The organism is Rhizobium croatiense, assembly GCF_019793465.1.
GTDB classification, from domain to species: Bacteria; Pseudomonadota; Alphaproteobacteria; order Rhizobiales; family Rhizobiaceae; genus Rhizobium; species Rhizobium croatiense.
Genome location: NZ_JAILYJ010000022.1, coordinates 1 through 102,051 on the forward strand (window position 1 = coordinate 1; position 102,051 = coordinate 102,051).

Below are 102,051 nucleotides of genomic sequence, written 5' to 3' on the forward strand. Positions count from 1 at the left end.
TCCCGGCGCAACGGCGTCAGTCGGGCATTCTTATGAATGTTCATTCGCGGCGATCCTTCCGACTCGAGGTGTGATAGCTCCAGTCTCCTAAATCCGCTTTGAATGGACAACCTCCCGAAAGCTCACAATTAGAGCCTCGGCCGGGGTCTGGTATCCGAGCGATGAGTGCGGCCGGAAATGGTTGTACAACACGACGACAGAACACCCACGGGACCGAGGTTCGCGAGCTTTTGTATCCGTGGCATCCCTGGTCCGGGCAACCCGTTCACGTGCATGAGGCGGTGTCCAAAGGGAAGCATATTTCCGCTGCAGCCTTTCTGGTTCTTCTTCTGGTCGACTTCTTGAGGTCCCATCGTGGATGTTCGACCGATCAATGAGTGGTTGTTGGCGCAGCCTGGCGGTTCCGCACGTCGATCTCGCAAGCCTGCATTCTTTGGCAAGATTGCTGAAGGACGCTGATGCCTCATCGCAATCTTCGGTAATGGGCGCAGCACTTTGGTCGACTCAGCCTATTCAACGCCATGGTGAGGCAGCTAAATGCTGACTTCCAAGAGAACCTTGAGCCTGCCCATCGATGCAAAATAGCTAATAGCGCGGCAATCAGGATGAGACGCTTGCGACAATCTGGATGAGATTCTTAGGTCGCGGTCGGGATCAAATTATCATGCTGATTGCCGCTGACAAGTTCTTCGTCGTTTTCTGATTGCCGCTCCGCGACAGACAGCGTTGATGTCCTGATTGTCGCAAACGAGGCCGGTCGGCCGCGCTGGCGTTTTTCCTCAAGCGCAGTTCTGCGGCGATAGCTTTCGACGTTCATCTCGAAGATCGTGGCATGGTGCACGAGCCGGTCGACTGCTGCGAGTGTCATGGCAGGGTCGGGAAAGACCCGGTTCCACTCTCCGAACGGCTGGTTGGCGGTGATCAGGATCGACCGGTGCTCGTATCGTGCCGAGATCAGCTCGAATAGCACGCTTGTTTCCGCCTGGTCCTTGGTGACGTAGGCGAGGTCATCGAGGATGAGCAAGTCGTACCTGTTGAGTTTGTCGATGGCAGACTCAAGCTGCAGTTCCCTTCGGGCGACCTGAAGCTTCTGCACAAGATCGGTGGTCCGGGTGAACAGGACCCGCCATCCGTTCTCGATCAGCGCAAGGCCGATGGCAGCAGCAAGATGGCTCTTTCCTCCGCCGGGCGGACCGAACATGAGGATGTTAGCTCCCTTGGCAAGCCAGCTGTCGCCGGCGGTGATTGCCATGACCTGCGCCTTCGAGATCATGGGTACAGCGTCAAAGGCGAAGCTGTCTAAGGTCTTTCCGGGCGGCAGGTGCGCTTCGGCGAGATGCCGTTCAATCCTGCGATTGGCACGCTCTGCCAGCTCGTGCTCGGCAATAGCCGACAGGAAGCGAGCTGCCGGCCATCCTTCCCGGTCCGCCTCTTCGGCAAATCGTGGCCACAGCATTTTGATCGTCGGCAGCCGGAGCTCGTTGAGCATGATGCCGAGGCGTGCTTCATCGATAACGTGGGCGTTCTTCATGCCGCTTCTCCCGTCCCGATCAGGGCCTCATAACCGTTGAGCGATGCGAGTTGCACATGAACGGTCGGCAGCTTGGCTGGATCCGGACCGAAGAGCGCTCGCATGGTAGCCAGATTGGGTAAGTCACCAGCATCGAGTATCCTGGCCAATTCTTCGGCAAGTTCGCGTTCGCAACCACGGTCATGCGCGAGCGCCAGGAGTTCGACGGTGATCTTGCAAGCCTGCTTGTCGGGAAGATGCTCGATGAGGGCTTCGAAGGCCTTGCGATATTCCTGACGCGGGAAGAGCTTGTCGCGATAAACGAGGCCGCGGAGCGCCATCGGCTTTTTGCGCAGGGAATGGATGACGTGGTGGTAGTTGACGACCTGGTCGTGTCGGCCGTCGGGATGGCCGCGTCCTCGGCGCAACGTCATCAGATGCGTACCGCCGACAAAGACATCCAGCCGATCGTCGAACAGGCGAACTCTTAACCTGTGGCCGATCAGGCGGGATGGCACGGTGTAGAAGACCTTGCGCAAGGTGAAGCCGCCCGTCCGGGACACCGTAACGACAATCTCTTCGAAGTCCGTGGTCCGGCGCTCGGGCAGCGCCTGCAGATGGGATCGCTCAGCATCAATGCGCTTGCCATGGGCAGCGTTGCGACGGCTGACGATGTCATCGACAAAGGCGCGGTAAGAACTGAGGTCGTCGAATTCCTTGGCCCCCCGCATCAGCAGGGCGTCATGAACAGAGTTCTTGAGATGGCCATGGGAGCTTTCGATAGAGCCGTTCTCATGCGCGACGCCTTTGTTGTTGCGCGTCGGCGTCATTCGATAATGGGAGCAAAGCTGATCGTATCGGTGGGTGAGATCGACCTTGGCATCGGCGTCGAGGTTGCGGAATGCCGCCGACAGGCTGTCGCTTCGATGATAAAGCGGCGTACCTCCCACGGACCACAGGGCATTTTGAAGCCCTTCAGCCAGCGCGACAAAGCTTTCGCCGCCGAGAATGACATGGGCATGTTCGAAGCCCGACCAGACAAGCCGGAAGTGATAGAACAGGTGATCAAGCGGCTGGCCGGCGATGGTCACACCAAGACCGCTGGCGTCGGTAAAATCCGAAAGGCCCAACCGGCCTGGCTCGTGCGTTTGGCGGAAGATGACCCCCTGCGCTTCGCCATGGACAGCACGCCACGACCGAATGCGTCGTTCAAGCGTGCGGCGGATACCTTCAGAGAGTTCTGGATGTCGGCGCAGCATCTCGTTGTAGACAGCGACGGCACGGATACCGGGTGCGGCCTTCAGGAGCGGGACGACTTCGGTCTCGAATATCAGCTCTAAGGGATCAGGGCGGCGGCGTCCGCGCGGCGCTTTGCTCTGAGAAGGCAGTTGTACCTCCTTGTCGAGGCGGTATGCCGTGGCTCGGCTGATCGACGCTTTTGACGCGGCGACCTCTACGGAATGCGTTTGTCGGTACTTCATGAAGAGTCTCATCTGATGATCGGTTAAATGGCGACCCGGCACAAACTGGTTCTCCAATCCAGAAAACCGCAAATGTACCGGACCGACCGCGATCATGAGACGCCGAAAATCTGCGCCACGCCGGGGTATGACTACGATCGGGCTACGCCCTCACTCCGTCACACCCCGGCGCGAGTCTCATCCTGATTGACGCTGAATCTCATCGAGATCGCCGCTACGCATAAAAGAGCCAGCCTGCCCGTCTAACCAATGCGAGCAGAACTCTCGGGACATTGTCACCCAACTTGTAGAGGGCCATCTTCGGCGTCAAGGCGCAGACCTCAACCGCTTCCGAGCAGAGAACTACGTCGGGTGCTGGACATATTTGTGAAGAACCCAACACGGCACAATACTTTTATCATCACGGAATGGGCGCGGCAGTCGGCCAGCAGCCAGGCGCCTGTAAAATCCAAGTGTCGAGCCGACAGGGCCTTGAAGGCAGGCCTGAAACCAGGATGAGGGAACATATCGCCGGATTGGGCCGAGTTGAAGAACGTTGTGGGCAAGAATCTGTGCCCTCACCTCATCAGTCCAATTCCGCCGCCGCCGCCGACAGGTGATCTTTGAGCTCATTTGGGGATCGTTAGCGTTCAGCTTCGGTAGGCGGACGTGCATTTTTGCGATGGTGGAAGTTGTCGGCAGGTGGGCAACACGTGAAATATGGTTCTTCACTGAAATCGAGGGCATCAGACACGTCCCGCGCTCGCCGCGACAGAGCGTCCGACGAGACCTCGAACCATCTTCCGCGAACACTTCATAGCACTGCCTGCAACGTGCTTCGTGTAGACTGCAATCTTCAGTACATCGTTAAGCGAGGTCGTGTCTGAACAACACCGTAGGCATGCCGGATCCTCCGTATTCGAGATGGAATAGAGCGCCTCAGGAATGGTCCCATTTCATCCCGAGGAGGAGAAGTGAAATTGCCATAGTGGCGTGGCGGCGTTTGTTCGCGAGGCTCATGCTACGTGAGTGTCGAGAAGATTGCGACGGATTTAAGTTTCGATCGCCGTGGTTTACCGGAATGCACCTTCCGCTATTTCGCCGCCGAGACGTTGGTCGAGTTCCTCGTGCTGGCCGTTGCGGCAACTTGGCGATTCACGCCGCCACCGCGCGCCTATCGCTGCGGCAGCACAGCCGGCTTCGACGCATCTTCATTCAGACAAGGCGATGGCAAAAATCATCGTCACGCCCGCGCGCGCTGGCCCTGTCGAGATTGCGGCCTTCCTGATGAAAGGCGACGTCGATCCGCTGGACGCCAAGAAGTGACCTTCGTCTTGTCGACCCCCCCTGCGGGAATAGAGCCAATCAAGCGTGCGGCGCGCCAGTGGGAGGACGGCACTTGGCGCGAGAACGTGCCGTTGCGGCAAGTGGAACATCCGTGTCGATTCTCGCGTCAGCGATTTTGAGCTTGCTCGGGCTTCCGGCGAGATTGAAATTGGGAATTTGAATGCCTTCACTGCAAACACACCGGATCTTCATTTTACGTGGCGCAACTTTCCTCAAACGAACCCGCACCCGTGCGGTATTTGGCCACATCCTCGCCGAGGCCGGAGCCGGAATAACCGGGTCCGAGCTTCACTCTCATCACATCAAGGGTGCCTGCCACGAGCAAACGCCTTATAATTGGCGCGAAGCCAAACCGCGTCGGTGACAGGGCACTCACAGTAATGGGCAGGGTGCGGCTGTGGGCCGGCAATTGCTTATTTTGACGCGTCGCTTTTGTTGGCATGCGCCTGAATTTGCGTGCATCGCTCGATCAGGTGCTCGAACGGCTCGGAATCGCCGAGCAGCAGGCCGTCGTCGACCATGCGCGCGTAATCCTCGCCGAGCGCACGCAGACCTTCTCCGGATGGCGTCAGAACCAGATTGCCGTTGACGGCTGCGGCGTAGTCGATGGGCGAGCGGTCGGCCGCCTTTTCCGCAAAAAACATGGATTTGTGTTTCGCCACGGCATTGGCGAGTTGCCGATCCGCGGATGCTTTGTCGGCGAAACCAGCATCGTCCAGCCGGACGACATCATGCCAGTGGCGGGCAAAACGATCGCCGCGAAGGCGCTCCTGCAGGCAGAAGACATGGATGGCGGTCGCTTTCTCCCACAACGTCCGCTCCGCGTGCATGACGCGGGGACTCGCTTTCGGAAATTCGACACCATCAACCTGGCCCGACGCGTCACAGTCGACGGATACTGGCCGGCTCGCCGGTCGACCGCGCTCCGAATTCGAGCATGACGCTCGGGGCGACATAGCCGGATCCGCTGCTCACCGCTTCATAGTCGAGGTAGAGCGTATCGTCCTCGAGGCGGATTGCCGCCGGAAGAGATTGAACGCGCAACGCGCCATAACCGGCTCCACCGAGCCCGCCACCCAGACCGGAAGCCGCTTTCGCACCTCGCTGGTCCAGTGTTTCTCCTCGCTGCGGGTTTTCGGCAGTGCTTCGTCATTGTCGCCAACCAAGTCCGGCGCCAGGGCGCGGATATCGTAGGTCAGGTCGACATCCTCGGAGAACCTTTTGATGACACCGTAGGCTTTCGAAAGCGAGGTGCCGCCCTTGAAGACGAGATGCTCACCGAGCTTGGACGAAAAGAGCGTCTGCAGCGTCCAGACGACCCAGACATCCTTTTCGAGGAGATGAATGGGCCGTCCGGTGCGGTCGGCCGCCACCGCCAAGGCTTCGCGTCGGTTATCCTTTGACAAGGTCAGAAACAGATCAGCGATGCGCAGCCTTTCCTACGCTTCTTGCAAGCCAGGTCGGAAACTGCGGAGCCGCCGCCACCAGCTCGCCGAACGCGTTTGGCGGCAGCTTTCGCTTGATCCGCGACAGTGCTTCATCGGCCCTTTCCGGCCCAAGCCATGCAAGTGCGCGGACCGCCACGCCAGCAGGTCGATCGGCCAAGGCCAATTGCCAGCGCGGCACGTGCTTGAGCTCGACCGTCTGCTGTCCAAGGGTCATCGTCCGGCTACGGCCGGATGTCAGGTAGACGGAGCGGACCGGGACCTGGGAGGTCAGGCCCAGGGCATTTGCCGCGGCGGCGCCATCGAGACGATGACCTCACCGCGCTGCTGCGCCACCGCCTCTACGGCCTGTTCGACCGTCGGCGGCCGACTGCCAAAGCGACTTTTGACGGGCCGCATATAGATACCACGGCCCGCCCGGACGAGCTCGCCACGCTCGGCCAGGCGCGACAGAGCCTGATCCAGGGCGGCTCGATTTCCGAGATGCAAAAAACTCTTTGCCGAAAGCGCGGTCCTTCCGGCAGTCGTTCAGCATGTCCCATGATTTGCTATGTCAGCTTTTGCATGGCATTTCTCTTGTCAGAATTATATGCAAGTTTCTGACAGTTTGCAATGAGAGGGGAAGACGGCGAGCCCGGACGGTGCTGACCAATTTTTATCGGTCAGTGACCCGCTGTCTCTTCACAATCACGATTCATCTATCAGGCCGTCAAACACTTCCACCATCGCATCGCTGATGGCCTTGCCTAGCGCGGCTGCAGCGTTTGCAAGCGCCTCGTCGTCCATATCGCGAGCGGCCATCGCAAAAGCAGTTCCCTCGGACGTTACGATTTCCCGCGCCCGCTCAATTGCCCAAAGGCCGAAGTCGCTGCGGCTGCTGATTTCCACGGTTTCCATGTTGTCCCCTGATTTGTTCGAGAGGACGGCTTATACCGATTTGCCGGACAATGCAGTCTGAAAACCGAGCCCGAGGACCGACTTTGATCTGTCTCGTGAGCGCATTCCCTACGGTAGCGTGCTCTATTGCGCCGCACCTTGGCGACTGCGGTGTCACCAGCATTTGTACTGCGGTATAATTTGGAAGCGCTATGTGGGGGTCAATGGTTCAATTTTGCCGCTCCGATAGCACCCATTTGTCATATCACTGAAAAACTTCTGACCTAACGAGGCTTTCCGGGCCTCCGTTCAGGGTGCGGCCGTCGATCAGGAGTGACGAAATCATGTTGGAACGTGTTGGCAGCGGATCGAAAGAGGTCGAAACCCTGGTCGTGGACCTCGACCAGAAAGACGTGACTGGCCGTTCTGCATCGACAAAAACCATCGACGCCGGCGAAATACGCAAGATCGCGCCGAGCGGCAACGGGCAGGCACTCGACATCTCCGCTGCGCGGGGCTTCGTCGGGTTTACCCAGAGCAAAAGCGGCGCCACCGCGATCCTGGTCGATGCAAAGGTGAGCACGCCCGAAACCGACCCGGGCAACGATCTCAAGATCGACCTGGACGGTTTGAAAAAGGTTGCCGCTTCCGAATTCGGCAGCACCGTTCCCAACAACATCACCCACCTGTTCAACCCGACCATCCAGGCGATGGCCAAGCAGTTTTACGGGGGAGACAGCCCCGCGGTGCGCGATCAGTTCAAGGCCGACGTCAAGGCGCTTCTCGGTCCGCTGCTCGACAAGGTAGGCGCCGGAGAGGTCAGTCAGGCTGATCTTGGCGGCCTTCTGGAGCGCCTGACCTCGCGTCTGAGCGCTCCCGGCGGCAAGGAAGTCTGGGGTTACCGCCACGCGGTACAGACCGCGCTCGAAGGGCTCGTCATGGGCGCCAGCCTGGTCTCGAAGCTCCCGGCCAATGCCGAGTGGGACAAGAGCGTCTCGCCGCTACCCTCCAGCAATCTCGCCAGCTATTCGTTCAACGACGTCATGGCGGCAATCATGATCGGCGCCGGGCTGGCCGGCAAGGGCATTGCGGCCAACGGCTCAGATCGCGGGCGCTTCTTCGCCGGCAGCGGCGGTGACGCCTGGATCGCCGAGCGTATGTTCGCCACCACGGACAATGGCTGGAGCAAGACCGTCCAAAATCTCGATCTGCCCTATATCGACAGCGACTATCTGACATCGAGCCTCAAGAAGATGGACCTTGTCATGTCGGGCTCGGATGCCATCGAGCCGGTCGTGGAGCGCCCGATCGACGAGAACGACATCCTGGAAAGCAAGGTGCTGCGCGGCTACGCTCCGTCGACCGCCTATGAGCCGACGCTGAAGAAGCTCGACGAACTCAAATACGGCATTCTCGGCGACGCCGTGAAGGACGTGAACCGGAATTTCGTCGCGCCCGACAACATGGACCACCTCGACCAGCTGACGCCGGAACAGAAGGCGACGGTGCTCTACGATCTCATCGAGATCAAACAGCAGTTCAATGGCTATATGAACCAGTATGGCGACAGCGTGCCCGATGGCGAGCGCGTCGGCAAGGACCTCGATGCGCGGATCGAAAAGCTGACGGCCGATCCGGCGACGCAGCAGCATCTCTCGGATATCTTCGCGAGCGGCATGAAGGAATATCTGCAAAGCCCGGAGAATTCCGATCTGCTCACCAACATCGAAGACGCCTATCTGATCGATATCGGCGGCGGCAAGGCGATCGACCGGGCGCTGAGCGCCGGCAAGAGCTTCGAAGATGCCCTGAAGGATTATTATTCCGAACTCAACACGCTCGTCGATCTCCTGCCCCAGGATTATATCGACGCGCATCTCGACGCCGCGAACGTCACCTTCTCGAACATCGTCAAGGAACATTATATCGGCGACGGCCAGGGTGTCGATCTCGAGCCGCTGCTGTCGGGTCCGGATGACACATTTGTGCCCGGCGCAACGAATGACGCCATCAGCCAGTTGGCAAACACCTTCGCCGAGGATTTCATCAGCAAAAACGGCCCGGCAGATGGCGGCGAGACGCTGAAGCAGAACCTGGCGCAGGATATAGCGCGCGACGTCGACGGCGTTCTGCGCATGGTGCGCGGCGGTATGAAGCTCGACGACGCGCTTGCCTCCTTCAAGGATTCGCTCGACCTGCCGCGCCAGACCCGTACACCTGCCGGCATCGATGCCGAAGTGTACAAGGCCGGTCTGATGCACGCCGTGCAGATGCTGACGATGTCGAGCGTGCTGGTGGCGCACGGCCTCGGTGTCGGCGGCAAGTGGACGCCGGCCGATATCGCCGCTGCGGTCGGCTCGGCGACACAGATCGTCGGCATGACGATGGAGGGGCTCGGCAAGAACCTCGACGTTGCCGGCAAACCGTTCAGCGCCTTCGGCAATCAGCCTGGCAGCTGGGGCAAGGGGATCTCGATGAACTTCTCGCCGAAGACGATGGAAGCGGCAGGCAAGATCCTCGGCGCGGCCGGCGGCCTCGCCATGGCCGGCCTCGGCTTCTATTCGGCGTCGCGGTCGATGAAGGCCGGCGACCGCGCCAAGGGCGCGCTCGAAATAATCGGCGGCATTGCCGGTACCGGCAACGCGCTGATCGGTTTCTCCGAGGCGATGCTTTATCTGACCAATGCCATGTCCCGTGCCTTTTCCGGACTCGGAACGGTGGCGCCGGAAGTCGTGACCATCTTCAGCAGCGCCGCCAAAACCGGCCTTGCCGCGGCCGGACTGGTCACCGGCCTCGTTGCCTCGGCCGTCGGGCTGGCGCTTGGTCTGTGGGATATGGCCAATGGCGTGAAGAAGCTCGACAAAATGGAAAAGCAGCTGAACGAGAAGCTTGAACGCTACACCGGCGAGTCCGTGCATCTCGAATTTGGGCCAGACCCGTCATTCATCTGGTAGAGGCAGAGGGGCGGCAACGATGACCGCCACAGCCTGGGAAATACCCTGCGACCCCTCGGTAAAAATGTGATTTTTGATCTCCAGGCGCGAGGCCGCTGCATTTTATGCAACCGCGATGTCCGATCGGGCTTGAATTATCACGCAAAGGTCGATCTTATGCCTAACGTAAGGTAAACGACGTCATCCGCGAAAAGCGGAAAAAGAAAATCAAAGGGAACGCATGTCATCGATCGCACCAGCATCTTCGGATATCGATACGGTTTCATTTCTCCGGCTAAACGCCAATTCCGATCCAAAGTCCGAAAATTCCACGAGCCAGGGCAAAACCACGAGCACCACGGTCAAGAAGGCATCGCCTTTTGCCTCTGACGGGACCACGACGGCAGCCCTGACGATTTTCTCCTCTATATCGGCGCAGACGAGCAGTCCGAAGTTCGTTTCGCTGGCCGCCACGTCGAATGGCACGTCCCGCCCTACCGCGCCGATCCAGCCGGTCATCGATCTCCTGTTCAATTCCGATTTCATGAGCGAGATCAATCAGGGCTTCATGGAAGGGCTGAAGGACAAGGACAAATCCTTCGAGAGCATCGACGTCGTCAAAAACCCTCACAATTACACTGCCGAGCAGAAACTGATCATGTATCTCGATCTGCTTCAGACCAAGGCGACCTTCGGCCAATACAAGGACAGCCTCGGCGACAACCAGCGCGGCATCTACAACGACCAGGAGATCCTGAAGGATCTCGACAAGTCGATCGCCATCCTGGGCTCGGACCCCGACGTCAACTCGCTGATGACGGAGAAGGCGCTGAAGGCCTTCAAGCTGATCTTCTCCGGTTATCGCGTGGCGCCGGCCGATACGAACAAGGACGCTTCCGAGATCATCAACGACACGATAACGCGTGACGAGAAGATGAAGGACCTGCGTACGAAGGTCGAGGATGCCTTTGAGCGCGACATCGTCAATGGCGGCCTGCTGAATGACGGTCTCAAATCCGGCAAGGACGTCACCACCATTCTCAAGGAATATAATGCCGCCCTCGGCTTCTATTCCATGGTGCTTCCCGACGATTTCGTAAAGCAGCGCTCGGCGATTGCCGACAAGACCTATGCCGAATTCTTCGACAAGAACGTGCTGCCGACGATCTCCGATCCGACGACGGCGCTCGATGGCCTGATCCGCATGGGACTGGCCGGCAACAAGACCGAGCGGGAACTGAAGGGGCTCGGCTCCATCCTGCCGGTTGTGGATTTCGACCAGTCGCTCGGGCTCGGCGGGAGCCTGTTCCCCGATCTCAAGATCGACCTCGACGGTTTGAAAAAGGTTGCCGCTTCCGAATTCGGCAGCACCGTTCCCAACAATATCACCCACCTGTTCAACCCGACCATCCAGGCGATGGCCAACCAGTTTTACGGGTCAGACAGCCCCGAGGTGCGCGATCAGTTCAAGGCCGACGTCAAGGCGCTTCTCGGTCCGCTGCTCGACAAGGTAGGCGCCGGAGAAATCGGCATCGGCGATCTCGCCGGCAATCTGGAGCGCCTGACGTCGCGCCTGAGCGCACCCGGCGGCAAGGAGGTCTTGGGCTACCGCCATGCGGTGCAGACCGCGCTGGAAGGGCTCGTCATGGGCGCCAGCCTGGTCTCGAAGTTGCCGGCCAATGCCGAGTGGGACAAGAGCGTCTCGCCGCTGCCCTCCAGCAATCTCGCCAGCTATTCGTTCAACGACGTCATGGCGGCAATCATGATCGGCACCGGGCTGGCCGGCAAGGGCATTGCCGCCAACGGCTCAGACGGCGGGCGCTTCTTCGCCGGCAGCGGGGGCGACGCCTGGATCGCCGAGCGCATGTTCGCCACCAAGGACAATGGCTGGAGCAAGACCATCCAAAGTCTCGATCTGCCCTATATCGACAGCGAATATCTGACATCGAGCCTCAAGGACATGGGACTTTCCATGTCAGGCCTGATGAAGACGCTGATGCCCGGCACGGATGTGATCGATCCAATCATCGTCGACGGCAAGACCGCCGAAGAGGCGATCAAGAGGATCATCGCCCCGAGCCTCGACGCGCTGGCGGAAACCCTGTTCAAGGGCAATGCCGATGCCATGGCGCAATACAAGACCAATTTCACGACGATCTTCACCGCGCTTTGGGCGACGATGCGACCGGGCGGCAGCGTCGAAACGATCAAGGCCGACCTTGCCAAGCTGATCGACAAGACCGCGACGGCGGCGCCGGCAGGGGTCGATCCTGTCAAATACAAGGCGGCGCTCTCTTCCGGCGTGATGTCGGTGCTTACCGCATCCCGCTCCATCTATGCCGGCCTCAACATGACGAGCCCGACCTGGGACAGCATCGGCATCGTGGTTCTGCACGCCCTTGGCGCTCTCGCGCACATGGGCAGTGCGCTCGGCTCGGCGATCAAAGCCTCGAATTTTTCGCTGCTGGATGGGATCAGTTCACTCGTCGGCGTTTCCGACGAGCTGGCGCGGGCGCAGCGCAGCGTGCTCTCCGCCTTTTTCAAGAATACCGGGACGACGGTTGGCGCCGTTGCCGGCGTCGCTTGGCTGCCGGTGGAATATTACCAGTTCCTGCAGGGGCTCACCAGTGGCAAGGGCGATCCGGTCGATCTCATCTTCATGGGTATCGGAACCGCGGCGGACACGGTCGGCGCGATCGAGGGCATCGCAGGCGTTGCCAATATGCTGGTGAATTCCACCTTCCTCGGGCGCACGGGCGCAACGGTAGCGCTCGTCTCCGGCGGCTTCTCGCTCGCCTTCGCGATCGCCGGCGCGGTGTCCTGGGCGGCCTGGGCGGGCTTTGCCATCTACCAGAGCATCAAGCAGGAAAAAGCCTTCCACAAGCAGACCGACATGATGAACGACATGCTTAAGCGCACTGTCAACGACACGGTCGGCATCTACGCCAAAACAGGTCAGCGCGTCGGCGCCAAGGGCGGCGTCGCCCCCGCGCCCCGCGACCCGGAACAGCGCGAGCTGACCCCTGAGAACTGGGACGCGATCATCGCCGATATCGAGAAGCGCCGCGGTACGGCGGTGGGCTGATCCGGGACGCTTTCGCAACACCAAATATCTGGGTACTCACAGGCCCGGTTGGCGTAGAGGCGGTCGGGCCTGTGAATATTTGATAGCAATAAATTTAAGTATGAATTTCATGCGCAATCTGGATATCTGCTGCGCTTTATGGATAAAAACGTTCAATTTTAATATAAAGGTCGAGAAAGTTGTCAAAGCGATTGTAATTTCCGAAAATTAACCATCGGTTAAGTTTAAACAATTGACCGGCCGTTTTTTTATCCATATCAAATCATGCATTCATTTTGATAACTCCTTGATGGAAGTGCTCATATGGCCGTAGATGCAGTGAATTCCGACCTGAACCTGGCGCCTGCAAACCCTGTCTCGGTGGAGCTGACGACTGATAAGACAGATTCCAAGGACACCACCGGCAGCACGACGAAAAAGGTCGATCCGAACAGCGAGAGCGAGATACTCTCCGCTGCCGTGGACGCGTTTCTGCCAGGCATGATTTCCAACACCCTGATGCTGAACAATTCGCTTTTCAATTTCGCCAAGGAGGCGATCGACGAAGGCAGCGACGAGTAGCGTTCCCGTTCATCGTTTGCAGTTGACGTGTACCGAGTTGAGGAATTGCAATGAGCGGAGAAGAACTTACCGGCCGCGCCTTTACGCCGCCCGTTGATGGCGTATCGACAGGCAATGTGCTGAAGACCTCGGAGATCGTGGCGGAGCGGATCGGGCTGCAGCCGGCGGATTTCGCCGGCCTTCGGCCAACCGAACTCACCTCCATTCCCAACATCCAGGGCCGCAAGATCGCGCCTGAGTCCGACGCCGTCCCGCCCTCCTATTCACCGGAAGGCAATACCAGGCCCTCCAGCATTCTCGACCGGCTGTCGGCATTCTTCATGCCGGTGGCCGGGAACGGCCAGCCGGAGACGCCGCTGGTGCGATTTGCCGCGGACAAGGATCACAGCGGCCCGAAGATCGAAGACATCACGACATCGATCGACCGGCTGGAGAAATCACAGCAATTCGCGACCGGCACGACGCTGCTGTCGTCACTCACCCAGTCGGTGATGTCGTCGTCCAAACGGCTGACGCAGGGCCAGTGAATATCATGATCACATCGGCCCTTGCGAGATCACCGATCACTTCGCCCGCGCGCAAAGTCCTTCCGAAGGCCGCCATGCTCGCTTTCTGCCTGTTCCTCGCCGCCTGCAGCCAGGACGTGCTGACGGGACTCGATCAGCGCGATGCGCTGGATGCTCAGGTCCTGCTCGAACGCGCCGGCATCTCCGTCACCATGAGGAGCGAAAAGGGCGGGACCTATGCGATCGCCGCTGAATCAGCCGATCATGCCCGGGCGATCGAGTTGCTGGCGGGCGCCGGTCTGCCGCGTCAGTCGTTCGGAAATGTCGCCGAACTCTTTCCCGGCAACGGCTTCCTTGTGACGCCTTACGAACAAAAAGCCCGGATGAGCTACGCCATCGAGCAGCAGCTTGCCGAAACGCTTTCGGGGCTTGACGGCGTGGCGACGGCGCGCGTCCATGTGGTGCTGCCGGAGGAAAACGGCCGCGGGCTCATCAAGGAAAAGGCGAAGGCGGCGGCCGTGTTGCAATATCGCCCCGGCGCCAATCTCAACGAGATCGACATGAAAAGCCGGTCCGTTCTGGTCAACAGCATCCGTGATCTCTCTTACGAAGATGTCTCGGTGGTGGTCAGCCCCTGGTCGGAGGTCGGCGCGCCGGCGGCCCCGCCGGCAACGGCAGCATCGGCCCCGGCGGCAACCGTGACGCCGGCACCCGCCGCAGCGCCATTCTCGATGGTGCAAAGCGCTCTCTCGGCTTTCAAGGCCCCCAATCTGGCCGTGATCGGCGCAATTATCCTCGCCATCGGGGCATGCCTGCTGCTGCTGTTGCCGCAGCGGAAGGAGCGCTGAGCATGCGCACGCCGCGTTCGGACGGCGAGGCGATCTCGGATGCGGCGAGGATCCGCAGGGCAGCGCTGCTTTCCGCGGATATGCTGACGGCCGCCCGATGGGATGGGACCGCGCCGCTCCTTGCCGATGGGTCTACCCTGTCGCGGCGGCTGCACCGGCGGCTTTTCACGGAGATCGCAGAAGCCCATGGCGACCCCGCCACATTTGCCGACGGCGCCCGCCGCCTGATTTCCATGGACGCGGACGGACTCTCAAAGGCCGCGTTCCGGGCGGGCTTCGCCTATCATCTCGCAGCCTTCTGCCCCGCGGTCGATCGCCCGACCCTTGCGAGGCTCAGGGCCGCCTACGGCGAGGAAGCGGTCGCATTCGCCCTCGGCCACATCAATCTTTCCACGGCAACGCCGCCGCTTGATCTGTTGAGCGAGCAGGCAAGGCATGTCGTCGAGGCCGATGGCTGGTCGATGCTGACGCTTCTGGCAGACGAATATCGGATCTCTGCGGCATGGCGGTGGGCGGGCTGGCGCGACATGGCCGAAAACGGCTCGGCTTCCCTGTTGAAGAGCCCGGCGCTCGTTCTGGCGACGGCCGCCGTCGACGAGGTCGCCTCCACACAGGAAGGCGCCGGACGATGAGCTCGGGATTTGCACGCCACGACCGCATCATTCCGGCGGAAAACTTCGGCCAGATCAGGGAGGCGGCGCAAATTCTGGCGGCTGCCCGCCAGGACGCCGCCCAATCCCAGGCCACACTTGCAGCCGCCAGCGAGCAGGCCGCCCAAAACGGCTATCGCGACGGGTTCGAACAGGGCGTTCGTGATGCCGCCGCACGGCTTGCCGCCTCGCTCGGAAAAGCCGAACAGGAGATTGCCAATCTCGACAGCTGGGTCGAGGCGGTGGTTCTGAAATCGGTCGGATTGATCCTCGGATCGATGGAGGCCGACGAACGCACCAGGCGATTGGTCCGCCACGCCATATCCCAGACCGCAGAGGCCCAGGAGATCGCCCTCCATGTCGCCCCCGAGGATGCCGCCATGATCGCCCAGGCAATTGCGGATATCGATCATCGCATCACTATCGAAACGGATCCGCTGATGTCTGCCGGCGAGATCGTCCTGGAGACATCGGCGGGACGAAGCCAGATCGGCTTGAAAGACCAGCTCGCCACCGTGATCGAGGCCCTCGTCCATGGCTGACGCATTGCTTCGCATGGAGCGGACGCTCGAACAGACGGACGTGCGGCGGCAGAGCGGCCGCGTGACGAGTGTTTCGGGCCTGCTGGTGCGGGCGCTCATCCCCTCGGTTCGGATCGGCGAGCTCTGCGAACTGCATGAGCCGGGCAGGGGCCGCATCGGCCTCGCCGATGTCGTCGGTATCGACGGCGAGACGGCACTTCTCTCGCTTCACGGCGAAACCCGCGGCATCTCCCAGCGCACGGAAATCGTCCCGACCGGCCGGGAGCCGGCGATCTCTGTCGGCAACTTCCTGCTCGGCGCGGTCGTCGATGCGCACGGCAACGTCCTGCGTCCCTCCGCCAATCCGGCCGGCGATGACGCGCGTTTCCTGCAGCCGCTCTACGGCCAGCCGGTCAACCCCTTGTCGCGCCGTCCCATCCGCCAGCCGTTCACCTCGGGGATTGCCGCCCTGGACGGATTGCTGACCTGCGGGCAGGGCCAGCGCATCGGTATTTTCGGCGCGCCCGGCGCCGGCAAGTCGACGTTGGTGTCCCAGATCGTCGCCAACAACAAGGCCGATGTGATCGTCTGCGCGCTGGTGGGGGAACGCGGACGCGAGGTCGGCGAATTCGTTGCCGACAACATGCCGGAAGGCGTTGCCTCGAATGTGGCGCTGGTTCTGGCGACATCGGATCGCCCGGCGCTGGAGCGGTTCAAGGCGGTGATGACGGCAACGGCGATCGCCGAATATTTTCGCGAGCAGGGAAAACATGTGCTGCTCGTCATCGACAGCGTCACCCGCATGGCCCGCGCCTTGCGCGAAGTCGGGCTTGCTGCCGGCGAACCGCCGGTGCGGCGCGGCTTTCCGCCTTCCGTATTCGCCGTCTTGCCGCAGATCTTCGAGCGCGCCGGCAACAGCGCAAACGGCACGATGACGGCTTTCTATACGGTCCTCGTCGAAGGCGAAGAGCAGGACGATCCGATCGCCGAAGAAACCAGGTCGCTGCTGGACGGCCATATCGTGCTCTCTGACAAGATTGCCAGGGCGGGCAATTTTCCGGCGATCGATGTGCTGGCCAGCCGAAGCCGGACGATGAGCGCGGTGGTGAGCGAGAGCCATCGCCAGGCAGCCGACAGGCTGCGCGCCCTGCTGGCCCTCTATGACGAGGTGGAACTGCTGATCCGCGTCGGCGAATATCGCCAGGGGCGCGATGCCGCCGTCGACGAGGCCGTCGCCAAACACGGGCTCATCCAGCGCTTCCTGTTTGACGGCCAGGGCAAGCCGCAGCCGTTCGGCGCGATCGTCGAAGCGCTCGAGGAGCTTGTCCGATGAATATCGCCGCGCCCGCATGGCCCGACTCATCGATGGCCGGGAGCTTCTTTTCCCGTTCCGGCACGACGATGCGCGCCGCCTGGCAAATTCCGGTCCGGGAGCAGACGCTTTCCGTTCGCCCGCTGTCCCCCGATATCGCGGCCACGCGGATCGCCGATCCTGTCGGCATTCTCTGCCGCGTCGGCGAGCAGGATCAGATGCTGATTGCTTCGGCCGGAGCATTGCGGCTGCTGGCCGAAAGGCTGGAACCGCTGCTGCTCTGGGAAAAACTGTCACCGCATGAAAAGGCGGCGGTGGTGGAACATCAGTTCGCCGAGGCCTTCGAGGCAATCGAGAACAAGATCGGCATCGGCCTTTCGCTGCTGGAGATCGGCGCGCAGCCGGAGCCGGATTTTAGCGGCAATTTCGGCTTCGAAATCGGCTGGAGCGGCATGAGCCTGCCCTTGAGCGGCCGTTTCGATGAAACCTTCCTTGCCGGCCTCGTCGGCTGGGCAAGCCGCCTACCGCGCCGCACGCTCAATGCCCTGACGACGGCGGTCAACATCCGGCGCGGTTATGCCGTGCTGTCGGTCGGTCAGATCAAATCCCTGCGATTGGGGGACGGCATCGTCATCGATGGGGGGGCACCGGAGACCGTGGTCGCGATCACGGGTGAACGTTACCTTGCAACCTGCATGCGCTCGGACAAAGGCGCGGTCCTCACCGAGCCGCTCCTGTCGACGCCAACCGGACCAATGAGGCATTTCATGACGAATGACACCGTCGATCAGCAATTGCAGGGCGAGCCGCGTCCGTCGCCTGTCGACAGCATCCCGATCAAGCTGGTCTTCGATGCCGGACGGCTGGAGTTGCCGCTGCGCACACTCGAGACGATCGGCGAGGGCTATGTGTTCAACCTCGACAGGCCATTGTCGGACGCCGTCGATATCATCGCCCAGGGCCGCATTATCGGACGGGGCGAAATCATTTCCGTGGATGGGTTGAGCGCCGTTCGCGTCACGGCGCTGCACGACTGATGGAACAGAGCTTTCCTCTTGCCCAGAGCCTCGCGGCAATGGCGGCGATCTCGATGCTGCCGGTCATTGCCGTGATCGCAACCTCCTTCACCAAGATTTCAGTCGTCCTGCTGATCGTGCGCAATGCGATCGGCATCCAGCAGACGCCGCCGAATCTCCTGGTCTTTGCGATTGCCATCGTGCTCTCGGCCTTCGTGATGAACCCGGTGCTGCAAAACAGCTGGCAATTGCTGCTCGCCCATAGCGGCGATTTCGGCACGGTCAGTGGCATGGCGGACGGCATGATCAAAGTGGCAGCGCCGCTGAAGGATTTCATGCTGAAATTTTCCGACGCCGAGGTGCGCGACTTTTTCGTGCAGGCGTCGCAGAAGATCTGGGCAAACGCGCCGGCAACCCCCATTGCCTCCGACGATATCACCGTGCTGACGCCAAGCTTCCTCGTTTCGGAACTGACGCGGGCCTTTGAAATCGGATTTCTGATTTATCTGCCCTTCCTGATGATCGACTTCGCCGTCTCCGCCATTCTGGTGGCGCTCGGCATGCAGATGATGTCCCCGACCGTGGTGTCGACACCGCTGAAGCTGCTGCTGTTCGTCTCGATCGACGGCTGGCGGCGATTGCTGGAAGGTCTGGTGCTGTCCTATGCGCAGTGAGCATCGCGCCTTGACGAAAGCCCCGGTTCGAGCGCCTGCCGCGCCCACGCGAAAGGCCTGCCACCATGGGTGAAGACCAGGTCGCAGCTGAAATCGGCATGTCCGTCATGGCGACCTTCGCCTTGGCCGGCCCCATTCTGGGCCTGGCCGCGCTTCTCGGGCTGATCATCGCCATTTTCCAGGCTGCAACGCAAATCCAGGAACAGACCATCGCGCAGATCGTCAAGATTTTCGTGATCTCCATCACCCTGCTGCTGTTCGGCCGGGTGCTGGCAACGCCGCTGATCGAACATTCCGTTCATATCCTGAACGACTTCCCGACCATGGTTCAGTGAGGCGGGGCGGATGGGGCCGGATCATCTTCCGCTCGTCGGCATCGAGGTCGCGGCACCGGCCGCAGCCATGCTCGGCGCCGCCCGCGCGCTCGGGATCCTGCTGATCTTCCCGATCTTCTCGCTGTTCAGCATCGTCGGCATTCTGCGTTTCGGCCTGGCAATCGGCCTTTCGGCGCCCTCCGTCGCCTTCGCCTATTCGGTGCTGGCTATCGGAGATACGTCCTGGTTCGATCTGGCCGCCCTTTCGATGAAGGAACTTTGCTTCGGGGCGCTCATCGGCATGGGGCTCGGCATTCCCTTCTGGGCGGCCCAGGCGGCGGGTGATATGACCGATGTCTATCGCGGGGCCAATGCCGCCAATCTCTTCGACCAGATCAACGCGCTGGAAACCGCGCCGCTCGGCTCGCTGATGATGTCGATCGCCCTGGTGATTTTCGTCAGCGCCGGCGGCATCATCGATCTGGTCGCGATTTTCTACAAGTCGTTCGAGTTCTGGCCGCTCTTCAAGCTCATGCCCGCCATGCCCGACGATCCGCTCGACATGATCCTCGGTGTATTCGGCCGGCTGTTCAAAGCGGCCGGATTGCTTGCCGCCCCGTTCATGATCGTCACCTGCGCGCTCGAATTGTCGCTGGCCTTCGTTGGCCGCTCGTCGAAACAATTCCCGCTGAACGATAGCCTGCCGGCCATCAAGAACTTCGCGGTCGTGGTCATTCTCGTCATCTACACGGCCTTTATCTCCAGCTATTTCCACGATCTCTGGATCGACGGATTCAACGAGGTGAAAGCCATGCTGGAGGTGACCCATGGCCAAAAATGACGATACCGAGGAAAAAACCCTGCCGCCGAGCCGGGTGAAGCTCGATCGGCTCCGCCGCGAGGGCCAGGTTCCCCGCTCGAAGGAAATCCCGGTTGCGATCTCCGTCCTTGCCATCGCCGTCTACGTCACCTGGGGCTTGCCTGATATCCTCGAGGATTTCACCCGCAGTTTCGATGCCGGCCTTCAGTCCGCCGCGCGAGCCGACGTCTCCGACGCCGTCACTGTCGGCTTGAGCGAAACCGGCGTGGCGCTGCTCGATCTCATCTGGCTGCCGCTTGCCATGGGTCTTGCCGCGACCATCCTGGTGTCGATCCTCGACGGGCAGGGGTTTCCCGTATCGTTCAAACATATGAGCTTCGATTTCACCCGGCTCAATCCGTTCGAGGGCATCAAGAGGCTTTTTTCGCTCGCGAGCATCGCCGAGTTCGTCAAGGGGCTCGTCAAGTTTGTCCTGCTCGCAACCGCCGGCGGCGGTGCGATCCTCTATTTCCTCAACAGCATCTTCTGGTCGCCTCTTTGCGGAGAAGCATGCACGCTCTCCACGACAGCCCATCTCCTCGGCTCGATCCTCGTCATTGCCGCCGGCATCATGGTGGCGGCGGCGTTTTTCGATATCCGCATTTCGCGCGCGTTGTTCAGGCACGAACACCGCATGACCAAGACCGAGGCGCGGCGCGAATACAAGGATACCCAGGGCGACCCGAAGCTGAAATCGGCGCGCCGGCAAATCGGCGCGGAAATGCGCAGCAGCCCGCCGCGCAGGCAAGGATCAGGCCGGCAATGAAAAGCGGGAGCCTAAGCCGCCCGCTTGATCTTCGCTTTGCGGTTCCGGTGGTCGGGCGTCTCAGACGCCCGATTGGTTGTCACCTACACGCGTCCAGTTCTTCACATCGTCCAGCGTGATATCGGAGAGGAACGTCACGCTGGCAAGTGAGCTGTCGGTGCGGAAGACGTTGCTGCCGTGGGAGAACGCCCCGCCATCGATGGTGACGTCGGCGTCGATCTGCTTGCCGCCGTTGGTGCGCACGAGCGTGGTAAAGCCGTCAGCGACGAAATCCTTCAGATAGAACCTCGTGTCGGCATTGATCTGGAAGATCTTGTCGGTCGCGCCCTTGGCGGAGCCACCGATAATAGTGATGTCGCCGGCGCTTTTTACCGTCAGCGCATCCTCGCCGACATTCTGCCAATTGACGTTTTCGAGCGTCGCGCCGTCATAGACGTGGATTCCGTCGGCGCCATTCTCGCCGAGATCGACATTCTTGAGCGTCGCGCCGTTCTTGAGAATGAACAGCGGCGATTGGGTTTCGGACTGGCCGCCATCGCCGAGCTTGGACGAGGCCGTATAGGTCGCGCCCTTGCCGTCGAACACGCCGCCATCCACGACGATCGGCTCGTTGACGACGATGACGCTGCCCTCTTTCGAGAGGTCGGGTTTTTCCGTCGTGGTCTGCAAAGTCGTGGCCTGTTTCTCGTCGGATGGATCCACCTTCTTGGAGTCGGATTGCCAGTTGATGTGCTTGCGCAGCAGATCCTTGGGGTCGGAATCCATGCCGTTTTCCGACGTTTCCCGCGAATTCGGCACATAGGAGGTCAGTGTCGGCGGGTTGCCGGAGAAATCTTCGAAGGGCGAGACCTTGCGGGTTCGGATGGTGGTGAAATCCGTGTCGGCCCTATTGCTGCCGCCAAGGCAATCGGACTCAAGGTCGAAACGGGAGGTTCTGTCGAAGTCTATGGGCCTTTGTCCATCTACGCCACACATTGCATTCATCCCCAGTTGGTCTCGTCTACTTCACTTGCTCTATCAGCCCGGCCTTTGTTTGGAGCCGGCAGCGTTCCGGATTTGCCCGATCTCTCCGATGGTTTCGATCGTTATATCCCTGTCGATCTCCTCCGCCGCCAGCACCGGAATGCGGCAGTTGTGGTGGATCATCAGCGTCTGGGTGAGCAGGCGCCACTCGCCCGGCACGATGATGATGGGATCGTATCCCCGCTCGTTGGCGTCCTCGAGAGCCTGCCTGGCTTTCTCGGCCAGCAGGCGCAGCCTTTCGGCTATCTCGATCTTCTCGGTCGCTCCAGCGGCGTCATAGGAGCGGATGAAGTGGTCCCATTCGGCGGGAAGCACCAGCGCCGGCAGCAATCCGCGCCGGTCGAGAAGCCCGAAGGCGATCTGCTTGACCAGCGCGGCGCGCGCCATTTCGGCCAGGGCATCCGGCGCGTGATCGGTGCCGGCGTGCAGCATCACTTCCAGCAGTCCGCGCGGCTGGGAAAGCGTCACGCCGGAATCCAGCAGGCGTCTGACGACCGCGACCGTCAGCATCAGCGGCACCTGGGTGGCGACGTCGATCGCCAGTTTGCCGAGACGCGGTTCGAGGCTGCCCAGCCATTGTGCCGCGTCGTCGACGCTGAACAGGGCGCCGATATGGCGGCGGACGATGCGCACGATGCCGTCGGCAATCTGTTCGGCCGTCCGTTCGGGACCGCAGCTGACGAGACCGGCGGGCACGTTTTCGACCTGAAGGTGGATCAGATCCTCGGCCATGCGGGGATCGGCGTTGAACGTCGGCACCGTCACGGAGACGCCGACGGCGCGCGCCGCCATGCGGATCCGCCCGTCCAGCATTTCGCCGAGTCGCATCGCCTCAAGCCGCGCCAGCGTTTCCACCGCGACGGTGGCGATGACGGGATCGCCATATTTCGTCCTGTCGAGCGGATAGGAATTGGCGCTTTCCACGGCATTCGCCGATGCGGCCGCGGCTGGGCCGGCGCGCCGGCGATGCACCATGAAGGCAAGGCCCGCCAGACACAGGCCGATCGCGCCGAGCACGCCTGTGGGAAATCCCGGCACGAAGCCCGCGCAGATCGTCAGCGCCGCCGCAATCGCCAATGCACGGGGCTCCCGGAAGAGTTCGCGGCCGATATCGCTGCCGAGACTGCCGTTGCCGTCATCGGACACGCGGGTCACGACGATACCGGCCGAGACTGCCATCAGAATGGACGGAATCTGCGACACCAGACCGTCGCCGATCGACAGCAGCGTATAGAGATGGGCGGCCTCGGCGAAGCTCAGGCCCTTCTGGAAGATACCGATCGCCAGGCCGCCGATGAGATTGACGGCGACGATCACCAATCCTGCGACCGCATCGCCCTTGACGAAGCGCATGGCGCCGTCCATCGCGCCGAAGAACTGGCTCTCCTGTTCGAGACGCGACCGGCGCTTCTGCGCGGCTTCCGTGCTGATATGGCCGTTGCGCAGGTCGCTGTCGATGGCGAGCTGCTTGCCCGGCATGGCGTCGAGCGTGAAACGGGCGCCGACCTCGGCGATGCGCTCGGCGCCCTTCGTCACCACGATGAACTGCACCAGCGCCACGATCAGGAAAATGATCAGCCCGACGACGACATTTCCCGCAACGACGAAATCGCCGAAGGCCATGATGATCTCGCCGGCATCGGCGTCCGCCAGCACGAGCCGGGTCGAGGAAATCGTCAAGGCCAGGCGGAACAGCGTGCCGATCAGAATGACCGCGGGAAAGGTCGAGATTTCAAGCACGCTCTTCAGATAGGTCGTGGTGATCAGCACCACGAAAGCGAAGGAGAGATTGAAAGCGATCAGCACGTCCAGAACGATTGTCGGAAGCGGCAGCACCAGCATCGTCACGACGGAGGCGAAAAAAACCGCAAGCAGCATATCGGTGCGCTGCGCAAGCATGGCGAAGGCGGATGACCTTACCTTCATGATCCGGCTTCCGACGCCATCGCCTATTCTTGTTCGCTGCTGGAAATTTCGGCGAGCTTCGGCTCGGCATTGCCGGCAGAGGCGAAATTGACCGTATCGTCCTCACTGTCACGGGAAACGATCATCTGGTCTTTGCCGATCTCCTTGATGCGCCAGCCGCTCGAAACGACATCGCCTTCCTCGTAGCGGCGGCCGTCGGAGCCGATGATGAACCTGACGGGCGTATAGCCGGCGGCGGCAACGAAGCCGTCGAGACCGGAAGAGAGGGCGGTGAGATCGACGATGGAAACGGAACCGCGCCGGCTCATCGAGGCGATGATGCTGCGCAGCTTGGTCTTGTCGGGCAGGCCGAGAGGCCGCGATCCTTCGCCGATGCGAATTTCGTCGGCGGTGGCGACGATGCTCAGATCTTGGGGAAGCTGCGCCATACGAATGGCCTGGCGGATTTCGGCCGCGATCGCCGCCGCCGCCGGCGCCGGTTCGGGTGCGGCGGAAACCCTGACGAGCGGGGCTTCGTGAGCCGGCGCATCGCTGTTGTAAAGGCCGGCCAGCAAAAGCAACGCCGCCAGCCCGAGAAGGCCGGCAGCCGCAATCCGGCGCGGCGCGAACCGCACGCGCCCGGCGCCGAGACCTTCGAGCTCACAGATCGTGCCGTCGAAGGAGATGGTCTGTCTCTTCGTAAGGGTCATTGTCCGATCGCGCGGGATGGAACGACCGTCGATCACGACGTCATCCCGCAACGCGGTCAACGACACCGTGTCGGAGCCGCGGGAGCGCTGCAGACTGATGGCAAAGGCGGGTTCCGGTTTGGCGCCTAGGACGATCAGGTCACAATCGGCGCTGCCGCCGACCACCTGCCGCTCTGTCGTCAGCGGCAGATTGGAGCTGCGCCCGGCGCGCGTGATGCGCAAGACCGGTCCGCCGCTGCCTGACGCAGCGTTGCCGGCGTTACCTCTGAATGTCGGCGAAGAGGAATCTAGATCCATAACCATCTTGTTCCCGAACCGTCCGTCGAGCGGCTTTTATTGTCTTCGAAAGCGGGGAAGCGAGACGGGCGAACCCGTCTCGCCATTGTTTCAATCAGCCTGGGCCGATCTTCTTGATGGCGTTTGCGACGCCGTTGATCTTGGTGATTTCGGTTGCAACCTTCAGGCTCTGCTCGGTCGCTTCGTTCTGGGCCGACTTGAAGGCGGAAATCGCCGAGCCGATGCCCGCATCAAGTGTCGAAGTACTAGCCATGTCTTGAACTCCTTGCATGGTTTTGGCGGCCAGAGCCTTGCAGAATTCAAGATCGAATTCAATAGCTTATGTTAAAAAGTTATTAATTCGCGATATGTACAACAAATGCGCGAAATGGATATCCGTCCTGTTCCCAGAGGACCGATGATCTGCAACAGTAGATCGGATAATTATTAATAGACTGGATTCCGTACTCACTGCCTGCCTTCGTTCATTAGTTGTCGGGCGATATCCGGATCGTGAGGTAAACTCAGATGTTTGCGCGTTTTGTTTACATGGCCGCTATCGGACTGCTGGCCTCCTTTCCTCCATCGGCCGGCGCCAGCGAGCGGGAGGTGCGCCTGGATGTCGTCTCCCTGCCGCTTGGCGAAGTTGTCCAGACGCTGTCCTTCATGTCCGGCATCCCGGTCACGACAGTCGGGACGCTGAGCGGCAAGGTCGAGCACTGGTCCGTCCGGGAAAGCGGAGCCAAGGCCTTCGTCAAGCTTGGCGATGCCAGCAATCTCTTCGTCGCCTATGACGGCAGCCGCATCATCATCGCGCCGAAGCAGGAGGTCTCCACCGTCGTCCTCGATCGCGGCGGCCGCAGCTGGAAGACCGAGCAAAACGCCATTCGCGCGCTGTTCCCGCTGCTGCCGGACGATGCGCTGCGTGAAGATCCCGCCAGCGGATTGGTGCTGGTGCGCGGGCCCGCGGTCTTCACCAAGGCCGTCGAAGACGTGCTGAGCCGGCCGCAAGCCGACAGCATCAAGGTCATCAAGGGCGGCCAGTTGGAAGTCCTGACGACGAACAACGGTGCCTGAGCGGCTGATATGAAGGCGCTGAAGTCTCTCAGGCAGTTGCTGGAGATCCGCAGCCTGCGGGCGGATAATCTTTCCCGCAGCCTCTCTGAGGCGCGGGCGGACGCCGAAAACGCGCGGGAGCGGGAAACGGAAGCCTCCGAAGCGCTCGACATCGCGGCAAGCCTGGCCGCCGGCAATCCTGTCGTCGACGCATTGCGCAAGAGCGGCGCTATCTCCGCCGCCGAGCTTCAGGACGCGCTGATGCGACAATCCGTATTGCGCAGCCATGAAGCCGTTGCCGGCCTATCGCTTGCGCAGCGCAAAGCCGACCGGCTGGCTGCGCAAGAGCGGGCAGAACACGTCGCCGCCGATTTTTCGCGGGCACAGAAGGCGGTATTGCGCACCGAATTTTCGCTTGAAGCAGCGGAGAAAATCGACCGGTAGGGAGCTAAGAACCAGCAGATGAACCAACCGGCTTCTGTTCTTCCATCTCTTCCTCGACAATCGAGCTGACGAGGGCAACGACCCGGCTGCGCACACGCGGAGAAAGGAGCAAAACGTCGTCTATCAGACGCCGTCCCTCCGCCGTGGAAATGTAGGCAATCTTCTCATCGATCTCTGTTATGATTTGCTGGCCCTGAGTGGTTTCGGGATCTGGAAGACCTTCGAAAAACCTCGAAACAGGGATCTTGAGGCAATTGGCAAGCTCGTAGAGCATCGAAGCGCTGACGCGGTTCTTACCGCTTTCATATTTTTGTACCTGCTGCAAACTGACCCCGATGCCGGCGCCGAGATCCCCTAGGGATACATTCGACTGCATTCGGCGGATACGGATTTGCTGTCCGACATGCCGATCAACTGGATGCACCAACTCGCGCGCTACATTCGACTGTTCGGCTTGCGCAGGCCTCGAAGTCCGGACCTGTGCTGCTGCATAGCGCTTCATGGTGGACACCCCGATGGAGAGTTTCACGCGGTGCGCCCCCGCTGAAAACTCGCTAAACCCACTGATCGGGGAGTTGGAAACCGTACACGACGGTCCTGTGGCCTTTAGTTCCGAGGAACCTGGACATACGCCACAGGCTCCTCGACCGAAGGTCAAGGAGTGTGATGCCGTTACGGCCGGCATCAACCACGTGTAGGGGTTTCCACACCCCAGGGCAGCGCGTACTGCCCTATCGAAAAAGATAGCGGGAATCCGCCCGCTGCGCAACCGAATTCTTTACAAGATTCAATGGCTTCCCTTTACGCTCGGACACTTGCCTCAAAAGCGAGAGGTCACGCTTCGGGCGGTAAAGTGGTCAGAAAACCAAAGGAGGTGCGATCAGCGGAACGCCCATTGCGAGGATTGTCTGCCCACTCTCCCGGAAGAGATGACGATGACACCTGGGAGAGCGCGGACGTCGTGGCGATCGAGGAGACGGACGATACCGTCACCGTACTTCTCTGGCATCTGAAATACTCGCAGGCAGTAATGGGGCGCCGGGCGGACGATCTTTACCTCGTTTGCGGTCAAGCACAGAAGGGGGTGAAGGGGACATGGAGCTTGAAGAACCTCATCAACCACCTGACCGTGAGAGAAACATCACATCTTAAGGGCCGGGCCCGTTTCATTCGAGGCAGCCTGAATGACTTGGCCACGCTTCGAAAGGCTGCCCAACGCAAGTTCATCGAGTACCGGATCGGGATTGTACAGCCGGGTCTTAACGGTGAAAACATACCCGCAGAACATCTTGCGCTTCTGGGAGCGACTGCCACTTCATACTGTCTGTCACCGGGTGTCCCCTAATGACTGTCGCGAACCGCACCGATCCAGCTTAGCTGCCGGCCACCGTCTCCAGCGGCGCTACTTTCCATGACGGCAGGGCCGCCGCGAACTGTCACGGCCTTCTTGGGGCTTTCGATATCGAAATTGACGTTGTAGCGGTTCCACTCTGTAACAGCGGCAGAGCCGCCGACAAAATCAGGGGTAGGAATGCTCGATGTCCTGCCGATTGTTGCGGCGGGTGCATAGCTGCAGTGCAACATAGACGCTGGCTTCATGGCGCTGGCCCGAGTATTGCTATTTTCATCGAAGCGATGCTTCCTCCCGCAACGCTTCGAAGTTTAGACGGCCCACTCCTCCTCCCAAAGGGACGTCTGTGGGAACAGCGGCACTCCTCCTCCCAGGTCGCCGTTCGGTTCTTTTAGGAAAGCCTGCCGCACCTCCTCCCGCGGCAGGCTTTTCTATTTCGGGGCGATGGGCCGTCAGAGCCCGAGATCAAGTTGGGACTGGGGTCGTGCATTGCCGATCGGAGGTCGTCAGCGTTGAAAGCGTGACGCCGAGCAGCCGCACTGGCCGCTTGAATGGATAGACAGTCGCCAATCGACGGGGCATCGTTCGATGGTGTGCTCGAAGATCTTGGCTGGTTCGGCAAACGGTTCACGCCGGACATGCGCGCCGATGTGCTGCTGTTTCGAGCGGGAGACCGGCGGCTGGTTGCCGTGGATCCCAAATGGATCCCGCTTCGGCTAACGTTGCGTTTTTATAAGATCGACAGGACGCGTTTGGCAAGCAACCAAGTTTTCCTATCTCCAGCGCCGGCTGCGGGCGAGGGCCCGGTCGCGTCTTTGAAGGCCATGATGTTCGGCTGCGTCAAGAGCGCGGCCATGGTCTATGACGATCAACCCATCGTCGACCATTTCCGGCGGATCGACGCCGAGAGGATCATGGGCGCGAAATTTCGCTCTGCGCAAGTAAGGCACGAACCGTCGAGACGGCAGTTCCTAATGAGCTCATCGAAAGGTCATATCATGCTGAAATACAAGCTCTACGTACTCGTGGTAAAAGCCGACGGGAATCTCGCGATCCTCGCCGCGCTTGCCATGGTTCTTACCGCGATATGGCGCGGCGTTTTACCTATAGGAAGTTTCTACTAAAAGACTGGAGGTGCAGGATCATTCCTGCACCCTCCTCACATATCACCACGTTCGCAGTACGCGTGTCACCTATCTCTCACGCGCAACAGCGGAAACGACAAGGTCTGTCATTTGAGAGTTACCCGGAGCGCCCCACCAGTCGCAGAGGGACAGGTAGGAGAAGTCGCTCACACTGTCACCGTAGCCGATCACTGGGCGACCTGGATGCTCCGTCCGAAGCTTTTTGAGCAGAAATTGTGAGGCCACCCGTTTTGAGATCGCAGGCGGAACTAGCGCAAGGTTATTGCCGTTGTGGTGTCGAACCCAACCCCGTTTTTCTCGAATGATCGGCACAATCTCTTCAAGGCGTGAGCCGTCTCCGTCAATCTCTTTGAAGACAACATATGTCGCGAGATCAGCTTCCATCACCGACCAGCACCGGATGTGGACGCCAAGTTCCCTCGCCTTGGTCCTGCCCTCATCGAGGAGCTTATCGAAAAAGCCGGCAAGCGGCCGGAGCTCCCTTGCGACGACCTCATGCCATTCGGCGTCAGGCTTGCCGTCCTTTTTGAGGATGACGGCACCGTTCGATACGATTGAGTAGCTTTCAAACGCGATCGTAACGCGCGAAAGAGCCTCAGAGCCGCGCGCCGTAACCGGGATGGCCTCCGTGGAGACGAGCAGCCACTCGACAAAGGCAGCTTGAATCTTCGTCATATAGGAGTTGCTTCCATTAATGGATTTGGACGCCAATACCAGATCGGCTTCCGCAATCTCCGGTATCTTTTTCTTGGTTTGAAACAAGGTGTCGTCGAGGTCCACCAGAGCAATGGGCTTCATATGCGTACTCCAAAATGCGACTGGTTAAATATTTGATCGATTGCCAGATGTGAGCTTTCGCGGATTCTCCATTGGCAATGAATTTTACGATACGGAATTTGTCACATCTCAGTTTCCTTGACCTGCGCGCCGAGCTCGTAAGTAGACATACGTGGAGATTAGGAGACGTGCCGGATCAGCGTGACGGCGCGGTAGGGGGCGATCTTTCTAGGGGAGACGACATACGGGACGCCTTTGTTGTCGATCAGGTACATGAGGGCCGCGAGTTCTGGATCGGTTGGCGACGAGACGTACACCTTTTCCGGCACACGTCGCAGGATGGCCCTGGTCGCCTCCGCAATGCCCGGCTTTACTCGGTTGATGTTCGTTACGGCGTCCTCCCCCATCACCCAGGCGACGGCAGCGGCGGCGGCATCGCGATGCGCCCGGCGGGTCTCGATACTCCAGACGCTCGGGATTTCGGTTGCAATCACAGTGGAGACATCATTCCACATACCATCCACGAATGATCGGGAAATATCGTGTTCCGCGAGATTATCCCACTGGACGCAGGCGTGGAAGTCACCGGGACCGACGAGGGCAGCGTTGAGGATCGAGCGGCTGATAAGCCCGGATACGGTGCATCCTAGCATTCCGGAGGGAATAAGCCAGTCGTCGCCCGATGCGGCGAGCCATGCGCAGCCGCAGGGGTCGGCCAATACAACTAGCCGCGCAGGCCGGTCTGAGTAGTCCTTGAAGCTCTTTTCGAGTTGGTTCGCAATTGCTCCTTTGCCCGTCCAGCTATCTACGAAGACGATGCTCTCGACAGGACGCCTGGCAAGAATGTGGCGCATAGCCTCGTCGTCAACGCCCTTGTCGCGAATGATCGACAACCCGTAGTGTCCGACGTCCCGGCCGAGTAAGGCGATGGCCCTCTTGAGAAGGATGCCGAAGGGCACGCCGGCGCGGACCAAACTGACAAGGGTAATAGGACCCTCGACCGACTGCACGATCGCGAGGGCGAGGCGTGCCGTCTCGGCGCCCATGCGCGGGCCACCAGTGGCCATGGCCTTAGCAAACAGCTCCATGTATTCGCGGGTCGGGGCCATCTCGGCGGAAATCATTTCCGAGTAATGCCGCCGCCCGGATTGGATGGCCTCTTCCCTCGTGGCCGTGTCAGTAGGCTGAATATCCACTCTCTTGAGAAGGAGCGTCACGTCGTATTCGGCGTAGGAGCCTAGTGTGGCAGGGGAGGCGATGCTGTCATAGGTATCCCCCATGGGAGTGATGTCCTTAGATAACGCGACAGCAGTGTTGTGTCGCCGTGGACTGGCGGAAATGTCCGATCGAGTGAGCCGATTTCGAAGCGGCAGACCGCATGGCCTAAGGCGGCTTCATTCACCTTCTACGTCTGAAAGGACAATGGGATCGCCCAGTGCGGACATCAGGCTGGCACAGACATTTTCCGGGCCTGTCTCCGAGCAGAGTATAATTTTCGAGTACAGCGCTGGATCGACGTTGTAGAGGTAATGTGGAACTGTTCCGCCGTAGTTGTCGGAGAACGAAAGTACTGAACCGATCGCGTGGCCTTTCGACAGGGGAGAACGCGTCACGGATGAATAGAAAACCTCAGCGCCCTCCTTTTCCAAGCGCTCCGCAAGCAGGAAGGGCTGCCACACGTGTTCGCCCGTTCCGAGTACGAGGGTAATCCCGTCATCGGCAGCGTTTGCATTGAGACCCTGCAAGTGATCGACGACGCCGAGACGCGCCCAGTCTCGAGCGACGTCGGGACAGACCTCGGGCCGCTTAGGACGGTCACAGGAAGGGACCTGCGGAGTAGCTGCCGTGAAATCCCCACGCGGAGTCCAACTGTACCGTCCGGAAACGATAGTAGCCTCACTGACTGTTCCCGTGATCTCCGCGCGGGCAGCGCCTTCTGACCAGTCGGTAAGCGTAAGTAGGACTGTGTGCTTCAGCTTCAAACGAATTTTTGCGGGAAGGGCAGCGAAGATGTTGGCAAATGTCTTACCTGTCGAAGCCTCATCGTCAACGAGTACCAAGCCGGTCGCACCATGAACCAAGTCGCGGAGCCTTGCCTCGCATGGTTCGTGCAGGAGGTGCCGCGGGGCATGGCTATGCTCTTCCTCAAATTCGCACAGCAGCGGCAGTTTAAGATCATGGCGAGTGGAGCAGATATATATTGCATCGCCGCGACCAGTGAGTTCGCGGAACCGCCGATGGACACCCGCACCAAGGCCAATGCCCGCTTCGGCTATTCCGATGAACAAAACCGGACCAGGAATATCGGCAGGAATCTGACGTGCAAGGAGGTCGAATGCATTTCCCATGACCGAAGGGCGGATCGGCAGGAATCGACCAAGAACCTTGGAAACAAACAGAAACGAGCGGTTCGGGTTGATTCGCTGCCCGAAGCCGAACATCTCGATGGGGGGTACAAGGCTTCGATCCACGTGAACCGAGATAGTGCCGTCGGCGAGTTGCGCAGAGTATGTTGAAGGATTCACCATTGCCAGCTTTCGAAAGTACGGACGTTTACCGTGGAAAAAATCCGTGCCATATGTTTCCGTGACGCCGCACGCTCATTGGCGTCTCGTTGACGAGCAGGGTAGCACTTACCTCTCGAGGCTCAGAGTGCATCCGCGCCACGATATCGCAGGAGAATTCGCCGGCCCTTGGCGCGAAGGCCAGCACGGCGCGAGCGCCTCCCTGGTTTCAGCTTCGTTGGGGCTAAATCCCGATCTGAGGCCTTCCTGCCCCGTCGATGCGGCTCGTGACCCATCTCCGACAAAGCGACTGGGGCGATAGAAATAGAGTTTACGTCAGTTCATCCTCGCTCTCTGCGGTGAATCAGTAGCATGAAGTGAAGCAAGGGACGTGCCACTCGGACATGCAGCACGAATGCGAGCTGAATAGGCACCAGAACTCGAATATTGCATTCCAGGTCTCACGCGGCAGATGTCCAGATTGCCGGGAAATTTCGTATTGCATCCATAACGGCTTTGGGCGACGGATTGCGGGACCTGCCATGGCAAGCGCGTGCGGTCGCGAAACCTCAGATGGCGGCGAAGCGCTGCAGTTAAGAGAGATGCTGGAGCGTATATTCGCCTAAACGCTGCTGACGTGGCGGTTGGGCCTTTGAACGGTGGACGAGATCAGCCGGGAAAAAAGGCGTAGCTTCATTGAAATCGGCAGGGTGTACCCCGCCCACTACCGGGGATCAGAGCAGGCCAGCCTTGGCCCCAACCTGCGATGATAGCAGGTGCCTGGGGCACCTCCAGCACGTCGAGGGTTCTGCATCTTCGTGTCAGCCAATAGCCGACAGTTCGCACCACGTTTGTATTCGCTTTGTCTGCTTTACGACAGACTTAAGTCTTGATGCCTGCACTCAGCCGTCGTTGTTCAGTCCCGGCATTTTCATGGAGCGGATCGAGGGTGAAACGTTCAGGCTGCGAAGTCTATGTCTTGCAGACGAACTCGTAGTGTGAGGCCCTTGAGGGTCTTGAGCCTGCGTGACCTGCCACTGAACTTTCATCCAGCGGCGATTAGAGCCTCGGCGGTTTTGATACGCCAAGTGGCGCGGTGTGAGCAACCGGCAACGCGGATCGTGTCCCAGCACCTGGTGTAGCTGACGGTAGGGAGTAAAGCCGAGCGCCCGCGCGCTTCTCGTTGCGCTGTAGCGGGTGATCGGCTTTGCGGGCGGCCATCAGTGTTTTCCGCTAGGGTCGGGTTGTTCAAGACCAACCTGACGGAAAGATCACCGATGACCAATGACATGATGAACGTGCGTTCGCTTGTTGAGAAGAGTGCCGATGCAGATTTGTTGCGTGAGATGATCGGTCTTGCTGCCGAGCGGCTGATGGAGTTGGAGGTCGGCTCGGCCACGGGTGCTGACTTCGGTGTGAAGAACCCGATGCGGCTCACTCAACGCAATGGCTACCGTGACCGCGATTGGGAGACGCGGGCTGGCACCGTCGAGCTTCGCATTCCGAAGCTGCGCAAGGGCAGCTACTTTCCGAGCTTCCTTGAACCGCGCCGCATGGCAGAGAAAGCTCTGACGGCCGTTATCCAGGAAGCGTATATCCAGGGAATCTCGACTCGTTCTGTCGACGACCTGTGGTGGACGCGACCTATCTCAAGGTCCGGCGTGGCGGCCGCATCGTCTCAGTCGCCGTCATTATCGCGGTCGGCGTCAATAACGACGGTCGGCGCGAGGTCCTGGGTATGGAAGTTGGCACCTCGGAGGCCGAACCGATCTGGACGGAATTCCTGCGCAGGCTGACACGTCGAGGATTACGTGGTGTGAACCTTGTTGTCTCTGATGCACATGAGGGCATCAAGGCTGCCGTTTCCAAGGTTCTCAATGCCACTTGGCAAAGGTGCCGGGTTCACTTCATGAGGAACGTGCTCGCGCATGCTGGAAAGAGCGGCAGGCGGGTCGTATCCGCCTTCATCGCGACGGCCTTTGCCCAGGAGACCCCGGAGGCAGCAAGCCGCACAATGGCGCAGTGTCGCCGATCAAATCAGGCCGAAAGTGCCGAAGCTTGCCACCATCATGGACGACGCTGAAGAGGACGTGCTCGCCTACATGACCTTCCCGAAAGAGCACCGGGCAAAGCTGCACTCGACGAATCCAATTGAGCGTCTCAACGGCGAAATCAAGCGACGCACCGAGGTCGTCGGCATCTTTCCGAACGACGAAGCCATCGTCCGTCTCGTCGGTGCATTGCTGCTCGAACAGAATGATGAATGGGCCGTTCAACGCGCCAGGTATATGACGCTTGAGACCATGGCCCAAATGAGCGATGATCCCCAAATCGGCCTGCCCCGCTGTGATGTCGGGTCAGGAAACGAGCGGGACAGCAGGCTAATACACTGCCCGAATTGCCCCGTGTGGACGGCAAGCGTCAAGCCTTGATGCCAAATTCAAACGGATATGAGTGGGGCTTCGCAGCTGCGGCGAGGTCTCGATAGGGTCCGACAGTAAGCCCGAATGAGTGGGCACAATGGGACTGAAAGTGGGATCACTTGGTGAGCCCGTTGTTCCCGCGCGGAGATCCCGCCGCTATTCTCGCAAATGTCGGACAGCCGCCGCCCTTTGTCGCATTTGTCGAGATCACGACAATCGGTTTGTCCCGCTCTGCTCTACGCACCCGTCAAGCCACGGAGTGGTGCCTGCTTCGCAGTTTTGAATTTGAGAGCGAGCGGGCTACGGCTCCGTCATTGCTGGGGGTCCGATAGCGAAAGCCTGTTCGAGATGCGTGCTTCTCTATCGTCGCACAGGGCGTTTTCAGCATCTTGGGCCCTCTCACCGGTCTGAACAACTGTTTCAGCTTGATCATTTGAGGTTTTCGCAACCGAACGTGCTTGCCGTGGCTGGTCGGCAAGCCGTCGCTCGAACGATCATGGAATGCGATACTAAGTTTTCCGGAATCTGGATTCCAACTGGAATGCAGGAAGACGATCGGTAGTAGCGTTTTTAGCTCGCATTTTACGCTGCATTTTCGAGTGGCACGTCGCTTGCTTCATTTCTCGTGCCGCCGATTCACCGAAACTCAGAAAGAGCCAACGCAAGCTCTATGGTGGTGCGAATTGCCCACTGCTCCCGCGCCCAGACGGCGCGGAACCGTCCTAAAAGCGGCATTAATCTTGGCGAAGGACAATTCAAATCCAAGGGAGAGTAAGATGAGCATCACACGCAGACATGTCATCGTTCAGGGTGGCGTCATTGCAGCAGGCCTGCTCGCCAGCGGCCTACCGGGGACAAAAGCCTTCGCGCAGATACCGTCAATCCCTTGGCGGCGCTCACTGCAGGGCTTGGCCTGGAACGACCCGATCATCGAGACCTATCGCGACGCAGTGCGCCTTCTCAACGCCCTTCCCGCCAGCGACAAATTCAACTGGGTCAACCTCTCGAAAATTCACGGCAGCGGTGACGTCGTCAAATACTGCCCGCATGGCAACTGGTATTTCCTGCCGTGGCACAGGGCCTATACGGCTATGTACGAGCGCATCGTTCGGCACGTGACCAAGAACAACGATTTCGCTATGCCGTTCTGGGACTGGACCGACAATCCGTACCTGCCCGAAGTGTTCACAATGCAAAAGACGCCCGACGGCAAGGACAATCCACTTTATGTTTCGTCGCGCACCTGGCCAATCACGCAGCCGATGCCGGACAATATAGTTGGGCCACAGGTTCTCAACACCATCCTAACGGCGAAGCCATACGAGGTCTTCGGCACCACCCGCCCCCAGGGACAGAACTCACTCGATCCTTCCTGGGTCACCACCAGCAGCGGCACGCAGGGGACGCTGGAATAGACACCGCACAATCAGGTGCACAACAATATCGGTGGCTGGATGCCGGAAATGTCGTCGCCCCGCGATCCGATCTTCTTCATGCATCATTGCAACATCGACCGCATCTGGGCGACGTGGAATTTGCGCAACGCCAACAGCACGGATCGGCTCTGGGCCGACATGCCGTTCACCGACAATTTTTACGATGTCGACGGCAACTTCTGGTCCCCGAAGGTCTCTGACCTTTATGTTCCAGAGGAACTCGGATACAATTATGGTTTCCGGACCTACTTCAAGGTCGCGGCGGCGAGCGCCAAAACGCTGGCCCTGAACGATAAACTCACGTCCGTGATCGCGGCGACGGCGACCGATGCTGCAGTCGCCGGCGTGACGACCACCTCCACGGACAACAGCAAGGCGGCAACGGAAAACGTGCCGCTTTCGCTGCCGATCAAGATCCCGGCGGGCGCATTGCAGGAGATCGTCCGCCAACCGCCTCTGCCATCCGGCATGGATACAATGGATTTCGGCGCGGCACAGGAGCAGGCGGCCTCCGCTCCTCGTGTGCTGGCATTCCTGCGCGATGTCGAGATCACCAGTGCCAGCACGACCAGCGTTCGGGTGTTTCTCGGCAAGAACGACCTTAAGGCCGATACGCCCGTCACCGATCCCCATTACGTCGGTTCTTTCGCCGTTCTCGGTCATGACGGCGACCATCATCGCAAACCATCCTTCGTCCTCGATCTGACGGACGCGATCCAGCGGGTTTACGGCGGAAGGGGGCAGACGGATGGCGAGGCCATCGACCTGCAGCTCATTCCTGTCGGATCGGGAGCGGGCAAACCCGGCGCCGTAGAGCCCGCAAAGCTAGAAATAGCCATAGTGTCCGCCTAACATCCGGACTGGCTGGGTTGTGGAGACATCGATGCGCTATCATCGTTGGGTGCTTATCGCTATTCGTGCGGCGGCATTATCGATGCTGCGCATCGTCAGCCCGGTTCAAGCTAACGAGAGCGACATGCGGGCAACGACCAGTAAGCCCGCGACGATAACCATATCGAGCAGAGCAGTCCACTCATCGGCTGATACCAGTGCGCGGGTCGTCCTTACTGTCACTGGTTATGAACCGTCGACTTCAGGACCAGTGACGACGGTCGTTTCGCTTGACTGCGGCAGTAACGTTCGCGAAATTGGTAGGTTTGGTATTTTTCCGAACAAGGCGTTTTCGGTATTGGACGGGGCAAAGCCTCAACGATTTGGGTTTCCCTTGCCCGATGACCCGTCTTGCCGTCAGCCACAGACCGTCATTATCCGGCTGGAGCCTCAAACAGGCGGCGGTTCGGGCGCCAGCATCACTATCAGCGACGCAAGCATCGAATAGATTGGCAGTCGGGGCTGATTTGCCGCTAGCTCCAGAACCTTGGCGGCAATGAAAGTCCGCCGGATAAAATAGAGGGTTTTGATAGGTTGTTGTGACAAAGGTCCAACGCGCAGCGCCTATCGTGGTCAACAGTTTACAGTCTTGCCGCTGCATTCGGCGACTGATGGTCGTCTGCAAGCAGGCAAAGGTTTTTGGCCGACCCGAGACTAGGCTCAAGATAAAGTCGCTCTTAAAGGCATTGAACCAACGACGCGTTCCTAGATCAGTAAAGTGACTCTTCAACCACTTCAGATGCTTGCGCGGAGTCTGTCCGAAAGCTGCATTGACTTCGCACGCGGTCCAAAACCGATTCAGACTGCGCGTTCAATTCAAAACTGAAGATTAGACGTGTGCTTTTAATGGCACTGGATTTGCAAGGACACGGGCGGCGTGCGGCCATAGGTATCGTGATAGAGAGGCGCGGAGGTTAGTCTTGAAACGAAGAGATTTTTCGACTGTTGGGCTCACTGCTCTTCTCGCCGGGATCGTATTCCCGGCTTTTCCCAGCACCGGATTCAGTGAGCAGCGAAAGCCGTCCATCCCCGCACTCCCTGATCAGCGGAAACTTTGGAGTTGGATCAAAAGGCTCAACAGTTTCGGCCCCCGATTGACCGGCAGCCCGGCGCAAGCACGGGCAATCGATTATCTTGCTGGTGAGTTGAGAGGGATGGGCCTTGAGGTGAAGCGCGATCAACTCACGATGCGCCGGTGGATGCCACGAACCACCGCGTTCAAACTGTCAAATGGTGAAGTAATTGAGGTAGCGGCGCCGTTCCCGTATTCCGGGCTTACACCTCCCGGCGGTATCTCGGGTAAGATGGTTCTTTTCAACGGTCGGGTTCAGGCGTTTGAGAAAGCCCGCGGCAAAATTGCGGTGGTGACGGTAAAGCGTCGGGATCTGGCGGCATTCCTCGAACTGGTGACCAATCGACGCGGCAGCCTGCCGGAAGGCATAGACTTTCCCAAAGCCGTAACCACGCCGCTTATCACCGGTTTGCTTGGCGTACCGATCGACAAGGCGCGTGAAGCAGGGGTTTTAGCCGTCGTTTGCATTTTCGAAGGCGTCTCGGAAGTGCAGTTGAAGGGGCAGGTGCTGCCATTCACCACACCGTATTGGGGCTTACCTGCAATATGGGTGGCGCAATCTGAAGGAGAGCGGATCAAAGCCGCGATCAAGCACGGTTTGAGCGGTCGCCTGACCTTGGATGGCACGTTGGAAGACGTTGCGACCGATACGATTTATGCGGTTTTGCCGGGCTGCAACCTGCTTGAGACAATCATCATCAACACCCACACCGATGGACCTAATGCGTGCGAAGAGAACGGCGGTGCTGGGGTACTCGCTCTGGCGCATTATTTCTCCTCGCTACCGAAATCTGCCCGCAACCGAAGCCTCGTCTTCGTACTCGTCACGGGTCATTTCCAGCTTGCCCAGTTCGGCCGCCACGGGAATCAGGCGACGGCGACCTGGCTCGAAATGCATCCAGAATTGTGGGACGGCAAACCCGGCCATGCTAAAGCCGTTGCAGGAGCTACGATTGAGCATCTTGGATGTACCGAGTGGCGAGATGACTTTGCAAAAGGGCACCCCGCGCCCACCGGGAAGCCGGAACTCGATTTGATCTATACCAGTAATAAGTCGATGAGTGGCGTGTACATCGCTGCCGCACGCGGGCGCAAAAAGGTACGCGCGCTGATAGTCGCCCCAGCGGCGGCGCAGGTGATGTTGGGCGAAGGACAGCCATTATACGCATCAGGAATTCCGACGATATCAAGCTGTCCGATACCGGACTATCTTTGCCAGGTCTTGCCGGGCGGAGGCTTGGACCGGCTCGACCCTGATTACGCCTTTCAGCAAGTCGAAACCTTTGCCCGCACGGTCGACTTGCTCGACAGGATGCCGCGTGGTGAGATCGGAATCGTTCCGTTTAACCTGTCCACTGTTATCGGTGATCTGCTGTAAACCTGACCAACACTAACGCCAGCGAAAATGGCGGTGTCACGCGATCGGCACTTTAACTGGCGCCGAGGATCATCTGGCAGTTCACGATAGTGCCGGGTCATAGCCGTCCCATCTGGGCACGCTTCGTCATGCATGAGATGACCGGCCTGCGTTTCCACATCGCGGCCTTCGAGGCTCTCGGCGGCGCTCCGCGGGAGTGCTTTGCGACCGGATGAAGACTGCCGTCATCGGTGAGCGTCAGACAGAAGGCATCGTCTATAAACCATGCCACCACCAGCCTTAGCCCCAACCAAAGCCACGCGGACGGCCGCTGAAACATCCTAGTTGGTGGGATCCCACACCGCAGGCGAATCCATCACCTCCTGTCCTCCGATAGTCTCCAACGAGCTGGGAGAAACTGCTGATCCAGGCTGAATGAAGACTTTGTGTGGCATTCCCTGGCGACGAGCTTGCTGCCCCTCTCCCGGCGTAGCTGGCTGACCCAGTGCTTGGCATAGACATTGCAGGGGATGAATGCGGCGGTAACTCGTTGGGGTCGGAAGTCGTCAAACTGCTTTCCTAGGCGTCGGCATTGCCTACCGAGCACCTCGCCAGACGGAAGCACGATCGATCTGGCACGTATGTATGCGTACGGGATCATAACCATAGAGGAGTTGAAACGATGGCGGATATTCTTACATCTCTAAACCCGCTCCGGTGGATTGAAGCGCCATCCACGGAACTGGAGAGCCAAGTGACCCAAAGTCTATTCCCGATGTTCCAACGCTTGGCGGAAGCGGGCGCTGAAACCGCTAAAATTCTGCAGGTTGCCTTATTGCGCCGCGTGCAAGTCATGTGCGACAGCCACTCTACCCGCCAGGGAAAGCTCTTTACTGAGGCCGAACGTCTTGCCGAGAGTCTACGCGAGGTGCACGGCAATGGGAATTTGGGCTACGCTTGGGCGGAATACCTGCGCGACGCTAGTGAGCGCGCCATATTGTGCATGGATCTTCTCCGACAGCGCGGCGACATCTTCCTCGAACATGAAGCGGCAGGCTGTCCGCCGGTTTTCTTCTGCGACTACGAGACAGTTATGGATGGAAACGATCTGCCCTTGAAATCCAATTACGTGTTACTTCGAATGATCCCGCCCCAAGGTGTTAACGTCGATGACACGAAGCGCCCCTTCATAATCATTTGCCCGCGCGCCGGACATAGTCCCGGCGTCGGTGGCCACAAAGAAGACAGCCAGGTCGGCGTAGCGTTCCGGGAAGGTCACCCGGTTTATTTGGTGTCCTTCCGCCGAGAGCCAGAGGGGGGGGCAGTATCTCTCTAATGTCACGTATGCGGAAGCGGCCTTTGTTCGTGAGGTCATGCGCCTGCATCCGCTTGCCCGCCTTCCAGTCGTAGTCGGCAACTGCCAAGCTGGCTGGGCTACCCTTCTGATGGTTGCGACAAATCTCGACTTAGCTGGCCCGATCATCCTCAACGGATCGCCGGTGACACCTACCTCGGGAAATATCGGTGAAAATACCCTCCGCTACATGGCGGGCCTCTTCGGGGGAGCTTGGATAACCATGTTTTTGTCAGATCTGGGCGGAGGCATCTTCGACGGCGCCCATCTCGTACAGAATTTCTAAACGCTCAATCCCGAGCGCCAGTTATTCATGAAGTATGTCGAACTGTTCCGAGATGTGGATGCGGCGAGCGAAGCCTTCCTTAAGGCTGAGAAGTGGTGGGGCGGCTTCTGCCTGATGCGGGGAGACGAGATCCGCTGGATAGTTGAGCACCTCTTTGTTGGTAATCGACTGGCGCACAACAAGGCGTATGGGGAGCCGGACCGGCGGCATTTCGACCTTAAGAAGATCAGGGCGCCTATTATCATATTTGCCAGTCATGGCGACAATGTAACGCCGCCGCAGCAGGCGCTGAATTGGATCCCCGAAATCTATGACAACGAGGAGGAAATCCGCCTTCTCGGCCAGCACATTATTTATATGGTACACAACGACGTCGGTCACCTCGGTACATTCGTTTCCTCGAGAGTAATCAACAAAGAATACAATGAGGTTGCAAGCACGCTCGAGGCAATTGAGGCGTTGTTGCCTGGCCTTTACGAGATGCGCATCACGGACATTCAAGAAGATGCTGGACACAAGAGCTATAGTGTTGAACTGATCGAGCGCACCTTCGAGAATATCCGTGAGTTTAACGATGGCCATGACGATGGAGGTCCCTTCGCTGCCGTCGCCCGCGTCTCTGAACTGCAAGCGCAGATCTATCACACAGTTGCCCGCCCCTTTGTGCAGGCCGCGGTCACAGACATCTCAGCAGACGCCAGCCGAATGTTCCATCCAAAGCGGCTGGAGCGATCGCTGCTGTCTTCTCAGAATCCGATCATGGTTGGCTATAAGTCAATTTCAGAGCAGGTACGGAACTCCCGGGCGAACGCAGCAGCGGAAAATCCTTTCCTGGCTGCGGAAGCGCTCTATTTCAAGGCTGTCGAACAGGCGATCGTGGTCATGCGCGACTGGCGCGACATGGGTTATGAGCTCGCGTTTCACATGATCTGGAACAACCCTTGGCAGCGATATTTTGACAATCCCCACGAAGCATACCGCAAAGGGACGACACTTGACGATATGAGATGGCAGCCGGACATCGCCAATGCGCTCAGGAGGATCGCGATCGGCGGACTCGCCGATGCCATCATCCGTATGGTCGTACTCCTGGTGAGCGATCGTGGCGGGATCCGACGCGACCGCCTGGCGCGCTGGTCACGGGTGCTGACCGAGGACGAGCCCTTCCGCTCACTAAGCGCTGATCATTTGGCCGAAATCACTCGCGTGCAGACGGCTATCGTCACCTTTGAGCCGGAGCAAGCAATGGAGACGCTGCCGCTGTTGCTAACGGAACCGAGGCAACGGCAACTCGCTTATGCAGCCGCTTGCTATATCCCGGGCTCCAGGGCGGAGATGTCATCGAGTACTGTTGCCATGCTACAGCGCTTCGCGGACGTGCTTGGCCAGCCATCGATCGTCGATGTGATTGAGGATCCGCTGGCAGTGACATAGTTTGTTCGTAGAGTAGCGTCTCGATCTCACCGAATCACATAATTATTGGTTTTCGCTCGTTGGTCACGGAGGCGCTTGAAACAATTCCATCGCAAATTCAGCCAGGACCGCAGATCGGAAAATTGCCATTGGACATCCGTCCTTTACAACGCAACGATGCCGTAATCCGGTTCAGTGATCGGGCCGGCAGAGGGCGGATTGAAACTGTGGAGGAAGGCTCTCGTCATAGGGCTGGCGCTCGCTGCAAATCATCGTGATCGAACGCACTGGCCATACGGTTGATCTCGGCTGACCGCGCACCGACCGCCTTGGCGGTCTCGCGCCACCTTGCGGTGTCGCGACTTCCTTAATGATCGCGCGAGCCTCGGCGAGCGTTAGGGCGTAGAGCCCTGCAGCTTCTTCCAGCAGGTCAAGGGAGCAGGTGCCTTCATCAAGATCAATGTTTGTCGTCAGCGCGCGCGCCTTGACATCCGTAGGCACTGGATTGAGGTCATAGGCAGGGGACAACGACCAGCTGGCTTTATTGAGCCACAGAAAGCCGTGATTTTTCTCCCCAGCTCAGAGCTAGAGCGGGCTGCAGCGAGAAGCGGCCGGGGTCCTCGAGCCAGGCACGATCATACTCAAACACGATTGTTTCGGCACCACGGGCGCGATTGCTCCGGGCCAGATGGGACGTGTGCGGCCGTGAAGGTCGAGATGAACTTCGAAATCAGCCATCGCGTGACGATCCCGGTGATCGCCTTGGGTGAGCGTGCTTGGGCAACTCTGCATTGGCCAGAGACTGGCCGACGCTGTCGTTACGGATGTCGGCGACTTGGCTCAGCCCATCTAGCAGGCCGAGTGCCTGGAGGACGCCTGCATAGATGCCGATGCTGACATTGGTGTCGCCGGCCTCGATCTTTTGAAGCGTTGAGCGTGAGGTGAAGGCACGTTCGGCTACTACCGCCATAGGCAGGCGGCGACGTCGACGTGCGTCGTGGATGTCTGCGCCCAGTTTGCGCAGCGCGCGCCGCACAGCGGCCGGAGCGTTGTGAGGTGTCGGAATTTGTCACCTTCGCACTACAGATTGCACTAGATATGTAGCACGAAGGTTACAATTTTTCAAGAGAGATGGTCAGAGAGAAAAGTGGTTAGAATGGGAATCGCGGGAGCGATAGCGCAAGTACGAGCCAGGCTGGCAGGCGAAGAAAGATGGCGGATCTTGAGGTGCTCAAGATCGATGCCGCCTCCGGACTGGAAGCGCGATCGGAACCACTATCGTCTGCTGATGCGGCTTTTGCCGATTGCCAAGCTGCACCCGGCCCTTAGTCGAACGGGTGCTCCTGGAAGATGCGGTGGTGTCGGTGACCGTGGACACCTCGTCGATCAGGGTCGCAACCGTGGCTGGTTTTGAGAAATCGGCGGGCGGACATTGTCGGCCATCAGGACACCAATTGAACTAGGCCATTTGGACTAGAATTTCCACTTATGGCGCGCCAACCGATCGGTTCCTCATGGATCGGGAAGCCGACCTCTACACAGCGGGCTCAATCCTCTAGAATAGTTGCTAATGACCGCTCATCAGACAATCTGATTGAAAGTTCCCCGCGAAGCAGCCATATATTTAGCTCAAATTCATTAGTGCTACGTAGGACATTGATCATGGTAGATGTGGAGCTGCAGGTCGCTCGGCAAAATGCCTCTCTTCGAGTGCAAGTCGAAGAAAGGCTCAGACAGGCTATTGCGACGGGCAAGTTCAAGCCGGGGCAAAGGCTCGTCGAGCGCGAGCTTTGCGAAATGATCGGCGTGGGTCGCACGTCCGTCCGTGAAGCGCTTCGGCAGCTTGAGGCAGAGGGATTGATCACAAGCTTCCCCCACAAGGGTCCAGTTGTCAGTATCATAACCTATGAGGAGGCCGCTCAGCTCTACACCGTCCGCGCGCTGCTCGAGGGGTTTGCTGGTCAGCAGTTCGCCGAAAATGGAACGGCGGAAGATATTGCCACTTTGCAAGATGCCGTTAGAGAATTCGAAGCGTCGGCGGAAAGCGGCGTGGGACACAGGCTCATCGCTGCCAAAAACGCCTTCTATGACTGCTTGATGGATGGCAGCAAAAACGTCTTCGTCAGGCAAATGCTAACATCGCTGCACAACCGGATCAATCTTCTGCGCATGACTTCGATGACACAACCGGGGCGCCTCAAACATAGCATTGCAGAAATCAAAGAGATTGCCGAAGCGATCCAAAATCGCAACGGACCCAGGGCTGCGGCCGCTTGTAAGCACCACATTGATATGGCTGCGAAAGTCGCACTCGAGTACCTGCGCAACAACACCTCAGGCTGATGCCATAAGATTTTCTGAAAATTGACAGATTGTCTGATGCTGGAGGTGGCCGGGTGTAATTAAATCCTTCAGGGCACGGTGCTTTTGACAACGCAACAACCTCTCTGGTGTCCATCGGACGATAAGATGGGTGCTGCTTGCACGGTCATTTTAAGTGAGGTGATTGAAGAAGCGACGGCAAAATTGGCGTCGTAGCGAGGGAGGGCCGGCCCAAGCATGAATTTTCCGATTGACAGATTGTCTGATAGGTCGTTAACTACTCCTCACTAACGGAGGTAGCTGATTGTGCTTGCCTCACATTCGGGAGCGGGACGTTGTCACCACGAAAAAATCTGCGCGTCGCCTTTATTGGTCTCGGCGCAATGGGCGGGCCGATGGCACAACATCTGTTGTCGGCTCAATTCGAAGTCACTGGCTTTGATCTATCGGCCGAGGCTAGGGAAAGGTTCGCGGCCGTCGGCGGCGTTCCGGCAGAGACGGTAGCGGAAGCATTCAATGGGGCCGATGTTGCGGTTACCATGCTTCCCAACGGCAAGGTTGTTCAAGACGCGCTCTTCAAGGATGGGGCCTGGCAATCCCTGAGTGCTGACGCGCTTGTCATCGACATGAGCTCATCGGCGCCCAATGATACTCGTGAGCTCGCAGAACGCTTGCATCAGAAGGGCTTGCGGCTGGTCGATGCTCCCGTGTCAGGCGGAGTGAAGCGAGCCGTCGAAGGCTCTCTTACTATCATGGCAGGCGGTGCTTCTGACGATATCGATCAAGCTGATCCCATCCTGTGCGCCATGGGCGGCCAGATTTTTAGGACAGGCCCGATCGGCTCAGGGCACGCCATGAAAGCCATCAACAATTTCGTATCGGGAGCCGGGGTTCTGGCAGCTATCGAAGGCGTTCTTCTTGGCCGAACGTTTGGTCTCGATCCTAGAACGATCGTCGATATTCTCAACTCGTCGTCTGGCAAGAACAACGCAACAGAAGTGAAGATGAAGCAGTTCATCCTCTCGGAGACTTTTGGCTCTGGTTTTGCTTTGGGGCTTATGGCGAAAGACATTAGGATTGCAGCGGACTTGTCGAAGGCGCTCAATCTCCAGCTGCCGACATTGGCCGGTACCGCTGATGCCTGGGATGCTGCTCGGCATGCTTTAGGCCCCGATGTCGACCATACGAAAATTGCGCAGTTCGTGAAAGATCAGGCCTGACCGCGAAAAACTACGCCAAACTGACAGTTGAAAATTGTCTGATAATCTGTCAAATATGATGAAGGGAGCGAAACCCAATGGCCACTTTGGACAGGAAAGATAAGGGGTCTAAGGCCGGCGAGCGAACAGCTCCATCGGAGCAGTTCAAGCGCGGACTTGCTACTCGTCGGCAGGTGATGGGGGACGCTTACGTTGATGCGGCCCTCGGAAAGGCGACCGACTTCACCTGGCCGATGCAGGAACTCGTCACCGAGTATTGTTGGGACAATATCTGGAACCGACCTGGCCTCGACCGTCGCGCTCGATCGATCCTCAACCTTGGAATGATAGCGGTTTTAAACCGACCGCACGAGCTCAGAGGCCACATCCGCGGCGCCATCAACAACGGTGTTACGAAACAGGAGATCCAGGAGATCTTCCTTCAGGTGGCTATCTACGTTGGTGTGCCAGCAGGCATCGACAGTTTCAGGCATGCCCAGGAAGTATTCACCGAAATGGGCATTTGAGAATGTGCTGTCCCGTGAGGGGGCATGTACAACATGCGCGGAGTTCTCAGCGCTTATCAACAAGGGAGGAGCCTAAAATGGCGATAGATCTCAAGAAATTCATAGAATTCGTGCGGGAGGATTTCGAGTTCAAGCGCGAAACTCGTTATCTTAACGGTATATTAAAATGCGATTTCCCTACCCGCAGTGTAGCGCTTCATTTCGAGGACGGTACGTTGCTAAAGGTGGAAGAGGCCGAATACGACGACGACAAGTGCACTATCGTCATACGCGGGACCGGTTCACAGTGGGAGGCGCTGCTTCAGCACAAACCCTTGCCGTTTTATCAGTGCTTGCAGTCATCAAACATCAAGCATGGCCTCTACCTTAGCAGTAACAACGAAACCTTCGCGTATCTGCCTGCTCTCAACCGCATGACCACCCTGATGCGCAATGCCCGTTCTGAAGGAGCAGCAGCATGACCAAGTTTGACCCCATTATCGGCCGTTATCTCTATCTCACCGTAGAAGGTATCGAGTACCGCGTCTATTACGAAGAAGCGGGCCAGGGGATTCCGCTTCTCGTCGGTCATACGGCAGGGTCCGACGGTCGCCAATACCGTCATATGCTTTGCGATTCCGACGTGACGAAAAATTTTCGCGTCATCGCGTTCGATCTGCCGTATCACGGCAAGTCCCTTCCCCCCTACGGCGTTCGCTGGTGGGAGAAGGAATACAACATGACCAAGAAGTTCATGATGGACTTCCAGCTCGAACTCTCAAAAGCGCTCGACCTAGACCGCCCCGTTTATTTGGGCAGCTCCATGGGCGGCCATCTCGCGATCGACCTGGCATCGAACTATCCGGACAACTTCCGCGCCACGATCTCGGTCGAAGGTGCGTTGCGCTCGGCGGCGGAGTACGTCGACGTCGGTATGGCTGGCATCCGCAGGGAGTTCGACAATCCAAACGTCAATCGCACCTCCATCGGTGCGGCGATGATGCTGAATATCTCACCGTACTCGCCAGAAGCGAATGTCCGTGAAATCCAGTGGGAATACAGCTGCGGTGGACCGGGAATCTTCGCGGGTGATCTTTATTACTACTACTACGACCACGATGTGTCGCCAGAAGAAGCCAGCAAAATCGATACGTCGAAATGTATGCTATACTTCCTCACGGGCGAATACGATCCAAACACGTCCCCGGCCGATACCAAGATTGCTGCAGACCTGGTCAAAGGCTCCAAGTTTTGGACAATGGAAAAGCTCGGACATTTTCCCGTTACTGAGGACTATAGCGAGTTCCGGAAGTATCTGTTGCCGATTCTTGAGGAGATCCAACAGTCATCAGCAGCCCGGTCTAAGGTTGCCTGATCCTTTTCTCGGGAGGAGAACTTCAATGAGGTGCATTCTGAATGTCACACTTGGGGCGCTGATCTCGGTTAGCGCCCTGGCGACAACCGCTTACGCGGATGGTGTCGATCAGCTACCGGCTACAGAAAAGAAGATCTATGAAACTGTAGATCCGCAGATTCCATTGGGGGCGAGCGCCTACAAAGACTTCAAGCCCAAAAAGGGTCCTCCGTGGAAGATCGGCTATGCAAGCAGCTACGCTGGCAACACCTGGCGAGCCGCAGCTCTCGATGCGGTCATGAGCGATCTTTTACCGCGATCAAAGGCTGCGGGCCTGGTGTCTGATGTCGTGGTCACCCAGTCGGATCTTAAAGACGCCGTTCAGATCCAGCAGATGCGTCAAATGGTGGACGAAGGCGTCGATGCAATCATCATCTGCTGCTCGAACGTCACGGCTCTTAATCAGACGATCGAATATGCCTACAAAGCCGGTGTGCCGGTGTTCTCATTTTCGGGCTACGTGACGTCGCCATACGCCATCAATGGCGCGGCCAATCACGCGCAGGGCGGTGCCGAGATGGCGACGTGGCTGGCGGAAAAAATAGGAAAGAAGGGCAATATCCTTCTCGTTTCTGGTATTCCCGGTTTCGCTTCTTCGGACAGCTTTGACAAAGCGGCTAAGGAAGCACTTGCTAAGTACCCCGACATAAAGATCGTCGGTGAAGTTGCAGGGAAGTGGACCGACCAGGTGGCCCAGGTCGAAGTTCAGAAGTTTCTTGCGACGAACCCGACGAAGATTGATGGGATCCTCACGCAGGGGGCCCAAGAGAACGGCGTTCTCAACGCAATGCTGCAGTCAGGTCGAGACATGATCCCGATTACTCTCGGGGGGGAAGCTTCCGCCGCGTGCTACTGGCGCAAGAACCCCGAGTTTGTGGACAGGAGTTTCCATATTTGGCCGCCGCGTCGCGAGATGCAACAGATGTGGGAGATCATGCTCCGCACATTGGAGGGACAAGGCCCTAAGGTTCAGTCCTTCCTTCGACCCGTCTTGCCTTACACCATCGATGAAGTCCGCGCGGCAATACCAGAAGATTGCGACTTGAACTCGACAGACTTCGTGGAGCCCAAGGCGGACGGGTGGTTTCCTGCTGCGATTGCTGCAGACTACTTCGAACGCCCGGCTAATCCCTGGAAGCCTGTGTCGAAGTGAAACTGTTCTGCCCGGTGGGTCTTGCCACCGGACAGAAGTTTCTCTTGTGGGAGGACCGCCTCGCGCGGCCGTTGGGATTAGAGGATCTCCGATGCAAAACCAAACTACGATCAAGTTGATCAATGTTGCCAAGTCTTTCGGCGAGACTAAGGCCTTAAAGAAGTGTGATTTTGAAGCCCGGGCCGGAGAAGTGCACGCCATCGTCGGAGAGAATGGAAGTGGCAAAAGCACGATGGCGAAGATCATGTCTGGAGTGTTGCACCCAGATTCCGGGAGCGTTTCGGTCCTTGGAGAAGAGATTTCGACTCCGACTGACGCCAAGCGCATCGGGCTGACAACGATCTTCCAGGAAGTGCTGGTGGCCGACGAGGCCAGTGTATTGGAAAACCTGTATGTCGGGCGCGACGGCATCTTCCGCTCGCAGGGCGGCAGTGGTCGGCGTACCGAGGCTGAGGAGATCCTGAAACGCCTCGTCGGCAAGCCCGTGGATCTCGATCAGAACGTTGGGGCATTGCCTCTGAGCGTCAAGCAATGGATAGTTATTGCGCGAGCGGTCTTGCGCAGGCCGAAGGTCCTCATCCTCGATGAATCGTCTGCGGCATTAGACCTCGATTCCACGATCCGCCTCCACGAGGAAATTGATCGTCTCCGTAGGGAAGGTGCGACCGTGCTGATCGTAACGCATCGGATCGCTGAACTTGTCCGCATCGCCGATCGAGCCACGATCCTTCGCGACGGCGTCACCATTGGTACGCTCGAGAAGCATGAAATAACTGAAGAGAACCTGCTTTCAATGATGACGCCCGCGGACCGAAACGCAAGCGACGCGAAGGCGTACGAATCAAAGCAAGTAGGCGCCGCCGCGCCGGCCGTGGTAGCGGTAAGAGACCTCGTTACTCACAGCGCGGCAGCGCCCTTCGATTTCGATCTACCGAAAGGAGCGATCATCGGTGTTGCAGGACTCGACGGGCAGGGGCAGGACGCTTTCGTACGCGCCGTTGCGGGTATCATCCAGCCTTTTGGTGGTAATGTCCAAGTCTGGTCATCCAGCACCGAGAGAATGAAAAAGGTCGCATCGCTCGAAGACGCTACCAAAGCAGGAATCTCGTATATTTCCGGCGACCGCAAGCGTGAAGGTATCTTCCCTCAGCAGAGCATCTTCGAAAATCTTGCCATCGGCGTCTATCGAAAGAACCTCGGTCCTCTTGGTATAATCAATAAGGCCGGCCTCAAACCCATGTTCAAACGCGAGGTGGATCGGCTCCGGATTAAGATTGGAAGTCCGGCGAACAAGATCACCTCACTGTCGGGCGGAAATCAGCAAAAAGTTTTGATCGGCCGTGCCTTTGCAAACGAACCGTCCGTCATCGTCCTTAACGATCCCGCTCGCGGTGTCGACCTCGGAACGAAGCGCGATCTCTACCGCGAACTGCGCCTGTTCACGGAGAAGGGTGGCAGCGTGATTTATCTATCAAGCGAAATCGAAGAGTTCATCGGCTTTGCGGACCGCGTCGACGTCTTCTTTGCTGGAAGGCTTTTCCGGTCGCTAGCAGGCGAGGACATAGCGGAAGAGCCAATCTTGGCCGCAATGTTTGGAAAATCGCCAAACGCCTCCATCGAGTTCGATCTGGAAAGGACTGCATGATGTCTGGAATCGCATTCCGTCAAATCACCCAGGACCGTTCCCTCTTCGTGCCGGCCGGCCTATTCATTGTCCTTTTGGTCGCCGTTGCCCTACGCGGACACGGGCTATTCACGAACAACGGCCTCGCAGGTGCAATCCTTGTCGCCACGCCCTTGATTCTAACGGCGCTTGCCCTCACCCCCATTGTCATGGCGGGTCGTGGAGCAGTGGACCTTTCAGTTGGCCCCTTGATGGGGTTCATCAACGTTACCCTTATTACCTGGCTTGTGGGTAACGGAATTACCAACCCTATCGCAGTGATAGTATGGGCAGTCGGCCTGGGAGCGGCATTCCAGCTACTCCAGGCGCTGGTTATCATTTATGTGCGTGTCGCTCCGATAATCGTTACGCTGTCGGGTTTTCTTGTCCTCTCCGGGTTGAACCTGATGGTGATGTCCCGACCGGGTGGAGTCGCGCCCGACTGGATGCTTAGCTGGGGGGCGGGGACCGACATCATGTCACCTGTTTTGCTGTTGCTGGTTGCAGCGTATGCATTATGGCTCCTTCTCAGGGGGACTATGTTTTACCGCAACCTTCGCATGACGGGTGCGGATGAGCGCATGGCGTATACGAGCGGCGTTCGAGTGGACGCAGTCCGCATCATCGCCCACGTTGTTGGTGGAGCATTCGCTGGACTTGCCGCCCTCAGCTACACGGCGCTGATCTCCTCTGGTGATCCGACGCAGGGCAGCACCTACACCCTTCAGGCTGTTACGGCCCTGGTTCTCGGAGGTGCGAGCCTCTCCGGTGGTCGTGGTGGAGCACTTGGATCTACGCTTGGCGCGATCAACATGTTCCTCATCTCCTATCTCCTCTCCACCTTCAACTTCGGCACGGTTTCGGGGTTCGTTACCCAGATGGCATTCGGCTTAATCCTCGTCGGATCACTTCTCGTGAACGTCTTTGTCATCAGTCGCCGCGCGGTTGTGTAAGGAGCAAGATAATGGTCGCGACAGTTATGAATTCCGAAATCAAATCGGCTCAGAAGTCTAACCCGCTCAAGGCTCATCGGAGCATCGTCATTGGCTTTGTTCTTCTGGCCTCTCTCTTAGCACTCGGTGCATTGCTGGTCCCCGGCTTCGTATCATCCCAAAACGCGCGTTCAATCCTTCTTCTCGCAGCGTTTCTGGGGCTTGCCTCCATTGGCCAGACCCTGTGCGCTCTGGTCGGTGCGCTCGATCTTTCGATACCATATATTATTGGAGGCGCGAACATCCTCCTTCCCAGCCTTATGGTCGCAGGTATTCCCGCTCCCCTCGCGATGCTGGTTGTCATGCTCCTCGGTGCGCTTGTCGGGGCCGCCAATGGCGCCCTGAGCTTCCGTCTCCAAGGGCAAGCGCTGATCATGTCGCTCGGAGTTGGCTTCGCGGCCGTCGGTGCGGTCCAGATCTACACCTCACTCGGCTCGGCGTTTGGTGGTACAGTGTTTGCTCCGGTACCCGAATGGCTGAGGAACATTTCGGCGTTCAACGGAAAGTTTTTCGGCCTGTCGCTGCCTCCGGTCATCGTGATCTGGGCTATCGTCGCCATCGCGCTTGGATGGTTCATGTACAACACCTGGTTTGGCCGCAGCATTTACGCCGTCGGCGGAAGCCGGACGGCGGCCGCCCGCCTCGGAATCTCCGAATTCAAGGTCTGGACCGTCATCCATAGCGTCAGCGGTGCCATGTCTGCAATCACGGGCATGCTGCTACTAGGGTTTTCCGGTGGTGGCTTCGTCGGCGTGGGCGACCCTTATCTTTTCACCACCGTAGCAGCGGTGGTGATTGGAGGGACGTCGCTTCTTGGTGGGGCGGGCGGCTATGGCGCGACAGTGCTCGGTGTTCTTGTCCTGACTGTACTGACCTCGCTTCTAGTTGGCCTCGGACTGAACTTTCCGGCGCAGCAGGCTGTCGTCGGTCTGCTCATCGTTCCGATGGTCGCGATATACGCACGGTCACCACACATTCGAAATCAGATATGATCAATGCATAGAAAGGAAGATCCATGGCAATCTCCAGCACCCTGCTAGGCCGTTTGAAGGACCAGACTCTCGTTCGCGAGCAGATGCTGGTTGGAGGAAAGTGGTCGAGCGAAGGGGTAAACGGCACACGCATCAACGTGCTAAACCCCTCCACGATGGACGTCCTTGCCTCTTTGCCTAGCGCTGGCCTTGCTGAAGTGCGAGCCTCTATCGATGCTGCAAAGGCTGCACAGAAGAAGTGGGCTAGGGTTTCGGCGAAGGAACGCTCGCTGATCATGCGGAAGTTCTACGAAGAGGTGGTAGCTAACGCTGAAGACCTGGCCGTAATTCTGACATCGGAAATGGGCAAGCCACTGGCGGAAGCGCGTGGCGAGATTGCTTACGGCGCTTCCTACATCGAATGGTTCGGTGAGGAAGCCAAGCGTGTCTATGGTGACACCATTCCAGGTCACCAGGCCGACAAGCGACTGCTTGTCATCAAGCAGCCGGTTGGCGTTGTGGCCGCCATCGCTCCTTGGAACTTTCCGTCGGCGATGGTGTGCCGCAAGATCGCGCCGGCGCTCGCGTCCGGCTGCGCGATCGTATTCAAGCCTGCTGCCGAGACTCCGTTATCGGCGCTTGCATTGGCGATCCTCGCGGAGCGTGCCGGAATACCCGATGGCTTGTTCAGCGTCCTCCCGACGGATAATGCAAGAATGTTTGGCGAGGAGGTCTGCTCCAACCCGGTCGTCAAGAAACTGACCTTCACCGGTTCGACCGAAGTTGGCCGTATCTTGATGGCGCAAGGCGCCCAGAAGATCATGAAGCTGAGCCTGGAACTCGGCGGCAATGCGCCGTTTATCGTTTTCGACGATGCAGATCTCGACCAGGCGGTCGAGGGGGCTATGCTTTCTAAGTTTCGTAACGCGGGTCAAACCTGCGTGTGCGCGAACCGTATTTACGTACAGAGCGGGATCCATGACAGGTTCGTCGAGAAGCTGGCAATGCGCGTGAGTGCCTTGCAGGTTCTTGACGGGTTTGAGAGCGGGGCGACGATCGGCCCGTTGATCAACGATGAAGCGGTAGCAAAGCTCTATGGTCATATCGATGACGCTGTGACCAAGGGTGCGACTGTCGTGGTTGGTGGTGACCGCGATGCTCGCGGAGGCACGTTCGTCCAACCAACGCTTCTCTCGGGTGCCACAAAGGATATGAAGGTTGCGCGTGAGGAAACCTTCGCGCCTCTGGCTCCGGTGTTCAAGTTCGATACTGTCGAGGAAGTCATCGAACTCGCGAACGATACGGAATTCGGCTTGGCAGCCTACTTTTTCGCCAACGACCTCAGGAACGTTTGGAAGGTCACAGAGGCGCTGGAATACGGCATGGTTGGCGTGAACACGGGTCTGATTTCCACCGAATTAGCGCCATTCGGCGGCGTCAAGCAATCCGGCTTCGGCCGAGAGGGCTCAAAGTACGGAATGGATGACTTCTTATCCATGAAATACGTCTGCATGGGCGGGATCGGCGCATAGCGATCGCCCAAGGGTCGCTCGCCGACTGAACTTAAAGGGGGAGAGGTCTGTTGAATAGAGGCAGGACAGCAACATCCTCTCCGCCGGTTGCGAGGTCTCAAAAGGCTGGACTTTTCTAGAGGTTTCGCGGGAGCTGTCCTACGGATCTTCCCTTCCGACCCCTTCTGGGGCCGGCCTTGCAGACGAGATTTCTGCCTGTCTTTTCGATTGTCGATCCTTCCGCCAATGCCCTACAAGGTAAGTCTTTCCCAGATAGCTTGTAGCCTTCGAAGAGGTAACACGACATGAACGAGCTGTTGCACCGTGGCGTTGTCGTTTCAACGTATCGGAGTCCTGAGCAGGAGCATGATCACCACCCGATCGATGCACGCGTTCGTCCTGAAATCGATCAGGCCGACGATGCTGCACGTGCCAGCGTGGAGGGTCAAGCGAAAGCCATTCGCGTCAACCAGCGACGCGTCAAGGTGTAGTTGTCGGCGGCCGCACCCTCAGTGTCGGTTTGACGTAGCCGCCGATCTTCGCCGGCGCCAGGCCTTTATGGTAGATCCGGATGCGTCCGGGTCATCCAGACGTCAAACGCGTAATGCAGGAAGAGATTCGATAGGATCGGGCTGACCACGCCCCCTTGCGGGGTACCACGCATCCGCTCAATGACTTCTCCGTTCTTTTCCATAGGCGCGGTCAACCATCTTTCGATGTAGAGCAGAGCCCAGTTGCATTTAACGTCTTTTCTGACCGTCTTCAGCAAGAGATCATGCGGAAGATTGTCGAACAGCTTTGATGTCGGATTCCGGATCAATCATCTGCTTGACCACCATCTGCGCGATCCGATCACTGACCGCCGATTCCAGATCTTGTAGAGATTTCTCGCAAGGTCTTTGTCAAACATCTCCAGGGTCTCACCGTCCACCCGGCTGCACCACGGTTGGCTTTGACCGCTTTGTAAGCTTCGTACACTTGCCGCTTCTCAATCCGAAACGGCTTGTCTGTCGTACCTATCGAAGTCCTGTTTCCAGTTGTTCCAAACAATACGACCACCTGATCCGATCCCTTTGCTCCGGCCCCATTACAGGGCCCTCAACGCTCATACGGATCGGTCCGCCCCAGTCTCCTGCATCGGTACTCTCGCCTTACGGTTTCTCCGCTTGGGCTTCTCCCTTGGCATCAGGAGCCTGGTTCCTGCAGTTCCGGGTGAAAGCCTGTGTCCAACTCACGCCCCCTCTACGCCGGTCGCCGCCCGCCCAATCATCAGGCACCCGGCGGACTTGTCCCAGGATGACGAAACAGTCCTGGTTTCGACGACGCTTATATTCATAACGGCGCGTCTTCGGAGGGTTCACTTTCGTTCGTCTTCGGACACGCACCTGCTCGGATCTCGTCCGAACTTTTCATCCGGCGCTCACCACCACGGCTCTTTACCGCAGCAGCTCGGACTGGTTTGAGACCCGCTCCTGAAAGCCGATCCCGGAGGGCCATCCTCCATCATTCACGCAGCTTCACGTTACGGGGTTAGCTCACACTGAACTCCTTCCGTGCCTCTGCAGCACACTTTCGTCGATGAAGATCAGTTTCTCCGGATCGAGGTCCAATTGACCATCGAACCAGGCGCGCCGGCGCTTCAGGACGTCCGGTCGGTCCTGCTCCAGTGCGTGTGCGGTCCTTTTTAAAGGTCCACCCACGGCTTCGAAGCCAAGCGCCAAGTGCGCTGCGGCTGATCTTCACCTGCCGCTCGACGGACAAGCGCTCAACCATCTCATCGAGCGTCACATCCCTACGCTCGTTGATCAACGCGACAACGAATTCCTCGTGTGCATCCACTGCCGAAGGTCGTCTCCAGCCCTGTGGCCGAGCAGTCAGCTCACCCTCTTTCGCTCTTGCAATCCAGCGGATCGCCGTCGAAATCCCAACTCCGAAACGAGCCGCAGCCTGTCGAGCCGACATGCCCGCCGCAGACGCTTTCAAAACCCGTATTCGAAGATCATCGCTCAGGGCCTGTCCCATCATCCACCTCTTCTCTGTGGAGTTGAATCAGCTTCGATGGACGCCGTCACATCACAATCGATTCATCGATCGCAGGACTTGCTCTAGGTCGCTCGTGGCGGGGCGAAACTCGGTTGCTGAAAACGATGATGCTCTTCGAACGGCGCCAAATGAAATTTTGCCGGCTGCATCCTCCTTGTAAGCGCGGACGATCCATTGGACGCCTGACTATCCTTAAAACGTCGTCTTTTTGCATTCGAGACGGGCAGGAAAGGCTTCATTAACCAACGCAACCAATAGGTATTCTCAGCTATGTCACAGACCCACAAGATTGATCTGCCGTTCGAATGAATGAAACGGCAATTGGAAGATTTGAGTAGACAAGTCGATCGTCCACCTCACCTAAAAGGTTTGCCTTTATGCCCAAGTCCATTAGACTCGCTTTATCTTTGATATTTGTTCTGCTCTCTCTTCTCGCGGCGGGCCAGGGCATCGTGAGTATCGTCAAGCTGCTGTCCATTAGGAGCAATATATCCGAAGTTGCCAGCAACTGGCTGCCATCGATCGATGTGATAAATCGGATCAATACGATCACCGGGGACTACCGCATCCTGCAGTTCAGGCTGGTGACAAACTCATCAGATTCGACGAGCCTTGCGCATAATATCACCACCTTCCGCCAGAAGATGGAGGATCTCGCGAATGCCCGTGGTGAATATGAGCCGATGGTGACATCCGGCGAGGAGCGTCAGGCCTATGACGCGTTCTCCGCTTTGTGGACGCAATATCAGGAGGATGGCGAGCGGATTGTTAAACTAATGCAGGCAGGCAAGAAGGATGAAGCATTTGCTCTTCTAACGAGTGACGCCACGACGAAACTGTATAATGATAGCGGAGCGCTCCTTGACCAGGATGTCGCAGTTAACAAGCGTGGTGGAGTCGCGGCCGTCGGAAACACGATGGGCGCCGTTTCATCGACGGTTTTGGTCACCATTCTTGCCATGGCGCTGGCAACTACGACGGGCATTATAGCCCTGCTTTACTGCATCCGGAAGATTACCGATCCGATCTCGCGGTTGACTACCACGATGGGCGTACTGGCAGATGGTAATCTCGACACTGAGGTTCCTTTCGCAATGCGCGCCGACGAAATCGGCAAGATGTCGAGAGCCGTTGAGGTATTCAAGCAAAACAGCATCAAGGCCCGCGATCTGAACGCGCAGGAGGCCGCGTTGCAGGCCAAGAGCGCCGACTTGCAGTCGAGCATTGCCGAGGTGGTGTCAGCCGCCGTAGCCGGTGACTTCACCCATCGCATCACCAAGAAATACGGCGATGCGGCTCTCGACCGTTTTGCAGGAAGCGTCAATGAGCTGGTCACCTCTGTTGACCGGGGCATCGCCGAAACTCGCCGAGTTATCTCAGCGCTTGCCGATGGGGATCTGACGGAAAACATGTGCGGCGAGTTTCAGGGAGCCTTTGGTGAACTGAAGAGTAATGTCAACGCCACCATGGCAGCCCTTCGATCCGTATTAGGCGAGGTTCGCTCCGCCGTCGACACGATCAACGGCGGAGCCGGCGAGATGCGCATCGCCTCAGGCGACCTTTCAAAGCGCACGGAACAGCAAGCCGCGGCCCTGGAGGAGACCTCTTCGGCGCTTGAGGAAATCACGGTGGCGGTAAAAAGCTCGACAGAAAGAGCCACGGAAGCCAGCCATATGGTCGATGAGGCACGCAGAAGCACCGAGCAGTCGAGCGCGGTTGTCAAAGACGCGGTCGCCGCCATGGGCCGCATCGAGCAGGCCTCGGATGAAATCGGCCAGATCATTAACGTCATTGACGAGATCGCCTTCCAGACCAATCTTTTGGCCCTTAACGCCGGCGTCGAGGCGGCGCGTGCGGGTGACGCTGGAAAGGGTTTCGCCGTTGTGGCTCAGGAGGTGCGTGAACTGGCACAGCGCTCCGCCACTGCCGCCAAGGATATCAAGGCGCTGATCAACCGGTCCGGCGACGAGGTCAAAACTGGGGTCAGGCTGGTAACGGCCACAGGCGATGCCCTTGGTCTAATCCGAGGCCACGTGATCAAGGTGAACGAGCACGTTCATACGATCTCGACGGCGGCACGAGAGCAATCGACCGGGCTGGCGGAAGTCAGCACTGCGGTCAACCAGATGGATCAGACGACCCAGCAGAATGCGGCGATGGTGGAAGAATCGACGGCGGCCACCAACCGGTTGGCGGATGAGGCTTCCAATCTGGCGCGGCTTATTGCGCGCTTCAGGCTCGACGGTTCGACTTTTGTACGGCGTGTTGCCCACCAGAACGGTAAGCCGGCCGCCTCGCCAGCGCGTGCCCTCTCCCAGAAGCTTGCCGGCGCCTTCGGCGGACGTACTACAGCCGCTGTCGCGACTAAGGAATGGGAAGAGTTTTAATGAATCATGTCATAATTCACCGCAGGATATTATCGGTTTCCATCTGGCAGCCAGCAGTTCTGCATGAAGACGACGTTGATCCCGGAAATCCGGGGGTTAGCAGAGGCGACGCCGCTGCCCCTAACGCATGTTCTCGGTTCAGGGATCTGCCGGTTCTGTCATTCCGGTGATAGAGCTTGCTGCCGAGATAACCAATCCCATCGGTCTAGCCACAGCGCCATTGTCGTCGTTGAGGTAGCAGATGGTATCATCGGCCCGGTCGTCGATCAGGTCTCTGGCATTCTATCGATCAACGGCGATCGGATCCAACCGGTTCGGACTTAGGCGCGACTTCGACCCAACCTTCAGCTACGGAATCACTCCGCTTGAACAAGGGATGGAATGCTCCCTTAGTTTTGAGCAAAGGTTTGGCACCAATCAGGACGCATCGCAGCTGCCTAGCAGACTTTTGCTTTTTCACCTTCCGCGACTGTCTTCCTTCAAGACGCGGAGTATTAACGAAATTCAACGAGAGTTCGAAGATGTCCAAAGTTATCGCAATCAATTTCGGGCAACAGGCTAAGACAGATACCCACTTAGAAAGCCACGAAGATGCACAGTCGCAGCGCCTGGAGCAAGAGCGGCTGCAAATGATCCAAATCACCAATCACCTTGAAGCACTGTACGCTCGGCTGCTGACCGTCTGTGGCGACAGACCGAAAAATTAAGGGCGCAGCGATGGTATAGCCCGGTGGAGCGCTGCGAACCACAGCGCCATCGCGAAGGGCTATTTCCGGGTCAGCTTTCGGGCGGAGAGGCCATCATATGCACTGTTTTAGATGGCAGTTCGCCGTAACGTCTCTTGTACTCTGCAGCAAAACGGCCGAGGTGTGTGAAGCCCCACTTAAGCGCTATTTCCGAAACGCTGATTTTAGCGCCGTTTTGCAGCAGTTCCTGTCGAGCTGCGCACATACGCAAGTCTCGGAGGTGCATTGTGGGGCTGGTATTACGAAATTGTCGGAAGCCGTGCTGCAAAGTCCGCACGCTGACCTTGGCCGCAGCGGCGATATCGTTAAGGGAAATGGGTTGAGCCATATGCTCTTCCATAAACTCCATTGCCCGTTTCACGTGGCGAGGCGTGGGAGACGGAGACGGACGACGAAGTTCATCGGTATAGCGATGCATACAGCTTTCGATCAAAAGGTACTCTATCGCGTCGAGGAGCGAGCTATAGGCCGACGGGCATTGTCGCAGAGCCCCCCCGGCACTGAGGCCGCGATGGGCAGACAGGGCTAGTTCTCGCATGAGCGTTCCCGCGCTCGATGCAAGATCAAGGGTCGGCTGAATTTGCAGATTTCCGCTGATCGTCCGATCGAGCATGCGAGAAAGCTTGTCACGCAAGGATTGCGTATCGATCGTCAATGACAGTTGAGATCTTATGCCATCTTGTCGGGCATTCAGCGGAGCATTTGCAACATGCGGCGACTCTACCTGTTGCCCAGACCAATGAAAGACTGCATTCCCGGACGCCGGCAGGAAGACCGTTACGACGTCAACTGGGGAATCTATCATGACCGAGAACGCCCCTTCATGATGGGCATCCGCAACGCCAAAACCATCAAGGGAAATTCGACTGCAGCGAGAGTTAAGCGATCTACTGTCGTGTTGAGCAAGGTCAGAGGACGCCAGGGGCGATGATATCAAAGGCAAAAGACGTTCGGGATCGGAGCCCTCGATAAAGTTGTCTTTCACTAAGGTCCCTTCATCGGGCTTGCTGAACAAACTTTCGGTCATCCAATATAAACCTATCTATGAACACCAACTCGCACATGCCGGGACTAGTTTTCCAAACCTTCAAAGCTCGAGACCGGATGGCGTGCGAGCGATTTTGATCGCGTACATGACCGATTCGGACCTTTGTGGAGGCCGGTTGAATCTCTCATTCCCTAGGCTTTCGTCATGGCGGATCATCACCAGCACCGACATCCACGTTCTCCCGCTCGAGATGGCCTCCTAGTTTTTCAGCGCTGCAGTTGGGAAGCCTCTAATGATGCGATGACTGGCTTCCACAAGCCTCGAACAGATTGACAGATTGTCTGATATACGTTAATGCTATTCCTGATCAAAGGCAAGGCAGCATCAGGGAAATCTGCCACGGTTCTAGTGGAGTTCCCGCACGGCAAATCAATCTAAAGATGCCTCCCAAGGCGAGGGGTGACGGGCTGCTTTCGATCGCAGCCCGTCACGGGAAGGGTGGGAGTGCTATGAGTGGGAGAGAACCTACGCCAACCGACCTTGGAGGCCGTTGAGTCGACACGGAGAAAAATGATTGTGCTGTAGGATGGCCCCACGATTTCGCCACACGCTGGTCCTCTTATCCTGCGCATCAGCATACTTCGGTTATGACGTATAAGAGAGGCACGCTCCAGGCTCAACACTCGGAGACGCAAAGACGTCGACGAGTTCTTTTGGCCTACTAAGCGAGGCGGTCGCGGCAAATATCAATGCGTAAGCCGCGCCTCGTCGCATTGAGTTGACTTTGCGCTCTTCTTAGCGGGTACGGACTCCGGGCGTCTGATTGGGCAAAAGAAGAGCTTAAGGACGAAACCTGATGATGGTCAAACAGCTTGTGCTGCCATAGGCGTGCTGTTGTCTGTGCCGCGCGAACGCGAAAAGCGCGATCAAATCGGAACGTGGCGGCGAGAGAAGACTAACAGGAAAGACCACATCAAACTCAACCGGGTGTCGGAATACCGATGCTTACGGCATTGCGTGCATGAGGCCTCAAAATGACGCCGGTCTCGACCTGTGTCCGCCGAAAATCGCAAAAAGGAATTGACAGATTGTCGGACAAAAATTTTACTATATCGCCCGCGCATTGCTTGTTCGCGGGAGACGCAGCGACGGACCGGGAGTTATAAGTGCTAAACTTGGCCAAAAATGCACAAATTGTCGACCTTCTTAATCTGCCGGAAGCGGCGACCGGCGCGTGATACAAGCGTCTCTGACTCACAAGGCGTGTCATACTCCATCGACCGAGGTACTGGTTGAACGTGACAGTGACGCCAACATTTCTCCTGGGGAAAAAGTCTGTGTCTTGATAGGCGCGTCAAATCCTGTTGGTCTTTGTTTGGCGCGCTCATTTATAGAAAAAGGCTATCGGGTCGCCGTAGGCGACGCCAATCCCGCCGACTTCGCCTCCCTGGCTGAAGGCCAGGGAAACAATTTTTTACCGGTCAAAGTCAACCCGAACAGAGACGTTTACGTCAACTCAATGGCTGACCAGGTGTATTTGCGCTGGAGACGGGTCGACGTTCTGGTGAACATAGTTTTCCGCAGAAATGAAACAACCCAAACTGTAACGGGATCGCTATCCAGCGCGAATCTGGGGCTTGATGCCGTATCCAATCTAATCAGAGTTACAGGTGCCTTTAGCTCTCGACTTCAGGGCGCGGAGCTTGCCGTAGTGGACGTCGCATGGTTCGAAGAGACGACCTCGCTGGAAGCAGAAGCCGTCCTTCAAGCGGCGTTGCGCACTACTACCTCCGCAATTGCTAGGCAATATTTCGGTTCCGGGCTGAGGATAAATGCTGTACACGCCAGCGATGTGAACTCTACGTCTTCAAGCGAAAATGACGTGCTTCGAACAGTGATCCACGCCGTGCAATTCCTGGCGAATTCGGAACTGTCCGGAAAGCTGACAGGGAACGTGCTGGAGATCGATCCTCGGTGCAGATAGATCCACTCCCACGTTCTGATCCGGCAAATCTGCAGGTATTAACCTTCCGTTAAGTTTCTCGAAAGACGCAATGGGCAAGAGGTCAAATCCTAACAACACGTAAAAAAGTTTCGATTGTTTTAGTGAAACTCTTATCCATGTTCGTTCAGGCTCAAACATTACTATTCCAAAAGCGAGGCCCCAGCACCGTTTGAGCCCTTTGGAGGTAAGTATGTTCGTCGATCGCCTGTTGTCCACCTTTACCATAAGAGCAAAGGTGTTATTGGTACTTGTACCCTTGATCCTGATATTGGCGGCAGTTGGTGGGGTCGGCTTAAAAGCAACTGGCTTGCTTCAGTCTCGTCTTCGGCTTTCAAATGAGGTTCTTCAGACCTTGAGCGGGTTTCGAAGTGTCGCGGAAAGTATGAACCGCTTTTTGGCGCAAAGCTCAACGGAGTACCGAGATGAGGCGCTGACAAGTTTAAACGGGCAGAGCGCAACCATGCAGTCGCTCCAGGAAGCGGCGGCAGGTAGCGGGAGCGAAACTGGTGCGCTCGAAAACAGTGTATCGGCAATGTCCGTTATCTCGGGCAGCATCGGCCGCATGTGGTCTTTGCATAATGACGAGGAATCCGTTCGCAGCGACATTGTTTCCAACTTGTCGAAGATCAAGGAGGTCGGAGGCGCCCTTAAATTGGCTGCGGTTGATGTGCGCTCACAAGTACGCAATCAGGAGAACTCCGGGAAAACCATGCTCCGGGAGGCTACCCGCTCACTCGATACGGCATCAGTTATGCAACACATGGCGGAAGACTTGGTGAGCTTGCCGGACGGAGCGAAGCAGCCTCCGACTGTCGCCCAGCAAGGGCTTGTGATCAAAAAGTCGCTAAAAACAGTTAAGCGGGTAGTCTCGACTGCTGACGAGCAGGCCGTTACTAAAATTGAGAGGACTATCGCCAAGCTAATCGCCAACCCCGAATTTGTCGACCCTTCCACACGGCTTGCCGGCTCTGACCTACAGAGCTTTGCGACGAACCTGCGAGTGGATGCGATCCAGCACATGATTGAAGGAACAAATGCGATCCGGGCGTTGGATAAAGCGTTGACGGATTCCGAAATGCTTGTTGCGACGGCGACAACGATCGGCCAGGACGCCGATTCGATCGAAATCGAAATCAATAACCTGTTCCGTACAGCCAACGCAGAGAATCAGCAGCGCCTCGTTGAGCAACTTACAAAATTGGCGCGTGACACCGTGGCAGTTGGAGGCGTTGCCAGCTCGATATCTGGCTTCGATAAAATGCAGGAAGATCTATTCGCCCAGGTGGATTCTATCCAAGAGAACACAGAGAAGCTGGTCAAGATAGCGGAAGCCCGCCAAGCGCAATATTCTGAGGCGGACAAAACCGGCCAGGAGATCTGGAAAAACCTCGTAACCTTTGCAGCAACTCAGGAAAACGATGCTCGCAATGAAAGCAATCTTGCCCGCTTGCTGTCAACTATCGCCACAGTGTCCGGCGTCTTGGTAGCCTTGGCGGCTGGCGCCGGCCTGATGGCGACACTTCGCGCCCCGATCGAACGGATCGCGAAGCGCATGCAAGAGCTGGCAAAGGGCGATCTTCGATCGCAGATTGTCGGACGTGACCGGAGAGACGAAATAGGTGAAATGGCTCGCGCACTCGAGGTTTTCCGTGAAAATGCTGTCTCGAAGATGGACATCGAGACACGAACGGAAGCCGATAGGAAAACCGTTGAACAGGAGCGGATGGATCGTGAACGCGAACGCGCTCAGATGGAGGAGGAGGTCGCAACTGCCGTCACCATTCTAGGAGAGGCGTTATCTCGATTGGCGCGTGGCGACATCTCTCAAGAAATTGACCGCCAATTCCATCCCAATCTTGAGCCGCTGAGGCGCGATTTCAATCACTCGCTTTCGATCCTGAGAGAGACAGTGTCTCATATCGACGAGAATACCAATCAAATTCAATGGGGAACCAGCGAGCTTTTCAAAGCCTCAGATGATCTGTCGCGGCGAACTGAATTGCAAGCCGCCTCACTGGAGGAGGCTGCGGCCGCCGTCGAACAGGTGACGGTCACGGTCAGAAAATCATCCGAGAATGCCTATGAAACCCAGGCTTTCGTGTCCGTTGTTAAAGAACACGCCGAGGGTGCGGCAACCATTGTGACCGATGCGATCAACGCAATGGGCAGAATAGAAGACGCGTCCCACAAGATCGGCCAAATCATTGGTTTGATCGATACGATTGCGTTCCAGACAAATCTTTTGGCACTAAATGCTGGTGTCGAGGCGGCTCGTGCTGGAGATGCCGGAAAGGGTTTTGCAGTCGTAGCCCAGGAAGTGCGCGAACTTGCCCAGAAATCATCAGCTGCAGCCCGCGAGATTCGCCACCTGATTTCGGAATCCTCTTCGGAGGTGGCGATCGGCTCAGATTACGTGGGGAAAGCAGGTGAGGCGTTACACAACATAACGGCGTCGATCTTGAAGATTTCCGATCGGATTGATCAAATCGTCAATTCGAGCCGCGAGCAAGCGGCGTCCCTCGCCGAGATCAACAATAACGTCAATGTACTTGACCAGGGAACACAACAAAACGCTGCCATGGCCGAGCAGACAAATGCCGCGGCAAAGACTCTCTCGGATCAGACTAACGAACTCAGCGAGCGGCTCGCTTCATTCAAATTGACCGAAGATAAGTCGACGCGTCGGGTTAGGTTAGTGGCGTAAGCTACGCATCGAACGAGACTGCCACGCGTCGGATGGCCACTGTGATAGCGGCGTTCTACTGAAGGGAAATCCGCTTACGGAAGCGAAATCCGGCCTTAGGCTCTTGGTCTCCCTTTCGCCGCCCGTCTGACTGTAAAAAACCCACCTAGAGCCGATCAACCTTCAAGAGATCAACTGCTTTGCAATGCTCAGAGACACGAGAGGTATCAAATCCGTGCGCATACGTGAAATTACAAGAGCCATTATTCTAATCACCGGCTTGGTGATCCCTTCTGTAGCGGCCGCCGGTGGCCTTACGGAATTGCCGCGGGAGGAACGAAAAACCTACGAGTTGCTCGATCCAAAGTTGCCTACAGGTGAATCTGTCTTCCGCACGTTTAAGGCACAGCGAGCACCGCCGTGGAAAATTGGGTACGCATCGACATATGCTGACAATTCTTGGCGTGCGAGTATTCTTGATGAGTTCACAAACAAGATTGTTCCAGCTTTCAAGAAAGCGGGGCTGGTCTCCGAGTTCATCGTCACCCAGTCAAATCTTGAAGACGCTGTCCAGATCAGGCAGATGCGGCAGATGGTAGACGACGGCGTTGATGCAATTATTATCTGCTGTTCGAACCTCACGGCGCTTAATCCTACGATAGAGTATGCGTATTCAAAAGGAGTGCCTGTGTTCTCGTACTCTGGTTACGTAACATCGCCGTTCGCCGTCAACGCAACTGAGAACAACATGCAAGGCGGGTTTGAGGCGGCGAAGTGGCTCGCTGAAGAAATCGAAGGAAGTGGCAATGTGCTTCTCGTTTCGGGGATCTCCGGCTTTGCCTCCTCGGACAGCTTTGACGTCGGCGCAAAGAAGGCTCTGGAGTATTATCCCGAGATAAAGATCGTAGGTCATGTCGACGGGAAGTGGACAGACAAGGTCGCGCAGGCCGAGGTGCAAAAATTCCTTGCAGCGAATCCCGGTCGAATTGATGGTATTATCGTTCAGTCGGGAGCTGAGAATGGTGTTATCAACGCGGTGCGCCAGTCCGGGCGCGACATGATCCCAATCGTTCTAGGGGGCGAAGCTTCGGCAGCCTGTTACTGGCGACGGAACCCCGACTTCGTAAGCAAGAGTTTTCATTTCTGGCCGCCGCGCTCTGAGGCGGGTTTCGTATGGGACGTAATGATGCGAACTCTTGAGGGACAGGGCCCCAAAATTCAGACAATCCTGCGGCCAGCAATTCCCAGTACCATAGAGGATGTAATGGCGGTTTTGCCAGCTGATTGCGATCCTAACTCTGAGGATTGGATCGAGCCGAAGAATACAGCTTGGTGGTCTGCCAGCGCTGCTGCTAAATATTTCGATAACCCAGCGGATCCGCTCTCCTGGAAGCCGGCCGATTGAAGATCGCATGCGGGGTCTGTGTGGAATGCGGTGCCTTCATGATCGGCTCTCGTGCAAGGTAGGCTGCGCTAAGGAATGACAGTTCAAATTGGGAAATGCCCGGGTCGCCTCAGGAGACATGAGACAAGCGATCCGGTTCCAACGAACATATTTGCTCCGCGGTAGCATTCTTCCTCCGGCCCTCCTCTCGCCAAACGGGACAACATACTCATTGCGCCTTTCGATCTACGTGCTGCCGCGAAGGTTGTTGCTTCGAATGTGAAAGCAAAGTTCATTTCCGACCGCACTATCCGGCTCAGGCCGACGCGCGGTTCGACGCCTTACTGACATATCTGCATCAATTTGTTGCTCGAATGATTTGGGTGGCGTTCCCGGAATTCCTGATCGGATGGATGATGCATCTGTCTTGGCCCTCGGTAAGGAGCTTCACGATGAATTCGACTTTACAACCGCTTTGGCAACGCTCCTTTTTTCAGAAAAGGCGCAATCGCCGGAGAGACGAAGCGCTGCATCATGATACCTCAGCCGACCGAGGAGCGCTGCTTGAAGCATTGATCGGCGTGTTGCCCCTCCCAATTTTCTTCAAAGATCTGCACGGTCGCTATGTCGGTTGCAACAAGGTTTTCGAAGATCTCCTCGGTCGCTCGCGCGACGAGATCATCGGGAATACAGATTTTGATCTCAGTTCAACGCAACTGGCGGAAATTTATTCTATTGAAGAGAAAGGCCTTCTTGAAAGGGGTGGAGCCCAAGTCTCCGAGCGTAAGATCGCTCTCGCAAACGGCGCCATCCTGGATGTTGTCTGCAACAAGGCAGTTTTCAGAGGTCACGACGACGAGCCCGCGGGTCTGATTGGCGTTATCATCGACATAACCGAACACAAGTTGGCGGAGCAGGAACTCAAAAACGCTCTCGAACTAGCCCAAGGGATCGTCACCGCTATTCCAGACGTTCTGTTTGAGGTCGACGAGGATGGGCGATATCTTCAGGTCTGGACCAGAAATCCCGAACTACTAGCCCAGCAGCGGGAAATGCTACTGGGTAGGACGGTCGACCAAGTTCTTGCGCCTGATCAAGCGGCTATTGCAATGGAGGCGCTTCGAACTGCAAGCAGTGAAGGAGTTGCCTACGGTCGATGCATTAGCGTATCCTTGCCAAACGGCGAGACCCGATGGTTCGAGTTGTCGGTGGCTAGACGACCAAGCGCCGATCCTGACGCCGCCACCACGCTCCTGGCATTTTCGCGTGATGTCACGGAACGAAGGCAGGCGGAAGACGCCATCAACTCCGTGCGGACGCAATTGCTAAGTGTGCTGCAAACCATTCCTGACATGGTTTGGGTAAAGAATGTCGATGGCGTACACCTGTTGTGCAATCATGCATTTGAGCGGCTGACCGGGAAATCGGAGGCGGAGGTCGTTGGAAAAACGGACCTTGAATTGTTCGGGGCTGAGAGAGCTCACATTTCCGGAAAATCTGATGAGGCCACGATCGAAGCCGGTGGCATACTTATCGACGAGAATTGGGTGGTTTCCCCGGAGAACGGTCAGTCCATTCTTCTCGAAACACGTAAACTTGCGGTCCTCGGCGCCGGGGGAGAGGTTACAGGAGTCCTCGGGGTCTCTCGCGATGTCACGGAACTGAACGCCTCGCGGGAAAAAATCAGGCAAATGGCCTTTTACGATCCGGTGACTTCTTTGCCGAACCGCTTGCTGTTTAACGAGCGATTGCAAAAGGTCGTCAGTGACGCGTCGTCTCAACGTCGGCGGACAGGGGTAATGCTGATTGACATCGACCATTTCAAAGTCGTGAACGATACGATGGGTCACCCTGTGGGTGATCAACTACTCTGCCAGGTCGCTACCCGGCTTAAGAAATCTGTCCGCGATCTCGACACGGTTGCGCGTCTCGGCGGCGACGAGTTCGCGATTCTGTTGCCGGAAATCCAGACAACCGACGATCTCGATTGGGTTGCGTGCTCGATCCTCGAGAGATTCAAGGAATCTTTCCTATTGGATGGCAAGGAAGTCTACGTGTCATGCAGTGTAGGCATCGCGATCTCGCCCGACGACAGCACAGATGTCAACGATCTGGTGAAATACGCCGACTCTGCGATGTATCTTGCCAAACGCTCGGGGAGAAACAGTTTTCGCTTTTATTCGAAGGATTTGACTGTGGGCGTGGAGGAGCGGATGCAGTTGGAATCTGAATTGCGCCGCGCTATCGAGCGCGAAGAATTGGAGCTGCACTACCAGCCCAAGGTGCTTCTGGACAGCGGCGTAATGATAGGATCGGAAGCGTTGTTGAGATGGCCTCATCCCGAGATGGGCATGATTCCGCCGGTTCGATTCATTCCGGTCGCTGAGGATACCGGGCTGATCGTTGAACTCGGGCGATGGGTGCTGCGTGAAGCGTGCAAGACGGCGAAGGAGCTGAACGCCGATTGCCACCACCTGCACAAGATTGCAGTCAACCTTTCGGGTAAGCAATTCCAATGCTCACGGTTGGTAAACGAGATCGCTGCAATCCTCGGTGAAACCGGTTGCCGCGCGGAATGGATCGAAATCGAAATCACGGAGAGTCTGCTTCTCGATCGGAAGGGCGAGACCCTGCAGACGCTTCTTAAGCTGCGTCAAATGGGATTTTCGATTGCTATCGATGATTTTGGCACCGGTTACTCGGCGCTCAACTATCTAGCCCGCTTCCCGATCGACACGCTGAAGATCGATCGGTCATTCATAAATAGCTCGGACAAAAGGAACGAAGAATTGGTCAAAGCGATTCTGTCCATTGCACAATGTCTTGGGCAGGACGTGGTGGCGGAAGGTGTTGAGACCGCCGAGCAGGCAGCATTTCTCGCAGCGAACGGATGCGGTTCGGCGCAAGGCTTCTTTTACAGCAAGGCCCTGCCGAAGATGGAATTGATCGCTCTTTGGGTGCGCGCGTCCGCCACCGGCTTCGTTTCAGATCGTTACGCCGCTTCGCGATGATGAGCGCGAATAAGGGAAAATGTCACCTGTCTGATGGACGGTGATGCGGTGCGCGCTGTGAGACAACTCAACTTGAGCCTCGTCAATCTCTGAATGTCTGCGGTTTTTCGCGGAACAGGGGGCAACGCTGGGTCAACGACCATGCGTTGTGCGGCCCCGCGAGCCGCATTCTCGAATGCTCTGCTCCTACTGCGCGGCATTCGGTAGGCCGGGGAAAACGCGGTACACCGGCTCCTAAAGCAAGGCAGTCGCTCTCGATATGGCTTTCTTCAAAAATATTTGACAGATTATCATACAATCTGCCAAAAATGTCGCCAAGCACCTGATGGGAGGAAAATCAGTGTCTCTTAGTATGCATCACCTGGCCAAGCTTCCGTATTTTTATCCGTTCGAATTTGGCGATGGAAAAATCACGGTACTGTCCGACGGGCCGTTAGAGCTAGGAGATCCTCGCCTGAACTTCTTGGGGGTAGAGCCACGCACGGTCAGCCTGATGCTAGAGGACAATTTCCTGCCAACGAACAAAGTTGTACTCGAGCAAAACGTGCCGCTTGTTGAGATAAATGGAAGAACAATTCTATTTGATACCGGGATGGGGTCTTCCAAAGCTTTCGGGCCCACCACAGGTCGACTCCTAGCCAGCCTGAGAGAGGCAGGTCGAGATCCGACGGAGATCGATGCGGTGGTTCTGTCGCACGCCCATATCGATCATATCGGCGGTCTGTGCGATGCCAATGGAAGGTTAAATTTCCCGAACGCCGACATCTTCATCAGTGAGCGAGACTTCACGGACTGGACGGACGGGTCGTCGATCGATTCTTCATTTCAATTTCAAATCGATAACGCTCGGCGAAACCTGCTTCCCCACAAGGATCGGACCTTCTTTTTCAAAGACGGCGAGGAGTTCTTGCCGGGCGTTCACGCGATTTCGGCCCCCGGCCACACGCTCGGTCATCATTGTTTTATGCTGCAGTCGGGAAACGATCGCCTCTGTTTTCTCGGCGACCTTACGCACCATCATATCCTGTTGATGGAGAGGCCGATGATGGAATTCCGATACGACACGGACCCGAAGCTGTCAGCTAGATCCCGCACGCGCGTGCTTGATATGCTGGCGACAGATCGCATTGCGGTAATGTCCTATCACTTCGCATGGCCAGGTGCCGGGCATGTGGTGCGAAACGGAGACGGATTCCGCTATATCCCCTCTCCAATGCAGTTGCTTGCACATCGATAAGGAATTTCAAAGATGCAGATGCGTTCGGTAATCCTCAGGGAGTCGGGTCTGCCGAAGCCCTATTCAAATTCGAAACCTCTTAAGATTGAGCTTGTGGAACTGACGCCGCCTGGCCCCATGGAGGTGTTGGTCAAGATCAAGGCTGCCGGTGTCTGCCACTCTGACCTGTCCGCAATCAATGGGGACAGACCGCGTCCGCTTCCAGTCGCTCTAGGCCATGAGGCATCTGGCGTCGTCGCAGCAATCGGACCGAGTGTCGAGAAGGTTGAGGTTGGTGACCATGTAGTCATGTCATTTCTGCCGGTTTGTGGCCATTGCTCATATTGCGCTGAAGGCCGCGCCAGCCTCTGCGAACCGGGCTACCAGGCCAATGCTGCAGGAACGCTTCTATCCGGCGGCAAGCACATCCGTTTGAGAGGATACGAAATTAACCACCATAGCGGCGTTTCTGCGTTTTCCGAATATGCTGTCGTGTCGGCGAGCTCGGTAGTCAAAGTGACCAAAGATATCGATTTGGCGACAGCTGCTCTCTTCGGCTGTGCCGTTATGACCGGCGTTGGAGCTGTGATGAACACGTGTGGGGTCCGCCCAGGCCGTAGTGTGGCGGTAATCGGGCTCGGCGGCGTAGGCCTTTCGGCGATACTTGGCGCTGTTGCGAGCGGTGCAAGCGATATCGTGGCGATCGACCTAATCCAAGCGAAGCTGGATCTTGCCAAGGAGCTGGGAGCGACGAAGACTTTTTTGGCCACCTCGCCGAATATTGTTGCCCAAGTAAAAGGCGCGACAAGCGGCGGGGTAGACTACGCGATAGAGATGGCTGGATCCAAAAAGGCATTCGAGCTTGCATATGAGATTACCCGGCGCGGAGGGATGACCGCTACGGCCGGACTGGCCAGCGCAAATTCCCGTTTCGAGGTTTCGCCCTTGCCGTTGGTCGGAGAGGAGAGAACGATCAAGGGCAGCTATATGGGTTCCTGCGTGCCATCGCGCGACATACCCCGCTATATCGACCTTTACCTCAAAGGTAAGCTGCCAGTGGACAAATTGCTGTCGAGCACTGGCCCCCTTGATGAGATCAATGAGGTTTTCGACCGTCTTGACAGGGCCGAGATCAATCGACACCTAGTCTTGATGGACTGATGGCGGGGAGAATTCTCTTGAACGAGTGGACAGTGCTCGCCATCCATTACGGCACCGCGCAAAGACCAGTAAGTGACCTGATACTAGAGACGAATGACATTCATGATCGTCCATCACAAATCGACTACTTCGTGTGGCTGATCCGTCTCGAGGACCGATTAATTCTTGTTGACACTGGTTTCGAAGCCGGAGAGGGCGCGGCCAGAGGGCGGACCCTCTTGATCCATCCGGTGGCAGCACTGAGCAGCCTTGGCATCAAATCCAGCGAAATTACTGATGTCGTTGTGACACACCTGCACTACGATCACGCCGGAAACCTCCCGGCCTTTCCTAACGCCACTTTTCACATTCAGGATCGGGAGATGGCGTATGGAACGGGGCGGTGTATGTGCCATGAGCGAATGCGTCGGCCTTTTGCTACAGAAGGTGTCGTCGACGCGGTCCGGCTCGTTTTTCAGTCACGGGTACGGTTCCATGATGGGGATGGGGAAATTGTTCCTGGATGCAGGGTGCATCTGGTTGGCGGTCACTCGAAAGGTTTGCAAGTTGTTACGGTGGCAACAGGCGGCGCTTTGCTGGTTATCGCTTCCGACGCGCTTCATTTCCAGCACTATCTTGAAAATGACGGCGCGTTTCCCCTGTTTGCAGATTACCTAGAGGTCATCGAGGGTTACAACAAGCTCCGCGTCCTTGCCGGAGCAAACGGACTCATCATTCCGGGTCATGACCCTGAGGTGCTACAGAAATTTTCTCCCCTTGCGCCAGACCTCCAGTTCGCTAGAGTTCTCCTGTGACCCACAATAAACCGATTGAAATTTTTTGCTGTTTGCAGACAATCGGGTTGTCCTACGAAACGCTCCGGCAGTATATTGATTCTGTGCGTCACTAGAAATTTCATCGAAGGTTTGTTGTGAATGGGAACGATCGACCTCCAGATTAGACGTCAAAACGCCTCTCTTCGAATCCTTGTTGAGGATAAGCTCCGGCAGGCTATTTCAAGTGGCCGTTTCAAGCCCGGGCAGCGGCTGGTGGAGCGCGAGTTGTGCGAACTTATCGGGGTTGGCCGAACTTCAGTTCGCGAGGCGCTACGCCAGTTAGAAGCTGAAGGGCTTATTACTAGCTATCCGCATCGGGGGCCGGTTGTCAGCACTATCAGCTACGAGGAGGCTAGGCAGCTTTATAGTGTACGCGCGCTGCTTGAAAGCTTTGCCGGCCAGGAGTTCGCCGAGAACGGTTCGAATGAAGAGATCGTTGCTCTCCTCGAGACCGTGGAAGCGTTCGAAGCCGCAGCCAAGAGCGGTTCCGGAACGCGGATCATCGAAGCCAAGACCGCTTTTTACGATTGTTTGATGACCGGCAGCAAGAACGTGTTTGTGAAGCAAATGCTCACGTCGTTGCACAACCGGGTCACATTGTTGCGGATGACATCGATGACCCAGCCAGGGCGGCTGCAGAACAGCGTTTTCGAAATAAGAGAGATTGCGGCCGCTATTGCGTTGCGTGATGGCGACAGGGCAGCCGCGCTTTGCAAGCGCCATATCGAAATCGCGGCTAAGGTGGCGTTGGACTACTTGAGCAAGAACCCCGTCGAAACCTCCGAGTAGTTCCACAAAACGAAGTTCAGGCGACGGCTAAGGTTGACAGATTGTCTGAAAATCTGCTTACCTCTCTTATGGGAGGTGAGACACAGGAAGTGCGGCTTCCCAACAACATCATTTTGTTAGGGAGGACGTATGGGCGCCCATGCCGAGCTGATTAAACGCGTAACCCTGGCGATCGAAGATCCGGAGCTACCGCGACTGACCCCAGGTCTTACAACACGGATCTCGTTGCAAGTTGGACCAGAAAAGTCATCACTTGCTGTGGGAGGCGGGATAGTCGCACTGGACGGCGCGGACGAAAATGCTGACGTCATACTGAGTGCCCCAGAAGGAGCTTGGGAAAAGGTTATGCAGGTGCCGCCGCCGGCAACCTACCATTCGTTCACCGCCTTTCAACTCGCTAACCCTGAGTTCACGTTATCTGGTTCGCCCGTAGCAATCGCTCAAGCGCGTCCCGCTCTGGAGCGACTGTTCGAAATCGTCGTAGCGTCTCCGCCCCTAGTTGCGCCGAAGATCGATCGAAATATTGAACAGGTCACCGGACGCTATAAGCGGGTAGAGGTCGGCGGCGTAGAACACGATATCTTTTACGAGGAAGCCGGTGCAGGAACTCCTATCCTTTTCCTCCATACGGCTGGCGCAGACGGCCGTCAGTTTCTACCGCAACTCTCCGACACTGGGTTTGCGCGTACGAACCGATTGATCTCAGTTGATCTGCCGTTTCACGGACGTTCGATGCCTCCTTTAACTTGGGACGGCTCGCCCTATCAACTCACAACGGATCTCTACCTGACCTGGTGCACGGCGATACTCGACCAGCTCGTCGGAGACAGAGCTATCGTCGTTGGAGGATCTATGGGCGCGGCGATGTGCATGGTGCTGGCGGCGGAGCGACCGGAACGTCTAATGGGTGTAATTGCGGTCGAGCCGCCGTTGAAGTCAAAGGGCCGTCGCAACCCCTTTCAACACAACGTCAACGTTCATGGGTCGCTTCATAACTCAGCCTATGTCCGCGGAATCATGAGCCCGCTCAGCCCGCAAGAAGAGCGACGCCGCGCCAGTTGGATCTACTCGCAGGGTGCTCCTGGAGTTTATCCCGGCGATCTTTCGTTCTACAGCGACGAGTTCGACGGTGCCGTCGTCGGTCCGAAGATTGATGCCAAGCGAACACCGACCGTTCTTCTCTCCGGGACCTATGACTACTCTGCGACGCCTGCAGACGGAGCAGCGCTAGCGGCCCTCATTCCTGGCAGCCGTCATGTCGTTATGGAGGGGCTTGGGCACTTTCCGATGTGCGAAAATCCTGACTATTTCCGGAGCTTCTTGCAAGACGCTATTCGGTTCGTCGAAGATAACGGCTGATCACAAAGCAACCGCGTTGGCCATTTACCGATCGTGTCCCAGTACGTGGCGTAGGTGACGGTAGGGAGTAAAGCCGAGCGCCCGCGCGCTTCTCGTTGCGCTGTAGCGGGTGATCGGCTTTGCGGGCGGCCATCAGTGTTTTCCGCTAGGGTCGGGTTGTTCAAGACCAACCTGACGGAAAGATCACCGATGACCAATGACATGATGAACGTGCGTTCGCTTGTTGAGAAGAGTGCCGATGCAGATTTGTTGCGTGAGATGATTGGCTTTGCCGCCGAGCGGCTGATGGAGTTGGAGGTCGGCTCGGCTACGGGTGCTGACTTCGGTGTGAAGAACCCCATGCGGCTCACTCAACGCAATGGCTACCGTGACCGCGATTGGGAGACGCGGGCTGGCACCGTCGAGCTTCGCATTCCGAAGCTGCGCAAAGGCAGCTACTTTCCGAGCTTCCTTGAACCGCGCCGCATGGCAGAGAAAGCTCTGACGGCCGTTATCCAGGAAGCGTATATCCAGGGAATCTCGACTCGTTCTGTCGACGACCTGTGGTGGATGCGACCTATCTCAAGGTCCGGCGTGGCGGCCGCATCGTCTCAGTCGCCGTCATTATCGCGGTCGGCGTCAATAACGACGGTCGGCGCGAGGTCCTGGGTATGGAAGTTGGCACCTCGGAGGCCGAACCGATCTGGACGGAATTCCTGCGCAGGCTAACGCGCCGCGGTCTACGCGGGGTGAAGTTGGTTGTCTCTGATGCGCACGAAGGTCTCAAGGCTGCCGTTTCCAAGGTTCTCAATGCCACTTGGCAAAGGTGCCGGGTTCACTTCATGAGGAACGTGCTCGCGCATGCTGGAAAGAGCGGCAGGCGGGTCGTATCCGCCTTCATCGCGACGGCCTTTGCCCAGGAGACCCCGGAGGCAGCAAGCCGCACAATGGCGCAGTGTCGCCGATCAAATCAGGCCGAAAGTGCCGAAGCTTGCCACCATCATGGACGACGCTGAAGAGGACGTGCTCGCCTACATGACCTTCCCGAAAGAGCACCGGGCAAAGCTGCACTCGACGAATCCAATTGAGCGTCTCAACGGCGAAATCAAGCGACGCACCGAGGTCGTCGGCATCTTTCCGAACGACGAAGCCATCGTCCGTCTCGTCGGCGCACTGCTGCTCGAACAGAATGACGAATGGGCCGTTCAACGCGCCAAGTATATGACGCTTGAGACCATGGCCCAAATGAGATGAGCCCCAAATCAGCCTGCCCCGCTGTGGCACGCTGATATCCCCTTCCGACCCATGTCGGGAAAGCACGGCCATCAGCCGCGACCTACACCACCTCCCGGGACACGATCGTATCACCTTGTATTCCGGACTAAACTTATGCCGACAGCGTTGCGATAGAGGGCATTCGGAACCAGCATGCGGCTATTCCGGAAGGTCGGCACTCGCATGACGTCATCTGACCGACATCGTGGGGTTATTCGACAAAAATTGCGAAATGTCCTTGATCCAGTTTCCGCTGTTAGATCTAGTTGTCGCCGGCAGTCCTTCTCCTTCTCTATCATATTTGCTGGAGCGTGCCGCAAGTCCGACAAGAGCTGCGCCTAGGCCAACAGCTCTGTGCTGTCATTGACGGGTTAGGAACACGTCAATGATCAACGAGGCTGGAGCCTTATACCCGGTGTTCCTGCCTCAAATGTAAGGGCATGACGAGTGCCGCCCTTTCCTTCACTTGACCAGGTGGTTTCCGATCGAGGAGCCGCCATCGACCGTCAGAATGCTACCGGTCGCGAACCTCGAACGATCGGACGCAAGAAAAAGCATTGCTTCAGCAATCTCTTCAGCTGTCCCCATCCGATCCATGACGGCACGGGCGTTGAAATCGCTGCGAAGCTTCGCGGGGTCCTTCGCTTCGGCGAAGATTTTCGTGAAGTAAGGAGAGTCGATTGTCCCTGGAGCGACCGCGTTGACACGAATTCCCTCTTTCGCATGATCCATGGCCATCGCGCGCGTCAGCGAAGATATTGCTCCTTTCGATGCTACGTAGGCAGTCCTGTCCGCGATTGCTGAGGTTGCGGTGTAGGAAGTCGTATTGATGATCGAACCTCCGCCGTTCCGTCGCATAACAGGAATGACGTACTTTGAGCAAAGGAAGATCCCTTTGACGTTTACGGACATAATCCGGTCCCAAGTTTCTTCAGGAATGGTCACCACATTCCCCGTCGTTCCGAACCCGGCATTATTGACGAGCACGTCGACCCGGCCCCACTTTGCGGTCGTCTTCTCAACCATGCTTTCCGCGTCCTTGGCGGACGAGACGTCGACGCGAACACCGAAAGCCTTCGAGCCGATCTCGTTCGCCACACGAACCGCGGCGTCTTCATTGACATCAGCAACAACCACATAGGCGCCGTTCTTTGCGAAAAGCTCGGCTGTCGCACGACCAATGCCGCTGCCGCCCCCTGTGACGATACAAACTCTTTGATTCAAATCCATCGACCATCTCCTCATTTTTGGGTGCCTTAGAAGACATTTTAGCAGACAATCTGTCAATTGTGAAAATCCAGTTGACAGATTGTCTGCTGATCTGTTTATCTAGGCTCGATCGAATTTGGCCGTGGGAGGACAATATGGCCGATACCAGCACTGAGGCGCAGTTGACTTTTAAGGCAGCTATGCGTCGGTTCACATCAACCATCTGCTTGATCACGACCGAACTCAACGGGGTCCGTCATGGCATGGCCGCCACCGCGGTCCAGTCGGTTACCGCGGACCCACCAACTGTTCTTGTCTGCATCAACCAATCGGCTTCGGTGAATCAGCCTTTGAAGATCTCCGGGAAGTTCGCCGTGAACATGCTGCATCTTTCACATGCCGATCTTGTGCCGCTGTTCAGTGGGCAATTGAAGGGTGAAGAGCGCTTTCATTACGGCGAGTGGCTGTCTCTCGACGGCATGCCGGTCCTGTCCGATGCGCAGGCGGCGTTTGTCTGCAAGCTAAAAGATGTCGTTCACGTTGGAACGCATGATGTTGTGCTCGGAGAAGTGCTCGAAGCACGGTTCATCGAGTCAATCGCGCCGCTTCTCTACGAAAACGGTCAACTCGTCAGGTCGTCGTCCATCAGTGGATCGGCCGCATAGTAGGTGGCTTTAACCACCAATCACATCACTCATCGAAAGCCCAAGGGCGGCAAGGAGAAAAGCGTGAGCAATATGGCACCCGCAAGAGAAATTCATGGACGTGAAGTCACAGAGCGCTTTGAGCGCGGACTAAAGACCCGGCGCGAAGTCTTGGGGGGGGGCTATGTTGATGCGTCGGTCAGCAAAGCCACCGACTTCAATTGGCCGATGCAAACCCTCGTCACAGAATACTGCTGGGACGCGATTTGGAATCGGCCGGGCCTGGAGCGCAAGCAGCGCAGCATCCTCAATCTCGGGATGATTTCGGCCCTCAATCGTCCGCATGAGCTGAAACTGCATGTTCGCGGAGCAATCAACAACGGTCTTACCAAAGAGGAAATTCGGGAGGTTTTCCTCCAGGTTTCGATTTACTGCGGTGTTCCTGCGGCCATCGACAGCTTCCGCGTGGCAGCGGAAGTTTTCGACGAGATGGGCATCTAGTTATTCAACGCATTTGAGTGGGCTGAGCATCATCCGTTGCCAGCCCGAGGAGGGACTACAGTGACCGCACAAGACGATTTCCGCGCTGCCGGAAACCCAATGTTCAATGATAACAAGCTCAAGCTCGGCGTATTTGGCACGAATTGCTCGAATGCATGCGCGATTACGCTCGCTGAGACAACGTTCGAACCTACCTTCGACCACAACGTCGAGATTGCAAAGAAGCTTGAGGCAGCCGGTTGGGAATGCATGGTGCCGATTGCACGCTGGCGTGGTTTTGGCGGTCCTTCAAACTTCAATGGCGTGAACATGGATACGTTCACCTGGGCGGCCGCTCTCGCGGCGGTCACCACGAAGCTCCAGTTCTTCTCAACGACTCACATTCCGACGCTAAACCCGATTGTTGCAACCAAGATGGCGACAACAATCGATCACATCTCGAAGGGTCGATACGGCCTCAATCTCGTTACCGGCTGGTTCACTCCCGAAATGGAAATGTTCGGAGTTCCTATGATGGAGCACGACACCCGCTATGAATACGCCACTGAATGGATGGATATCGTCGAGACGCTCTGGAAACGCAATGGCGTTACCTTCGAAGGCGAGTTCCTCAAAGTCAAAGACGCCTTCAGTGAACCCAAACCCTACAACAAGGCGGGTCGCCCGCTCCTGATCTGCGCCGGCGCCTCGGGCAAGGGACTGCATTTCACCGCCAAGTTCTGCGACTTCAACTTCGGCTTCATGCAAGACATGGAATCCGGCGCTGCCTGGGTCAAAAAGGTGAAGGACCTGGCGCGTACTGAATATAACCGTGATCTTGGCACATTCACAGCTTGCCCCGTTATCGTTCGCGAAACGGAGAAGGAAGCAAAGGAATACTACGACTACTACGTCAACCAGAAGGGTGACTGGGAGGCATGCGAGAACATCTGTGAAGTTCTGCAGGTGCAATCTCAAAACCATTCTGCCGAAATGTATCAAAAATTCAAGGAACGCTTCGTCGCTGGCTGGGGTGGATACCCGATCGTCGGCAATCCAGAACAAGTCGCCGACAAGCTCGTGGATCTCAGCAATACAGGCGTCAACGGCGCCTTGCTGACAATGGTCGATTACAACGAGGAACTTCCCTTCTTTAACGACCGTGTCATGCCGCTGCTCAAGCAAGCCGGTCTGCGCAACTGAACCAGTCCTCGGGACGGCGATTGCCGTCCCGACACGAACTCTGCCAGATTCTGGCAGGATTTTCGCGGCTGGCGGCCAAAGGGGCCGGCGGTTGAGCGGAACCACAAGGGGAGGAGGCCCTGAATGCTGAAGAAAATCGTTGCAGCGCTTTTTACGCTGTCGAGCCTTTATCACATGAACGGCGTGGCGAAGGCTGACGGCCTCGATTCGTTGCCGCCGGACCAAAAGGCGCTTTACGAGAATATCGATCCCGCCATTCCGCTCGGGGGGACGGTGTACAAAGATTTTGTTCCAAAACGTCCACCGCCGTGGAAAATTGGTTATGCATCCACATATGCCGGTAATACCTGGCGCGCGAACATCCTGGACGAATTCACCAACGTATTGCTTCCGAGATATAAGGAAGCAGGCCTAGTCTCCGATCTAATCGTCACGCAGTCTGACCTCAAAGACGCTGTCCAAATCCAGCAGATGCGGCAGATGGTTGACGACGGTGTTGATGCGATCGTCATTTGCTGCTCGAACATTACCGCACTTAACAAGACCATAGAGTATGCTCATTCGAAAGGCGTGCCAGTCTTCTCAGTCTCGGGCTATGTCACATCACCCTACGCAATCAATGCCACAGAGAATAACACCGACGGTGGCTACAAGGCTGCTGAATGGCTTGCCAAGGAAATCGGTGAAAAAGGCAACGTCCTGATGGTATCGGGCATCCCCGGTTTCGCATCATCGGACAGCTTCGACATCGGCGCGAAGAACGCGTTCGATAAATTCCCCGGTATCAAAATTGTAGGCACGATAGCTGGCAAATGGACCGACCAGGTCGCCCAGGTTGAGGTTCAGAAGTTTCTTGCCACCAATCTTGCTGAGGTTAATGGCATTCTCGTTCAGTCCGCTTCAGAAAACGGTGTCGTGAACGCAGTACAGCAATCCGGCCGCGACATGATGCCTATCGTGCTCGGGGGTGAGGCTTCGGCAGCCTGCTACTGGCGTAAGAACCCTGATTTCATAAGCAAGAGCTTCCATTTCTGGCCGCCGCGGTCTGATGCCCGCCTTGTGTGGGACGTCATGATGCGAACGCTCGAAGGCCAGGGACCAAAGATCCAGTCGATTCTTCGTCCTGCGCTTCCTTACACCATTGATGACGTGAAGGAAGTGCTGAAGGAAGATTGCGATCCCAATTCCACGGATTGGATCGAGCCGAAGAACAACGGCTGGTGGCCTGCAGACGTCGCTGCAAACTACTTCGAACGTCCTGAAGATCCGTTAGCTTGGCGGCCGAAGAAGTAATGAATGTTCTCCGGAAGGAGACCTCCCAGCCTCCCGCGTCGGTTTCTATAATCGGCGCGGGAGGTATCTGCGATTTGATTGGAAATAGTGTGCTGGACTTTCACAGAATTCAACGTTTGCCGCCTTATGTTTTCGAACAGGTCAACCGTTTGAAAGCAAGCGCGCGAGCGGGCGGCGCCGATATCATTGATCTCGGCATGGGAAACCCCGACCTTCCCACTCCTCAGTCGATCGTCGACAAGCTGTGCGAGGTCGTGCAGGATCCGCGCACCCACCGCTATTCCTCCTCCAAGGGCATTCCGGGGCTGCGCCGTGCCCAGGCCGCCTATTATGCCCGCCGTTTCGGTGTCAAGCTCAACCCGGATACCCAGGTGGTCGCCACCTTGGGCTCCAAGGAAGGCTTCGCCAACATGGCGCAGGCGATCACCGCGCCCGGCGACGTGATCCTCTGCCCGAACCCGACCTATCCGATCCACGCCTTCGGTTTCCTGATGGCGGGCGGCGTGATCCGCTCGATGTCGGTTGAGCCGGATGAGAGCTTTTTCCCGCCGCTGGAGCGGGCGGTCCGGCATTCGATCCCGAAGCCGTTGGCGCTGATCCTCAACTATCCGTCGAACCCGACGGCCCTCGTCGCGACGCTCGATTTCTATAAGGACGTCGTCGCCTTCGCCAAGAAGCATGACATCATCGTGCTTTCCGACCTTGCCTATTCCGAGATCTACTTCGACGGCGCTCCGCCGCCATCGGTTCTCGAAGTGCCGGGTGCAATGGATGTGACCGTCGAATTCACCTCGATGTCGAAGACCTTTTCCATGCCCGGCTGGCGCATGGGCTTTGCCGTCGGCAACGAGCGGCTGATCGCGGCGCTCACCCGCGTCAAGTCCTATCTCGACTACGGCGCCTTCACGCCGATCCAGGTGGCCGCGACCCATGCGCTGAACGGCGACGGTTCCGACATTGCGGAGGTTCGCAACGTCTACAAGCGTCGCCGCGACGTCATGGTCGAAAGCTTCGGGAAGGCCGGCTTCGACGTGCCGCCGCCGGCTGCCACCATGTTCGCCTGGGCAAAGATCCCGGAAAAGTTCCGTCATCTCGGTTCGCTGGAGTTTTCCAAGCTGCTGGTCGAGAAGGCCGACGTCGCCGTTGCACCGGGTATCGGCTTCGGCGAAATGGGCGACGACTACGTCCGTCTGGCGCTCGTCGAGAACGAACACCGCATCCGCCAGGCTGCGCGCAACATCAAACGCTGGCTTAGCGGCGACGAGAAATTTGAAATCAACGTAATGAATCAGTGAAAGGATACCCGATGCCAATCTTCGGATCATGCCAATGCAAAGCGGTAACGTACCAGGTTCAGGAAATTGATGGACCCATGTGGAATTGCTTCTGTCAAACATGCCGGAAGTCACACGCCGCTGATCACAATACCGCTGCGAAGGTGAAAAGCGAGCACTTCAAGATCCTTACAGGCCAAGATACGCTTCATAGCTTCGAATCGACGCCTGGAAAGCTGCGGTGGTTTTGTTCGGTATGTGGCTCGCACGTTTATGCGGAGCGGCCGGCCAGCCCGGAGCTCAAAGTCGTTAGAGCCGGCACGTTCGATACCGATCCTGGAAGTGTGCCGATGTCAAACGTATGGGTATCGCATGCGGAACCTTGGCTCGCCCATGATCCATCGAAGGCAAGCTCACCAGAGTTCCCGTAAGTGACCGGGATACTACCTGTCGTAACTGAGGTGGAGCCACGGCGACCGTATATCAAGCGGCAACGCCTCATTCCGTGTCCAGGAGGTTCTAACGCAAACGTGCTGGGTCGGTAAAAGCGGCAGGGATTGCAGACAGTAGGTGCGCTTGCACGGCGAGCCCACCCATTGAGAGAATAAAGTCGTACGAGACAGAAGACTTCTGCGAAGCAATCCAGCCTTCGAGGTTGGGAAATTACGGGTTGTGAGGGCTCAGGACACCGCAGGACTATTTTTGCCCCCACGGGTCCTCAACGACCTCCATTGCGGTGTGAGTGAAAATTGTAAGATTGTCTTATGCGAGAATGTTGGGAGTCCTGTGACATGAAAGTTGTTGTAATAACGGGGAATTTATCGCGCCCCTCGAAAACCCGGGCCGTAGCAGACTTCATGGTGGATCGGGTGCGCGCGTCCGGCAACGAAGCAAGCTGCTGGGACCTTGTCGACCTTCATCCGCACCTTGGGGCAACAGTGTTGCCCTCCAGCGCCGCTGAGATTGTTAAAGCGGCACTCAACGATATTTTGGCTAGTGACGTGCTAGTTGTTGGTAGTCCGGTCTACAAAGCATCTTACACTGGGTTGCTGAAGCATTTATTCGACCTTGTCGACATGAAAGCGCTTAAGGGCCGCTATGTGATCCCTTTTGCAACCGGTAAAGCATCGAGTCACAAGCCGCTCGTCGAAGCCTCGATGGAAGCCTTATTCGACTTTTTCGAAGCGCAAATACATAGCCGTTTCATTTTCGCTCTCGATGAAGATTTTCAGAACGATGCTCTTTCTGAGAACCTGCGCGCGCTTGTCGACAGAGAGCTCGATGCCGCGCGTCGCGCCGTCAGCCCATAATAAGGAGGAGGATTCCATGTCTTTTTCGAGCATAGATGAGGCGATCGAGGCGATCGAAGCGGGCGAGATGGTTATCGTGGTCGACGACGAAAACCGGGAGAATGAAGGCGACCTAGTCGTTGCTGCCGAAAAAATAACAGCTGAGCACATCGCTTTCATGATGAAATATGCGAGAGGCCTTATCTGCGTGCCACTTCCAGCCGAACGTCTCGACAAACTCGAGATCCCCCTGATGGTCACACGTAATTCGGACTCACTGCAGACGGCATTTACCGTTTCCGTCGATTGCAAACACGGCACAACGACAGGGATTTCAGCCGAAGATCGAGCAGCAACCGTCAAGTCGCTCATCGATCCGCAGACGCGGCCGGAAGACCTATCGCGACCGGGTCACATTTTTCCTTTGCGTGCAAATCGTCTCGGTGTCCTGGGCCGTCCTGGCCACACCGAAGCTGCCGTGGATCTTGCACGACTTGCCGGCCTGGCGCCGGCTGGCGTAATCTGCGAGATCGCCAATGACGACGGAACCATGTCTCGACTGCCAGATCTCGAGAAGTTCGCAATCGAACATGGCCTGCACATAGTAACGATCGACGCTTTGATTGAGTACTGCAGGAGTCGTGATACGAGGGTAAAGCGTTACGCGCAGTCCTTTATGCCAACGCGGTTTGGGGATTTCAAGGCAATTGCTTATCGCGATAGTTTGACGGGAACGGAACACTTAGCTTTGACACTTGGCGAGTTGTGCGAGAAGGAAGACGTTCTGGTACGGGTGCATTCTGAATGTCTGACAGGTGAGGCGTTCCGGTCCATGCGATGCGACTGCGGTCAACAGCTCGAAATGGCTCTTCGGGCGGTCCAGTTAGCGGGCGCTGGTTGCGTGATCTACATGCGTGGGCAAGAGGGGCGTGGCATTGGCTTAGGAAACAAAATTGCGGCTTACAGCCTGCAGGATCATGGTCGTGATACTCTTGAGGCAAATCGGGAACTCGGCTTCGCATCTGATTCCCGCGAATATAACGCAGCGGCGGATATCATCCGCGACCTCGGTATCGGCAGCGTTCGGCTTCTGACCAACAATCCTACAAAAATAGAGGCGCTGCGAACGTCAGGCGTCATCGTGTCGTCTCGCCAGAGTCTGATCGCCGCATCTAGCGCGTCCAACATCACTTATTTTAAGACAAAGCGCGATCGGTTTGGCCACCTGTTGGACCAGGACACGTCAGCTGAACACGTCGGCCGGAGCAACGTCTTTTCAGTGTTTGGCGCGCAGGTGTTCTCTGGACCCCTGGGTTAACGGAGCCGCCCTCGCCACTTACCTGCCGGTGATTGTAGGGGGCCGCCTTTGACCGGCAGAGTCCTAGAGCTTTTGCGTGGGCCCTGCCAGCACATCATTCGTGCAGGCCTATCGGAGTGATGTGGCCCGCGATTGCATCGAAAGCAGCGTTCGACCATATCTCGTCTTGAGCACGGCTGTTCCGACGGATCGCATTTAATCGCGGTCCGTCTTGTCTTTCGAAAAGTCTCGCAAAACTAATGCTTCATGCGAAGGATCGGCTTAATGACTTTGCCGCTCTCGGAATCAGCCATCGCCTCGTTGATCTGGTCGAGGTCATAGAACTGAACCAGTTTGTCGAACGGGAAAAGTCCCTGCTGCCAATACTCGATCAACTGCGGGACGAACTCGGACGGAACGCTTTGTCCTTCGACAACGCCGATCAATGTGCGGCCGAAAAGGAAGTTCCCGATATCGATCGTGCCTTCAGTGCCGAGAGCGGACGAGCCAACGAGACCGCATGTTCCCGGCGTACCAAGGCAGTCGACTGCCTGACGGAAAACTCGCGGCGAACTCGTGCATTCCAAGCTGAAATCAACGCCTGCGGGGACGATCTTCCTGATCGCGGCAACGCTGTCCAATTTGCGGGCATTTATCGTGTGCGTCGCCCCGAGTTCGCGCGAAAGTTCCAGCCGTTCATCGTTCAAGTCGATCACGATGATGGTCGCGCATCCGGCGATTTTCGCGGCCATCGTAGCCGCCATGCCAACCGCACCAGCACCGAACACTGCTATTGACGAGCCGGGCTTCGGCTTGAGGCAATTCAGTACCGCGCCAGCACCGGTCTGAAGCCCGCACCCGAGCGGTCCGATCAACTCGAGTGGAACATCCTTTGCAACCTTCACGGCGTTTCGTTCGCTGGCGATGGCGTAGGTTGCAAATGACGACTGCTCGAAGAAGCAGCCACTAATCTGTTTCCCGTGAGAATCATGGATCGGGCAGGTGCCATCCGGACGAGTGCCGCGGAAATTGCGACCGAAGAAGTCCTCGCAGTAGAAAGGTGTACCGGAAAGGCACTTTTCGCACTTGCCGCAATAGGCGTAGCTCAAAGCAACGTGATCACCGGGCACAAGATCTTTAACTGCGCTCCCGACGGCCTCGACGACGCCAGAGCCTTCGTGTCCCAACACAACAGGTTGAGGTACGTCATATCCCTGGTCCCTGACCACCAGGTCGGTATGACATACCCCCGATGCGACGATGCGGACCAAAATCTCGTCTGCACGAGGTTCCTCAATCCCTATGCACTCCAAGATCAAGGGCTTCGCCTTTTCGCGCGAGACCGCCGCATATGCCTGCTTCATGTAACTGTTCCTCCAAGGCTCACAACGCAATTCGCGCGAACGTACTCATCGTCAGACAATCAGTCAATAATTACTCTATTAAATTAGATCAGTTCAACCGGAGCAGGGCTGCATTTTTGCAAAGTCACGAGTGAACGCTGATTTGAAGTGATCAAAGGGTTCCGATGCATGTTCGAAAGGGAGCATGCGTCTTGTCCCGCTTTGGGCTGAAAGATCGGCAGACGAAAATTTAGTAGCAACGTGTGAGGCGAGCCGGATGGCGTCGCTTGCCGACGTCGAGCCGGTTCTGAAGGCTATCGACAGCTTCGAGACACCGGTATTGCCAAGTTCAACCGACTACAAACGATGCTACTGCCAGCCAGGCTTAACAGACAGTACCAACCAGGACGTTAGTCTTCTCGATGATCGAGAGGTCCGACGCAATCCGGTATACAGTTGGCGCGGCGGTCGGTGACTCAATAGCGAGCGTATCCTGGATCGTGAGGCGTTCGATGCCCTGCTTTAGTGACCTGATCGTATTCCCGTGGGCCACCACAAGAACCGATTTCCCTCTCAACAAGGGGGGGAACGCTTCGCTTATCAAAAAGGGCAGAACCCTCGCGCTTATGTCCCGTATGCTTTCTCCCCCAGGTGGTGGAGTGCTGTACGAGCGGCGCCAAACCTGGACAACATCCTGGCCCCACCGCTCACGTGCCACGTTCTTGTTGATGCCGGTGAGCTGTCCGTAGTCGCGTTCGTTCAACTCGGTTCTCCTGATTGGCTCCAGCAGATCGCCGTTGGTTTCGTTCAAAATCGCTCTGCAAGTGTCGACTGTGCGCAAGAGGGCAGAGCTAAACGCAATATCGAACGAGATGCCGAGGTTCGCGAGCAGTGAGCCGGCTCGCCTGCTCTCAGACCAGCCCTCCTGTGTGAGCGGCACGTCGCTCGTACCCGTGAACTCCCCGCGCGCGTTCCCTTCGCTTTGGCCATGCCGGACAATCACCAGAGTGGACATTCATAACCCTCCCATCGATTTAGCGAACACGAATATTGTCGCACTATCGGACAATCCGTCAAGTGCGACTATGTGCAAGTGAAAACAAAACGATGTCGAAAAAACAAACGTCGAAGTTTATATTTATTGACAGATTGTCTGATAGCTCATACCAATGCACTCCGCCGTATTGAGGAGAGTCCGGCACGGCTTGGGAAGGCAAGGCTCTCGCCTTAACAGACAATGCCGCCCAGAGCGGCCGGAGGAGGAATTTTCATGAAGAGACGTACATTTCTACAAGCGAGCGGGGCAATTGCTGTAGCCGGCACGTTCGGAATGCCGGGGATTCTTCGCGCCGACGACGCGATCAGTCTCCTACCTGACACTTGGCCCTCCGAAGGCGCCAACCCAATTGTCGACGCGGGTAAGTTCAAGAAGTCAGGCCCGTGGAAGATCGGACACAGCCACTACGGCCTCGCTGGTTCAACGCATACCTACCAGACGGCGTTTGAAGCCGAATATGAAATAAAAAAGAACAAGGATCGGATCGCTGATTACCAGTTCCGGAGCGCTGATCTCAATGCCTCCAAACAAGTTGCCGATATCGAGGATCTGATCGCCCAGAAGGTCGATGCGATCATCATCGCACCGCTAACCACCGGTTCCGCCGTCGAGGGCATCAAGAAGGCAAAGGCTGCTGGCATTCCAACCGTAGTCTATCTCGGACGCGTCGACACCGAGGAGTTTACGGTTCAGGTCCAGGGCGACGACTTCTATTTCGGGCGCGTGATGGCTCAGTTCCTCGTCGACAAGCTTGGCAACAAGGGCAAGGTATGGGTTCTGCGTGGCGTCGCCGGGCATCCCATCGATGCAGATCGTTATGCAGGCGCCATGGAAGTCTTCAGCAAGTCTGGACTTCAGATCACGTCGACCCAGCACGGAAGCTGGTCTTATGAGGACTCAAAGAAGATCGCCGAAAGCTTGTATCTCTCCGACCCAGATGTCGCGGGCATCTGGACCGATGGAGCCAACATGTCTCTTGGCGTTTTGGATGCCTTGCAGGAGGCTGGCGCCTCAACGATCCCGCCAATCACGGGCGAAGCACTTAACGGCTGGATGCGTCGTTGGAATGACGAAAAACTTTCCTCGATCGGTCCGATTTGCCCACCCGCTCTGTCTACTGCCGCGCTACGGGCCGCCTTCGCCTTGCTGGATGGGAAGCCGATTCAGCGTAACTGGACGAACCGCCCCAAGCCGATCACCGACGAGACGCTCTCCCAGTTCTATCGCGCAGATCTCACTGATGCGTACTGGGCGCCGACCGAAATGCCGAACGAAAAGCTCCTTGATTATTTCAAGGCTTGATGAACTACGGGCACGATCACTCGTGCCCGTATCCCTGTCGAAGATGGAAATTCCCATGAGCACGCTTGTCGAGATGGTCGGCATCAACAAATCGTTTGGTTTCACGAAAGTCCTTTCGGACGTTCGCTTTTCCCTGGAACGTGGCTCCGTGCACGCTCTGATGGGGGAAAACGGCGCGGGGAAGTCCACCCTGATGCGTATTCTGGCGGGGGTATATCAGCCGGGCGCAGGAAGTGTTCGGCTCCGCGGGGAGGAAGTCAATTTCCGTTCCCCTAAGGAGGCACGGTTGGCGGGAGTGTCGACGGTGTTTCAGGAGTTTACCCTGATCCCCAATCTCACCGTTGCTGAGAACATGTTCCTGGGCCACGAACCTCGTCGCATTGACGGTTCGATCGATAGCGTCGAGGTAGTGAAACGCGCTCGCGCTTTGCTGGCTGACGTATTTCCACAGCTCGACGCAACCGCGATCGTCGAGACACTGACTGTCGCGCAGCAGCAGGCAGTAGAGATCGCGAAGGGACTTACGTCGAACGCGGACGTATTCATCTTCGACGAGCCAACGGCGGCGTTGAACTCGACCGATGTCGCGCATCTTTTCAAGGTTATCCGCGACCTTAAGGCTCAACATAAGGCTGTCGTCTACATCTCTCATCGCATGAATGAAGTCTTCGAACTATGCGACACCATCACCGTCATGAAAGATGGCGCTTGGGTAAGGACTGCAAGAGCGCAGGACTTCAACTTGCAAACGCTGGTAGCGACAATGGTTGGTCGCGAACTTCAGAACTTCTTTCCGCCGCGCTCGCAGGCCACCGGAGCGGCAATGCTGGAGGTTTCGGACTTGCGCCTCGACGACAGCAGCTCGACAGTCACTTTCGTTGTCAGAAAAGGTGAAATCATCGGGCTGGCAGGGCTCGAAGGACAGGGCCAGCGAGAGATAATGCGTGCCATTGTGGGCGTTGAATCGCCAAAGGCCATCGCCGTGTGGCGTGCCGGCCCCGACAACAGCATGCACGTGGTGAATGTAGGGTCAGGGTTCGCTCGCGCGGTCGCATCAGGAATCGGTTTTATCCCTGAGGACAGGAAGCAGGAAGGGCTGTTCCTGCGCCTGCCTATCTACGACAACATCGCGCTGGGAAAACAGCTCAATCGGAATATGGCAAGCGTTGCGTGGCGATCGGTGTCGAGGGTCCGCGAGGTGATCAAGTCGTTACGAGTTGCGGCCGCCGATCCCAATGCGCCCGTAGGTAAACTCTCGGGCGGGAATCAGCAGAAGGTGCTGCTGGGCCGCTGGTTGCTCTCCGGAGTGGACATCCTCGTTATTGAGGAGCCCACGCGCGGCGTCGACGTCGGTGCAAAGGCAGAGATTTACAGATTGCTGCGGGACTTCAGTGATCGTGGCGGTGCGGTCGTGGTTTCGTCGCGCGAGCACGCTGAGCTTATAGGGCTCTGCGACAGCATTTTGGTCGTTCATGACAGGAAGATCGTCGGGCAGATGTCCGCAGAGGGGGCGACCGAGGAAAGAATCCTCGAGACTGCGCTGGGGGCGAGTGCGTCACCGGATCCCCGTGCTGCGGTGCATTGAGGAGGATAACTTATGAATTCATTTGCCAGTCGCCTGAAGCTCCCTTATCGCGCGGGAGCGATCGGGCTTTCCATTGGAACGCTCCTGGTGATGGTTGTCGCCTCGGTAATATTATTGCCGGACTTCATGGATCCGGAGAATTTGTCTAATCTCCTGGCGCAATCGACGGTGCTCGTCATCTCGGCTCTCGGTCAGACGTTCGTCATTCTCACTGGCGGCCTCGACGTGTCGGTTGGGTCCGTCATCAGTCTAACGACGACGATCATGACGCTTGATCTTCCTGAGATAACCCGCGTGCTTATCTGCATCGCGGTGGCGATGGGGTTCGGAGTAGCGAACGGTTACGGTGTCGCGCGCCTCAATGTACATCCAATCATCATGACGCTGACAACAATGGGCATCGGCCAAGGTATCGCGTTGATCATTTTGCCAATCCCAGGCGGGCGCGTGCCGGAGTGGCTTTCCGGCTCGGTAGCCGGATCCATCGGCCCCGTACCTAACTCATTGTTTTGGTTGATCACGGCATCGCTCTTCGCATCCTGGATTCTCTATCGTCGTCCCTTCGGCCTCTACCTCTTCGCTTCCGGCGGCAATGACTTCAACGCACGGATGAACGGTGTTCCCGTCGAGCGCACCATCATCAAAGCGTATGTTCTTTCTGCTCTATTCGCATGCGCTGCGGGGATGTTTCTTGCAGGTCGCCTTGCATCGGGTGATCCTAAGGGCGGCGCTTCATTCGGGATTGAGTCTGTAACGGCTGCAGCATTGGGTGGGGTCCACCTCGCCGGGGGCATCGGAAGCATTGTGGGAACCGTCGTTGGCGCGGCGATCCTCGGGACAGTGAATAATGTGATGAATCTGGCCAACGTCTCTGCATTTCTTCAGTCGGTCGTCAAGGGTGTGTTGCTTCTCGTACTCGTCGTTTCGCAGCGACGCAAAACAATCGGACTTTGAAAGAAATGGACTTCTCGATGACCACATCAGACTCGAAAACTGAAGCACCATCTCGCTCATTGAGGGGTAAGAGCGCCATTTCGTGGATACTCGGGCTACCGCCCGCATACTATGTGCTCGCAATCCTGGTTGCGGTTGCTCCAGCAGTGAGCGCCACGCTCATAAATCCCAACTACTGGTTTGTAATCCTCAAGCAGTCAGCGCCGCTCGGGATCGCGGTGCTCGCCCAGTCGCTTGTCATGCGGGTGCGATCCATCGATCTCTCTGTCAGCGGTATTTTCGCGTTCGCGATTTATCTGGCCAGCTCGGGCCAGCTCAACAACTATCCACCGCTAATGACCGTCCTCATGCCTGTTGTGATTGGGCTAGCTGTGGGGGGTGTAAACGGAATACTCGTAGCATACGTGCGCGCTTCTGCCGTTATCTCCACACTAAGTGTTTCGGCCATTCTGATTGGGATCGTCCAATACATGAGCGCCGGCCGCGCGCCCGGTTCAACGCCAAGCTGGCTTCGAATACTTACGAGCGGCAATATCCACGGCCTTTCCTATTCCGTGGTCCTGTGGATCGTCATCGCCGCCCTGATTTCTATCGCATTTCGCTTTCTCATCGTCGGGCGTTACTTCAGGGCCGTCGGCGACAATCCGAGGGCGGCGGAAACTACAGGAATTCCGTTGGCACGTACGATTTTTGTCTCGCACACGCTCGCGGGCGCCCTGACAGGCATCGCGGCCCTGGTCCAGGTATCCGCGTTGGCGGTCGGCACCATCAAGCCAGGCTTCGACACCTTCATGAATGCTCTCGCCGCCACGATCCTCGGCGGTGTGACGTTCGGCGTCGACCGGGGCGGCGTCGCCGGGCCGTTCGTTGCCGTCGTTGCCTTCAGCTTCCTGTTCGCGATGCTGACCGTCTTCGGCATCCAGGAGCCGGGCAAGCTTATCGTCCAGGGCGTGATCATTGCATTTGCCGCAATCATCTACGGTGCGCGCGCGGGTCGCGTCTAGTCCGTCGGGCCGATCAAGTCATTCCCGTAGCAATTGCGGGAGAACGCAGGAGAATATAATGGTGAAAATCACTGCGGCTGTCGCCGTGAAGCCAAAGAGCCCGCTGGAATTCCGTGAACTCGAACTGGCTGACCCCGAAGGCAACGAGATCCTGGTTCGCACGGTTGCGAGCGGGATCTGCCACACGGACTTGCTGCTTCGCGACGGTATTTTTGGCCCGCCGGCACCGGTGATCCCGGGGCACGAAGGCGTCGGCGTCGTCGAGGCGGTCGGACCAGAAGTTCAGAGCCTCAAAGTGGGTGATCACGTCGCACTGAGCCAGAGCTCATGCGGATTCTGCGCCGACTGCCGCCGTTCTCACCCAATGAACTGCCAAAACTATACCCAGTACAATCTTACGGGGCTTCGTCCGAATGGTAAGAAGGCATTGCTCTGCGATGAAGTTGGCATTGGCAGCAATTTCGTGGGCCAGTCGTCCTTTGCGACGCATATCCTTGCGACTGAAAACAATGCAGCGCTTTTGCCGAAAACAGACCTCGACCTTACCGACGCTGCGCCACTCGGGTGCGGCATGGCAACGGGTGCAGGAACAGTGATAAACGCGATGAAGCCGGAAATAGGGTCGACGATAGCCGTTTTCGGCGCAGGTGCTGTCGGCATGGCCGCCGTGATGGCCGCCAAAGTTCGTCGGTGCAGCAAGATTATCATCATAGATCTGAATCAGCAGAGGCTAGACATGGCCATGGGGCTTGGTGCCACACATGCGATCAACGGCAAAGATCCCGACGTAGTCAACCAGATCCATGCGCTGACGGGCGGCGGTGCCGACTTCGCGATCGACGCAGTTGGCATCATTCCGGTTATTCTGAACTCGATCAAGTGCACCCGTGCCGGCGGGCACGTTGTCTTGCTCGGCCTCGACGCGCTCGGGAACGACATTCCCATCCCCCTCGATCTAATGGTGTTCAATCGCAAGATCCAGGGTGCGATCCTTGGTGATCAGATTCCACAGCTGTTCATTCCGCAGATGATGGATCTTAATCAGGCTGGGCTTTTCCCCTTCCAAAAATTGATCACCAAGTATCCCTTCGAGAAGATCAACGAAGCGATCGCGGACGCCGAAGCCGGGCGAGTGATCAAGCCGGTCGTCGTTTTCAATTAGGAGCCAGCGCAAATGACATCGAAGAAGTCAGAGGAACAGCACCTTGTCGTTGAATTCAAAACCACGTCCCAAAATCGAAATCGCGTAAAAGAACTCCTTCAGGAATTCATTGGACCCGCCCGCGAAGAGTCTGGTTGTCTCTACTACGACCTCTACCAGCGGTCGGACGATCCGAACACTTTCATCATCTTAGACGGCTGGCAGAATGAGGCGGCTGTCGTTGGCCATGGCGAACATCCTAATGTCAAGCGGGTGCTGGAGCCTCTTCTTCCACTGTTGGTGAGTCCACCGTCGATTAATGTAAATACCCGTATCAGCGACTGATCGGGCGCAATGGCCATTTCTACGAGGCGCGCGCCCCGAGCGCGCAGGTTTGAGGGAGACGAAATGGATACGCATCGAGTTGTCGTAGTCGGCGGTGGCTTTGCCGGACTCCAGTTAGCGAAGGACCTCAAGTGTCCCGACACTTCCATAACGATCGTCGACAGGCGCAACCATCACCTCTTTCAACCGCTCCTCTACCAAGTTGCCACGACTGTATTGGCAACCTCGGAGATAGCCTGGCCCATCAGAGCATTGTTCAGAGGACGAAAGGATGTATCGACGCTGCTGGGCGAGGTTGTTGGCGTTGATACCGAGGCACGCGTAGTATCGCTCAAGGATGGGAATGCTATTCCCTATGACACGCTCGTTCTCGCGACAGGTGCAAGGCACGCCTATTTTGGCCGGGACGAGTGGGAGCCGTTTGCGCCCGGGCTAAAGGCACTCGAAGACGCGACGACCATCCGGCGGCGGCTTCTTCTCGCGTTTGAGAAGGCCGAATTGGAGGCTGATCCCGAACGGCGGAAGGCAATGCTCACGTTCAGCATAATCGGAGCAGGCCCGACAGGCGTGGAGATGGCTGGGATTATAGCGCAACTGGCCCAACGAACCCTTGTTGAGGAGTTCCGTAGCATCGACACCAGATCGGCGCGCATCCTTCTCATCGAGGCAGGTCCACGTGTCCTACCCGTGTTCCCGGAAGCACTTTCGAGATATGCCGAGCAGTCGCTAATCAAGATGGGCGTCGAAGTGAGAACAGGCATTCCCGTGACGGCATGCAACGAGAACGGCATCGCGATCGGAGATGAGTTCGTTTCAAGCCGGACCGTCATCTGGGCTGCGGGGGTGCAAGCGTCGAACGCCGCCGCCTGGGTCGGTGCTGAAAAGGACAGGGCGGGTAGGGCGGTCGTGCAGCCAGATCTGACTGTTGGCGGTAAGCCCGAGATTTTTATTATTGGAGATACTGCCTCCGTGAAGGCCGCTGATGGAACACCCGTCCCCGGAGTGGCTCCCGCCGCCAAACAGCAAGGCAAATATGTCGCTTCGGTAATTGAAGCACGACGTCTGGGTACACCCACTCCAAGTGCGTTCAGATATAGGCATCTGGGAAACCTGGCTACCATCGGGCCGAATTCGGCTGTTATCGACTTTGGGAAGATCCGGCTCAAGGGCGGAATTGCATGGTGGATTTGGGGGCTTGCCCATATCTACTTCCTGATAGGTACGAGGAGCAGATTGGCAGTGGGACTAAGCTGGCTATGGATCTTTGTTTCCGGCCATCACTCCGCACGTTTGATCACGCAAAAAGAAACCTTAAAGGATGAGGTTTAGTCGCTAGCGCGAGCACGCCCGAGTCTGCTGGGCCGTGAATGGAGACCATCAAAGGCCAGACATTTGGGAATCGGTTGCGAAGCGATGGTTGGCAGCAGGTAACAATTCTGTCGGAGTTCCATATATAACAATGATTGATCTTCGCACTATCAACTTAGGCGACTTCGACTGCGTCGAATTCACGGCGAGGACTGGCCGCGACAAGTCAATTGCCCTGTCCGCCTGTCGTTAGCGATAGGCGGGCCTCATGCTTGAATACCGTTTCGGGAAGGAAGTGATGATGTGGAGAGTTGAGAGTGTCCCCCTCTAAGATTGACCATTTCTCGCTCAAAGGTACCTGCAGCGAGGAACTCGCGGCAGCGCTTTCGAGGCTTTCCCCGCAATCTGAAGCGCATGTACATGGCGATAAGACGATCGCCTACGATGTACATGCGATTACCAATGGTCCGATTGCAGTTATTGCCGCGCACTACGAGGGCGACCTAACCGTCCAGCACCGGGGACCGGCGGAGGCAAACATCATCATGCTTCCACTACATGGGCGATCGGTCGTTACCGTTGACGGCAGACAAATCCCGTCAGAGGGAACGCGGGGCGTTTTCGTGAACAGTATGTCGGCGAGTACGACCCAATTCATTGGGCCCAGGAAACATTTGGGGCTTAGGATCGCCCATGATGAGCTGACGCGCCGTTTGGGATGTCGGCTCAATACGCCAATAAGAGGCAGCCTCGATTTTTCGCCAGAAATCGACCTATCGGTCGGGTTCGGCTCCCTTTTGGTTCAACTGGTACCAGTGCTGTATGCTGGATTACGAGACGGAACCCTCCTTCAATCACCGATAGCACTTCATCACCTCACTGAAACGACGATGGAGCTTTTGATCGAAGCTGCGCAGCATCGCTACTCATCTGAGTTATGCCGCGTTGCTGAATCACCCTTACCCAAGGCCGTTAAGCGGGCGGTCGACTATATGCGTGCCAATATTACTCGGCCGCTATCTCTTGAGGAAATCGCAACGGCTTGTGGCGTAAGCCGACGCACTCTTCAAAGCGGTTTTCGCAACTTTCGGAATACGACCCCTCTGGCATTCCTGCAGCACCTACGGTTGGAATTAGTGCATCAGGAACTGATGACAGGCGAACCTGGCCTCTCGGTCACGCAGGTCGCTCTGAAATGGGGCTTCGTGCATAGAGGCAGATTTTCTGCGGACTATCGCAAGCGCTATGGGGTACTTCCCTCGGAAACATTGCGTATATCATAAGCAGATTGCGCCGACCGAGCTACGATCAGCCGGCACGCTCGACCGTCCTCAAGGCTTGCAGCAACAGCACTCTCCAGAAAAGCCGACTGCCTCGGCCCAAGATCTGTCTTGCAGATGATCCCCTGAACGCGACGATGTTCCGATCTGCGCAACGCAGTTCAAGACCACTACAGGGGTTAATCTTATAGTAATTATGCCGAGGTCATCTCACACATAGCGGTCAATGTCGCAATGTTCTGGACCGCGTCGCTAATGGAAGCCGGTGTAATTTATAGTCGTCTATGAGGAACATATGTCGAGACTGCCGCTATCTCTACTTTTAATGATTTTGGCAATTATCCCGTTGACGGCGTTCGTAATCATCGGAGTATCAACATCACTGGGATATTACCGAGAATACTCTACCTTCCGCAGCGCACAAACAACGCAGCGACTTGGGCGGGAAGGCGGATTCCTCGCCCAAGCTATAGCGGCGGAAGCGTTTGCAGGCGCCGACGTGCGTCGGGCAAAGCAAGCTGCATCGGACAGGGCTTTTACAGCGGTCTTTTCCGCTTACGACTCTTGGAAAAAGGCATTCGACGATCCGGCCATAGAACGGGCGGTACAGATCATTCGTGAAAGGCGGGACAATATCGATAGCTTCCGCCGGCGCGTCGATGACGGAACGGCTAGCGAGGCGGAGGGAGCTGTTGCTTTGCGCCCAGCTGCCCTTGCGGGCTTGGAGCTCGTCCGTCGCACTGGGGCGACTGTCAATGATTTGGATTTAGCACGCCAAATTACCGGTTTTCACGCGCTCATGCAGATCACGGAAGCTAGTTTGCTGGAGATCAGGCCCGGCCGAGCCTACGTCAAAAATTCAGCCATGTCCGTCGATCTATTTTCGTCCCTCTTACAGTCAAAAAATCTAAAGCAGCTTTATGTGCCTGCGATGCAGGAATTTCTCCCCGCCGATCTCGTCAAATCTTATGACGACTTCGAGGCCAGCGCCGCAGGCAAGTTCATCGCGGGCGTTCGCGATCAGATGTATGCAAACCAGCCGGGCGTTTCCTTCCCCCCCGAGACGTTGGATCGATGGAATGAAATCACCCAACAGCGGGCTGCTTTGTTGACCGCACTCATTATGCGCACCGGCGACGAGTTGGACGAGATGGCATTTCAGCGTTACGCCGATCTTCGCAATGCCTTTATCGGCTACTCCGGCGCCACGCTTCTGATCATGTCTACGGTACTCATTTTGTGCATTTCGGTCGTTCGGAGAATTTCAAGCTCCATTCGGACTCTGACAAGCCGAATGAAGGCACTCGCAGAAGGCGATACGTCGGCGCCGGTGCCCTTGACGATCCGACGCGACGAGATCGGGGACATGGCGCGTTGCCTTGAGTTTTTCCGCGGCGCGGCCATACAGAAAAGTAACCTGGAGACATCCGCGGAAGCTGAGCGCATTCGTTCTGACCAAGAGAAGCTGGATATTCAGGTAAGGGCGGAAAAAGAAGCAGAAGAGCGCCTCATCCGAGCGACGACGGCATTGGCAACCGGGTTGAAGCGGATGGCGGATGGAGACTTGATTTATGAAATTGAGGAGCCGTTAGCGCCACAGTTTGAAAGTTTGCGCAGGGATTTCAACGCTTCCATTCGTCAGCTCCGGGACGTGCTTGTTACCGTCGGCCATTCAGTCGAAACGGTCACGAATGGCAGCTCGGGCGTCTCGGCCGCATCTGAAAATCTTTCAAGACGCACGGAGCAGCAGGCGGCTTCGCTCGAGGAAACTGCAGCGGCGTTGGAGGAGATAACCGTCAACGTTGCATCGACCACGAAGAGGACGGCTGAGGCGCGCGGAGCCGTCCAACAGATGCGAGATCATGCGGAAATGTCCGGTCGGGTTGTACGCGATGCTATCGGCGCCATGAATCGCATTGAAAACTCCTCCAAGCAGATTTCCCAGATCATCAGCGTCATCGACGCGATCGCCTTCCAAACGAACCTCCTGGCGCTGAACGCCGGCGTCGAAGCAGCGCGTGCTGGCGACGCGGGAAAAGGCTTTGCGGTTGTTGCCCAGGAGGTCAGGGAGCTTGCACAGCGCTCAGCGACAGCGGCAAAAGAAATCAAGGATCTCATCGGCAATTCAGCTCTTGCCGTCGACGAAGGCGTAAGGCTCGTGAGTGAAACCGGATCGGGCCTGAGAACGATTGAAGAGCTTGTGCAGGATGTAAATCTTCATATGGACGCAATCGCAACGGCCTCCCAGGAACAATCGTCGGGCCTGCGCGAGATCAACGGCGCGGTTAACCATATGGACCATGCCACTCAAGAAAATGCGAGCATGGTCGCGGAGATGAATACTGCAGGATCGCACCTCGCTCAAGAGAGCCAAAGCCTAGCCGCACTGTTGAAACATTTCCACTTCAAAGACGAGAGCGGGAAGCCACAGAAGGTCACGGGCGAACTTGGGAAGAGCTTCCCGCCCGGTCAGACAATGGTTGACCGCGGAGACTATCCGATGCGCCGTGGTAACCTGGTGCTCGCGCCTTCGAATGATGATTGGCAAGCGTTCTAAATGATATGGGCGGCGTCGCCGACCACATGCAAATACACGTCTTTGATGATTCTGAATGAGAGCGATATCCCGGTGGGGTAGCGGCATGGTACTCCGCCAAATGACTTGTGCGGTCCTAACAAAATGCTGGCTTGACGCATGATTGCTCAGCCACGTGACAAAGCAGGACAGGCACATGAAACACGTACGTCAATCGGAACGCACATCCCGCCCCGAACAGCCTGTGGAAGTGCAGATGCCGACTGATGCTCAAATCGACCAGGGGCGTGGAGCCTTCCGCAACGCGGTCAATGCCAGCCCTCCGCTTGCCACGGGCACGGCCCCGCCATTTTCGGAAGCCTCCGTTGTCCGGCCATCGCACGGTCACGACGCAGATGTCGCAAGTCTGAAGCAACCGTTTGAGAAGGCTTTCCGGGCGAATCCGCGGCATCCTGCGACAAACATCGACTTGCCATTCAACGCCGAAGAGATGTCCAGTGCCGTCGTACTCGACGCGATCCCGTTACCCGTCTTCTTCAAAAACAGAGATGGGATACACCTTGGTTGCAACAGGGCCTTCGAAAGCTTCTCCGGCCGCTCAAAGGGAGATATTATCGGAAAAACCGTTTTCGATTTGGTGCCCGCACCCATAGCCGAGACGTATGCCGCGTTGGACGAGGCGCTTTTTGCAAATGGCGGTGTTCAGCAATATGAAGCAAAGGCCACCACCGAGAATGGTGGTGTCGTTGATCTTTTACTCAGCAAGACCGCAATCACTGATATCGCTGGTAACAGGATCGGCTTGGTTGGCGCGATGTTGGACATCACAGAGCGAAAACGTGCGGAGCATGATCTCAAAGAGGCTCTTGAATTCGCAGAGGGAATTATTGCCGCCATTCCTGACGTTCTGTTCGAGGTAAATGCCGACGGTCGCTACCTGCAGGTCTGGGCAAGGAATCAGGAGATCCTGGCGCAGCGAAAAGAAGTGCTGCTCGGCAAGCTTGTCCGCGATGTGCTCCCTCCAGATCAGGCCGACATCGCTATGCTGGCTCTTGAAGAAGCCGATGAAACCGGCGCCTCCTACGGTCGTTGTGTCCGTATAGCCCTACCAAACGGCGAATCCCGTTGGTTTGAACTGTCGGTCGCAAGGCGACCAAGCAGCAATCACTCAACCGTCACTTTTCTGGTGTTATCTCGCGATATTACCGAACGAAAGCACGCCGAGGGCACGACTATTGAAGCTCGGGCTCGCCTCCTAAGTGTCCTGCAGACCATTCCGGATATGGTATGGCTGAAAGACGTAACAGGCAAATATCTGTTGTGCAATCATGCCTTCGAAGAATTGGTCGGCAAGGCAGAAGCGGAAATCGTCGGGAAAACGGATTATGACCTGTTTACTCCCGAACTCGCCCAGTTTTTTCGTGACAAGGATGAGGAGGCCATGCAAGCCGGCCGTATTCTCATCAATGAGGAACGGTTTACCGCTCACGAGGACGGTCGATCAACGCTTTTGGAGACTCGTAAGGTTCCGGTATTCACGGGGGGAAAGCTGATGGGGATCCTCGGCGTCGCCCGCGATATCACCGAACTGGACACGTCCCGTAAGAAAATCCATCAGATGGCATTCTACGATTCTCTGACCGGCCTGCCTAACCGGACACTTTTCAATGAACGGCTACGCGAGATGATCGGGGACGCGGCTTCGGCGGGCCAGCGAGCCGGGGTGATGCTGATCGATATGGACCATTTCAAAGCGATCAATGACACTATGGGACATCCCGTCGGTGACGAGTTGCTGCGGCAGGTGGCGACACGCATGAAAAAAGGCGTCCGTGCCAGCGACACCGTGGCGAGACTCGGTGGAGATGAATTTGCAGTCTTGCTGCCCAATGTTCAGGACAATGACGATTTGGCTCAAATTGCCAGCAGAATGCTTGCCGCATTCGGCGAACGCTTCATGCTTTCCGACAGGGAGATCTTTGTATCCTGCAGCATCGGGATATCGGTATTTCCAAATGACGGCGACGCTCCCGACGATTTGGTGAAATATGCGGATTCTGCGATGTATTTGGCGAAGCGCTCGGGGCGTAGCAACTTCCGCTTCTACTCAAAGGATCTCACGATTGGGGCTGAAAAGCGCCTAGCGCTAGAATCAGACCTACGCCTAGCTTTGAAACATGAGCAACTTGAACTCCATTATCAGCCAAAGGTCCTATTGGACAACGGAAAGGTGATCGGTTCAGAAGCACTGCTACGATGGCATCATCCGAAGATGGGAATGATCCCTCCGGGAGAATTCATAGGTGTCGCCGAGGAAACGGGATTGATCATCGATCTTGGACGATGGGTGCTGCATGAGGCGTGTTGCACGGCTGCCGTCATGAATGCAGATGGACTGCCCCCGCACAAGATTGCGATAAATTTGTCTCCTAAGCAGTTTCAATGCCCGCGTTTGTCGCAAACGGTGGCGGACGTATTGCAGGAAACCGGTTGTCGTGCGGAGTGGATCGAGGTTGAAATAACTGAGAGTCTCCTGCTCCATAACTGCGAGGGCGTTTCGACGACACTCTCTCAATTGCATGCGAGCGGAATTTCCATAGCGATCGATGATTTCGGCACCGGCTACTCATCTCTGAGCTATTTGGCTAACTTTCCCATTGATACCCTCAAAATTGACCGGTCATTCATCAATCGATCCGACAAGCGAAGTAGAGAACTGGTCAAGGCAATTCTCTCAATTGCGCGCTGCCTAGGGCAAAATGTAGTCGCTGAGGGCGTGGAGACGGTCGATCAAGAAAAATTCTTGGCTGAAAGCGGCTGCGCTGTGGCACAGGGGTTCTACTATAGCAAGCCCATCCCGAAGTCCGAACTTCTCGCTGCAAACGCAGTGCTCGAGTTCTCTCGCGGTGATTCCCATCTTACGCCGATGCCCGCAGAGGAAGGGGTGGCACTCATGCGCTTGCCTCCCGCATCTGTTGGGACCCGAACCGCGTGAAGCCTACGGCTAACAGCGCGCAGGATCCACGCCACCTGCGGCGCTGTTTATACCGCACTCATCCAACGGAAGCCCAAACTACTCTGGGCGATTGGATAAAACGCGGACCAATAGGAACTACTTAAAACTTCAGGTGCTTTGATGTTCCGAAATATGCAGGCCCTGTACCGAATTGCGCGACGAAACATACGTTGACGTGTTTTCGCTTTCGATTGCCATTGCAAAGACTTGCCCAGTACAATCTACTATTCTGCGTCAATATCGTCAAAAGCATAACCGTGCAAAAGCTCATCCCATTTCCCCATCCGAATAGAAGTTCTGCGGATTTGAAAAGTTCAACTGCGAATTCGAATGGCTCCGGACATTTCGACATCATCCAATCGCTGAAATCGGAACTTCACGATTTGGCTAGTGCCGTAAATCAGTTGGAGGCGCTATGTGAGTCATACCGATCCCAAGCTGATACGTGCTCGCAACCTGACTGAACGACTGAGCGTCCGCGCTTGTCATCGTATTCCCTATGACCCTCTCTGGGCGTGGCGGCCAGTGGTTCGTTGAATCTTGCCAAACGTTCCCGGATCCCACCACTTCCCGAACACGGGAGCTTCAATTCGATCAACTCGAAACTTTCGGCCATTTGAACGGGTGGCGGAAAAAAACGCCAGCGATTGCGCCGTGATTTCGTAATGGTTCTGCCTATTTGCTGAGTAAGCCCACGGTGAAGGCCGTCTTGCGATAGAGGGCTTCTGACTGCCAGTCCTAGTGGTAACACTAGGAGTAGTCATATGACGAAGCATCCAATTGAGGTGATCACGTCTGTAGAGCGCCGTCGGC

78 protein-coding genes and 10 pseudogenes are annotated in these 102,051 nt (G+C 57.1%); 66 read left to right on the forward strand and 22 right to left on the reverse strand.

The annotated features are described in order from the left end of the window. Positions 1-637: 637 nt before the first annotated feature. The 5 genes and pseudogenes from istB to K6M89_RS27205 all read right to left on the reverse strand — a co-directional run bounded on the left by istB (position 638) and on the right by K6M89_RS27205 (position 6,659). Positions 638-1,531, reverse strand: a complete 894-nt coding sequence (istB, locus tag K6M89_RS27180; protein ID WP_004672573.1) for an IS21-like element ISRel5 family helper ATPase IstB — start codon at positions 1,529-1,531, stop codon at positions 638-640. Continuing rightward, positions 1,528-3,033: an IS21-like element ISRel5 family transposase gene (istA, locus tag K6M89_RS27185; protein WP_026188833.1), complete on the reverse strand. Its 1,506-nt coding sequence runs from the start codon at positions 3,031-3,033 to the stop codon at positions 1,528-1,530. The genes istB and istA overlap by 4 nt, the downstream gene beginning before the upstream one ends. A gap of 1,697 nt (positions 3,034-4,730) precedes the next feature. Next, a pseudogene (locus K6M89_RS31235) lies at positions 4,731-5,744 on the reverse strand (nucleotidyl transferase AbiEii/AbiGii toxin family protein). Further along, positions 5,737-6,304, reverse strand: a pseudogene (locus tag K6M89_RS27200) (DUF6088 family protein). The pseudogenes K6M89_RS31235 and K6M89_RS27200 overlap by 8 nt, the downstream one beginning before the upstream one ends. A 145-nt stretch (positions 6,305-6,449) precedes the next feature. Next, positions 6,450-6,659, reverse strand: a complete 210-nt coding sequence (locus tag K6M89_RS27205) for a hypothetical protein (protein ID WP_004672578.1) — start codon at positions 6,657-6,659, stop codon at positions 6,450-6,452. Positions 6,660-6,982: 323 nt separating this feature from the next. Between K6M89_RS27205 and K6M89_RS27210 the strand changes: the two genes are divergently transcribed. After that, positions 6,983-9,592 carry a hypothetical protein gene (locus tag K6M89_RS27210; RefSeq protein WP_004672579.1) on the forward strand — a complete coding sequence of 870 codons (2,610 nt, stop codon included), beginning with the start codon at positions 6,983-6,985 and terminating at the stop codon, positions 9,590-9,592. 207 nt (positions 9,593-9,799) lie between these two features. Here K6M89_RS27210 and K6M89_RS31240 read toward each other — a convergent pair whose 3' ends face one another. After that, positions 9,800-10,090, reverse strand: coding sequence for a hypothetical protein (locus K6M89_RS31240; RefSeq protein WP_004672580.1), 291 nt, complete (start codon positions 10,088-10,090; stop codon positions 9,800-9,802). Between the two features lie 25 nt (positions 10,091-10,115). Between K6M89_RS31240 and K6M89_RS27215 the strand changes: the two genes are divergently transcribed. The 12 genes from K6M89_RS27215 to K6M89_RS27270 all read left to right on the forward strand — a co-directional run bounded on the left by K6M89_RS27215 (position 10,116) and on the right by K6M89_RS27270 (position 20,683). Beyond that, on the forward strand, positions 10,116-12,656 hold the full coding sequence (locus K6M89_RS27215) for a hypothetical protein (protein ID WP_004672581.1): 2,541 nt from the start codon (positions 10,116-10,118) through the stop codon (positions 12,654-12,656). A gap of 303 nt (positions 12,657-12,959) precedes the next feature. After that, positions 12,960-13,217, forward strand: a complete 258-nt coding sequence (locus K6M89_RS27220; protein ID WP_004672582.1) for a hypothetical protein — start codon at positions 12,960-12,962, stop codon at positions 13,215-13,217. Positions 13,218-13,267: 50 nt separating this feature from the next. Continuing rightward, positions 13,268-13,744 carry a hypothetical protein gene (locus K6M89_RS27225; RefSeq protein WP_004672583.1) on the forward strand — a complete coding sequence of 159 codons (477 nt, stop codon included), beginning with the start codon at positions 13,268-13,270 and terminating at the stop codon, positions 13,742-13,744. Beyond that, positions 13,741-14,571: a type III secretion system inner membrane ring lipoprotein SctJ gene (gene sctJ / locus K6M89_RS27230; RefSeq protein ID WP_018247139.1), complete on the forward strand. Its 831-nt coding sequence runs from the start codon at positions 13,741-13,743 to the stop codon at positions 14,569-14,571. The genes K6M89_RS27225 and sctJ overlap by 4 nt, the downstream gene beginning before the upstream one ends. Positions 14,572-14,573: 2 nt before the next feature. After that, on the forward strand, positions 14,574-15,203 hold the full coding sequence (locus K6M89_RS27235; protein WP_004672585.1) for a hypothetical protein: 630 nt from the start codon (positions 14,574-14,576) through the stop codon (positions 15,201-15,203). Beyond that, the gene (gene sctL / locus K6M89_RS27240) at positions 15,200-15,763 is read left to right on the forward strand and encodes a type III secretion system stator protein SctL (protein WP_004672586.1); all 564 of its coding nucleotides are present in this window, start codon (positions 15,200-15,202) and stop codon (positions 15,761-15,763) included. Before K6M89_RS27235 ends, sctL begins: the two co-directional genes overlap by 4 nt. After that, complete coding sequence (locus tag K6M89_RS27245; RefSeq protein ID WP_004672587.1) at positions 15,756-17,075, forward strand: FliI/YscN family ATPase; 1,320 nt, start codon at positions 15,756-15,758, stop codon at positions 17,073-17,075. Before sctL ends, K6M89_RS27245 begins: the two co-directional genes overlap by 8 nt. After that, a complete protein-coding gene (locus K6M89_RS27250) occupies positions 17,072-18,091 on the forward strand; it encodes a FliM/FliN family flagellar motor switch protein (RefSeq protein ID WP_004672588.1) in 1,020 nt (339 codons plus the stop codon). The genes K6M89_RS27245 and K6M89_RS27250 overlap by 4 nt, the downstream gene beginning before the upstream one ends. Continuing rightward, positions 18,091-18,744 carry a type III secretion system export apparatus subunit SctR gene (gene sctR, locus K6M89_RS27255; protein WP_008534263.1) on the forward strand — a complete coding sequence of 218 codons (654 nt, stop codon included), beginning with the start codon at positions 18,091-18,093 and terminating at the stop codon, positions 18,742-18,744. Before K6M89_RS27250 ends, sctR begins: the two co-directional genes overlap by 1 nt. A gap of 107 nt (positions 18,745-18,851) precedes the next feature. Then, complete coding sequence (locus K6M89_RS27260) at positions 18,852-19,079, forward strand: flagellar biosynthetic protein FliQ (RefSeq protein ID WP_225881834.1); 228 nt, start codon at positions 18,852-18,854, stop codon at positions 19,077-19,079. A gap of 10 nt (positions 19,080-19,089) precedes the next feature. Then, on the forward strand, positions 19,090-19,899 hold the full coding sequence (locus K6M89_RS27265) for an EscT/YscT/HrcT family type III secretion system export apparatus protein (protein WP_004672591.1): 810 nt from the start codon (positions 19,090-19,092) through the stop codon (positions 19,897-19,899). Further along, positions 19,886-20,683, forward strand: coding sequence for an EscU/YscU/HrcU family type III secretion system export apparatus switch protein (locus K6M89_RS27270; protein WP_011053325.1), 798 nt, complete (start codon positions 19,886-19,888; stop codon positions 20,681-20,683). Before K6M89_RS27265 ends, K6M89_RS27270 begins: the two co-directional genes overlap by 14 nt. Positions 20,684-20,743: 60 nt before the next feature. On the opposite strand, the gene K6M89_RS27275 is transcribed toward K6M89_RS27270, so the two are convergent. The 4 genes from K6M89_RS27275 to K6M89_RS27290 form a co-directional block, all read right to left on the reverse strand. After that, complete coding sequence (locus tag K6M89_RS27275) at positions 20,744-21,658, reverse strand: pectate lyase (protein WP_004672592.1); 915 nt, start codon at positions 21,656-21,658, stop codon at positions 20,744-20,746. Between the two features lie 42 nt (positions 21,659-21,700). Further along, positions 21,701-23,632: a flagellar biosynthesis protein FlhA gene (locus K6M89_RS27280; RefSeq protein WP_018247140.1), complete on the reverse strand. Its 1,932-nt coding sequence runs from the start codon at positions 23,630-23,632 to the stop codon at positions 21,701-21,703. A 23-nt stretch (positions 23,633-23,655) separates the two neighbouring features. Continuing rightward, positions 23,656-24,543, reverse strand: coding sequence for a SctD/MshK family protein (locus K6M89_RS27285; RefSeq protein WP_225881300.1), 888 nt, complete (start codon positions 24,541-24,543; stop codon positions 23,656-23,658). A gap of 169 nt (positions 24,544-24,712) precedes the next feature. After that, positions 24,713-24,871, reverse strand: coding sequence for a hypothetical protein (locus K6M89_RS27290; protein ID WP_004672595.1), 159 nt, complete (start codon positions 24,869-24,871; stop codon positions 24,713-24,715). A gap of 254 nt (positions 24,872-25,125) precedes the next feature. Between K6M89_RS27290 and K6M89_RS27295 the strand changes: the two genes are divergently transcribed. Together K6M89_RS27295 and K6M89_RS27300 are read left to right on the forward strand one after the other, a co-directional pair. Then, positions 25,126-25,674: a hypothetical protein gene (locus tag K6M89_RS27295; protein WP_004672596.1), complete on the forward strand. Its 549-nt coding sequence runs from the start codon at positions 25,126-25,128 to the stop codon at positions 25,672-25,674. A gap of 9 nt (positions 25,675-25,683) precedes the next feature. Continuing rightward, a complete protein-coding gene (locus K6M89_RS27300; protein ID WP_004672597.1) occupies positions 25,684-26,097 on the forward strand; it encodes a hypothetical protein in 414 nt (137 codons plus the stop codon). Between the two features lie 4 nt (positions 26,098-26,101). Here the strand turns inward: K6M89_RS27300 and K6M89_RS27305 are convergent, their stop codons facing one another. Continuing rightward, positions 26,102-26,599, reverse strand: coding sequence for a helix-turn-helix domain-containing protein (locus tag K6M89_RS27305; RefSeq protein ID WP_018247142.1), 498 nt, complete (start codon positions 26,597-26,599; stop codon positions 26,102-26,104). 459 nt (positions 26,600-27,058) lie between these two features. On the opposite strand from K6M89_RS27305, the gene K6M89_RS27310 reads away from it, so the two are divergent. Both K6M89_RS27310 and K6M89_RS31670 read left to right on the forward strand, forming a co-directional pair. Then, positions 27,059-27,442: a hypothetical protein gene (locus tag K6M89_RS27310; RefSeq protein WP_026188834.1), complete on the forward strand. Its 384-nt coding sequence runs from the start codon at positions 27,059-27,061 to the stop codon at positions 27,440-27,442. Between the two features lie 581 nt (positions 27,443-28,023). Then, positions 28,024-28,371, forward strand: a pseudogene (locus tag K6M89_RS31670) (DUF4334 domain-containing protein); the annotation flags it as partial. A 270-nt stretch (positions 28,372-28,641) separates the two neighbouring features. On the opposite strand, the gene K6M89_RS27320 reads toward K6M89_RS31670, so the two are convergent. The 3 genes from K6M89_RS27320 to K6M89_RS31250 form a co-directional block, all read right to left on the reverse strand. Beyond that, positions 28,642-29,391 carry an HAD family hydrolase gene (locus K6M89_RS27320; protein WP_004675991.1) on the reverse strand — a complete coding sequence of 250 codons (750 nt, stop codon included), beginning with the start codon at positions 29,389-29,391 and terminating at the stop codon, positions 28,642-28,644. A gap of 158 nt (positions 29,392-29,549) precedes the next feature. After that, the gene (locus K6M89_RS27325; RefSeq protein ID WP_004675992.1) at positions 29,550-30,650 is read right to left on the reverse strand and encodes a cysteine protease StiP domain-containing protein; all 1,101 of its coding nucleotides are present in this window, start codon (positions 30,648-30,650) and stop codon (positions 29,550-29,552) included. 114 nt (positions 30,651-30,764) lie between these two features. Next, positions 30,765-31,898 (reverse strand): phosphoribosyltransferase domain-containing protein, encoded by a 1,134-nt coding sequence (locus K6M89_RS31250; protein WP_011053330.1) that lies wholly within the window; start codon positions 31,896-31,898, stop codon positions 30,765-30,767. A 1,253-nt stretch (positions 31,899-33,151) separates the two neighbouring features. On the opposite strand from K6M89_RS31250, the pseudogene K6M89_RS27335 reads away from it, so the two are divergent. The 8 genes and pseudogenes from K6M89_RS27335 (at position 33,152) to K6M89_RS27360 (ending at position 42,127) form a co-directional block, all read left to right on the forward strand. Continuing rightward, positions 33,152-34,306, forward strand: a pseudogene (locus tag K6M89_RS27335) (IS256 family transposase). Between the two features lie 767 nt (positions 34,307-35,073). Continuing rightward, a complete protein-coding gene (locus K6M89_RS31910) occupies positions 35,074-35,712 on the forward strand; it encodes a tyrosinase family protein (RefSeq protein ID WP_438826590.1) in 639 nt (212 codons plus the stop codon). 15 nt (positions 35,713-35,727) lie between these two features. Next, positions 35,728-36,585, forward strand: a complete 858-nt coding sequence (locus tag K6M89_RS31915; RefSeq protein WP_438826591.1) for a tyrosinase family protein — start codon at positions 35,728-35,730, stop codon at positions 36,583-36,585. Positions 36,586-36,616: 31 nt separating this feature from the next. Next, entirely contained in the window at positions 36,617-37,072 is a 456-nt protein-coding gene (locus K6M89_RS27345) for a hypothetical protein (protein ID WP_004668602.1), read from the forward strand. 472 nt (positions 37,073-37,544) lie between these two features. Then, the gene (locus tag K6M89_RS27350; RefSeq protein WP_004668604.1) at positions 37,545-39,074 is read left to right on the forward strand and encodes a zinc-binding metallopeptidase family protein; all 1,530 of its coding nucleotides are present in this window, start codon (positions 37,545-37,547) and stop codon (positions 39,072-39,074) included. A 65-nt stretch (positions 39,075-39,139) separates the two neighbouring features. After that, positions 39,140-39,333: pseudogene (locus tag K6M89_RS27355) on the forward strand (IS21 family transposase); the annotation flags it as partial. Positions 39,334-39,735: 402 nt separating this feature from the next. Beyond that, complete coding sequence (locus K6M89_RS31550) at positions 39,736-40,389, forward strand: DUF3141 domain-containing protein (RefSeq protein WP_004668605.1); 654 nt, start codon at positions 39,736-39,738, stop codon at positions 40,387-40,389. 37 nt (positions 40,390-40,426) lie between these two features. Continuing rightward, positions 40,427-42,127 (forward strand): annotated as a pseudogene (locus tag K6M89_RS27360) (DUF3141 domain-containing protein). Positions 42,128-42,350: 223 nt separating this feature from the next. Here K6M89_RS27360 and K6M89_RS31675 read toward each other — a convergent pair. Then, positions 42,351-42,676, reverse strand: a pseudogene (locus tag K6M89_RS31675) (HipA domain-containing protein); the annotation flags it as partial. Between the two features lie 160 nt (positions 42,677-42,836). After that, entirely contained in the window at positions 42,837-43,172 is a 336-nt protein-coding gene (locus tag K6M89_RS27365; RefSeq protein ID WP_026188835.1) for a helix-turn-helix domain-containing protein, read from the reverse strand. A gap of 596 nt (positions 43,173-43,768) precedes the next feature. Between K6M89_RS27365 and K6M89_RS27370 the strand changes: the two genes are divergently transcribed. The 11 genes from K6M89_RS27370 to K6M89_RS27420 all read left to right on the forward strand — a co-directional run bounded on the left by K6M89_RS27370 (position 43,769) and on the right by K6M89_RS27420 (position 54,328). Further along, on the forward strand, positions 43,769-44,449 hold the full coding sequence (locus K6M89_RS27370; protein ID WP_004668612.1) for a GntR family transcriptional regulator: 681 nt from the start codon (positions 43,769-43,771) through the stop codon (positions 44,447-44,449). A 314-nt stretch (positions 44,450-44,763) separates the two neighbouring features. Beyond that, on the forward strand, positions 44,764-45,648 hold the full coding sequence (locus K6M89_RS27375; RefSeq protein WP_004668614.1) for an NAD(P)-dependent oxidoreductase: 885 nt from the start codon (positions 44,764-44,766) through the stop codon (positions 45,646-45,648). Between the two features lie 77 nt (positions 45,649-45,725). Further along, positions 45,726-46,154, forward strand: a complete 429-nt coding sequence (locus K6M89_RS27380) for a carboxymuconolactone decarboxylase family protein (RefSeq protein ID WP_004668619.1) — start codon at positions 45,726-45,728, stop codon at positions 46,152-46,154. Between the two features lie 77 nt (positions 46,155-46,231). Next, entirely contained in the window at positions 46,232-46,615 is a 384-nt protein-coding gene (locus K6M89_RS27385) for a hypothetical protein (protein WP_004668622.1), read from the forward strand. Continuing rightward, a complete protein-coding gene (locus tag K6M89_RS27390; RefSeq protein WP_004668623.1) occupies positions 46,612-47,508 on the forward strand; it encodes an alpha/beta fold hydrolase in 897 nt (298 codons plus the stop codon). The genes K6M89_RS27385 and K6M89_RS27390 overlap by 4 nt, the downstream gene beginning before the upstream one ends. A gap of 25 nt (positions 47,509-47,533) precedes the next feature. Beyond that, positions 47,534-48,700: an ABC transporter substrate-binding protein gene (locus tag K6M89_RS27395; RefSeq protein ID WP_004668626.1), complete on the forward strand. Its 1,167-nt coding sequence runs from the start codon at positions 47,534-47,536 to the stop codon at positions 48,698-48,700. A 91-nt stretch (positions 48,701-48,791) separates the two neighbouring features. Then, complete coding sequence (locus K6M89_RS27400; protein ID WP_004668627.1) at positions 48,792-50,345, forward strand: sugar ABC transporter ATP-binding protein; 1,554 nt, start codon at positions 48,792-48,794, stop codon at positions 50,343-50,345. Further along, the gene (locus tag K6M89_RS27405) at positions 50,342-51,316 is read left to right on the forward strand and encodes an ABC transporter permease (RefSeq protein WP_008534336.1); all 975 of its coding nucleotides are present in this window, start codon (positions 50,342-50,344) and stop codon (positions 51,314-51,316) included. The genes K6M89_RS27400 and K6M89_RS27405 overlap by 4 nt, the downstream gene beginning before the upstream one ends. An 11-nt stretch (positions 51,317-51,327) precedes the next feature. Next, positions 51,328-52,347 (forward strand): ABC transporter permease, encoded by a 1,020-nt coding sequence (locus tag K6M89_RS27410; RefSeq protein ID WP_004668632.1) that lies wholly within the window; start codon positions 51,328-51,330, stop codon positions 52,345-52,347. A gap of 23 nt (positions 52,348-52,370) precedes the next feature. After that, entirely contained in the window at positions 52,371-53,858 is a 1,488-nt protein-coding gene (locus K6M89_RS27415) for an NAD-dependent succinate-semialdehyde dehydrogenase (RefSeq protein ID WP_004668634.1), read from the forward strand. 284 nt (positions 53,859-54,142) lie between these two features. Continuing rightward, a complete protein-coding gene (locus K6M89_RS27420) occupies positions 54,143-54,328 on the forward strand; it encodes a hypothetical protein (RefSeq protein WP_004668636.1) in 186 nt (61 codons plus the stop codon). Positions 54,329-54,396: 68 nt separating this feature from the next. Here the strand turns inward: K6M89_RS27420 and K6M89_RS31785 are convergent. Together K6M89_RS31785 and K6M89_RS27430 are read right to left on the reverse strand one after the other, a co-directional pair. Continuing rightward, positions 54,397-54,887 (reverse strand): annotated as a pseudogene (locus K6M89_RS31785) (reverse transcriptase domain-containing protein); the annotation flags it as partial. A 512-nt stretch (positions 54,888-55,399) separates the two neighbouring features. Continuing rightward, positions 55,400-55,859: pseudogene (locus tag K6M89_RS27430) on the reverse strand (helix-turn-helix domain-containing protein); the annotation flags it as partial. A 398-nt stretch (positions 55,860-56,257) separates the two neighbouring features. On the opposite strand from K6M89_RS27430, the gene K6M89_RS27435 reads away from it, so the two are divergent. After that, positions 56,258-58,267 (forward strand): HAMP domain-containing methyl-accepting chemotaxis protein, encoded by a 2,010-nt coding sequence (locus K6M89_RS27435; RefSeq protein ID WP_004673275.1) that lies wholly within the window; start codon positions 56,258-56,260, stop codon positions 58,265-58,267. 521 nt (positions 58,268-58,788) lie between these two features. After that, complete coding sequence (locus K6M89_RS27440) at positions 58,789-58,974, forward strand: hypothetical protein (RefSeq protein WP_004673279.1); 186 nt, start codon at positions 58,789-58,791, stop codon at positions 58,972-58,974. A 70-nt stretch (positions 58,975-59,044) separates the two neighbouring features. On the opposite strand, the gene K6M89_RS27445 is transcribed toward K6M89_RS27440, so the two are convergent. Continuing rightward, complete coding sequence (locus K6M89_RS27445; protein ID WP_004673281.1) at positions 59,045-60,040, reverse strand: AraC family transcriptional regulator; 996 nt, start codon at positions 60,038-60,040, stop codon at positions 59,045-59,047. 1,195 nt (positions 60,041-61,235) lie between these two features. On the opposite strand from K6M89_RS27445, the gene K6M89_RS27450 reads away from it, so the two are divergent. The 10 genes and pseudogenes from K6M89_RS27450 to K6M89_RS27495 form a co-directional block, all read left to right on the forward strand. After that, complete coding sequence (locus K6M89_RS27450) at positions 61,236-61,985, forward strand: SDR family oxidoreductase (protein WP_011053351.1); 750 nt, start codon at positions 61,236-61,238, stop codon at positions 61,983-61,985. Positions 61,986-62,196: 211 nt separating this feature from the next. After that, positions 62,197-64,710 carry a methyl-accepting chemotaxis protein gene (locus tag K6M89_RS27455; RefSeq protein ID WP_008534365.1) on the forward strand — a complete coding sequence of 838 codons (2,514 nt, stop codon included), beginning with the start codon at positions 62,197-62,199 and terminating at the stop codon, positions 64,708-64,710. A 184-nt stretch (positions 64,711-64,894) separates the two neighbouring features. Next, positions 64,895-66,094 (forward strand): ABC transporter substrate-binding protein, encoded by a 1,200-nt coding sequence (locus K6M89_RS27460; RefSeq protein WP_018247148.1) that lies wholly within the window; start codon positions 64,895-64,897, stop codon positions 66,092-66,094. Between the two features lie 431 nt (positions 66,095-66,525). Beyond that, positions 66,526-69,084 (forward strand): sensor domain-containing protein, encoded by a 2,559-nt coding sequence (locus K6M89_RS27465; protein ID WP_004673285.1) that lies wholly within the window; start codon positions 66,526-66,528, stop codon positions 69,082-69,084. 352 nt (positions 69,085-69,436) lie between these two features. After that, positions 69,437-70,321 carry an MBL fold metallo-hydrolase gene (locus tag K6M89_RS27470; RefSeq protein ID WP_011053353.1) on the forward strand — a complete coding sequence of 295 codons (885 nt, stop codon included), beginning with the start codon at positions 69,437-69,439 and terminating at the stop codon, positions 70,319-70,321. Positions 70,322-70,333: 12 nt separating this feature from the next. After that, complete coding sequence (locus K6M89_RS27475; protein WP_004673287.1) at positions 70,334-71,461, forward strand: zinc-dependent alcohol dehydrogenase family protein; 1,128 nt, start codon at positions 70,334-70,336, stop codon at positions 71,459-71,461. After that, positions 71,461-72,255 carry an N-acyl homoserine lactonase family protein gene (locus K6M89_RS27480; RefSeq protein WP_018247149.1) on the forward strand — a complete coding sequence of 265 codons (795 nt, stop codon included), beginning with the start codon at positions 71,461-71,463 and terminating at the stop codon, positions 72,253-72,255. Before K6M89_RS27475 ends, K6M89_RS27480 begins: the two co-directional genes overlap by 1 nt. 120 nt (positions 72,256-72,375) lie before the next feature. Then, positions 72,376-73,065, forward strand: a complete 690-nt coding sequence (locus K6M89_RS27485; RefSeq protein WP_004673291.1) for a GntR family transcriptional regulator — start codon at positions 72,376-72,378, stop codon at positions 73,063-73,065. Positions 73,066-73,194: 129 nt separating this feature from the next. Further along, entirely contained in the window at positions 73,195-74,424 is a 1,230-nt protein-coding gene (locus K6M89_RS27490) for an alpha/beta fold hydrolase (protein WP_004673293.1), read from the forward strand. 189 nt (positions 74,425-74,613) lie between these two features. After that, a pseudogene (locus tag K6M89_RS27495) lies at positions 74,614-75,651 on the forward strand (IS256 family transposase); the annotation flags it as partial. 489 nt (positions 75,652-76,140) lie between these two features. Here the strand turns inward: K6M89_RS27495 and K6M89_RS27500 are convergent. Next, complete coding sequence (locus K6M89_RS27500; protein ID WP_004671535.1) at positions 76,141-76,908, reverse strand: SDR family oxidoreductase; 768 nt, start codon at positions 76,906-76,908, stop codon at positions 76,141-76,143. A gap of 134 nt (positions 76,909-77,042) precedes the next feature. Here K6M89_RS27500 and K6M89_RS27505 point away from each other — a divergent pair, with 134 nt between their 5' ends. The 8 genes from K6M89_RS27505 (at position 77,043) to K6M89_RS27540 (ending at position 84,388) form a co-directional block, all read left to right on the forward strand. Continuing rightward, positions 77,043-77,552: a flavin reductase family protein gene (locus K6M89_RS27505; protein ID WP_004671533.1), complete on the forward strand. Its 510-nt coding sequence runs from the start codon at positions 77,043-77,045 to the stop codon at positions 77,550-77,552. Positions 77,553-77,624: 72 nt separating this feature from the next. Beyond that, a complete protein-coding gene (locus tag K6M89_RS27510; RefSeq protein ID WP_004671531.1) occupies positions 77,625-78,032 on the forward strand; it encodes a carboxymuconolactone decarboxylase family protein in 408 nt (135 codons plus the stop codon). Between the two features lie 60 nt (positions 78,033-78,092). Next, positions 78,093-79,214: an LLM class flavin-dependent oxidoreductase gene (locus tag K6M89_RS27515; protein ID WP_011053356.1), complete on the forward strand. Its 1,122-nt coding sequence runs from the start codon at positions 78,093-78,095 to the stop codon at positions 79,212-79,214. Positions 79,215-79,337: 123 nt separating this feature from the next. Continuing rightward, positions 79,338-80,507 (forward strand): ABC transporter substrate-binding protein, encoded by a 1,170-nt coding sequence (locus K6M89_RS27520; protein ID WP_004671529.1) that lies wholly within the window; start codon positions 79,338-79,340, stop codon positions 80,505-80,507. Then, on the forward strand, positions 80,507-81,802 hold the full coding sequence (locus K6M89_RS27525; RefSeq protein ID WP_011053357.1) for an LL-diaminopimelate aminotransferase: 1,296 nt from the start codon (positions 80,507-80,509) through the stop codon (positions 81,800-81,802). The genes K6M89_RS27520 and K6M89_RS27525 overlap by 1 nt, the downstream gene beginning before the upstream one ends. A gap of 11 nt (positions 81,803-81,813) precedes the next feature. After that, entirely contained in the window at positions 81,814-82,212 is a 399-nt protein-coding gene (locus K6M89_RS27530; RefSeq protein WP_010029274.1) for a GFA family protein, read from the forward strand. A gap of 360 nt (positions 82,213-82,572) precedes the next feature. Further along, positions 82,573-83,091: an NAD(P)H-dependent oxidoreductase gene (locus K6M89_RS27535; protein ID WP_004671524.1), complete on the forward strand. Its 519-nt coding sequence runs from the start codon at positions 82,573-82,575 to the stop codon at positions 83,089-83,091. A gap of 16 nt (positions 83,092-83,107) precedes the next feature. Further along, positions 83,108-84,388 carry a bifunctional 3,4-dihydroxy-2-butanone-4-phosphate synthase/GTP cyclohydrolase II gene (locus tag K6M89_RS27540; RefSeq protein ID WP_004671523.1) on the forward strand — a complete coding sequence of 427 codons (1,281 nt, stop codon included), beginning with the start codon at positions 83,108-83,110 and terminating at the stop codon, positions 84,386-84,388. 236 nt (positions 84,389-84,624) lie between these two features. Here K6M89_RS27540 and K6M89_RS27545 read toward each other — a convergent pair whose 3' ends face one another. Together K6M89_RS27545 and K6M89_RS27550 are read right to left on the reverse strand one after the other, a co-directional pair. Beyond that, entirely contained in the window at positions 84,625-85,731 is a 1,107-nt protein-coding gene (locus K6M89_RS27545) for an NAD(P)-dependent alcohol dehydrogenase (RefSeq protein ID WP_004671520.1), read from the reverse strand. Between the two features lie 364 nt (positions 85,732-86,095). Continuing rightward, a complete protein-coding gene (locus tag K6M89_RS27550; protein WP_004671516.1) occupies positions 86,096-86,725 on the reverse strand; it encodes a 2,3-bisphosphoglycerate-dependent phosphoglycerate mutase in 630 nt (209 codons plus the stop codon). 255 nt (positions 86,726-86,980) lie between these two features. Between K6M89_RS27550 and K6M89_RS27555 the strand changes: the two genes are divergently transcribed. From K6M89_RS27555 to K6M89_RS27600, 10 genes are all read left to right on the forward strand, one after another. After that, positions 86,981-88,069, forward strand: a complete 1,089-nt coding sequence (locus K6M89_RS27555) for a substrate-binding domain-containing protein (RefSeq protein ID WP_004671515.1) — start codon at positions 86,981-86,983, stop codon at positions 88,067-88,069. 55 nt (positions 88,070-88,124) lie between these two features. Then, complete coding sequence (locus K6M89_RS27560; protein ID WP_004671513.1) at positions 88,125-89,654, forward strand: sugar ABC transporter ATP-binding protein; 1,530 nt, start codon at positions 88,125-88,127, stop codon at positions 89,652-89,654. A gap of 12 nt (positions 89,655-89,666) precedes the next feature. Further along, entirely contained in the window at positions 89,667-90,608 is a 942-nt protein-coding gene (locus K6M89_RS27565) for an ABC transporter permease (protein WP_004671512.1), read from the forward strand. Between the two features lie 5 nt (positions 90,609-90,613). Next, positions 90,614-91,612 (forward strand): ABC transporter permease, encoded by a 999-nt coding sequence (locus K6M89_RS27570; RefSeq protein ID WP_026188838.1) that lies wholly within the window; start codon positions 90,614-90,616, stop codon positions 91,610-91,612. A 58-nt stretch (positions 91,613-91,670) separates the two neighbouring features. Continuing rightward, positions 91,671-92,774: an NAD(P)-dependent alcohol dehydrogenase gene (locus tag K6M89_RS27575; RefSeq protein ID WP_004671507.1), complete on the forward strand. Its 1,104-nt coding sequence runs from the start codon at positions 91,671-91,673 to the stop codon at positions 92,772-92,774. Positions 92,775-92,786: 12 nt separating this feature from the next. Beyond that, positions 92,787-93,098: a putative quinol monooxygenase gene (locus K6M89_RS27580; protein ID WP_004671505.1), complete on the forward strand. Its 312-nt coding sequence runs from the start codon at positions 92,787-92,789 to the stop codon at positions 93,096-93,098. 63 nt (positions 93,099-93,161) lie between these two features. After that, a complete protein-coding gene (locus tag K6M89_RS27585; RefSeq protein WP_004671504.1) occupies positions 93,162-94,427 on the forward strand; it encodes an NAD(P)/FAD-dependent oxidoreductase in 1,266 nt (421 codons plus the stop codon). 296 nt (positions 94,428-94,723) lie between these two features. Beyond that, positions 94,724-95,689 (forward strand): helix-turn-helix transcriptional regulator, encoded by a 966-nt coding sequence (locus tag K6M89_RS27590; RefSeq protein ID WP_008534397.1) that lies wholly within the window; start codon positions 94,724-94,726, stop codon positions 95,687-95,689. A gap of 292 nt (positions 95,690-95,981) precedes the next feature. Beyond that, a complete protein-coding gene (locus K6M89_RS27595) occupies positions 95,982-98,243 on the forward strand; it encodes a methyl-accepting chemotaxis protein (RefSeq protein ID WP_008534399.1) in 2,262 nt (753 codons plus the stop codon). Between the two features lie 175 nt (positions 98,244-98,418). Further along, the gene (locus K6M89_RS27600; protein WP_004671498.1) at positions 98,419-101,217 is read left to right on the forward strand and encodes a sensor domain-containing protein; all 2,799 of its coding nucleotides are present in this window, start codon (positions 98,419-98,421) and stop codon (positions 101,215-101,217) included. The last annotated feature ends 834 nt before the right edge of the window (positions 101,218-102,051 follow it).

What these genes read in the sequence shown, in the direction of transcription:
- istB (WP_004672573.1), bottom strand. Translation starts at nt 1,531, where the DNA reads ATGAAGAACGCCCACGTTATCGATGAAGCACGCCTCGGCATCATGCTC.
- K6M89_RS27205 (WP_004672578.1), bottom strand. Translation starts at nt 6,659, where the DNA reads ATGGAAACCGTGGAAATCAGCAGCCGCAGCGACTTCGGCCTTTGGGCA.
- K6M89_RS27210 (WP_004672579.1), top strand. Translation starts at nt 6,983, where the DNA reads ATGTTGGAACGTGTTGGCAGCGGATCGAAAGAGGTCGAAACCCTGGTC.
- K6M89_RS31240 (WP_004672580.1), bottom strand. Translation starts at nt 10,090, where the DNA reads ATGACCGGCTGGATCGGCGCGGTAGGGCGGGACGTGCCATTCGACGTG.
- K6M89_RS27215 (WP_004672581.1), top strand. Translation starts at nt 10,116, where the DNA reads ATGAGCGAGATCAATCAGGGCTTCATGGAAGGGCTGAAGGACAAGGAC.
- K6M89_RS27220 (WP_004672582.1), top strand. Translation starts at nt 12,960, where the DNA reads ATGGCCGTAGATGCAGTGAATTCCGACCTGAACCTGGCGCCTGCAAAC.
- K6M89_RS27225 (WP_004672583.1), top strand. Translation starts at nt 13,268, where the DNA reads ATGAGCGGAGAAGAACTTACCGGCCGCGCCTTTACGCCGCCCGTTGAT.
- K6M89_RS27235 (WP_004672585.1), top strand. Translation starts at nt 14,574, where the DNA reads ATGCGCACGCCGCGTTCGGACGGCGAGGCGATCTCGGATGCGGCGAGG.
- sctL (WP_004672586.1), top strand. Translation starts at nt 15,200, where the DNA reads ATGAGCTCGGGATTTGCACGCCACGACCGCATCATTCCGGCGGAAAAC.
- K6M89_RS27245 (WP_004672587.1), top strand. Translation starts at nt 15,756, where the DNA reads ATGGCTGACGCATTGCTTCGCATGGAGCGGACGCTCGAACAGACGGAC.
- K6M89_RS27250 (WP_004672588.1), top strand. Translation starts at nt 17,072, where the DNA reads ATGAATATCGCCGCGCCCGCATGGCCCGACTCATCGATGGCCGGGAGC.
- sctR (WP_008534263.1), top strand. Translation starts at nt 18,091, where the DNA reads ATGGAACAGAGCTTTCCTCTTGCCCAGAGCCTCGCGGCAATGGCGGCG.
- K6M89_RS27260 (WP_225881834.1), top strand. Translation starts at nt 18,852, where the DNA reads ATGGCGACCTTCGCCTTGGCCGGCCCCATTCTGGGCCTGGCCGCGCTT.
- K6M89_RS27265 (WP_004672591.1), top strand. Translation starts at nt 19,090, where the DNA reads ATGGGGCCGGATCATCTTCCGCTCGTCGGCATCGAGGTCGCGGCACCG.
- K6M89_RS27270 (WP_011053325.1), top strand. Translation starts at nt 19,886, where the DNA reads ATGGCCAAAAATGACGATACCGAGGAAAAAACCCTGCCGCCGAGCCGG.
- K6M89_RS27275 (WP_004672592.1), bottom strand. Translation starts at nt 21,658, where the DNA reads ATGTGTGGCGTAGATGGACAAAGGCCCATAGACTTCGACAGAACCTCC.
- K6M89_RS27280 (WP_018247140.1), bottom strand. Translation starts at nt 23,632, where the DNA reads ATGAAGGTAAGGTCATCCGCCTTCGCCATGCTTGCGCAGCGCACCGAT.
- K6M89_RS27290 (WP_004672595.1), bottom strand. Translation starts at nt 24,871, where the DNA reads ATGGCTAGTACTTCGACACTTGATGCGGGCATCGGCTCGGCGATTTCC.
- K6M89_RS27295 (WP_004672596.1), top strand. Translation starts at nt 25,126, where the DNA reads ATGTTTGCGCGTTTTGTTTACATGGCCGCTATCGGACTGCTGGCCTCC.
- K6M89_RS27300 (WP_004672597.1), top strand. Translation starts at nt 25,684, where the DNA reads ATGAAGGCGCTGAAGTCTCTCAGGCAGTTGCTGGAGATCCGCAGCCTG.
- K6M89_RS27305 (WP_018247142.1), bottom strand. Translation starts at nt 26,599, where the DNA reads ATGAAGCGCTATGCAGCAGCACAGGTCCGGACTTCGAGGCCTGCGCAA.
- K6M89_RS27320 (WP_004675991.1), bottom strand. Translation starts at nt 29,391, where the DNA reads ATGAAGCCCATTGCTCTGGTGGACCTCGACGACACCTTGTTTCAAACC.
- K6M89_RS27325 (WP_004675992.1), bottom strand. Translation starts at nt 30,650, where the DNA reads ATGGGGGATACCTATGACAGCATCGCCTCCCCTGCCACACTAGGCTCC.
- K6M89_RS31250 (WP_011053330.1), bottom strand. Translation starts at nt 31,898, where the DNA reads ATGGTGAATCCTTCAACATACTCTGCGCAACTCGCCGACGGCACTATC.
- K6M89_RS31910 (WP_438826590.1), top strand. Translation starts at nt 35,074, where the DNA reads ATGAGCATCACACGCAGACATGTCATCGTTCAGGGTGGCGTCATTGCA.
- K6M89_RS27345 (WP_004668602.1), top strand. Translation starts at nt 36,617, where the DNA reads ATGCGCTATCATCGTTGGGTGCTTATCGCTATTCGTGCGGCGGCATTA.
- K6M89_RS31550 (WP_004668605.1), top strand. Translation starts at nt 39,736, where the DNA reads ATGGCGGATATTCTTACATCTCTAAACCCGCTCCGGTGGATTGAAGCG.
- K6M89_RS27370 (WP_004668612.1), top strand. Translation starts at nt 43,769, where the DNA reads ATGGTAGATGTGGAGCTGCAGGTCGCTCGGCAAAATGCCTCTCTTCGA.
- K6M89_RS27380 (WP_004668619.1), top strand. Translation starts at nt 45,726, where the DNA reads ATGGCCACTTTGGACAGGAAAGATAAGGGGTCTAAGGCCGGCGAGCGA.
- K6M89_RS27385 (WP_004668622.1), top strand. Translation starts at nt 46,232, where the DNA reads ATGGCGATAGATCTCAAGAAATTCATAGAATTCGTGCGGGAGGATTTC.
- K6M89_RS27390 (WP_004668623.1), top strand. Translation starts at nt 46,612, where the DNA reads ATGACCAAGTTTGACCCCATTATCGGCCGTTATCTCTATCTCACCGTA.
- K6M89_RS27395 (WP_004668626.1), top strand. Translation starts at nt 47,534, where the DNA reads ATGAGGTGCATTCTGAATGTCACACTTGGGGCGCTGATCTCGGTTAGC.
- K6M89_RS27400 (WP_004668627.1), top strand. Translation starts at nt 48,792, where the DNA reads ATGCAAAACCAAACTACGATCAAGTTGATCAATGTTGCCAAGTCTTTC.
- K6M89_RS27405 (WP_008534336.1), top strand. Translation starts at nt 50,342, where the DNA reads ATGATGTCTGGAATCGCATTCCGTCAAATCACCCAGGACCGTTCCCTC.
- K6M89_RS27410 (WP_004668632.1), top strand. Translation starts at nt 51,328, where the DNA reads ATGGTCGCGACAGTTATGAATTCCGAAATCAAATCGGCTCAGAAGTCT.
- K6M89_RS27415 (WP_004668634.1), top strand. Translation starts at nt 52,371, where the DNA reads ATGGCAATCTCCAGCACCCTGCTAGGCCGTTTGAAGGACCAGACTCTC.
- K6M89_RS27420 (WP_004668636.1), top strand. Translation starts at nt 54,143, where the DNA reads ATGAACGAGCTGTTGCACCGTGGCGTTGTCGTTTCAACGTATCGGAGT.
- K6M89_RS27435 (WP_004673275.1), top strand. Translation starts at nt 56,258, where the DNA reads ATGCCCAAGTCCATTAGACTCGCTTTATCTTTGATATTTGTTCTGCTC.
- K6M89_RS27440 (WP_004673279.1), top strand. Translation starts at nt 58,789, where the DNA reads ATGTCCAAAGTTATCGCAATCAATTTCGGGCAACAGGCTAAGACAGAT.
- K6M89_RS27445 (WP_004673281.1), bottom strand. Translation starts at nt 60,040, where the DNA reads ATGACCGAAAGTTTGTTCAGCAAGCCCGATGAAGGGACCTTAGTGAAA.
- K6M89_RS27455 (WP_008534365.1), top strand. Translation starts at nt 62,197, where the DNA reads ATGTTCGTCGATCGCCTGTTGTCCACCTTTACCATAAGAGCAAAGGTG.
- K6M89_RS27460 (WP_018247148.1), top strand. Translation starts at nt 64,895, where the DNA reads ATGCTCAGAGACACGAGAGGTATCAAATCCGTGCGCATACGTGAAATT.
- K6M89_RS27465 (WP_004673285.1), top strand. Translation starts at nt 66,526, where the DNA reads ATGAATTCGACTTTACAACCGCTTTGGCAACGCTCCTTTTTTCAGAAA.
- K6M89_RS27470 (WP_011053353.1), top strand. Translation starts at nt 69,437, where the DNA reads ATGCATCACCTGGCCAAGCTTCCGTATTTTTATCCGTTCGAATTTGGC.
- K6M89_RS27475 (WP_004673287.1), top strand. Translation starts at nt 70,334, where the DNA reads ATGCAGATGCGTTCGGTAATCCTCAGGGAGTCGGGTCTGCCGAAGCCC.
- K6M89_RS27480 (WP_018247149.1), top strand. Translation starts at nt 71,461, where the DNA reads ATGGCGGGGAGAATTCTCTTGAACGAGTGGACAGTGCTCGCCATCCAT.
- K6M89_RS27485 (WP_004673291.1), top strand. Translation starts at nt 72,376, where the DNA reads ATGGGAACGATCGACCTCCAGATTAGACGTCAAAACGCCTCTCTTCGA.
- K6M89_RS27490 (WP_004673293.1), top strand. Translation starts at nt 73,195, where the DNA reads ATGGGCGCCCATGCCGAGCTGATTAAACGCGTAACCCTGGCGATCGAA.
- K6M89_RS27500 (WP_004671535.1), bottom strand. Translation starts at nt 76,908, where the DNA reads ATGGATTTGAATCAAAGAGTTTGTATCGTCACAGGGGGCGGCAGCGGC.
- K6M89_RS27505 (WP_004671533.1), top strand. Translation starts at nt 77,043, where the DNA reads ATGGCCGATACCAGCACTGAGGCGCAGTTGACTTTTAAGGCAGCTATG.
- K6M89_RS27510 (WP_004671531.1), top strand. Translation starts at nt 77,625, where the DNA reads ATGGCACCCGCAAGAGAAATTCATGGACGTGAAGTCACAGAGCGCTTT.
- K6M89_RS27520 (WP_004671529.1), top strand. Translation starts at nt 79,338, where the DNA reads ATGCTGAAGAAAATCGTTGCAGCGCTTTTTACGCTGTCGAGCCTTTAT.
- K6M89_RS27525 (WP_011053357.1), top strand. Translation starts at nt 80,507, where the DNA reads ATGAATGTTCTCCGGAAGGAGACCTCCCAGCCTCCCGCGTCGGTTTCT.
- K6M89_RS27530 (WP_010029274.1), top strand. Translation starts at nt 81,814, where the DNA reads ATGCCAATCTTCGGATCATGCCAATGCAAAGCGGTAACGTACCAGGTT.
- K6M89_RS27535 (WP_004671524.1), top strand. Translation starts at nt 82,573, where the DNA reads ATGAAAGTTGTTGTAATAACGGGGAATTTATCGCGCCCCTCGAAAACC.
- K6M89_RS27540 (WP_004671523.1), top strand. Translation starts at nt 83,108, where the DNA reads ATGTCTTTTTCGAGCATAGATGAGGCGATCGAGGCGATCGAAGCGGGC.
- K6M89_RS27545 (WP_004671520.1), bottom strand. Translation starts at nt 85,731, where the DNA reads ATGAAGCAGGCATATGCGGCGGTCTCGCGCGAAAAGGCGAAGCCCTTG.
- K6M89_RS27550 (WP_004671516.1), bottom strand. Translation starts at nt 86,725, where the DNA reads ATGTCCACTCTGGTGATTGTCCGGCATGGCCAAAGCGAAGGGAACGCG.
- K6M89_RS27555 (WP_004671515.1), top strand. Translation starts at nt 86,981, where the DNA reads ATGAAGAGACGTACATTTCTACAAGCGAGCGGGGCAATTGCTGTAGCC.
- K6M89_RS27560 (WP_004671513.1), top strand. Translation starts at nt 88,125, where the DNA reads ATGAGCACGCTTGTCGAGATGGTCGGCATCAACAAATCGTTTGGTTTC.
- K6M89_RS27565 (WP_004671512.1), top strand. Translation starts at nt 89,667, where the DNA reads ATGAATTCATTTGCCAGTCGCCTGAAGCTCCCTTATCGCGCGGGAGCG.
- K6M89_RS27570 (WP_026188838.1), top strand. Translation starts at nt 90,614, where the DNA reads ATGGACTTCTCGATGACCACATCAGACTCGAAAACTGAAGCACCATCT.
- K6M89_RS27575 (WP_004671507.1), top strand. Translation starts at nt 91,671, where the DNA reads ATGGTGAAAATCACTGCGGCTGTCGCCGTGAAGCCAAAGAGCCCGCTG.
- K6M89_RS27580 (WP_004671505.1), top strand. Translation starts at nt 92,787, where the DNA reads ATGACATCGAAGAAGTCAGAGGAACAGCACCTTGTCGTTGAATTCAAA.
- K6M89_RS27585 (WP_004671504.1), top strand. Translation starts at nt 93,162, where the DNA reads ATGGATACGCATCGAGTTGTCGTAGTCGGCGGTGGCTTTGCCGGACTC.
- K6M89_RS27595 (WP_008534399.1), top strand. Translation starts at nt 95,982, where the DNA reads ATGTCGAGACTGCCGCTATCTCTACTTTTAATGATTTTGGCAATTATC.
- K6M89_RS27600 (WP_004671498.1), top strand. Translation starts at nt 98,419, where the DNA reads ATGAAACACGTACGTCAATCGGAACGCACATCCCGCCCCGAACAGCCT.